This is a genomic window from Mesorhizobium sp. M0145, assembly GCF_040322355.1.
Lineage (GTDB): Bacteria > Pseudomonadota > Alphaproteobacteria > Rhizobiales > Rhizobiaceae > Mesorhizobium.
Genome location: NZ_JAMYTK010000014.1, coordinates 55,477 through 168,577, shown reverse-complemented (window position 1 = coordinate 168,577; position 113,101 = coordinate 55,477). Strand labels below are relative to the sequence as shown.

Genomic DNA, 113,101 nt, shown 5'->3' with positions numbered 1-113,101 from the left:
ATGGCGGATGAGAGACTTCCACGCGATCCCTTGCTGCGCGAGGCCTATGCAAAGGCGTCGCGGGCAGAGGCGGCGGCGCGTCGGTTCATTCATCTGCGCGTGCATTCGGCCTATTCGCTGCTCGAAGGTGCCTTGCAGCTCGGCAAGATCGTCGGCCATGCGGTGCAGGACGAATGCCCGGCAATCGCCGTCACCGACACCAACAATCTGTTCGGCGCGCTGGAATTCGCCCAGAAGGCGGCAAAGGACGGCATCCAGCCGATCATCGGCTGCCAGATCGACCTCGCCTTTTCCGGCGAGGCGAGCGACAGCCAGCGCGACCGCAGGCGGCAAGGACCGGAGATGCGGCCGGTCGTCCTGATCGCCGCAACCGAGGCCGGCTACGGCAATCTGGTCAGGCTGGTCAGCCGCGTCTACCTCGAGACACCGCCCGGCGAAGCGGTGCATCTGACGAGCGAGATGCTGCAGGGCCATTCCGACGGTCTGATCTGCCTTACGGGCGGGCCGCGCGGTCCGATCGGCACTGCCTTGAAACAGGATCGCCGCGAACTCGCCGAGACCCGGCTCTCGGTGCTCAAGAGCCTGTTCGGCGACCGGCTCTATGTCGAGCTTGAGCGCGTGTCGAGCTACGACCGCGCCATCGAGCAGTCGTCGGTCGATCTCGCCTACCGCCACGATCTGCCGCTGGTTGCCACCAACGAGGCGTTTTTCTTCTCTCGTGAAGACTATGAGGCGCATGACGCCCTGATCGCCATCGCCGAAGGTTCCGTGGTTGCGGCCGACAATCGCCGCCGCCTGTCGCCCGACCACTTCCTGAGAAGCCAGGCCGATATGGCGAGGCTGTTCGCCGACCTGCCGGAAGCAATCGACAACACCGTCGAGATCGCGCTGCGCTGCTCGTATTACCCGAAGACCCGCAATCCGATTCTGCCGCGCTTTGCCGGCCGCGATGTCGCCGACGCCGATGCTGCGGTCAAGGCGGAGGCGCAGGAGCTTGCCAGGCAGGCGCATGAAGGGCTAGAGGCGCGGCTGGCGGCGCACGGGCCGACGCCCGGCTATACCGTCGAGCAATATCGCGAAAGGCTGGATTTCGAGCTCGGCGTCATCGAGAAGATGAAATATCCGGGCTATTTCCTGATCGTTGCCGACTTCATCAAATGGGCCAAGGCACAAGGGATTCCGGTCGGCCCGGGCCGCGGTTCGGGCGCCGGCTCGCTGGTCGCCTATGCCACGACCATCACCGACATCGACCCACTGCGTTTTTCGTTGCTGTTCGAGCGCTTCCTCAATCCCGACCGCGTGTCGATGCCCGACTTCGACATCGACTTCTGCCAGGACCGGCGCGAGGAAGTCATCCGCTACGTCCAACGGAAATACGGCCGCGACCAGGTTGGCCAGATCATCACCTTCGGCACGCTGCAGGCGCGCGCGGTGCTGCGCGACGTCGGCCGCGTGCTGCAGATGCCTTACGGGCAGGTCGACAAGCTGAGCAAGATGGTGCCGTCGAACCCGGCCAATCCGGTCAAGCTCGCCGACGCCATCGCCAACGAGCCGCGCTTTGCCGAAGAGGCGGAGCGTGAGCCGATCGTGCAGACGCTGCTCGATACGGCGCAGAAACTGGAAGGTCTTTATCGGCACGCCTCGACGCACGCCGCCGGCATCGTCATCGGCGACCGGCCGCTGTCGGAGCTGGTGCCGATGTACCGCGATCCGCGCTCGGACATGCCGGTCACGCAGTTCAACATGAAATATGTCGAGCAGGCCGGGCTGGTGAAATTCGACTTCCTTGGCCTGAAGACGCTGACGGTGCTGGACAGGGCCGTCAAGCTGATCCGCCGCCGCGGCATCGAGATCGATCTTGCCCACATTCCGCTCGACGACCCCGAAACCTACGCCATGCTGTCGCGCGGCGAGGTGGTCGGCGTGTTCCAGGTGGAAAGTGCCGGCATGCGCAAGGCGCTGATCGGCATGCGGCCCGACTGTATCGAGGACATTATCGCGCTGGTCGCGCTCTACCGGCCGGGGCCGATGGAGAACATACCGACCTACAACGCCAGAAAGCACGGCGAGGAGGAGATGGCGTCGATCCACCCGAAGATCGACCATCTCGTCAAGGAGACGCAAGGCGTCATCGTCTACCAGGAACAGGTGATGCAGATCGCGCAGGAGCTCTCCGGCTATTCGCTGGGCGAAGCCGATCTGCTGCGCCGCGCCATGGGCAAGAAGATCCGCGCCGAGATGGACAAGCAGCGCGAGCGCTTTGTTTCGGGCGCGGTCGAGCGCGGCGTCGGCAAGCCGCAAGCCGACTTCATCTTCGACCTGCTGGCAAAGTTTGCCGACTACGGTTTCAACAAATCGCATGCCGCCGCCTATGCCGTCGTCTCCTACCAGACCGCCTATCTGAAGGCGCATTACCCTGTCGAATTCCTGGCGGCATCGATGACGCTCGACATGGGCAATACGGACAAGCTCGCCGATTTCCGCCAGGATGCGCTGCGCCTCGGCATCGAGGTGGTGGCGCCGTCGGTCATGACGTCGTTCCGGGATTTCGAGGTCGGCGAGAACCGCATCTTCTATTCGCTGGCCGCGCTCAAGGGCGTCGGCGACGCGGCGGTCGAGCACATCGTCGCTACGCGCGGCGAAAAACCCTTCAAGAGCCTCGCCGATTTCTGTGATAGGGTCGATCCGAAGATCGTCGGCAAGCGCGTCTTCGAAAGCCTGATCATGGCCGGCGCGCTCGACTGCTTCGGTCATGACCGTGCGGCGATGATGGCCGGCGTCGAGCGGATGATGGGGCTGGCGTCGCTGGCGCAGCAGAATGCCGTCACCGGCCAGCATGACATCTTTGGCGCCTCGCTCGGCGCACAGTCGCAGGCGCTCAACTTGCCGGCGACCGATCCCTGGCTCGCCGCCGACCGCCTGCACCGTGAATTCCAGGTGGTCGGGTTCTATCTCTCGGCGCATCCGCTCGACGAATACAAGGCGGCGCTGCAGAAAATGCGGGTGCAGACCTGGGGCGAGTTTTCGGCCGCCGTCAAACGCGGTGCTGCCGCCGGCCGGCTCGCCGGCACGGTGACCACCAAGCAGGAGCGCAAGACGCGCACCGGCAACAAGATGGGCGTCGTGCAATTCTCCGACACGTCCGGCCAGTATGAAGCGGTGCTGTTTTCCGAGGGGCTGGCGCAATACCGCGACTTGCTCGAACCCGGCCGCTCGGTGGTGATCACCGTTTCGGCCGAGGACAGGCCTGAAGGCGTCAATCTGCGCATCCAGACCGTGCAGTCGTTGGAGGAAGAGGCAAGCCGTATCCAGAAAGCGTTGCGCATCTTCGTCAGAAATGACGCACCGGCATCGACAATCCAATCGCAGCTTGGCCAGCGTGGCGACAGTCAGGTGAGCATCATCGTCATCAAGGAAGGCGGCGAGGGCGAGGTCGAGATCGAGTTGCCCAACCGCTACCGCGTATCGCCTCAGATCGCGTCGGCGATGCGGGCGGTGCCGGGCGTGGTCGAGGTGGAACTGGTCTAAGAGTTAGCGCACGCTTATGAAGCGGCGATCTCCGCCGGTTGCGGTGCTCTCCGCTGCAGGTTGAGCAGATTTCCCATGAGGATCAGCAGGGCGCCACCGGCGGTGAAGGCGTCGATCTGCTCGTGATAGAGCAGCCATCCGATCACCGCCGACAGCGGCACGCGCAAAAAGTCCATTGGCGAGATGACCGTCGCATCGGCATAGACAAGTGCGCGGGCCATGCAGAAATGCGACGACATGCCGGTGAAGGCGATGAGCAGGATCCACGGCCAGAGCTCAAGCGGCGGGTTTTGCCATTCGTAAAGCGCCGGGACCAGGCCAAGCAGCGACTGGATGATCAGCATCCAGAAGATGATGCGCACGACGCTGTCCGTCCGCGTCAGCGACTTGACGAGGACCACCGAGACGCCGAAGCAGACCGCGGCTCCCAGCACGATTACATGTCCCGGATTGACCGCGCCGACGCCCGGACGCACGATGATCACAACGCCGATCAGCCCGAGCACGATCGCTGCGAGCCGTGGCCGGGAGAGCCTTTCGCCGAGGAAACCGACGGCCAGCAAAGCAGTCCAGATCGGCGTCGTGAATTCGATCGAGATCAGTACCGCAAGCGGGATCAGCGTCAGGGCGTAGAGCCAGGCAGCCTGGCCGGTATAGTGGACGACGTTGCGGGCGATATGAGCCAGCGGGCGTCCGGTGCGCATCGCCGCAAAACCGCCTGACATCATGACCAGCGGCAACAGGATGAAAAAGCCGATCACCGAGCGCAGCTCGAGCACCTGGAAGACGTTTAGTTCGGCCGTCGTGGCGCGGCCAGCCACCGACATCGCCAGGAACGAGGCGATCGACAGCGCCATCCAGAACGCGGCCTTGGGGATCGAGGGTGCGGGTGCCATGCGGCTATGTCGCAAGCCGGAGCGCTCATCGCAACCGCTAGCCGACGCATTCGGCTGGGCCAGCCGTGCAGCGCTTCACGCAGTGATGTTGAAGCCGGAACTCGCGACTGAGGGAAGCGTTGGTCTGTCACTGCTTGCGTTCTGTGTTTTGGATACCAACGAGGAGCGGTCCGATGAAATCATTCGCACGATTTGTACTTGCCGGCTGCCTGACGGCCGGGGCCGGCGCAGCGCATGCCGACGATCCGGATTTTCTTCGCTCATTCCAGGGGAATTTCGCCGGCAAAGGCATCGTCAAGGTGACCACCGATGCGCCGACGGTGAATGTCTCCTGTCATTTCAATTCCGACGCAACGTCGAGCTCGCTATCGCTCGACGGCAGCTGCCGCGGTCTTATCGTGGCAACGCGCGCCATCAGCGCCGATCTCAAATCGAGCGGGACGAAATACACCGGCACCTATGTCGGATCGCGCACCGGGCCGGCGCAATTGAGCGGCAGCCGCTCCGGCAACGCAATCAATCTCGGCATCCGTTGGGCCAAGGAGGTCAATGGCGATCGCAGGGCGCAAATGACTGTTGAGAAAACCGGCGAGGACGGCATGCGGCTGACCGTTATCGATACCGATCCGAAAACTGGAAAAAGGGTGGTGACCAGCAGGATCGATCTGCGGCGCACCTGACGGGCTCACTCCTCGACCGGTTCGGGCGGATGGGCATCGCGGCCCTTGCCGAAGGTATAGCCGGTTTCCACCGCCCTGCGGCCGAACTTGCCGCGCAGCGTGTCGATGGCGCCTTCGGCCATGGCGCGCTTGCGTGACTGGACGTCGACCAGGTCGGGCGGGTCCGCCCGGTCATCGTCGGAGAGATCGCTGACGCCAATGCCGAGCAGCCGGTATTTCGTGCCATCCGCTTCCTTGCGCAGCAGCTCGAGCCCGGTCTGAAAGATGCGGTCGGCCAGCCGGGTCGGATCGCCGAGCTGGCGATTGCGCGTGCGGATCTTGAAATCCTGGGTCTTCAGCTTGAGGACGACGGTGCGTCCGGCAATGCCGGATTTCTTCAGCCGGGCCGAGACTTTTTCCGACAGCGCCCTCAGCACCGAAACCAGTTCGTCGACGGAGGCGATGTCGGTATCGAAAGTGGTTTCTGCCGACACACTTTTCGCGTCCTGGTCGGGAACGACGCGACGGTCGTCCTCGCCGCGCGAAAGCCGGTAGAGCCGGTCGCCCATGACGCCGTAGCGGCGCATCAGATCGCCACGTTCCATGCGCTGCAACTGGCCGATGGTGCGGATGCCGTCGCGCTCGAGCGTGGCGGCAAAGGCCTTGCCGACCCCCCAGATCAGCGTCACCGGCTGCTCGGCCAGGAAGCCGATAGCCTCGGCCTCGCCGATCACCGAAAAGCCGCGCGGCTTGCGGAAGTCCGACGCCACCTTGGCCAGGAACTTGCAGTAGGAAAGGCCGGCCGAAACGGTGATGCCGATCTCCTTTTCCACGCCGAGTGCGAAGCGCGCCAGCACCACCGCAGGCGGCAGGCCATGCAGGCGCTCGGTGCCGGCGAGGTCGAGAAAGGCCTCGTCGATCGAGAGCGGCTCGACCAGCGGCGTCAGCGCCTGCATCATGGCGCGCACCTCGCGGCCGACGCGCACGTATTTTTCCATGTCCGGCGGCAGGACCACCGCTTCCGGGCAGGCTTCGAGCGCCTTGAACATCGGCATTGCCGAGCGCACGCCGTGGATGCGGGCAATGTAGCATGCGGTGGAGACGACGCCGCGCTTGCCGCCGCCGATGATCAATGGCCGGTCCTTCAACGCCGGGTTGTCGCGCTTTTCGACCGCCGCGTAGAACGCGTCGCAATCGATATGGGCAAGGCGCAGCCGGTAGAGCTCCGGATGGCGGGCGAGCCGTGGACTGCCGCAGCGCTCGCAACGGCCTGCCTCGCTGCGCTGAAAACTCAGGCAGTCGCGGCAAAAACCGTGTTCGGGATTGTTGACAGGGGCCGCCATCGCTGCGAACATAAAGAGAACAAATGCAATGGTACGTCAGGACGGACGCCACGACAAGGCGGTGGGCCGGGAGAGAGCTCATGAATACGACCATAGCGCCGCTAGTGCCCGAGCTTTGGGCGGATTTCGAAGATCTTTTCGGTAGGCAAGGCGCCTGCTACGGCTGCTGGTGCACACATTTCCGGCTGTCGCCCGCAGCGCGCCGCGCGAGCAACCGGGAGCGCAACAAGGACCACATCAAGGCGCGGATCGAGGCCGGGCCGCCGCCCGGCCTGTTGGCCTTCGAGGGTGGCCAGGCGGTCGGCTGGATGCAGATCGGCCCGCGTGCCGACGTGCCCGAATGGAACAACCAGGGCAGGGGGTCGGCGCCGATCGACCCCGCCGACGCCAGCGATCCGGGCGTCTGGGCGATCTCCTGCTTCTTCATCCGCACCAAAGCACGCGGCAAGGGCCTGTCGCACCGCCTGGTCCAAGGCGGCATCGAGTTCGCCCGCCAGAACGGAGCGCGGCTGATCGAAGCCTGCCCGATCGATCTATCGAAGGATTCGCGCTCGATCGGGCTGTTCGTCGGCTCGTCGCGGGTCTTCGAAAAGGCCGGGTTCCAGCGGTTGGTCGAACGTAAGCCAGGCCGACCGCTGATGCGGCTGGTGCTGTAACAGCTCCGCAACACATAGGCCTTCTCTTGCGGCTGCGATGGTATTTGCCTACCAGTGATAGAACGGCTTGAGGGCCGCGATTAAGTGAGGATCGAGATGAAGCGCGTTTTGCCACTTATTTTACTTCTTGCCTGCAGCGCACCGGCCTTCGGCCAAGCGGTCGACAGGCAAGGCGCGAAGCAGCTTTCCGACGATCTGGCGCACTACATCGGCAAGAAGCTGTTCGATATCGGGTTCGTGAAAATTTCAGTCGACGGCGATGCCTACAAGCTCGCTTTCGACTTCAAGCCAGTCACGGATTTGATGGCAAAGCAGCAAGCCTTCAAGTTCGACGTCACGCCTTACTTCATCTTGGTCAAGCCACGCCAAGATGGACACTGGGACGTTTCGGCGGACGTGTCCCCGAAGGGGTCTATCGATTTCGTTGGCCCTGAGGGGGCGCAGCACATCGACTTCTCCGTGTCGGACAACAAGTTCACCGGAGTTTATGACCCCGACCTGGCCGCTTTCGCGAGCGCAACCGGTTCGATGGCTGGCATGACGATGACCACCCGAGAGCCCAAGCAGCAGGCGGATGTCACGGTCGGTGCTGGCACTGCCGTAATAGTTTCGACCAAATCCGCAAATGGCGGCATCGATTTCACGGTGATGGAAAAAATAACGAACTTCGCCGAAACGATCAAAGTCAACGATCCCAAAAGTGGGTTGAGTTTTCCGGCTGCTGTAAAAGCGCCTGAACTTTCCGTGGATGCGTCCGGCAAGGGTTTGCGGACAAAGCCGCTGCTCGACCTGCTTGCTTTCATCGTGGCGACTGATGATGCAGCCAAATTCAAGGCGGATGAGGCGGAGTTCAAATCGCTTCTGACGGCAGCACTGCCATTGTGGGAGCGGATCGACGGCACCTACGGCTTCAAGGACTTTGTGGTGGAGAGCCCGGTAGGCAAGTTCGGTGCGACGCAACTGAATACCGCCGTCGGCATGGACGGCATCGCCAAGGACGGCAAGATCAACTACGCGTTCAAGGTTTCCGGCCTGACAATACCACAGCAGGTGCTGCCCAGCTGGAGCGTTGCGTTGCTGCCGACGGATATCGACCTCAACTTCGGCGGCACCAACATCGATCTGGACAGCATGGCGAAGAAAACCATCGAAACCCTTGATTTCAGCAAGGATCCACCAGTGCCGGCAGATTTCGGCAACCAGATCTTCGCCGATTTCCTGGCCAAGACGCCAAAGGCCATTCTCGGACACAGCACGATCAAGAACGGCAACATCGAGATTGCGATGGAAGGTGAAATGACGTTCCCCGGCAAGAAGCCCGAGGCGAGCATGACCATCGATGTCGCGGGCTATGACAAGATCGTGGAGGCTCTGCAAACGGCGGCCAAGACCGAGCCGGAAGCGGCGCAGTATTTCCCCTTCGCACTCGCCGTCAAAGGATTTGGCAAGGCACTGCCGGATGGTCGACTGGAATGGGTCGTCAACGCTAAGGCAGACGGTTCGGTCACGGTCAACGGCGCCATGCTGAAGCCGGCCGATGCCGTTCAGGACAACCCCATCATGGACCCAAGCGAGGCTACCGTTCCGGATCATGGCTCGGGCGAGAATGACAATGGCGGGGCAGGGGCGAAGTTGAAACCCTAAGCGCCGAGCTTGGAGCCGTTCATCGTTTCACGGAAACGCCGAACCGCTCCATGTCTTTGTTTTTGCACAATCCGGACGGAAAACCGTTTTACACTTTTCCTGGAATTGCTCTAGAAGCGGCTGGCGTTAACGCCCGAGTGCGCTCACGATTTTCGCCGCCGCGATCTGTCTCGGGATCGCCGCTTATATCGAATGCTCATGATTGTCGTCGCCGAGCGGCAGCGCCCGCAATGCCTTGCCGACTGCGGCGGGCGGCGTTCCGGTCTCCTCGGAAAAACGCATCAGCGTCGGCTCGTGGGCAAGGATGAACTGCAGCACGCCGGCCAGGAATCCCGGCTCGCCGGCCGCCCAGCGGATGGAATGGGCTTCGATGCCGGTGATCGCCAGGAAGCGGGGCAGAAGTTCCGGATCGGCGGCGACGAAGCCCAACGCCTTTACGGCAACCGTTTCCGCTTCCTCGCGCATTGACGCTGCGTTTGCCATCGCTACCTTCCTTCATGGGCGGAATCGTTCTGTTTTCGCAGTAGTGGCAAGTGTCGCCGGCAGCAAGCTCGCCGACCTGGAATCCGAACGCTTTTAGGGCGACCGGTTTCCGTTTCGTCAATCATATTGCCGTATAGTGGGAACAGGTTTGGTGCGTGCCGACAAGGGGCGCATGACGGCACCCTTCGAGTGGAAGGCCAGCCGGGACGGGAAATCGATGCCAAAGAAGGTTATGATCGTCGAAGACAACGAGCTCAACATGAAGCTCTTTCGCGACCTCATCGAAGCGAGCGGCTACGAGACGGTGCGCACACGCAACGGCCTGGAAGCGCTGGATCTGGCGCGGCAGCACAGGCCGGACCTCATCCTGATGGACATCCAGCTGCCGGAAGTGTCGGGCCTCGAGGTCACCAAATGGCTGAAGGAGGACGATGATCTTCACGTCATCCCGGTCATCGCCGTCACCGCCTTCGCGATGAAGGGGGACGAGGAGCGCATTCGCCAGGGCGGCTGCGAGGCATATATCTCCAAGCCGATCTCGGTGCCGCGTTTCATCGAAACCATCAAATCCTACCTGGGCGATGCCTGATGTCCCTTTCCAGCCGAGCCGGAGCTTTATGAAATGACCGCGCGGATCCTCGTCGTCGACGACATCCCAGCCAATGTCAGGCTGCTGGAGGTTCGGCTGCTCGCCGAATATTTCGAGGTCCTGACCGCCACCAACGGGCCGGACGCGATCGAGATCTGCGAGAACGGCAAGGTCGACGTCGTGCTGCTCGACGTGATGATGCCCGACATGGACGGGTTCGAGGTCTGCCGGCGGCTGAAGGGCGACCCGGCGACATCGCACATCCCTGTCGTGATGATCACCGCACTCGACCAGGTTTCGGACCGGGTGCGCGGCCTCGAGGCCGGCGCCGACGATTTTTTGACCAAGCCGGTCAACGATCTGCAGTTGATGACGCGCGTCAAGAGCCTGGTCAGGCTGAAATCGCTGACCGACGAGCTGCGGCTGCGCGCCTCGACGACACGCAATATCGGCATCGAGGAGCTTTTGAGCCGCAACTTCGCTGCCGACGATGCGGTGCCGAAGGTGCTGCTGGTCGACGAGCGCAAATCCTCGTTCGAGCGCATCCAGAAGATGCTGCGCGGCAGTGCCGATCTCGACGTCGCCAATGATCCGCATGCCGGCTTCTTCCAGGCCGCCGAGCAGCCGTATGAATGCGTGATGATCTCGACAGCCTTCGCCGATTTCGACCCGCTGAGGCTCTGCTCGCAATTGCGCTCGCTCGATCGCACCCGTTTCCTGCCGATCATCCTTCTGGCGGACGAGGGCGAGGAGGGGCGTATCATCCGCGGCCTCGAACTCGGCATCAACGATTATCTGATGCGGCCGATCGACCAGCAGGAGCTGACCGCGCGGCTGCGCACGCAGGTGCGCCGCAAGCGCTACAACGACCAGCTTCGCGCCAGCGTCACCCAGACCATCGAGATGGCGGTGACCGATGCCCTGACCGGCCTGCACAACCGCCGCTATCTCGACAGCCATTTGCAGACGCTGTTCGACCGCGCCGTGGCACGGCGCCGGCCGCTGTCGGTGATGATCACCGATCTGGACCGCTTCAAGAGCATCAACGACGCGCATGGCCATGACGGCGGCGACGACGTGCTGCGCGAATTCGCGCGGCGGCTGCGCAAGAATGTGCGCGGCATCGATCTGGCCTGCCGCTTCGGCGGTGAGGAGTTCGTCGTGGTGATGCCGGACACCGACGGCGCGGTAGCCGAAAAGGTCGCCGAGCGCATTCGCGCCGAAATCGCCCAGCTGCCGTTTGCCGTCGGCACCGAAGGCAAGGCCGTCGAAGTCACCGTCAGCGTCGGCGTGTCGTCGGTGCTGAAGGGGGTAGACACGGTTTCGGCGCTGATGAAACGCGCCGACCTCGCGCTCTACGAAGCCAAGAGCGGCGGCCGCAATCGCGTCGTCGCCAAGGCGGCTTAGCACCGAACACCAATTGCCGGGTCAACGCGACAAGGTTACGAATTTACCTTAATCCAAGCGATTTGCGAGGCTTGGTTAAGAAACGGTTGATTTCCATAAGTTGTTGCGCAAATGTGCAGCCCTTAGACGTAACCGGCACGAGGCTAGATCGCCGGTTCGACCCGAAGAATACCCCATGATGCTCAGGTCCGCCGCATCTCCTGGGTCCGTGGGGTCGGCCGGCCGGCGCTGGCACATAGTGGCCTCCTCGTACCGCTGCCAAACGCCGGCCGGCCCCCAATTTTCAAAACACATCAGGATTCTACGTCAAGACCCGGAAAACGCTTGGTTTTTGTTGCGGCAGCGACAGCGCCCTTTGAAATAGCCGGCTGGGCAGAGCGTATGCGCCAGCAGTCGGTTGACAGGGCCTTTCTTCTATGCAGAAATTGGTTGGACCATTGAGCCATTTGGTGACCCGTTGGCATGACGGAATTCGGCCTTTCCCCCATACAGGCAACTGCTCGCGACGACGCGGTGCTCAAGGCGCTGGCCGGCTTTGTGATGCGGGAAGCTCTCGGGCCCGGCCAGAGACTGCCGACCGAACGCATCCTTGCCGAGCGCCTCAAGGTGAGCCGCAACACCGTGCGCGAGGCGCTGACGCGCTGGGAAGGGCTCGGCCTGGTCGAACGGCGGCAAGGCAGCGGCACCTATCTCAAGGGAGTGGTCTCGCTGGACATGCTGCACATGCCGCTGACGCTGGCCGGCGGCAATGATTTCACCAGCCTGATGCAGACGCTGGAAATCCGCCGGGCACTGGAAGCGGAAGCCGCCGCCCTGTGCGCCGTCCGCGCGGGCCAGGCAGATCTCGTCGGGATCGGGCGCAAGCTCGACATTATGGAGCAGGCCTTCCACACCCGCGCCGGGATGTCGGCGGAGGAGGACTGGGAATTCCACCAGTCGATCTACCGCAGTTCCGGCAATCCGCTGTTCGAGCAGATCATCGCCGCCATGCACGAACTGTTCCATCGTTTCTGGGAGCATCCGCTCGGCGTGCGTGATTTCGGCCACGCCAGCTTTCCCTACCACCGCACCATCTACGAACGCATCGCCGCGCACGATCCGGAGGGGGCCCGGGCCGAGGCGCTCAAGCTGATCGCCACCGTCGAGGACGATCTGAAGCGCGGCGCGGCCAAACTCGAACTTTCAGGCCAGAAATGAGCGATCATCCCGCCGGTTTCGAAAACGACTATCTCGCCGAGGCAGCGACGCTTCTCGCCCATGACGAGCCTTTCCCCGGCGGCGCGGTGGTCCCGCCGATCTACCAGACTTCGCTCTTCACCTTCGCCGACTATGCCGAGATGGCCGACACATTCGCCGGCAGGCGACGTCAGCCGATCTATTCGCGCGGCGACAACCCGACGGTCATGGAGTTCGAGGCGCGTGTCGCCGCTCTCGAAGGCGCGGAGGCCGCGCGCGGCTTTTCCAGCGGCATGGCGGCGATCAGCGCCACGGTGCTTGCTTTCGTCGGTGCCGGTGAGCGCATGGTTGTCGTGCGCAATTGCTACGGCGATGCCTACCGGCTGTTCGAACGGCTTTTGCCACGGCTCAACATCAAGGTCGACTATGTCGACGGTTCCGATCCGGACGCGGTCGCGGCAGCACTTCCCGGCGCCAAGCTGCTCTACCTGGAAAGCCCGACGTCGATGATGTTCGAACTCCAGGACATAACCCACCTGGCGCGGCTGGCCAAAGAGCAGGGCATCATCACCTCGATCGACAATTCCTGGGCTACGCCGGTGTTCCAGAAGCCGATTTCGCACGGTGTCGATCTGGTGCTGCATTCGGCCTCGAAATATCTCGGCGGCCACAGCGACACCGTCGCCGGTGTGGTGGCCGGTTCGGCCCCCCATATCCGACATATCAACGAGCAGACCTATTCCTATCTCGGCGGCAAACTTTCGCCTTTCGAGGCCTGGCTGTTGCTGCGTGGCCTGCGCACATTGCCGCTGCGGTTGCCGCATCACATGAAGAGCGGGCTGACCATCGCCGAACGGCTGAAAGCGCATGACCATGTCGAGCGGGTCAACCACCCGGCCTATTCCAACCATCCAGGCAAGGCGACGCTTGCCGGCTATGCCGGGCTGTTCTCGTTCGAAGTGACGGAAGACGTCGACATCCCGGCTTTCGTCGATGCGCTGAAACTCTTTCGCATCGGCGTCAGCTGGGGCGGCCATGAGAGCCTGGTGGTTCCGGCAAAGGCCTCGCTCGAGCAGACGCCGGGCCTGAATTCGATGGCGCGCTTCGGCGTCAGCCCACGAACCATCCGCTTCAGTGTCGGATTGGAAAGTGTCGAAGACCTGTGGGCGGATGTTGCCCAGGCCTTCGACAGAGCAAAAAGATAAAGGAGCCGTTCAAAATGGGAGTGCTGAACATGAAAAAACTGAGCATCCTTCTTGGTGCCGTCGCGGGTCTGGCGATTTCCGCCGGCAGCGTGCTGGCCGATTCCACGGTCAAGATGGTCGAGGTCATCACCAGCCCGCCGCGTACCGAATTCCTCAAGAAGCAGATCGCCGAATTCGAGGCGGCCAATCCGGGTGTCAGGGTCGAGCTGGTATCGCTGCCCTGGGGCCAGGCGTTCGAGAAGTTCCTCACCATGGTGCAGGCCGGCGACACGCCCGACATCGTCGAGATGCCGGAACGCTGGATGGGTCTTTATGCGACCAACGGCCAGCTCGAGGATCTCGGGCCATACATGGCCAAATGGGACGATGCCAAAACGCTGGGCGAGCGTGCCAAGCAGTTCGGCTCGACGGTCGATAACAAGCAGTACATGATCCCTTACGGCTATTACCTGAATGCGCTGTTCTGGAACAAGAAGCTGTTCAAGGAGGCCGGTCTGGACGGTCCGCCGGCGACGCTCGATGAATTCGTCGAGGACTCCAAAAAAATCTCGGCGATACCGGGCAAATATGGCTACTGCCTGCGCGGCGGCCCGGGCGCCTTCAACGGCATGCATATGTTCATGAACATCGCCGCCGGCAAGGGCGGCTATTTCAACGAGGACGGCACCTCGACCATCAACGAGGAAGGCTCGGTCAAGGGCCTGCAGATGCTCGCCGACATGTACAAGAACGGCCTGGCGCCGAAAGATGCGGTGAGCTGGGGTTTTAACGAGACCGTCACCGGCTTCTACAGCGGCACCTGCGCCATGCTGAACCAGGATCCCGACGCGCTGCTCGGCATCGCCGACAAGATGAGCGCCGACGATTTCGCCGTGGCGCCGATGCCGGTCGGGCCGAGCGGCAAATCCTATCCGACGCTCGGTTATGCCGGCTGGGCGATGTTCGCCAATTCCCAGCACAAGGACGATGCCTGGAAGCTGATGGCGACGCTGTTGTCGCCCAAGGACAATCTGGAATGGGCAAAGGAAGTCGGCGTCATTCCAATCCACAACGGCGCCGACCAGGACGCCCACTTCAGGACCGAGCAGTTCAAAGGCTGGTTCGAGGAACTGAACAACGGCGACAAATACGAGATGGTGACGCCTCCGACGCATCTGGAAAACCTTGGCAATTTCGTAGACCAGGTGGCGATCAAGAATTTTCAGGAAGTGCTGCTTGGCCAGAAAGCGGCCAAGGACGTGGCTGACGAATGGGCCAAGTTCCTGACCAAGGAACAGCAGGACTGGCTGGCCAAGAACAAGAAATAGCTTTTCTTCCTTCTCCCGTTCACGGGGAGAAGGTGTCACGACGTGACGGATGAGCGGCGGCGCCAACTCGACTTGGCTCGCGCTGCTTCTCATCTGCCTGCCCGTCCTCCACAGCAGCTGCGCTGCAGCTGCGGAGGGTGGACCGGCATCTCCCCGTAAACGGGGAAGGCGCTGTCGCCAGCCCGTGCTTACCCAGGAGACGATCCAGTACCAATGACCTATGCCGTGTCCGAAATCCGATCCGCCGGCAGGCCGCGAAAGAAGCGGCTATCGCATGCCGCGATCGAGCCTTGGCTCTATCTCAGCCCGGCGATCGCGCTGCTGGTCGTCGTGCTCCTGGTGCCGCTGGTTATCGGTGTCGGCTACTCGTTCCGCAAATTCTCCGCTTTCAAATCCGAATATGTCGGGCTTGGGCAGTATCAGGCGATGCTGTCGGATCCTGTGCTCGGGCAGGCGCTCGTCAACACCCTATGGTGGACGGCAGCCAGCCTGTTCTTCCAATTTTTCCTTGGACTTGGCCTGGCGCTGCTGCTCGATACGCCGTTCCGGGGCAGAAAGATCGTGCAGGCCGTGGTGTTCCTGCCTTGGGCGGTACCGTCCTTCCTCTCGGGCCTGACCTGGGCCTGGCTGTTCAACCCGATCATCGGGCCGCTGCCGCATTGGCTCTACGCCTTGGGGCTGAAAGCCGAGCCAACCAACGTGCTCTCCGATCCCTCGACAGCCATGTGGGGGCCGATCGTCGCCAATGTCTGGTTCGGCATTCCCTTTTTTGCCATCACGCTTTTGGCGGCGTTGAAGTCGATCCCGTCAGAACTGCATGAGGCGGCGGCGATCGACGGCGCCTCGCCGTGGCAGCGCTTCACCAAGGTGACGCTGCCGTTCCTGGCGCCGACCATCGTCATTACCGTCATGCTGCGCACGATATGGATCGCCACATTCGCCGACCTGATCTTCGTCATGACCGAAGGCGGGCCTGCCGGTTCGACCGCCACGGTGCCGGTCTATATCTATGTCAGCGCGTTCAAGTCACTGGATAAGGGCTATGCCTCGGCGGTGGCGGTGCTGCTGCTTGTGCTGCTCATCGTCTATGCGATTGCGCTGATAGGCATCCGCCGCTCGCTGGTGAGGTACGTCTGATGATTGCCGGACGCTCCGTCTCCTCGCGCATTCTCGGCGGCATCGGCCTTTACGGCGCCATCGCCGCCTATATGGCCTTCGCGCTGTTCCCGATCTTCTGGACGTTGAAGATCTCGGTTACGCCGGAGCGGCTGCTCTATTCCGAAGGCATCACTTTCTGGCCGTCGCAAGCGACGCTGCAGAACTTCGTCACCGTGCTCGAAGCCACCGATTTTCCGCGCTATTTCCTGAACAGCGTTATCGTTTCGGTGTCGACGGCAGCCTTCGTAACGGTCATTGCCACGCTGGCCGGCTACGCCATGTCGCGATTTTCCTTCCGCGGCAAGGCGACCCTGGCCATCCTGCTTTTGCTCACCCAGACTTTTCCGCTGGTGATGGTCATTCCGCCGATCTACCGCATCATGGGACAGATCGGCCTCATCAACAGCCTGACCGGCCTCGTCATCATCTACACCGCGTTCAATACGGCCTTTGCGACCTTCCTGATGCAATCTTTCTTCGACGGCATCCCGAGAGACCTGGAAGAGGCAGCCATGATCGACGGCTGCACGCGCCTGCAGGCGATGCGCAAGGTGATCGTGCCGCTGACGCTACCCGGCATGGGCGCGACGCTCGGCTTCGTCTTTACCGCCGCCTGGAGCGAGTTGCTGTTTGCGCTGATGCTGATTTCCAGCGACGACCAGAAGACCTTCGCGGTTGGCCTGCTCACCTATATCGGCAAATTCGCGGTCGACTGGGGACAGATGATGGCTGCTTCCATCCTGGCGCTGATCCCGGTCTGCGTCTTCTTTGCCTTCCTGCAACGCTACCTCGTCACCGGCCTTACCGCCGGCGCCGTCAAGGGATAGATCGATGGCCTCCGTTACACTCGACAAAGTCCGCAAAGACTATGGAGCCGTGCGCGTTCTGCACGCGGTCGATCTCGAAATCGCCGACGGCGAGTTCGTCGTTCTGGTCGGCCCGTCCGGCTGCGGGAAATCGACCCTGCTGCGCATGATCGCCGGGCTGGAGGAGGTCTCCGACGGGCAGATCCATATTGGCGAGCGCCTGGTCAACGACATCGCGCCAAAGGACCGCGACATTGCCATGGTATTCCAGTCCTACGCGCTCTATCCGCACATGGACGTGTCGAAGAACATGGGCTTCAGCCTGATGCTGAGAAAGGCCGGCAAGCCGGCAATCGATGCAAGGGTGGACAGTGCCGCCAAGCGGCTCGGGCTCGATGCGCTTCTGCAACGCCTGCCGCGGCAATTGTCCGGCGGCCAGCGCCAGCGCGTCGCCATGGGACGGGCCATCGTGCGCGACCCGAAGGTCTTTCTCTTCGACGAGCCGCTTTCGAACCTCGACGCCAAGCTGCGCGTCCACATGCGTGCCGAGATCAAGGCGCTGCACCAGCAATTGAAGACCACTTCGGTCTATGTCACCCACGACCAGACCGAAGCGATGACAATGGCCGACCGCATCGTCGTCATGCATGACGGCCTCGTCCAGCAGGTCGGTGTGCCGCTCGATCTGTACGACCGGCCGGTCAACATGTTCGTCGCCGGGTTCATCGGCTCGCCCGGCATGAATTTTCTGCCTGCCGTAGTTGAAAAGGGCGCCAAGCCGGATGCCATCCTGGCCGACGGCCAGAAGCTGAGGCTGCCGGACGGCCTGCCGCTCAGGGATGGCGATGCGATCACCGTCGGCTTGCGGCCCGAGCATATCCGGCTCGCCGACAATGGCGCGCTGAAGGGCGAGGTGGGTGTCGTGGAGCCGCTCGGCCTGTCCACCCAGTTCTATGCCGGGCTTGCCGGCCAGCAGGTCTGCGTGTTTGCCATGGGCCGGGCCAGCGTGAAGCCGGGTGAGGCCGTGCGCCTATCGGCTGATCCGGCATCGCTCCATCTGTTCGATCCGGCAAGCGGCGATCGCATCGGCTAATCCTGCATCCCGAAATGAAAAACGCCGCCCGGAAGGCGGCGTTTCGGTACTGCGAGAGAAAACCCGATTACTTGATCTTGGTTTCCTTGAATTCGACGTGCTTCTTGGCGACCGGGTCGTATTTGCGGAACGACAGCTTGTCCGTCTTGGTGCGGCTGTTCTTGCTGGTCACGTAGAAGAAACCGGTGTCGGCGGTCGACAGAAGCTTGATCTTGATGTTTGCGGCTTTGGCCATGATGTTCGTCCGTTAATGTTCGTGGAGTTTTGGCCGCTGGAGCACGGGAAACACCCGGACGCGGGAAACTTGCCGCGACACATAAAGAACGCGCCCGGAAAGTCAACCCTTGTCCAGGTTCTGTGTCGTAAGCAGATGAGTTGTCCGGATTAGGTAGCACATGAGTTGTCCGGGTTTATTGCCAGCCGATGGAGGCTGGGGACGAAGCGGACATTGATGTGCTACCAAAACCCGACAATTTGATTGGGTGCCGACAGCCGCGGGAGGCTCCTGTGTGCCTCCGGCCGTCCTCCGGGTGGCGTCTCAGTTTGAATGCTAGCTATGAGTATCGAGCGATGGACGGCTGATCGATCACCCAAAGCCAGTTCCCGTCACCTTGCCGGCGAGCGATTTCCGCAGTAACGGTGCCATCGGCAAGGCGCGTGGAAGTGAGCGCCAAATCCCTGTTGATGATAGCCGGACGCTGATCTCCGAGATCAAACTTTCGTCCCGCTGCCACCAACTTGGCGTAAAATCGGCGGATGGCATCTCTGCCGCAGGCCAACTGTCCGTTGCCGGTAGCGAGGATGGCACCGGGTTCGTAAAGAGCAGCCATTCCTTCCGCGTCTCCCGCTTGCTCGCGAGAAACCAATAGCCGCGCCAGGTCCTGGGGATCGCTTGCCGGTTTGCGGTTTGCTTCATCATTCATCGGCAGGCTTCCTGACAGCCAAATTCAAACCGAGATACGACCAGGTTCCGGTCACTCCGCCGCGACGGTTTCCGGTTGCAACGCCTTCTTCCAGTCTCCCGTCGTGTTCCACCAGCGGTTCGGGTTGGCGCGGTCGTCGAGACCCTTGGAGCGGCTGGCAAGCAGTGGCTGAATGCGGATCACCGGCTCCTGATAGCTATGAACCTGGTAAATCGCTTCGACGACGCGAGCGGCGAGCTTCTGGTCGTCAGGCAGTTCGAACGACACCTCGACAGTCCCTGGCCGCCTGCGCAATTCCGTCTCGGCGCCGGCGGCGGCACCTTCAAGCGGCCGGTAGCGTTCGATGCCGTCCGCCGACTGGAAAGCATTGCTGTCATATTTGCCCATTCCGAGCGGTACGATCGCGACCACCGCCTCCATGATGCGGTCGACATCGGCTGCCGGTGCCTGAAAGGTCACCAGCAGCAGCAATTCCATCCGCAGCGATTTCGTTTCAAAGCCAATCGATCATCCGAGGTCTCCCTGCTATGCATTTTGGGGGAGCATATACTCGAGCCCTCCTGACATGGTTGTGTCAGGAGTTGGTCAGCAGTGGGAGCGATGTCGGCAGCTGGGCCGACTCAGAGGATTTTGCGGAGCAGCCTGGTGCCGACCAGCACGATATAGCAGGCGAAGAACAGGCCGAGCGCCCAACCGAAGCCCGACGGCCCGAAAGCGTCCATGCCGATGCCGATTGCCTGCGGGCCAAGCACCATGCCGACGCCGTAGCAGAGAACGAAGGCGGCGTTGGCGGAGGCCAGTTCGTGGCCGGAAAGCTGGGAGCCGAGGTGAGCAAGACCGATTGTATACATAGCGGCGACCACACCGCCCCAGATGAACAGAAGCGCTGCCATCAAATGCCAGTTATGCGCGAAGAACGGCATGAAGACCGTGCCGGCAAGCCCGACAGTGGCACAGGCCATCAGCAGATAGCGGCGGTCGCTGACGCGGTCGCTGATCATGCCGATCGGGATCTGCAACAGCACATTGCCAAGCCCGATCATGGTGAGCAAAAGGGCGGCGTCCGCCTCTGAGTAGCCGATGCGGCTACCGTAGACCGGGAACAGTGCAAAGCCGCCGGTCTCGACCGCGCCGAACACCAGCACGGCGGCGGTTGCCGTCGGCACCAGCCAGATGTAACGCAGGAAATTGCTGGTTTCGCCGTCCGAGACGATCGTCGGGCTCTCGTTGCGTGCCGCCAGGACCGGTATGGCAGCGAGCGTAACCAAGGCGATGGTAACGCCGAAGGGCAGGAAGCCACTGCTGCCGAGATGGGCGAACAGCCAAGGCCCGGCGGCAAAGCCGAGAGACAGCACGGTGGCATAGATGCCGAGGACCAGTCCGCGCCGGTGTGGCGGCGCCGAGGTGCTGATCCAGAATTCCGACAGGATGAACAGCACCGTCAGCGCGATATGCAGCAGCACGCGCAGCGGAAACCACATCCAGAAAGCTGGCGCGAAATGGAAACCGACAAATGCCAGCGCCCCGGCGGCGATCATGGCAAGCATCGTCCAGGCGACCCCGAACCGCATGGCGAGCGGGGTGGCGAGCGGCGCGCCGGCGATAGAGGCGAGGCCGGCGACCGCGGTGTTGAGACCGATCATCGACGCGGAATGGCCACGCGTTTCCAGGATCACGCTGAGCAGCGGCATGCCAAGGCCGATGGCAATGCCGACGACGCTGATCGACGAGATCGCCGCGACCATCGGCAGCCAGTGTACGCGTTCCTTGCCCTGCGGCTGGATATCGACTGTCATGGAATGCCTGGCTGCTCTAGAGAATTTCGCGGACGAAGCGATTGCGGACAAGCCGGTAGAACGGCACGGGACCGCCGGGGCTCAGCAGCGGATCCCGGACGAGCCGGGTTTCCAGCTCCTCCAGGACCGTGCGCGTGATGTCTGGAATATCGACTTGCCGGGCCTTGGCCAGCGGCAGCCAAACGACGTCTTCCAACTCGTCGGTCGGACCGCCATCCGGCAGTTGCACGGCGACATCGTCGCGCCATGCGGCGAGAAAGCGCGTATCGAAGCGGCGCACCCGGTTGGGCGGGGTGATGGCGCGTGCGACGAAGCGCAGCGCTTGCAGTGATGGGATGACGCCGTGTTCGACAAAGCCCTGCCAGTCGCGCCTGGCGGTTGCGAACACGCCTTTTTGACCGATCAGCAGGCCGGCCTCCTCATAGGTTTCGCGGATTGCCGACAAGGCAATGGCGCGGGCGCGAGCCGGGCTGGTGCGACCGATGCCAGCGGTCAATCTCGCTTCTTCCTCGGGATGAAGTGCGGTGGCTATCGGGATGCGGCTGTCGGCCGGATCTGTGCGGCCGCCAGGAAACACGAATTTTCCCGGCATGAAGGCATGACGGGCGTGGCGCCGGCCCATCAGCACCAGGAATTCGTCGCCTTTGCGATCGAGCAGGATCAGCGTCGCGGCGTCGCGCGGGCGTATAGGCTTGGCCTCGAGCGCGTTCCGCTCAACCTTGTCGACTTCCGCCTTGGTCATAACGTCCATGCGCTCGACCTAGCGGAATCTTCTCCGATGCGAAAGTGGCGTCCAGCCATGCCGATTGCGCCAGCCTCGGTTTCAAGCCTCGGGATGCGACTCGATCAGATCTTCTTCACCGCCAAAGCCGTGCATATAAAACGCCCATTGCAGGCCGATGACAGCGCCCTTGACCGGCTGCAGCAGGACGACGGCGAGAATGATGGTCAATGGCACCCAGATGGCGATGTGCTGCCAGGTCGACAGCGTCGAGGTTGCCTCGACACCCATGAAGGCGCCGAGCACGATGTGGCCGACAATGACCACCACAAGATAGGCCGGCAGGTCGTCGGCGCGATGGTGGTGAAGTTCCTCGCCGCAATGATCGCATTTGTCGACGGTTTTGACGAAGGCGCGAAACAGCTTGCCCTCGCCGCAATGCGGGCAGCGGCCGAGCATGCCGCGCTTCATTGCCGTCCATAGCGGCCGGGCGGTCCGGCCCGAGTGATGTTCGCCGCCGAAAATCCGTTCTTCCACCTGCAGTTCTGTTGGCATTACCGTCTCCTGCCGCGCGAGCCTGGACGCGATTGCGACGCCCGGGCGCGGCCTTTGGCCTTGTGGAACGACCGTTTGGAGCCGGGCAGCGGCTTTGGCTCGGTCAGCATCTCGAAACGCATCGCGCCGGCCATCGGCGCCACCTCGATCAGGCGAACCTCGACGCGATCAGCAAGCTGATAGCCCTTGCCGGTGCGTTCTCCGAAAAGCGATCGGGCAGTTTCGTCGTATATATAGTAGTCGCCGCCCAGCGTTGAAACCGGAATGAAGCCATCCGCGCCGTACTGCGGCAATTGGACAAACAGTCCCGATTTGGTGACGCCCGAGATGCGGGCGTCGAAACGGTCGTCGATGCGCTCGGCGAGATAGGCGGCGATCAGCCGGTCGACCGTGTCTCTCTCGGCGGCCATCGCGCGGCGCTCGGTCGCCGAGATCAGTGCTGAGACCTCTTCCAGCCGTTCCGCCTCGTCCTGCGTCAGGCCGCCCGGACCAAGGCCGAGTGCGGCAATCAGCCCACGATGCACGATCAGGTCGGCATACCGGCGGATCGGCGAGGTGAAATGCGCGTAGCGCTTCAGGTTGAGGCCGAAATGGCCGATATTGGCGGGCGAATATTCGGCCTGGCTCTGCGAGCGCAGCACCACTTCATTGACCAGTCCCTCATTGTCGGCGCCTCGCACGCGAGCGAGGATGCCGTTGAACTGGTTCGGCCGCATCTGCGCACCGCGCGCCAGCGACAGGCCTAGGGTCTGCAGGAATTCACGCAGCGATTCCTGCTTGGCGAGCGAGGGCGAATCGTGGATGCGGTAGACCAGCGCCTGCCGCTTCGCCTCCAGTGTCTCGGCGGCGGCGACATTGGCCTGGATCATGAACTCTTCGATCAGCTTGTGCGCGTCGAGCCGCTCCGGCACGACGACCTTGTCGACGGTGCCGTCCTGCTTGAGCAGGATCTTGCGCTCGGGCAGATCGAGCTCAAGCGGCTGGCGCGTGTCGCGGCCGCGCTTCAGGATCGCGTAGGCGTCCCATAGCGGCTTAAGCACCGTATCGAGGATCGGGCCAGTCGTGTCATCCGGTGCGCCGTCGATCGCCGCTTGCGCCTGCTGATAGGCGAGTTTCGCCGCCGACTTCATCATGACGCGATGGAAGGAGTGTCTGAGTTTGTGGCCATCGGCCGAGAAAGTCATACGCACCGCTATCGCCGGACGATCCTGGCCCTCGCGCAGTGAACAGAGGTCGTTCGAGATGCGCTCCGGCAGCATCGGTACGACTCGGTCGGGAAAATAGACCGAATTGCCGCGCTTCAGCGCTTCGCGGTCGAGCGCCGTGCCATAGCGCACATAGGCGGCGACATCGGCAATGGCGACGGTGACGATCACGCCGCCGGCGTTCTTCTCGTCGGTATCAGGCGTGGCCAACACCGCGTCGTCATGATCCTTGGCATCGACCGGATCGATGGTGACCAGCGGCAGCTCGCGCCAATCGTCGCGGCCGGCAAGCGTCGCCGGCTTGACCGCCTCCGCCTCGGCGATGACGTCGGCTGGGAAAATATGCGGGATGTCGTGCGCGTGGATGGCGATCATCGAGACCGCCTTTTCGCTGGTCAGCGAACCCAGCACCGCCAGAACCTTGGCTCTCGGCAGCCCGTACCGGGAGGCCCGCGCCGGCTCGACCTCGACCAGGTCGCCGTTCTTGGCACCGTTCTGGAACTCCTTGTCGACGACCAGTTCAGGCTGGCGCCGCTCCACCGGCTCGATGCGGAACGTGCCGTCCTTCAGCACGCGGAAAACGCCGAGAACCGCATCGGTGCGCTTCTCGAAGATCTTCATCACCCGGCCGGTATAGGCCGGGCCTGCCGGATCGTCGGTTGGAAAGGTCTTGGCCAGCACGCGATCGCCGATGCCAGGTGTCGGGCCATTGCCGCCGCGCGACACGCGGATCGCTATGACCGGAGGTTCGCCATTGCCCACGGCTTCGGTCGGGTGCGCCAGCAGCGCACCGTCGGCGTCGCGGCCAAAGATGTCGAGCACCGCGACGTGGGGCAGGGCGCCGACACGGGCGAGCCGCTTGCGCTCCTTGGTCAGCAGGCCTTCGTCCTGCAGGTCGCGCAACATGTCCTTCAGCCAGACACGGTCTTCGCCGCGCAGCGCAAACGCCTTGGCGATGTCGCGTTTTCCGGCGCGGTCAGGATTTTCGGCAATGTAACGCAGGATCTCGTCGCGCGAAGGCCGGTAATTGTCCCTCACCTTGGCGCGGGTATCGGCGGTGCGCAGATCGCCGTGGCTTCTTCCGGAGACTTTGCGCGCCAACCCGTCCTATCCCTTTTTCCTGGCCGCCGGTTTTTTTGCCGCTGCCGGTTTTTTGGCAGGCGCGGCCGCTTTGCGGAAGGGCTTTCTGGCGCCATTGCCGCCCTTGGCTTCCTTTTCTGCGATCAGCGCCACCGCATCCTCGATCGTCACCGATTGCGGATCCCTGCCTTTCGGCAGCGTCGCATTGACCTTGCCGAAATTCACATAAGGCCCGTATTTGCCGTCGCGCACGACGATCTTGCCGCCGCCGGCAGGATGCTCGCCAAGCTCTTTCAATGCAGCGGGCGTGGCGCCATTGCGGCCGCCTTTGCCTTTTAATTGCTTCTCGGCGATCACCGAGACGGCGCGATTGAGGCCGATCGAGAACACGTCCTCGATGCTGTCGAGATTGGCATAGGTGCCGTCATGCAGCACGAACGGCCCGTAGCGTCCCAGACCGGCCGAAATCATCTTGCCGGATTCCGGATGCTGTCCGACATCGCGCGGCAGCGACAGCAGGGCGAGCGCCTTTTCGTGATCAATCGAATCGACCGTCCAGCCCTTCGGCAGGCTGGAGCGCTTGGCTTCCTTGCCGTCGCCGCGCTGGATATAGGGGCCGAACCGGCCATTGCGCAGCGTGATCTCCTCGGCGGTATAGGGGTCCTTGCCGAGCACCTTGGTGCCGTCTTCGCCGCTGCCGTTCTCGCCATTGGGATTGGCGGCGTCGCCGAGCTGGCGGGTGAACGAGCATTCTGGATAGTTCGAACAGCCGACGAAGGCGCCGAACTTGCCGAGCTTGAGCGACAGGTTGCCGGTGCCGCATTTCGGGCATATGCGGGGGTTGGAGCCGTCTTCCCGCGCGGGAAACACAAGCGGCGCCAGCTCCTCGTTGAGGGCGTCGAGAACGTCGGTGACGCGCAGCTCCTTGATGTCGGCGACGGCGCCGGAAAAATCCTTCCAGAAGTCGCGCAGCACGTCCTTCCAGGCGAGCTTGCCGTCAGAGATTTCGTCGAGTTTCTCCTCGAGCGAAGCGGTGAAGTCGTACTCGACATAACGCTCGAAGAAGCTTTCGAGGAAGGCCGACAATAGCCGGCCCTTGGCCTGCGGCACCAGCTTGCGTTTGTCGATGGTGACGTAATCGCGATCCTCGAGCGTCTTCAGGATGGCCGTATAGGTCGACGGCCGGCCGATGCCCAACTCTTCCAGCTTCTTGATCAGCGAGGCTTCCGAATAGCGCGGCGGCGGCTCGGTGGTGTGCTGGGTGGCGTTGATCGCCTCGCGGGTGAGCTGCTCGCCGGCACGGATCTCGGGCAGGCGGCGGCTTTCTTCATCTTCCGAATCTTCTTCCTTCTGCTCGATGTAAGCGGCAAGGAAGCCGTCGAAGCGAACAACCGAGCCGACGGCGCGAAGCTCGGCGGTACGCGAACCGTTGATCGCCTCGATCTCAACCGTGGTGCGCTCGATCTCGGCCGGCTGCATCTGGCTGGCGATGGCGCGTTTCCAGATCATCTCGTAAAGCCGCGCCTGGTCGGCATCGAGATACTGCCTGACGGAAGCCGGCGTGCGCATGAACTCGGTCGGGCGGATCGCCTCGTGCGCTTCCTGGGCATTCTTGGCTTTGGCGGAATAGACGCGCGGCTTTTCAGGCAGGTATTTCGGGCCGAATTCCTTGGCGATCGCATCGCGTGCGGCAGAGATCGCCTCCGGCGCCATCTGTACGCCGTCGGTTCGCATATAGGTGATCAGGCCGGTGGTCTCGCCGCCGATCTCCATGCCCTCATAGAGCCGCTGCGCGACCTGCATGGTGCGGTTGGCCGAAAAACCAAGACCCGATGAGGCGGCCTGCTGCAGCGTCGAGGTGGTGAAGGGCGGGCCGGGATTGCGCTTGGTCGGCTTGGCTTCGACCGACAGCGCCTTGAAGCTGGCGCCTTCGAGCATCGCCTTGATGTCGTCGGCCTGCGCCTTGTTGGAAATATCGAGCTTTTGCAGCTTCTTGCGCTCGAAGGCGGTCAGCCGCGCCTCGAAATTTTCCTTGCGCGGCGTACCGAGGATGGCGGCGACCTGCCAGTATTCCTCGCGGATGAAGCGCTCGATCTCGGATTCGCGGTCGCAGACCAGACGCAGCGCCACCGACTGGACGCGGCCGGCTGAGCGGGCGCCGGGCAGCTTGCGCCACAGCACCGGCGACAGCGTGAAGCCGACAAGATAGTCGAGTGCGCGGCGGGCGAGATAGGCGTCGACCAGCGGTCCATCGATCTGGCGCGGATTGGCCATCGCTTCCAGCACCGACGCCTTGGTGATAGCGTTGAAGACGACGCGGCTGACCGGCTTGTCCTTCAGCGCGCGCTTCTGCTTCAGCACCTCCAGGACATGCCAGGAAATAGCTTCGCCCTCGCGGTCCGGATCGGTGGCGAGGATCAGCCCGTCGGCGTCCTTGACCGCCTTGGCGATGTCGGCGAGACGCTTTCCGGACGCGGTGTCGACGGCCCAGGACATGGCAAAGTCCTCATCCGGGCGTACCGAGCCATCCTTGGCCGGCAGATCGCGGACATGGCCAAACGAGGCCAGAACCTTATAGTTCTTGCCGAGGTACTTGTTGATTGTCTTCGCCTTAGCCGGCGATTCGACGACGACGACGTCCATACGGTCTCATATCAGTTGTGATGCGGCAGAAGAATTCCGCTGCGCGCGACGAAATCTCGTTCAATGTGTCGCTCACATGGCCGCGCTTTTGCATCCGGTCAAGGCCAAGCAGCCAAAATGCGGCCCTGCACCGAATGCGCAACCCAGCGGCGCCATGCGATTTTCCGCAATCCTGGACAAGGGAAATGGGCCGCCTATCGCTGGACAAGCCCGGCAATTGATCCTGGAGAACGGGACAAACTCTCCCGCGGATATAAGAGAAACATCGATCACGCGCCAGCCCTGCTTGAACAGACGGCGTGAAACGCCCAATCGGATGGGTGCCCATAGGCCCGGCATTTGCCCGGAAATCATAGGAATTGCCATGCCGAAGAGCTGGCCGCCGGGGGTGGTTGGGTGGACTTCCCGGCGACCAGCCGCATTTCCGCCTGTTTGGGCGGATCAGAGGCTCAAGGCTCAGTCGGCCTTGGCGATATGCCAGACGCCGGCGACGCCCTCGCCGGTCACGTCGCCGGCCTTCTTGTCCTTGATGAACGTGTAGAGCGGCTTGCCTTCATAGGCCCACATCTTGGTGCCGTCGGTGCGGTCGACGATTGTCCATTCGCCTTCGGCCTTGGCGCCGGCCTCAGCCTTCAGCGGCGGCCAATTGGCGGCGCATTTGTCGTAGCAGTTCGACTTGCCTGTCTTGTCCTTGTCGTAGGTGTAGAGCGTCATGCCGTTGGCGTCAGTGTAGATCTTGGTGCCGCCGACTTCCGCTTCCTTCCACGCCTCGGCGGCGAAGGACGCGGCGGTGCCGAGCAAGAGCGCAGCCATGCAGATTGCGATCGTTTTCATGGACATCTCCCTGGAAGATTTTCAACGAAGCGCGCGGAACAACGCGGCTTCGTTTGATCAACGCTGCCTGACTGCCCTTTCTTCCCGGGCCGTTTCCCGTCGATCCCGGCGGGGGCGACGACTTGCCACGCGATGGTGATTGGCGGACGACCGTAGTCGCGGCTATATGGCTGCGCAGTCACCGGGAGACGGAAATGGCATTGGACGTCGGCTATGTCAGCGCGATCGGGGCGGGAGCGATCTCGTTCCTGTCACCCTGCGTGCTGCCGCTAGTGCCGCCTTATCTGTGCTATATGGCCGGCGTGTCGGTCGACGATTTCCGTGGCGAGGCCGGCATTGCGGCAAAGGCCGGTGCGCGAGGCGCGCTGGTTAATTCCTCCATCGCCTTCGTGCTCGGCTTCTCGACGGTCTTCGTCGCGCTCGGCGCCGGCGCCTCGACGATCGGCCATCTGCTGCGCGTCTGGCAGGAGCCGCTGGCAATGGCGGCCGGCGTGCTGATCATCCTGATGGGGCTGAATTTCCTCGGCATATTGCGCATCCCTTTGCTTTCACGCGAGGCGCGGTTCCAGTCGCAAGGCAAGCCGGCCAGCCTGATCGCCGCCTATGTCATGGGCTTGGCGTTCGCCTTTGGCTGGACGCCCTGCATCGGCCCGGTGCTGGGGCCGATCCTGACGCTTGCCGGCGGCCGTGAAACGGTGGGCGAGGGCGCGCTGCTGCTTGCTGCCTATTCACTCGGCCTCGGCATCCCGTTCCTCGTCGCGGCGCTGTTTTCCGGCGCTTTCATGCGCTTTCTCGGAAAATTCCGCGTCCATCTTGGTCGCGTCGAAAAGGCCATCGGCGCGCTGCTGGTGGTCGCCGGCGTGTTTTTCCTGACCGGCGGCGTGCAGGCGGTGTCCTACTGGCTGCTCGAGAATTTTCCGGTGCTGGGGCAATTGGGATAGGTTTGCCGCCCGGCCGAGGCCCGAGGTCGTCGCTGCAGCGCAAAGCGCCGCAGCGACGTGGTCTGTTCAGCCTTCGAAATAGCCCGGCTGGTCGATATTGGCGATGAGCCCGGGTCCGCTCGGCGCCCACCCCAGCAGCGCGCGAGTCCGCTCGCTCGAGGTCGGGACATCCATCGCCGCGAACATCGCGAACCAGCCAAAATGATCGGAGGCTTCTTCCGCGGACTTGGCGACGACCGGCACGTTCAGGCGCCGGCCGATCACGCCGGCGATGTCCTTGAACGGCACGCCTTCTTCGGCGATCGCGTGATATCGCCCGCCATCGGCTCCATGCTCGAGCGCAAGCCGGTAAACGCGGGCGGCATCGAACCGATGCACCGCAGGCCAGCGATTGAGCCCTTCGCCGATATAGGCCGACACGCCCTTCTTGCGAGCGAGGTCGATGAGAATAGGAACGAAGGCGTGGTCGCCCTGGCCATGGACCGATGGAGGAAGGCGCACAACCGACGCGCGCACGCCGCGTGCCGCCAGCGCGGCGGCTGTCGCTTCGGAGGCGCGGGGATACGAAGCGGAAGAGGGGACAGGCGCATCTTCCTCGGTCGCGATACGGCCCCGCGCCTGGAGCGCGGTTCCGGAGGTGACGAGCAGGGGCCGCTCGGAGCCTTCGAGTGCACCGCCCAAGGCCTCGATGGCGCGCCGGTCCATCTCGCAATTTTGCGCGAATTTCGAGAAGTCGTGGTTGAAGCCGGTATGGATCACTCCATCAGCTGCCGCTGCGCCCCTGCTGAGGCTTTCGAGGTCTTCGAGGTCACCTCGATGCACCTCGGCTCCGGTGGCTGCAAGCGACTTGGCCGACGCCGCCGAGCGGGCGAGGCCGAGCACCTGATGGCCGGCGCCGATGAGTTCTTGAACGACGGCAGAACCGACGAATCCGGTCGCTCCGGTAACGAAAACACGCATCACGACTTCTCCTTGTTCGTTTCTGGCCACGACCATTTTCGCGGCGCAGTTGTGTCGTGATAGGCGCTTGAGAAAATACGATCTATGCGGTAAAGTCCGTATTATCTTCGCAATCGTCCGGAATGACCTGTGGATCCCCTTTCAGATGTGCTCTCGCTGCTGAAGCCGCGAAACTATATGTCGGCCGGTTTCGATGCTGGTGGTGAATGGTCGATCCAGTTCCCCGACCAGCAGCAAAGCATCAAGACCGGAGCGGTGGTCTCCGGCCGGTGCTGGCTATCTGTGGAGGGCGTTGCTGACGCAGTGCGCCTTGAGACGGGAGACTGCTTCCTGCTGCCGAGTGGACGGCCTTTCCGCCTTGCAAGCGACATGAGCTTGACGCCTGTTGAAGCCGTCAAGATTTTTCCGCCTGCGCGAGCCGGCGGTGTCGTGACCCACAATGGCGGTGGTGATTTCTTTCTGGTCAGCAGCCGCTTCGCGCTTGGCGGCAATCATGCCGGCATCCTGTTGCGGATGCTGCCAGCCATTGTGCATATCCGCAAAGAGTCGGACCAGTCGGCGCTGCGCTGGTCGGTGGAGCGGATGATGCAGGAGCTGCGCGAGCCACAACCGGGCGGCTTTCTGGTGATCCAGCACCTCGCCCACATGATGCTGGTTCAGGCGCTGCGGCTGCATCTTTCGGAAGGATTGAAAGGTGGCATCGGCTGGCTCTTTGCCCTCGCGGACAAACAGATCGGCGCAGCGATCAGCGCCATGCATGACGATCCGGCGCATGGCTGGACGTTACAGGAACTGGCGGAACGGGCCGGCATGTCGCGATCGACCTTTGCGCTCAGATTCAAGGAGACGGTTGGCGCGTCGCCGATGGACTATTTGACGCGCTGGCGAATGCTGCTGGCCGGCGACCGGCTGACGAATTCCAGCGATCCCGTCGCCGTCATAGCGCTTTCGCTCGGCTACGAATCCGAAAGCGCCTTCAGCACAGCCTTCAAGCGGGTCATGAACTGTTCGCCACGGCAATACGGCCGTGGCCGAGCCTCCAGTTTCGCATCACGCAACGAGGCGGAAGCCGCCTGAGCCGATCGGCTTGAGCGTGTCACGGGTTGGAGGTTCCACCGTCTCACCGGAATTTAACCGCATTGGTGCAGCATGGCGCCAGTGCTACTAACGCTTCGATTCCAGACCCCTTTCAACGGTTGCCATCCCATGAGCCAGAGAACCTGCCTGTCCATCATCCTCGCCGCCGGCGAAGGCACGCGCATGAAGAGTGCAGTGCCGAAAGTGCTGCACACAATCGCCGGCCTGCCGATGGTTGCCCATGTCGTCAAGGCGGCCGAAGCCGCCGGCAGCGGCGAGTTGGCGCTGGTGATCGGCCATGGCGCCGATGAGATGCGCAAGGCCGCACTCAAGTTTGCGCCGAAGGCCGAGGCTTTCGTCCAGGAAAAACGTCTCGGCACCGCGCACGCCGTGCTTGCCGCACGCGCAGCAATATCAAAAGGTTATGACGACATCTTGGTGATGTTTGGCGACACGCCGTTGATCGATCCGGAAGCGCTCGCGGCGGCGCGGCTGAAGCTGGCGGAAGGTGCGGTCGTCGTCGTGGTCGGCTTCCGTACGGAAAATCCTTCGGGCTACGGCCGGCTTATCGAAAAGGCCGGCAAGCTCGTGGCCATCCGCGAGGAGAAGGACTGCTCGGACGAGGAGAAGAAAATCACCTTCTGCAATGGCGGGCTGATGGCGGTCGCCGGCAGGCACGCGCTGAAGCTGCTCGATCAAGTCGGCAGCAAGAACGCCAAGGGCGAGTATTATCTCACCGACATCGTCGAGATCGCCGCTGCGCAGGGATTTGATGTGGTCGCCTCCGAAGCAAGTTTCGAGAACGCGCTCGGCATCAACAACCGTGCCGAGCTTGCCCAGGCGGAAGGTATCTGGCAGGCGCGCCGGCGGCGCGAGGCGATGCTTTCTGGCGTTACGCTGATTGCGCCCGAAACTGTGTTCTTCTCGCACGACACCGAGATCGGCGCCGATACGATCGTCGAATCCAATGTCTGGTTCGGGCCGGGCGTGAAAATCGCCACGGGGGCCAAGATCCATGCCTTCAGCCATATCGAAGGCGCCACCATCGCGTCGAATTGCGATGTCGGGCCGTTCGCGCGGCTGCGGCCCGGGGCCGATCTGAGAAACAAGGCCAAGGTCGGCAATTTCTGCGAGGTGAAGCAGGCGATCGTCGAGGAGGGCGCGAAGGTCAACCATCTGACCTATATCGGCGATGCCCGCATCGGCGCCGGTGCCAATATCGGCGCCGGCACCATCACCTGCAATTATGACGGCTATTCGAAATTCTTCACCGATATCGGCGAAGGTGCCTTCATCGGCTCAAACTCCTCGCTGGTGGCGCCGGTGTCGATCGGCAAGGGCGGCTACATCGCCTCGGGCAGCGTCATCACCGAAAGCGTACCCGACGATGCGCTGGCCTTCGGCCGCGCCCGCCAGCGGACTCTACCCGGCAAGGGCAAGGAGTTGCGAGAGCGTTTTTCTCAGGCCGCGGCGGCCCGCAAAAAAGGGTAGACTAGCGGAACTCGGCGACAAGCTCGATTTCGCCAACGATTGCATCGTTGAAGGCCGACAGGTCTTCGGCCGGGATCCAGTATTCCAGATGCGCCCGGCTGCCGGCATGCTGGACGCTGTAACGGTCCAGAAAGCTGCGACGCACCTCGAAACGCGTCACGAAACCTGATCCGCTCGCGGGCACATTCCAGTCTCGGGCGATCTGGGTGGCATAGGCCTCGCTGGTGACCGGATAGAAGATCGGCTGATCGGCAAGTCGAGGAGGAAAGGCGCGCATCCCTGCCCTCTGGATCAACTCCAGTTCGCGGGGCCCAACCGGACGCCAAAGCGTCACCGTGTCAATTCGTTCGTTCATAGCCGCATCATGTCTTTGACTGATTTCTGGAGCCGTTGAGCCGAGATAGGATACATAAGCGGAGAAACTGAGCAATTGCAGTAACCGGATTGCAAGTGCGCCCTGTCATGGTGCATCTGTGCAGGATAGTCCGGCTGATACCGGACGAAATGGAATGTGATTTTTCGCGACAGCCCGGCAGTCTCTAAATAGCGCCGGGTTTGAGGTCGGAATCGGGGGCAAGCGCCATGTGCGGTATCGTTGGAATTGTCGGTAACTCGCCGGTCGCGCCGCTTATCGTCGATGCGCTGAAAAGGCTCGAATATCGCGGCTATGACTCGGCCGGCGTCGCCACGATCGAGCACGGCAGGCTTGACCGCCGCCGTGCCGAGGGCAAGCTGGTCAATCTCGAGCGCCGGCTGAAGGACGAACCGCTCGACGGCATGATCGGCATCGGCCACACGCGCTGGGCCACACATGGCGTTCCGAACGAGAGCAATGCGCATCCGCATTTTTCCGACGGCGTCGCCATCGTCCATAACGGGATCATCGAGAATTTCGCCGAATTGCGCGACGAGCTGATGCGCGACGGCTACAGCTTCGCCTCGCAGACCGATACCGAAGTCGTCGCTCATCTGGTGGCGCGCGAACTGGCCAAGGGGCTGAAGCCGGTTGAGGCGGCGCACAAGGCGCTGAAGCGGCTGGAAGGCGCCTTTGCGCTCGCCATCATGTTCAAGGGCGACGAGGATCTGATCGTCGGCGCGCGCAATGGCCCGCCGCTCGCGGTCGGTCATGGCGACGGCCAGATGTTCCTTGGCTCCGACGCCATTGCGCTTGCCCCTTTCACCAATTCGATCACCTATCTGGAAGACGGCGACTGGGCGGTGGTGCGCCGCAACGAGGTCGATATCTTCGACATGGGCGGCAACAAGGTCGACCGCAAACGCCAACAGTCGCTCAGCACGAGCTTCATGGTCGACAAAGGCAACCGCCGCCATTTCATGGAAAAGGAAATCCATGAGCAGCCGGAAGTGATCTCGCACACGCTGGCGCATTATGTTGATTTCGTCAGCGGCGTCTCGAAGCCGCTCGACCTGCCGTTCGATTTCGCCAAGATCGACCGGCTGGCGATCTCGGCCTGCGGCACCGCCTATCTCGCCGGGCTGATCAGCAAATACTGGTTCGAGCGCTATGCGCGGCTGCCGGTCGACATCGATGTCGCTTCGGAGTTCCGCTACCGCGAGATGCCGCTGTCGAAGAACGATGCCGCTTTCTTCATCTCGCAATCGGGTGAGACCGCCGACACGCTGGCGTCGCTGCGCTACTGCCGCAAGGCCGGCATGAAGATCGGCGCGGTCGTCAATGTGCGCGAATCGACCATGGCGCGCGAATCCGACGTCATCCTGCCGACGTTGGCCGGCCCGGAGATCGGCGTCGCTTCGACCAAGGCGTTCACCTGCCAGCTTTCCGTGCTGGCCTCGCTGGCGGTGCGGGCGGGCGTGGCGCGCGGAACGATTTCGCAGGAGCAGGAGAAAACGCTGATACGCGAGCTGTCGGAAGCGCCGCGTTATGCGAACCAGGTGCTAAAGCTCGACGGGCAGATCGAAAAGGTCGCGCGCGACCTCTCGCACTACAAGAATGTGCTTTATCTCGGCCGTGACACCAATTTTCCGCTGGCCATGGAAGGTGCGCTGAAGCTCAAGGAGATCTCCTACATCCATGCCGAAGGCTATGCTGCCGGCGAGTTGAAACACGGCCCGATCGCGCTGATCGACGAGAACATGCCCGTCATCGTCATCGCGCCGCATGACCGCATCTTCGAAAAGACCGTGTCGAACATGCAGGAGGTCGCGGCACGCGGCGGCAAGATCATCCTGATCACCGACAGCAAGGGCGCCGCACACGCTACGGTGAAGACGATGGAGACGATCGTTTTGCCGGACGTGCCGGAAATCATCTCGCCGATCATCTACGCGCTGCCGATCCAGATGCTCGCCTATTTCACCGCCGTGTTCATGGGCACGGATGTCGACCAGCCTCGCAACCTGGCGAAATCGGTAACGGTGGAATAGGTCTCGTTTAAAAACTTCGCCATTCCAAAGCGCCTTGGGGTTCAGTAGTGTCGCGCTGCAAACACACGCTGCGGTGAACCATGTCGGATGCTCTCAAGACCTCAGGCATGACCCGGCTGAGAAACTATTTCCTGACCGGCTTCGTCGTTTGCGCGCCGCTGGCGATTACTGCCTACATTGCCTGGTCGCTGATCGGCTGGGTCGATTCCTGGGTGAAACCCTACATTCCGGTACGCTACAATCCGGACACCTACCTGCCGTTTCCAGTGCCGGGTTTTGGGCTGATCGTTGCCTTGATCCTCATCACCTTCATCGGCTTTATGACCGCCAATATCGTTGGCCGCGCCATCGTCAACTTCGGCGAGCGCCTGCTTGGCCGCATGCCGCTGGTGCGCGGCATCTACCGTTCGCTGAAGCAGATTTTCGAGACCGTGCTGTCGAACAAGGGCGACATGTTCCGCCAGGTCGGGTTGGTCGAATATCCGCGCAAAGGGGTCTGGTCCCTGGTCTTCGTCGCCAGCGAGAAGGAAACCGAGATCAACCAGAAGCTCGACCGGGAAGGCGATCCGCTGATTGCCGTATTCATGCCATGTACGCCCAACCCGACGACAGGCTTTCTGATGTATGTGCCGAAATCCGACATTGTGCTGCTCGACATGACAATCGAGGACGGAGCCAAGCTGATCGTGTCGGCCGGCTTGGTGGCGCCGGCGGTCAAAATAGTGACGGTGAACGGCGAGCAGATCCACGGCGCGCTTGCCAATCCTCCGCTCGACACGATGCCTCAGCCGGCACGCAGGAGCCGCACGGCCTCCTCGCGGCCGAACAGATAGAGCAACAGGCGCAGCGCCGTGCCGCGATCGGACTGCAATTCCGGATCGCGCGACAGGATCAGCCGCGCATCGTCGCGAGCGGCCTCGAGCAGGTCGGCATGCGCCTCGATGCGCGCCACCTGGAAGCCCGGCGTGCCGGACTGGCGGGTGCCGAGCAACTCGCCTTCGCCGCGCAGCTTCAGATCCTCTTCGGCGATACGGAAGCCGTCCTCGGTCTCGCGCATTACCGACAAACGGCGTTTTGCCGTCTCGCCGAGCGGATCCTTGTAGAGCAGCACGCACGATGAAGGCTTGTCGCCACGCCCGACCCGGCCGCGCAATTGGTGCAACTGGGTAAGGCCAAAACGCTCGGCATGCTCGATAACCATGATTGTCGCATCAGGCACATCGACGCCGACCTCGATCACTGTGGTGGCGATCAGGATACGGGTGTCACCCTGCTTGAAGGCGCGCATCGCCTCGTCTTTGTCGGTGCCTTTCATGCGGCCGTGCACCAGGCCGATGCGGTCGCCGAACAGCGGCTTCAGCGAGGCAAAACGGTCCTCGGCCGACATCAGCTTGATCTCCTCGGATTCCTCGACCAGCGGACAGATCCAGTAGATTTTCTGGCCATCGGCGACGGCGTCGAGCATGCGTCCGATCAGTTCGTCGAGCCGTTCAAGCGGCAAGGTGACGGTGCGGATCGGCTGGCGGCCGGCCGGCTTTTCCGTCAGCTTCGACACATCCATGTCGCCGAATGCAGTCAGCACCAGCGTCCGCGGTATCGGCGTTGCTGTCATCACCAGCATGTCGGGCGCATCGCCCTTGGCGGTAATGGCAAGGCGCTGGTGGACGCCGAAACGGTGCTGCTCGTCGATGACGGCGAACACGAGATCACGGAACGTCACCGTTTCCTGGAACAGCGCATGGGTGCCGACGACGATGTCGATGTCACCATTGGCTAGCCCGGTCAGCGTGTCGGCACGCTCGCGGCCCTTTTCGCGACCTGTGAGGACGGCGACACGCAGGCCGGCCCGTTCCGCCAACGGCGCAATCGTTGCCAGATGCTGGCGCGCCAGGATTTCGGTCGGCGCCATCAATGCCGCCTGGCCGCCGGCCTCGACGGCACGCGCCATGGCAAGCAGCGCGACCACCGTCTTGCCGGAGCCGACATCGCCCTGCAAAAGGCGCAGCATGCGTTCGGGGTCACCGAGATCGGCGTTGATTTCGGCAAGCGCCATTTCCTGCGACATGGTCAGCGAATAGGGGAGTGCCACGCGCAGTTGTTCGACTATGCGGCCGTCGCCGACGAGTGGCCGGCCAGATAATCGGCGGACCTTGGCCCGCACCAGCGCCAGCGATACCTGGCCGGCCAAGAACTCGTCATAGGCAAGGCGCCGCCACGCTGCGCCGTCGACAGAGACGTCGATCGGGTCGGCAGGATTGTGGATGCGGTTGAGCGCATCGCTAAAAGCAGGAAGGGCGTGGCGGCGCCGGAACTCACCGTCCTGCCATTCGGGCAGCACCGGCAGGCGGGCCAGCGCCTGGCCGATGGCCCGGCGCAGCACCTTGCCCGAGAGCCCGGCGGTCAGCGGATAGACCGGCTCGACCAGCGGCAGGTTTTCCGCGTCGCCGGCAAGTGCGATATGGTCGGGGTGAACCATGGTCGGGCGGCCGTTGAACCATTCCATGCGGCCGGAGACGACGACATGCTCGCCTGCGGGCATTGCTTTTTCGAGATAGGCGGCATGGGCATGGAAGAAGGTCAGCGCGATCTCGCCGGTGTCGTCATGGGCGTAGACCCGGTACGGGACCGACCTGTTGCCGCGTGGCGGCGGCTGGTGGCGGTCGATGCGGACGTCGAGCGTAACGATGGCGCCTTCCGCCGAGCCGGCGATGCCAGGCCGGTTGCGGCGGTCGATGACAGTATGCGGCAGCACGAACAAGAGATCCCCGGCGCGCGCGGCCCGGTCGCCGAGGTCGGCTGCTACGACTTTTTCGATCAGGGCGCCAACTTTTGGCCCGACCCCGGCAAGCGAGGTGATCGGGACAAACAGCGGATCGAGGAGGGAGGGACGCATGATGTCAGCTTATGTTGCGGCGACTGTTGCGCAAGGCTGACACCGCCTTCTATCCACGCTATATGCGCCGCCTGGGCAAGGATGTTGCAAGATGACCGGAACGAAACGATCAAGCGAGGGGCTCGATGCCCGCCGCCGCAAGCTTCTGTTTCGTTCGTGGCACCGCGGCATGCGCGAGATGGACCTTATACTCGGCAGCTTCGCCGACGCCGAGATCGGCGCCTTGACCGGCGACGAAATCGACCAATATGAGAGGCTCCTCGACATTCCCGACACCGAATTCCTGCCTCTCGTCACTGGCGAACGCCCGGTTCCGGCGGATATCGACTGTGCCGTCCTGCAAAAAATCCTGGCTTCGCGCCGGGAGATGACCTTCTGAACAACGTGTAGCCATGAGCCTTATCCCCACGATCGGTCTGCCGAAAGGCCGCGCCGGCCAGTTCATCGTCGATGGCGTCGCCGACGGCTACGAAGCCTTTGCGCTGGTGCAGGCTGCGCACGAGATCGCCCCCGACAAGCCGGTGCTGTTCGTGGCGCGCGACGGCCAGCGCCTGCCGGCGATCGTCGAGGCGCTTGCCTTTGCCGCGCCGGGCCTGCCGGTGCTGGAACTGCCGGCCTGGGACTGCCTGCCTTACGACCGCGTCTCGCCCGGCGCCGATGCCGCCGCAAGGCGGCTCGACGCACTGGCCGCAATGATTGCGCTGGCGAAAAAGCCGCACCGCGCCGTCGTCCTCACCACCGCGAATGCGCTTTTGCAACGCATTCCACCGGCTGAACTCGTCGAGGCGCAGACCTTCCACGCCAAACCCGGCAACCAGATAGACATGAACGTGCTGGTGTCGCGGCTGGAGAATTCCGGCTTCGAGCGAGTGCCGACGGTGCGCGGCATCGGCGAATTTGCGGTGCGCGGCGGCATTCTCGATCTCTTCGCGCCCGGCTGGACGGAGGCACTGCGCCTCGATTTCTTCGGCGATACGCTGGAATCGATCCGCGTCTTCGACACCGCAACCCAGCGCACCATCGGCCAACGCAAATCGATGGCGCTGCAGGCGATGAGCGAGGTGGCGCTGACGCCGGAAACTATCAGCCGCTTCCGCCGCGCCTACATCGAAGCCTTTGGCGCGCCCTCCCGCGACGATGGGCTCTATGCGGCGGTCAGCGAGGGCAGGCGGTTTGCGGGCATGGAGCACTGGCTGCCGTTCTTCTATGAGCGGCTGGAAACCGTGTTCGATTACCTGCCGGATGCGCCTGTGGTTTTCGACCATCTGGCGCATGAGGCACTGGCCGAGCGGCATACGCTGATTCTCGATCATTACGAGGCGCGCAAAAAACAGGCCGACGGCGCCTTGAAGGACGCGGTGCCCTACAAGCCGGTGCCGCCGGATCTGCTCTATCTGTCGCCCGAGAACCTGATTGCCTCGCTTGGCCCGCGCGAGGCGATAGATTTCACGGCCTTCGACGCGCCCGATGCCGGCGCGAACAAGGTGTTCCATGCCGGCTCGCGCCACGGCCGCAGCTTCGTCGAGGAACGCGCCGATCCTAACGCCAACATTTTCGACGTCGTCGTCAAACACATTTCCGACGAGCGCGCTGGACGCCGCCGTGTCGTCGTCGCCGGCTGGACTGAAGGTTCGCTCGACCGGCTCGGCCAGATCCTGGTCGAGCATCACCTTGGCAATCTGAAGCCGGTGGCGACGCTTGCCGAAGCCGAAAAGCTTGAGCCGGGGCAGGCGGGACTGGCCGTGCTGCCGCTCGAATCCGGCTTCGAGACAGAGAAACTGGTCGTCGTCGCCGAGCAGGACATTCTCGGCGACCGGCTGATCCGGCGCTCGAAGCGCAAGAAGCGTGCGTCCGACTTTATCGCCGAGGCTTCGGCCTTGTCGTCAGGCGATATCGTCGTCCATGCCGACCATGGCATTGGCCGTTTCATCGGGTTGCGCACCATCGAGGCGGTTGGTGCGCCTCACGATTGCCTCGAGATCCACTATGCCGGCGACGATCGGCTATTCTTGCCGGTGGAAAACATCGAGCTGCTGTCGCGCTATGGCTCGGATTCGGCCGAGGCGACGCTCGACAAGCTTGGCGGTGGCGCCTGGCAATCGCGCAAGGCGCGGCTGAAGAAGCGCCTGCTCGACATGGCCGGGCAGCTGATCCGCATTGCCGCCGAGCGGCAAATGCGGGCAGCACCGGCGCTGGTGCCGGCGGAAGGCCTCTATGGCGAGTTTGCAGCGCGTTTTCCCTATGAGGAGACCGATGACCAGCAGACCGCGATCGATTCAGTCATGGATGATCTAGGCGCCGGAAAGCCGATGGACCGGCTGATCTGCGGTGACGTCGGCTTCGGCAAGACCGAAGTTGCACTTCGCGCCGCCTTCATTGGGGCGATGGAAGGCTTTCAGGTGGCCATAGTGGTGCCGACGACATTGTTGTCGCGCCAGCATTTCAAGACTTTCTCGCAGCGCTTCTCCGGCCTGCCGATCCGCGTCGCCCAGGCCTCGCGGCTGGTCGGCGCCAAGGAATTGGCGGAGACCAAGAAGGGCATCGCCGAAGGCCAGATCGATATCGTCGTCGGCACGCATGCACTGCTCGGCTCCTCGATCTCGTTCAAGAATCTTGGTCTGCTGATCATCGATGAGGAGCAGCATTTCGGCGTCAAGCACAAGGAGCGGCTGAAGGATCTCAAGACCGACGTCCACGTTCTGACTTTGTCGGCGACGCCGATCCCACGCACGCTGCAGCTTGCCTTGACCGGCGTGCGCGAGTTGTCGCTGATCGCTACGCCGCCGGTCGACCGCCTGGCGGTGCGCACCTTCATCTCGCCCTTCGATCCGCTGGTCATCCGCGAGACGCTGCTCAGAGAACGCTACCGCGGCGGCCATTCCTTCTACGTCGTACCGCGCATCAGCGATCTCGCGGAAATCCATGATTTTCTGCGCGAATCTGTACCTGAGCTGAAAGTGGCGGTGGCCCATGGCCAGATGCCGCCCCGCGAGCTCGACGATATCATGAATGCCTTTTATGACGGCCAGTACGACGTGCTTTTGTCGACCACAATCGTCGAATCCGGCCTCGATATACCGACCGCCAACACGCTGATCGTGCATCGCGCCGACATGTTCGGCCTGTCGCAGCTCTATCAGTTGCGTGGCCGCGTCGGCCGTTCGAAGGTGCGCGCCTATGCGCTGTTCACGCTGCCCGCCAACCGCAAGCTAACCGATACAGCCGAGCGTCGGCTGAAAGTGCTGCAGTCGCTCGATACGCTAGGCGCCGGTTTCCAGCTGGCCAGCCACGACCTCGACATCCGCGGCGCCGGCAATCTGCTTGGCGAAGAGCAGTCGGGCCACATCAAGGAGGTCGGTTTCGAGCTCTACCAGCAGATGCTGGAGGAGGCGGTGGCCGAAGTGAAGGATTCCGGCGAGGTGCAGGACGGCGGCTGGTCGCCGCAGATCGCCGTCGGCACGGCGGTGATGATCCCGGAAAGCTACGTCCCGGATCTGCAGCTCAGGCTGGCGCTCTATCGCCGTCTTGGCGATCTCGAAAATACGGAAGAGATCGATGCTTTCGGCGCCGAGCTGATCGACCGGTTCGGGCCGCTGCCGGAAGAGGTAAAGCATCTGTTGAAGATCGTCTTCATCAAGGCGCTTTGCCGCAAGGCCAACGTGGAGAAGCTCGACGCCGGGCCGAAAGGCGTCGTCATCCATTTCCGCAAGCGGGAATTCCCCAATCCGGTCGGGCTGGTCAAGCTCATCGGCGAACAAGGCTCGCTGGCCAAGATCCGACCCGACCAGAGCGTCGTCTTCAGCCGTGACTGGGCGACGCCCGAGAAGCGGCTGGCTGGCTCAGCGGTTGTCATGACGCAGCTGGCGCGGCTGGTGGAGAAGGCGGCGTAGCAGCGCGTCGGTGGTGCTCTGGGCACAACCGCACCGGCACTTTCGCAGTGCCGTGCTCATTCGCCACGCGACCACTTCCGGTCTAGAATAGGAAATCGGCTTCGTGTATGGAGCCGCGACCCCATTGGCGGGCGATGGCGTCCGTGTGAAAGAGCGTTAGGTGCTTCGATGACGAAATGGTCGCCGAATTCGTGGAGAGCTAAGCCGATCCAGCAGGTTCCTGCCTATCCGGATCTTGCCGCGCTCAGGAACACGGAAGCCCAGCTTGCCACGTTTCCGCCGTTGGTTTTTGCAGGTGAGGCACGCAAGCTGAAGAAGCAGCTTGCAGCCGTCGCTGCCGGTGACGCATTCCTTCTGCAGGGCGGCGATTGCGCCGAGAGCTTCGCCGAACATGGCGCCGACAATATCCGCGACTTCTTCCGCGTCTTCTTGCAGATGTCGGTGGTGCTGACCTTCGCCGGCGCCCAGCCGGTGGTGAAGGTCGGCCGTGTCGCCGGCCAGTTCGCCAAGCCGCGCTCGTCCGACAATGAGACCAAGGGCGGCGTGACGCTGCCGAGCTATCGCGGCGACATCATTAACGGCATCGAGTTCGACGCCAAGTCGCGCATTCCCGATCCTGCAAGACAGGAGATGGCGTACCGCCAGTCGGCGGCGACGCTCAACCTTTTGCGTGCCTTCGCCCAAGGTGGCTATGCCAGCCTGGAGAACGTGCATCAATGGATGCTTGGCTTCGTGTCCGACAGCCCGCAGGGGGAGAAATACGAGTCGCTCGCCAACCGCATCACCGAGACGATGGACTTCATGAAGGCCGTCGGCATCACCTCGGAGACCAATTACGCGCTGCGCGAGACCGACTTCTATACCAGTCATGAGGCGCTGCTGCTCGGTTATGAAGAGGCGCTGACTCGCGTCGATTCGACTTCGGGCGACTGGTACGCCACCTCTGGCCACATGATCTGGATCGGTGATCGCACGCGCCAACCCGACCATGCGCATGTCGAATATTGCCGCGGCATCAAGAACCCGCTCGGGCTGAAATGCGGTCCGTCGCTGACGCCGGATGGCCTCTTGCAGCTCATCGACCTGCTCAATCCGGAGAACGAGCCCGGCCGGCTGACGCTGATCGCGCGCTTCGGTTCCGACAAGGTCGCCGATCATTTGCCGAAGCTGGTGCGCGCGGTGCAGAAGGAAGGCCGCAGCGTGGTGTGGTCGTCGGACCCGATGCATGGCAATACGATCGAGGCCGCCGGATACAAGACACGGCCATTCGACCGCATCCTGAAGGAGGTGCAGACCTTCTTCGAGGTGCATCGCGCCGAAGGCACGCATCCGGGCGGCATCCATGTCGAGATGACCGGCAAGAACGTCACGGAATGCACCGGTGGCGCCCGCGCCATCACCGCCGAAGAGCTGCAGGATCGCTACCACACCCATTGCGATCCGCGCCTCAACGCTGACCAGGCGATCGAGTTGGCGTTCCTGGTCTCCGATCTGCTCAAGAAGACCCATCCGGTGCAGCACAAGCAGGCCGTCAATGGCTGATACGATCTGAACTGTGATGTCATTGAAGAAGCGCCGGGCGAAAACCGGCGCTTTTTCTATTCAATCCCGCCGGTGTCGCATTTGCTCGTGCCTAACGCGCGCAAAACTGGAATCCTGCCAGGCGATGGCAATTGCATCGGGAGGCCGACATGGCTGACAGTCACAGCGGATCATGCTTGTGCGGGGCAGTGCGGTTCCAGACACGAGGACCGCTACGCGGTGTCGTCTACTGCCATTGCTCGCAGTGCCGGAAGCAGAGCGGGCATTTTTATGCGGCGGCCAACGTTGCCGACCGCGACATCACAATCACCGGCGCGGAGAGCATCACCTGGTACGAGGCCTCTTCGTTCGCCAGGCGCGGCTTCTGCAAGACATGCGGCTCTCTGCTGTTCTGGAAGCCGAGCGATGACGGCTATGTTTCGGTCATGGCAGGGCTGTTCGACGCGCCAACCGGGCTTCAAGGAGAATGCCATATCTTCGTCGGCGACAAGGGCGATTATTACGCCATCGATGACGGGCTGCCGCAGTTCGAGAAGTCGACGCCGTCGATCAAGGTGGCAGGCGACTGATTTTTGAAGAGGTCGCCTTATTCCCTTGGTCCAGCCATTGCGCTAATCCCCTGCCGGTGATTCCGAAGGGTTTTGGCATGCAGCGGCTGATCGACGCTTTTTACAACTCGGTGCGGGCGTTTCGCAAACTGGCCGCCAGCGAGGAGGCCTTCCAGCTGGAGCTGACGCTGCTTGTGCTTGCCTTGCCGCTCGGCTGGTTCCTTTCGGAATCGTGGCGCGGCTATGCGCTGCTTATCGGCGCGGTGCTGCTCATGATCATGATCGAGGTGTTGAACACCGGCATCGAGGCGGCATGCGACGCGTTCAGCCGCGAATTCAACATCGATATCCAACTGGCCAAGGATTGCGGTTCGCTGGCGGTGCTTATTTCGGTGGTAATCGCTGCAGGCGTCTGGGGCGTCGCCATCGTCGAGCGGATCCTCGGGGTACCGATCTGACGTTTCAAACACTACATGCCGGTCAATTGAGGGAACCGACATGACCGATACCGCCGGATTTCTGCTGCTCGAACGTGAGGGCCTGCCGGACGATCTGCGCTGGCTGGCCGAAAAATATCCGCGCGAGATCTGGCAGGCGCATGCCAACATCCACGGCGTGGCCAATATGTGGCTGCAGCGGCACGATATGTTCCGCGAGCTTGGCGGCATGCTCACCAGTGGTATCGGCGATTTATCGAGAAGGTAGGCTGAACGCGCCGGAATTCGCGCGCTGGTTCGCGCCGCGCCTCAACCATTTCCTCGGCAATCTCGACGGCCATCACAATGTCGAGGACCATCATTATTTCCCGGTCTTCGCCAGGGCCGAGACCCGTCTGAAGCGCGGCTTCGAGATTCTCGATGCCGATCACCACACAATCCATGAGGGACTGGAGCGCAATGCCGAGGCGGCAAATGCCTTCATCCGCACGCTTCAGGAGAGCGAAGACAAACAGCGTTTCGCCGCCGATGCCTATGCCGACGAGAACAGCCGGCTGATCGCCATGCTGACCAGGCATCTTGCCGACGAGGAAGACCTGATCATCCCGCTGATCCTCGAAAAGGGTGACCGTGCGCTCGGCATAGATTGACGATCAGCTTCCCTTGCGAAGCTCCTTCTTGGCCAGGAAGTGCGACGCCAGCCAGCCGAGGATAGCCACAACGAGGCCGATTGCCAGAGCGATCAGCAACCGCTCGTGGCGAGCCAGCGCCTGGCCGACGATGCGCTCGGCGCCCAGCCCGAACACATAACCGACCGTGCAGAACAGCGCCGCCCAGACCACCGATGAGATGGCGTTGAGGATGGCGAAACGCGCCGCGGCGATGCCGGACAGCCCGGCCGCGATACCACCGACCAGGCGCAGGCCATAGATGTAGCGGTTCGACAGCACGAAGATGTTGGGATGAGAGGTGACGAGGCGATAGGCGTGGCTGAAGCCCGGCCGGGCACGGAGCCTGATCACGAATTTATGGTCGGCGAAGCTCCGCCCCAAGATGAAGAAGAACGTGTCGCCACCGAAGGCGCCGAGCGCGGCTGCGAGAAACGCCTGCCACAGGACGAAAACATGCTGATGCGCGAAGAAACCGCCAAGGATGGCGGCGCTTTCGCCCTCGGCCACGCAGCCCAGAAAAACTGCGACCAACCCATATTGCTCAATGAGACGATGGATGGCTTCCGTCATGAAGACGTTCGCTGCTTCGACAGAATGTCGTCGATGCGCTTCACCTGCTCGGCCAGCCGGGCGATCTCGTCTCGCATGCCGATGATCTGGCTGTGGCGCAGTTCGTCGAGCTTTTCGTGTAACGCCATGATCTCGATCTCGGCCTTGAGATTAACCTCATAGTCGTGGGCGGCGTCGATTCGATCGCGCTCCGTCTGGCGGTTCTGCGCCATCATGATCACTGGCGCCTGCAGGGCGGCAACCATGGAAAGCACGAGATTGAGGAAGATGAAGGGATAGGGATCGAAGGCGGCGCGCGACAAGAGCCAGACATTGCCTGCCGTCCACAGGATCAGGAAGCCAATGAATGCCAGGATGAAGGACCACGAGCCGCCGATCCGGGCGATAGTGTCGGCAAGGCGATCTCCAAACGTCTGGTGAAAGGCGACGGCCTTGTTGGTGTCCTTGGAGATCGTGGTGCGCTCGAGCGTAGATTGCAGTACCCGGCTTTCGAGCGCGCTGAGGCCGTCCGGCTTTCGCTTCAGCCAGCGGCTTGCCAGGTCCTCGATCGTTTTGTTCATCGTCGCCTCCATCGTCAGCGATGAGGTAGAAGCTGCCGGTTCATACGGGAAGTGGTAGATTGACGCGATGGGGTCAGGAAACAATGGTGGATTTTCAGAAAATTCGCGCCCGTGCAGCGAAACGCAAAGGCGGTGAGGCAGCCCTTACGTCGCTGCTGGGTCCAATGCCTGACAATGCCGCGGTGGCAAAGATTGCGGACGATCGCATCTTGTCGACTATGGCTGAGCGGGTCTTTGCCGCCGGTTTCGTCTGGCGTGTCATCGAGCAGAAATGGCCGGGCTTCGAAGAGGCATTTCTCGGCTTCGAGCCGAGGCGGCTGTTGTTCCAACCTGACGATTTCTGGCACGATCTCACCGCCGACAAGCGCATCGTGCGCAATCCGCAGAAGATCAAATCCGTACGCGACAACGCAGCCTTCGTCGAGCGCGTGTCGAAGGAGCATGGCAGCTTCGGCACATTCCTCGCCAATTGGCCGGCGGATGACCAGATCGGGTTGATGGCCTATCTCGGCAAGCACGGCAGCCGGCTCGGCGGCAATACCGGCCAGTATTTTCTGCGCTGGCTGGAGTGGGACGCGTTTGTTGTCTCGGCCGATATGGCGGCCGCACTGCGCGATGCCGGACTCGACATTGCGGAGAGCCCGACGTCGAAGAGGGATTTGGGCAGGATCCAGGCGCAGATCAACGCCTGGGCGGCGGAAACCGGGCTGCCGCGCCGACACATTTCGCGCATTCTGGCAATGTCGATCGGCGAGAACCATCCGCCGGAAGCCTTGCGCGAATATATGGGCGAATAGGGTCGACTGTTTGGTCCAAACGAACGCCATTGCTCGACGAATTTTGCCGCGCTAAACCCACGGGCATGACAGACAAGACCGCTCCAGACATATTGCGCATCGCCGTCGCCCAGCTCAATCCGACGGTCGGCGACGTCGCCGGCAATCTTGCCAAGGCACGCGAGGCGAGGGCGGATGCCGCCCGCCAAGGCGCCGACCTCGTGCTGTTTACCGAGCTTTTCCTTGCCGGCTATCCGCCTGAGGATCTGGTGCTGAAGCCCGCCTTCCTGAAGGCCTGCGAGCGGGCGGCGGAGGATTTCGCCGGCGATACCGCCGACGGCGGCCCGGGTTTCGTCATCGGCACGCCGTTGAAGCGCAAGACCGGCACGCACAATTCGATCATCTTTGCCGATGGCGGCAAGATCCTTGCCGAACGCTACAAGCTCGATCTGCCGAATTACGGTGAGTTCGACGAGAAGCGCGTCTTCCAGGCCGGCCCCGAGATCCAGGGGCCGGTCAATTTCCGCGGCGTGCGCGTGGGAGTGCCGATCTGCGAAGATATCTGGGGCGAGGTTGCCGTCTGCGAGACGCTGGCCGAAAGCGGCGCGGAAATCCTGCTGGTCCCGAACGGCTCGCCCTATTACCGCGGCAAGGTCGACGTCCGCCACCAGATCGTCATCCGCCAGGTCATCGAATGCGGACTGCCGATTATCTATGCCAACCAGCTTGGCGGCCAGGACGAGCTGGTTTTCGATGGCGCATCGTTTGCCATAGGTTCTGACAAGACGCTGGCCTTCCAGATGAGCCAGTTCGAGGAGACGGTCAACGTCACCACCTGGAAGCGAAAGAATGACATCTGGTTCTGCTCTGACGGACCGATGTCGAAAATCCCGGAGAAGGAGGAGGCCGACTACCGCGCCTGCATGTTGGGCCTGCGCGATTACGTCAACAAGAACGGCTTCAAGAATGTCGTGCTCGGCCTCTCCGGCGGCATCGATTCGGCGATCTGCGCGGCACTTGCCGTCGATGCGCTCGGCGAGGAACGGCTGCGCGCCGTGATGATGCCTTACCGCTACACTTCGAAGGACTCGCTCAAGGATGCCGAGGACTGCGCCCGCGCGCTCGGCTGCCGCTACGACATCGTGCCGATCTTCGAGCCGGTCGAGGGTTTCCTGCACACGTTGACACAGCTTTTCGAGGGCACCAAGGAAGGCATCACCGAGGAAAACCTGCAGAGCCGGGCCCGCGGCACCATCCTGATGGCGATTTCCAACAAGTTCGGCTCGATGGTGGTCACCACCGGCAACAAAAGCGAGATGTCGGTCGGCTACGCGACGCTCTATGGCGACATGAATGGCGGCTTCAATCCGATCAAGGACCTCTACAAGATGCAGGTCTATGCGCTGTCGCGCTGGCGCAACGCGCATGTGCCGCCGGGTGCGCTCGGTCCGTCCGGCGAGGTGATCCCGACCAACATCATCGACAAGGCGCCCTCGGCGGAACTGCGAGAGAACCAGACGGACCAGGATTCGCTGCCGCCCTATCCGGTGCTCGACGACATATTGGAGTGCCTGATCGAAAACGAGATGGGTGTCGACGACATCGTCGCGCGCGGCCATGACCGGGCGACGGTGACGCGCGTCGAGCACCTGCTTTACGTCGCCGAATACAAGCGCCGGCAGGCGGCACCCGGTGTGAAGATCACCAGGAAGAATTTCGGCCGCGACCGCCGCTATCCCATTACCAACCGGTTCAGGGATGGCGGGTAGGCGATTGGCCTGTTTAACGGTTTAGCCATGGCCAACCTTGAAATCAGCTTCGACCCGTCGCGGATCGACTTCCGGGCGACGTCCGACATTTTGAAGGAGAGCTATTGGGGCAGTGGCCGCAGCGACGAACTGCACCGCCGCGCCTTCGCCAACTCACTGTGCGTCGGCGCCTATGTCGGCGGCAATCAGGTCGGCTTCGGCCGGGCGATCACCGACCGTACGGTATTTGCCTATCTCGCCGACATAATTGTCTGGCCCGGGTATCGCGGACAAGGCATCGGAACCCGGCTTGTCCAGGCGCTTATCGACCACCCGGACGTCAAGACGGTCACGCATTGGAGCCTGTCGACCAACGACGCCCATGCGGTTTACGAGAAGCTCGGCTTCAGGCCTTCCACCGACGGCCGCTATATGCGCTTCGACCGTATCCCGGCAACCTGAACAGAGGCAGCGCACAACCCGCGATTGTTGCAAAATCGTCTCACTGCTTGGACCAGATGCGCTTTTGGCTATCTACTGACTTGGCGCGGCGTTGAGGCGTCTCTATAAACACCTCTCCGCGATTCCCCTTCAGGAGGAACCGAATGCTAGGATTTGACATCGTTATGCGAGGCCGCGAAGCCTAGGTCTTGGTCAGTGCGCCGCGAGATAGCCTCGCGGCAAGGCTGAACCGAGGCAGGTATTTCGCCGCTGCCGGTCGCCGCCCCTCTACAGGGCCGCCAAATACGCCAAACCTCCGCATCTCCGGGCGCCAAACGGCGCCGACGCGGTTTTTCAATTTCTACTTTCGTGGGATCGGGCTCGTTTGCGCCCGAATGACATCATGACTCGTTTTCGAATAGATTTGCGCGCGGGCGCCTTTCGCAGCGTTCTTGGCTTCACGCTCAGCCATTGGCGGCGTCAGCCGTGGCGGCTTGCCGGCATTATGGGCACGTTCCTGCTCTCGACCTTGGCCGACGTGCTGACGCCGCTCTATTCCGGCCGGCTGGTGGATGCCGTCGCCAGCAGTGCTGCGGCCGACGATGTTGCGTGGAACGCGGCGACAGCGGCCTTTTCGATGCTGGTGGCCCTGGCGCTCACCGGTGTCGTGCTGCGCAATCTGGCCTTCATGGCCATTGTCGAGCTGACGTTGAAGATGATGGCGGATATCGCCGCCGACGCCTTCCACCGCGTCCAGCGCTTCTCCACCGACTGGCACGCCAACAGCTTCGCCGGATCGACGGTGCGCAAGATAACGCGCGGCATGTGGGCGCTCGACCTGCTCAACGACACGATCCTGATCGCGCTGCTGCCATCGGTCGTCATGCTCGTCGGCTCGACGCTGCTGCTTGGCTGGTTCTGGCCGCTGATGGGTGCTGTCGTCGCCACCGGTTCGGTTCTGTTCATCGCGGTGACGACGATGCTGTCGCTTGGCTATGTCGCGCCCGCGGCAAGGCTTGCCAATGCGTGGGATACACGGCTCGGCGGCTCGCTGGCCGACGCGGTGAGCTGCAACGCCGTGGTCAAGGGTTTTGGCGCCGAGGAACGCGAGGAGACACGGCTTGCCGAGGTCGTCGCTAAATGGCGCGGCCGCACGCGCCGCACCTGGATGCGCGGCACTGTCAACGGCACCACGCAAGGGACGATGCTGCTGCTTTTGAGGGCAGCGGTCATCGGATTCTCCCTGCTGTTGTGGTCGTGGGGGCAGGCGAGCGCCGGCGATGTCGCCTTCGTGTTGACCTCATTCTTCGTGCTGCAAGGCTATCTGCGCGACATCGGCACGCATATCCGCAATCTGCAGCGCTCGATCAACGACATGGAGGAACTGGTCGACTTCCAGTCCGAACCACTCGGCATTGAGGATCGGCCCGGAGCCAAACCGATCCGGATCACCGATGGCCGTATCACCTTCGACAAGGTCACGTTCCATTATGGCAGCCACCGCCTGCCGCTCTATCGCGACTTTTCGGTGGACATCGCGCCGGGCGAACGGGTTGGGCTGGTTGGCCATTCGGGCTCCGGCAAGACGACATTCGTCAAGCTGATCCAGCGCCTCTACGACGTGACTGCGGGCAATATCCTGATCGACGGCCAGGATATTGCCAATGTGGCGCAGGCGTCGCTGCGCGCACAGATCGCGATTGTCCAGCAGGAACCGATCCTGTTTCACCGGTCGCTGGCCGAAAACATCGCCTATGCCCGGCCGGCCGCCACGCAGGCCGAGATCGAGCACGCGGCGCGATTGGCCAGCGCGCATGACTTCATCGCCAATTTGCCGAAAGGCTATGGCACGCTGGTCGGCGAGCGTGGCGTAAAGCTATCGGGTGGTGAGCGTCAACGCGTTGCAATCGCACGCGCCTTTCTTGCCGATGCGCGCATTCTCATCCTGGATGAGGCAACGTCGAGCCTCGATTCGGAATCGGAGGTGCTGATCCAGCAGGCGATGGAGCGGTTGATGGTCGGCCGCACGACGCTGGTCATTGCCCACCGGCTGTCGACGGTGCGGGCGCTGGACAGGCTTTTGGTGTTCGATCGCGGCCGCATCGTCGAAGAGGGCTCGCATGACCAACTGATCCGGCTGCAAGGCGGCATCTACCGCCGGCTGTTCGAACGCCAGGCGCTTGAACTGACCAAAGGCATGGTGATCTGACGGTTGCGGCGCCGCGCGTCCTGATGGACGCGTGGCGCTGCAGTCTTTTCTTCGCCTTCGTCATGTTCTATGTCTGCCGCAGAGCGCGGGGGCGCGTCTTGTCAACAGCAAAACCATCCGGTACGCCCCGCTCATGACAGTTACCGTCCGTTTCGCCCCGTCACCGACCGGCCGCATCCATATCGGCAATGCGCGCACCGCTCTGTTCAACTGGCTGTTCGCCATCAAGAACAAGGGCCGCTTCATCCAGCGCTTCGACGACACCGACGTTGCCCGTTCGACGCAGGAATTTTCCGACGCCATCCTTTATGACCTGCATTGGCTGGGCATCTTCCCCGACGCCACGGAGTATCAGTCGCGGCGGGTCGAAGTCTATGATGCCGCACTGCAGAAGCTGAAGGAGGCGCGCCTCGTCTATGCCTGCTATGAGACGCCCGAAGAGCTCGACCTGAGGCGCAAGGTGCGCCGCACGCGTGGCCTGCCGCCAGTCTATGGCCGCGAGGCGCTGACGCTGGCACCCGAGCAGGTGGCGGAATATGAGGCCGATGGCCGGCGGCCGCACTGGCGCTTTCTGCTGCCCAACTTCAGCAGCGATCCGCTGCAGCCGGAGCGCACCGAAATCCACTGGAACGACCTGGTGCGGGGCGAAGAGACCGTCGACCTCGCCTCGCTTTCAGACCCGGTTCTGCGGCGTGAGGACGGCACCTACCTCTATACATTGCCTTCGGTTGTCGACGACATCGACATGGGCGTCAGCCATGTCATTCGCGGCGACGACCACGTCACCAATACCGGCGTCCAGATAGCCCTGTTCCGAGCACTTGGCGCGGAGCCGCCGGTGTTCGGCCACCACAATCTCCTGACAACGGCATCAGGCGAGGGACTTTCGAAGCGCACCGGCGCGCTGTCCATCCAGAGCCTGCGTGAGAGCGGCATCGAGCCGATGGCGATCGCTTCGCTGGCGGTGCTCGTCGGCACCTCGGAAAACGTCGTGGCGGTGCCAACGATGGCCGAGCTAGCCGAGCGCTTCGATCCGGCTGCAACATCGAAATCCGCCGCCAAATTCGACCCGGACGAGCTCTTCGTGCTCAACCGCACGCTGCTGCATCACATGCCGTTTTCCGAGGCGCGCGACCGGCTGATCGTGCTCGGCATCTCCGGCGAACAGGCCGAGCCTTTCTGGCTGGCGGTGCGCGGCAATCTCGACAGGCTGGCCGATGCGGCGATCTGGTGGCGTACGCTTCGAGACGGTCCAGAGGAGCCGGCGGAGTTTTCCGACGATGACCGCGACTTTCTTCGCCAGGCGTTCGAACTGCTGCCGGAGGAGCCTTGGAACGGCACCGTCTGGAAAGACTGGACCGGCAAGATCCGAGAGGCGAGCGGCCGTAAGGGCAAGGCGCTGTTCATGCCGCTCAGGCTGGCGCTTACGGGACAGCCTTCGGGTCCGGAGCTTGCAGATCTGTTGCCGCTGCTGGGTCGGGAAGGAACGTTGGCCCGACGACCCTGACCTTGCGCTGTTCTGGCGGGGGCAGGGACGTCGGCGAAGGCACGGGCTTGACGGCAAGGCGTCTGATCGCCTCACGGTCGAGACCGTCTTGCGCATTGGCCAAGGACTCCGGGTCGGCGCCCGGATCAGGCCTAGCAACCGGCAGCGGAATGAACGGGGTACTCTCTACATTCGCCTCAGATTGTGCCCGGGTTGGCGGGTTGCCGGCGATGATCTCGAAATTCTGCGCGGCATTGCAGCCGCAGGTCGGCGGCCGCGGCATGTCGGACTGCTTGTAGAGGTATGCCGTCGGCAGTTCGATATAAGGCCTGCCGGTCACCGAAGACGTCATGGACGCCGAATCGCCATTCATGCCGCGCGTGTAGAAAACCTGCATTTCTGTGCCGGGGCAGCTCGATTCGCAATTCTTCTGGTCGCGCTCGAAATCGCCCAGTGAGGCGGCATTCGACATCGGAAAGAAATAACCGTCGCAGGTCCGCACGCACATGGTGCGGAATTCGCCTCGCGGCTGCCCCAAGTCGTCGGCGTTGTTGAGCATGGTGCGGATGTTGCCCGGCTGGCTTAGCTCTTCGGCCTGGCTGGGCCCTTCAGGCTGGTCGGGCGCGCCCGGTTCACTTGCGTCACTGCCCAAAAGCTGGTCGAGCAGGTTTCGCTTGCCGTTTTCACGGCTGGCTTCGCGGACCGGCGCGGGCGTCCGCGCCGCATCATCGCGGCAGCCATTGGCGTAAAGCAACGTCAATATGCGCGCGCGATCGCGTCGCGAACCACCGCCGGCAAGGTCGGCGCGCTTGGCCTGCAGGGCGTCGAGATTGGCTGCCATGCGATCGATGGTGGCGTCGAGTGCCGCGCATGCGTTGGCGTTGCGGCGAGACAGCGAAAAGCCGCAGCCGGCGCTGCTGGCCTGGCTGACGGCCTTTGAAATCTGCTGGCGCTGCCGGACGATTGCGTCGTCATATTTCCTGAACAAGGCCGGTTTGCCGCCGCCACCACGAGAAGCGGCGGCAAGATCGGCTTCAAGCTGGCGGCAGAGGCGCGGAGCGGGCTGCGCCTGAGTGACGGCAATGTCGCACAGTAGCAGGGCACCGAGCAGCGCGGCGGCACGCGTCAGCTTCCAACATGCGCCCGTCATCCCTCCGAAACTCCGCCTGTCTGCCGTTCTGAAAGCTACCGCGCTTGCGGTTAACCGTTTGTTTAGCATACCGCCGATTCCGGCTTCAGCCCAAATGCGCGATGGCTTGCGCCTTGTGCGGGGCTTCGATCACGACGAGTGCTGGCATGTCGACCACGCCACACGACGTATTCGGACAGAGCCAGAACCGCGACATCCTGGCGCTGCACGAAAAAGGCGTATTCGCCCAGAAGAATGCCCGGATCCAGCAATGCCCGGAGGCTTGGCATGACCGCGATTACCCGTCGAGCCGCACTGCAATTTGGTCTTTTGTGCCTGGCGATGCCGGTTGCCATGGCGCAGGAAAAGCCCATCACGCCGGATTGGGGTACCAAATTGGTCGAAGCTGCCCGTGAGCAGATCGGCGTCACCACACTCTACGATCCGACCTATACACGCCTGGCCTATCCGGGCGGGGACGTTGAGCCCGAGCGGGGTGTGTGCACGGATGTCGTGATCCGTGCCTATCGCCGCGCCTTCGATCTCGATCTGCAAGAATTGGTGCATGAGGATATGCGGGCCAATTTTGCCGCCTATCCGAAGGCTTGGGGCCTGAAAGCGCCGGACCGCAACATCGACCACCGCCGTGTGCCCAATCTTGCGGTCTATTTCGAGCGGCGCGGTGCCGCCTTGCCCGTCAGCCAAGACCCGGCCGACTATCGGCCTGGGGATCTTGTCGCCCAGATGCTGCCGGGCAATCTGCCGCATATTGCCATCGTGTCGTCCAATCGCTCCACTGTGGTGCCGACAAGAAGGCTGGTTATTCACAATATCGGCGGCGGCGCCAAAGAAGAGGACACTTTGTTTGCCTTCAGGCAGACAGGACATTTCCGGTTCAGGCCAATCTGAGAAAGCCCGCGGCTACCCCAGATCGACGATGGCTTGCGCCTTGTGCGCGGCTTCCACCACGGCCAGTGCCGTCATGTTGACGACGCCGCGCGACGTGACGGACGGGGTCAATATGTGCGCCGGGCTATCGGTGCCGAGCAGGATCGGGCCGACATGCAGCGCGTCCATCATCGTGCGCAGTGCCGTCAGCGTGATGTTCGCCGAATCGAGATTGGGAAACACCAGCAGATTGGCTTCGCCCTTCAGCCGCGAATGCGGATAGACGCGTTGGCGCAGCTGCTCCGACAGTGCCGAGTCGGCATGCATCTCGCCGTCGCATTGCAGGTCGGGCGCGATGCGCGCCAGGATTGCCGCTGCCTGCCGCATCTTCATGGCGCTTGGCGAATCGCGGGAGCCGAAATCAGAATGCGACAGTAGCGCTGCCTTGGGCTCGATGCCGAAACGCTGAATTTCCTCGGCCGCCAAAACGGTCATTTCCGCAATCTCCTCGGCGGTCGGGTCGACCGAGACATGGGTATCGGTGAGAAAGATGATGCCGCGCTGCGAGATCAGCATGGAAAGCGTCGACAGGTCGCGATCCCTAATGCCGGCGCGTGGCCCGATGATCAGCGTGACGTTTCGCAAATGGCGCTCGAAACGGCCTTCGAGGCCGCAGACCATGGCGTCGGCGTCGCCGCGCTTCAGGGCAAGGGCGGCGATCACCGTATTGTCGGTGCGCACCATGGTGCGCGCCGCTTCCGTAGTCACCCCACGCCGGCCGGCAAGCTCGATCAAAAGGTCGACATAGTGGCGGTAACGCGGATCGTCTTCCGGGTTGATCAAGCCGAAATCGACGCCCGGCTTGATGCGCAGCCCGTAGCGCTTCAGCCGCACCTCGATGACATGCGGGCGGCCGATCAGGATCGGTTCGGCAATGCCTTCCTCGAGCACGACCTGGGCGGCGCGAAGCACGCGCTCGTCCTCGCCGTCGGCATAAATGACGCGTTTGGCGCTCGACATCTTGGCCATCGAGAACACCGGCTTCATGACCAGGCCGGAGCGGAAGACGAAGCGGTTCAGCTTGTCGATATAGGCGGCGAAATCGGTGATCGGCCGGGTCGCGACGCCGGTCTCGCAGGCTGCCTTAGCGACGGCAGGGGCAATGCGCAGGATCAGCCGCGGATCGAAAGGCGAGGGGATCAGGAACTCCGGACCAAAGATCGGCGTCTCGCCGGAATAGGCACGTGCGGCAACGTCGGACGGCTCTTCGCGGGCAAGCGCTGCAATCGCTCGCACGGCAGCCATTTTCATCTCTTCGTTGATGGCGCTTGCGCCGCAATCCAGCGCGCCACGGAAGATGTAAGGAAAACAGAGTACGTTGTTGACTTGGTTGGGGAAATCGGAGCGGCCCGTGCAGATCATCGCGTCGGGCCGCGCTGCCCGCGCCGCTTCCGGCATGATCTCGGGATTGGGATTGGCCAGCGCCAGGATCAGCGGCTTGGGCGCCATGTGGTGGAGCAATTCCGGCTTCAGCACGCCGGCGGCAGACAGGCCGAGAAACACGTCGGCGCCGGGCAGAACGTCGGCCAGCGTACGCGCCTCGGTATCCTTCACATACGGGTTTTTCCAGCGGTCCATCTCCTCGACACGGCCTTTATGGGCGACGCCGAACCGGTCGGTGACCCAGATGTTTTCGACCCGCGCGCCGAGCGAGACCAGAAGGTTGAGGCACGCAAGCGCCGCAGCGCCGGCGCCTGACGTGACTATCTTGATGTCCGAGATGGACTTGCCGGCGAATTCCAGCCCGTTGAGCACGGCGGCAGCGACGATGATGGCGGTGCCGTGCTGGTCGTCATGGAAGACCGGTATGCCCATGCGGGCTTTCAACTGCTCCTCGACCTCGAAGCATTCGGGCGCCTTGATGTCTTCCAGGTTGATGCCGCCGAAGGTTGGTTCCAGCGCCGAGATCGTCTCGACCATGCGCTCGATGCCCGGTGCGTCGATCTCGATGTCGAAGACATCGATGCCGGCGAACTTCTTGAACAGCACCGCTTTGCCCTCCATCACCGGCTTGGAGGCGAGCGGACCGATATTGCCGAGGCCGAGCACCGCCGAACCGTTAGTGACAACGCCGACCAGATTGGCGCGGGCTGTATAGTCGGCAGCGGTTGCCGGATCGTCGCGGATTTCAAGGCAGGGGGCGGCGACACCCGGCGAATAGGCAAGCGCCAGGTCGCGCTGGTTGCCGAGCGGCTTCGTCGCCTGGATTTCAAGCTTTCCGGGACGGGGGTGCTTATGGAAATAGAGCGCTGCTTCGTCGAGGTCGGATCGGGCCGCCTTCTTGCTTTCGCCTGTCATGACGGCCGCCTCCTCAGTTCAGTCCGTTTGGTGTTTTGAGTCTCTTAGCATGCAGCCGAGCCTTTTCGAGGGGTGATATGTCGCAAGCGCGAGCTTATGGCTTCGCATCGCCCGCCGGCCTGTACGGTCTGCCATTGAAATGTTGGGGCGATAGGCGCGTTGCTGGAGCGAGCTGCGAGCCGAATGTCTGCTTCAGGTGGTTTGCGGACGATTAGGTATTCTTTCGCTAGTTCGCTGTGGGGCTGTTGCTCCTATAAAGTGCACGAAAGAAACTCTTGGAATAGCGATCGTACCAAGCGGCAGCCCACTCGCCGACAAGTCGCTCTGTCGACGACACCCTACGCCGGTAGTCGACTGTTCGGCGGATACCTCCTTCTTCCTCAAGCTCGATGTCCAGGTGAGTAAACTTTGGGGCCGCATCCGAAAACCTGAGATACATGTATGCAAACACCGCGATATGACGTTTACCCATTGATAAGCAACGATTTTCTATCGCCACCACCGCAGACTGGACTGTAGCGAAATCCTCTAGCCTAACCGCTCGTTCTAGACGAACGAAGTCAAGGAACAATCTCCTGTCGGCAATTGCAAGGTTGCCGTCGGCCGTGTCTCGAACCCCGTGCGACAGCAGTTTTTGCGCAACAAAGCGATAAATAGACGCCATTCGCCGGTCTCATTTTCATGTGCGAGGCAGGACATAACATGCGGACTAACCCTAGTCCTTGTGAACTGGGCGCCGTTTTGAGCATAATGTTGCCCTGTTTCGGCTTGCCTGAGGGCGCCTGTTGCCCGCCGTTTTCAGCGGGTATCAAGCCTTGGATTCTGCCACTAAAACGCGCTGACATAGAGGCCGCCGTCCACCGGTATGTTCTGCCCGGTCAGGTAGCCGGCATGGACCGAGCACAGGAAGGCGCAGATCTGGCCGAATTCCTCCGGCGTGCCGAGTCGCTTGGCCGGAACGTTGGCTGCCGCTTGCGCCTTGCGCGCGGCGGCGGCGGCCGGATCTTCGGGCGTGCCGGCCTCGTGCGGGCCGCGCAGCCGGTCGGTGTCGAGCTTGCCGGGCAGCATGTTGTTGATCGTCACATTGCGGTCGATCACCGTCCGCGCGACGCCTGCCAGGAACGAGGTGAGGCCGGCGCGGGCGCCGGACGACAGGTCGAGGCCGGGGATAGGAACATAGACCGACAGCGAGGTGATGTTGACGATGCGGCCGAAGCCGCGCGCCGCCATGCCGTCGATCACCGCCTGAACCAGCTCGACTGGGGTCACCATGTTCTGGGTGACGCCTTCGAGGATCTTTTCGCGGTCGAGCGCACGGAAATCGCGAAACGGCGGACCGCCATTGTTGTTGACGAGGATGTCGGGATCGGGGCAGGCGGCAAGCAGCGCCTTCTGGACATCGGGCTTGGATACGTCGCCGACGATTTCGGTCACCTTGACGCCGAATTTCTCGCGCAGTTCAGCGGCAGTTTTGGCCAGCACGTCGGCGTTGCGGCCATTGACCACCAGATCGCAACCTGCCTCTGCCAGTGCCATGGCGCAGCCGCGTCCCAAGCCTTTGCTCGAAGCGCAGACGATGGCCTTCTTGCCGCGAATGCCGAGATCCATGGTGATTTTCTCCTCTGATTGCCGCGGCAACCTACCCGTATGGCTGGACCAATCGCAACCGTCATACGCTTGTTGCATGAATCGGGGCATAGCCTCACGCGAAAGCAACGGTGACAAATGATGTCCGGCGCAGAGCCCCGCACTTTCCGCAGCATGTTCATCTCCGACGTCCATCTCGGATCGAAGGCGGCGAAGGCCGAGTTCCTGATCGATTTCCTGCGCCATCACGATGCCGATATCATCTATCTCGTCGGCGACATCGTCGACGGCTGGCGCTTGAGACGGAGCTGGCATTGGCCGCAGAGCCACAATGACGTCGTCCAGAAATTGCTGCGCAAGGCGCGCAAGGGCGCCAGTATCACCTACATCGCCGGCAATCACGACGAGTTCGCGCGCCAGTTCCAGGGCGTTCATTTCGGCGGCATTGTCGTCGCCGACCGCGCCATCCATGAGACCGCCGATGGCAAACGCCTTCTTGTCATCCATGGCGACCAGTTCGACACCGTCGTCCATAATGCGCGCTGGCTGGCCTATCTCGGCGACTACGCCTATGACGCGGCGATGCTGGTCAACCGCGTCATCACGCGCCTGCGCCAGGTGCTCGGCCTGCCTTACTGGTCGTTCTCGTCCTGGGCCAAGGTCAAGGTCAAGAAGGCGGTGAATTTCATCGGCTCGTTCCAGACCGTGCTGACCGAGGAGGCGCGCCGCTCGCATGTCGACGGCGTGATCTGCGGGCACATCCACCATGCCGCGATCGAACGCTATGAGGACGTGCAATACATCAACACCGGCGATTGGGTGGAGAGCTGCACGGCGGTGGTCGAGCATTTTGACGGCCGGATTGAGATCCTGCACTGGGCGCATGTCCTGCCGGAGACTCCGGTCGGCAGCGAGGTGCTCGTGCCGATCGGCATCAAGGGCAGGGCAGTCCGGGCGGCTTGACCAAATCCGGCCGGATCTCGCTTCAATCGGTTAGTCCAGCGGTTTCATCGACTTTTTCGCCGTGTTAAGCAGCGGCAGGTGTGGCGGGCCGACCCGGCTGAATGCCGTGCCGACGGATCGCCTGTCAATGTCCTCGCTGCCGCCGCTTTCGCCCGAACAGCTCGTCAAGCCACGCCATTTCGAACTGCGCATGAGCTTGATCTTCTTTACGCTCTTCGTTCCGCTCGGGACGCATGTGCCGTATTTCCCGCTGTGGCTGCAGGCGAAGGGGTTCCATGCCGAACAGATAGCCGTGATCCTCGCCGCGCCGATGTTCCTGCGCGTGGCGACGACGCCTTTTCTTACTGCGCTGGCAGACAAAGCGAGCGACCGCGCCAATGTCTATGTTGCGCTCGTCGCCGCATCGCTGATCCTGTCCGCCGGCTACCTCCTGCCGCCGACCTACGCAACGGTACTTGCCGTGTCGTTGGCCCTGACGGTCGTCTGGACGCCGCATTCGCCGATTGCCGATTCGCTCGCCCTTTCAGGTGTTCGCCGCTTCGGCTCGAATTACGCAAGCATGCGCAAATGGGGCTCGATCTCCTATCTCTGCGCCAATCTCGCCGGCGGTTTCATCCTGTCGGCGAGCGGTGCCCAGGCTGTCCCGGTGATCATCTTCGCGGCGCTGTGTGCCGCGCTAGCCGCCGGACTGATTGCGCCGCGCCTCGGCCGTCCACGCCGCGCCTCGCCGCTTTCGGCCGCCGATATCCAGCAATCGGCACCGAAACTCCTCAACCGGTACTTCCTCTATTTTTCGACAGGCGTCGGCGTCATCACCGCCAGCCACGCATTTCTCTACGGTTTCGTGTCGATCTACTGGAAGTCGATCGGCATCAGCGATTCGGTTGTCGGGCTTCTGTGGGGGTGGGGAGTCGTCGCCGAGATATGCATGTTCGTCGTTTTCACCCGCGCTTTCGCCTCCTTCTCGGTCGTCTCGATCATGCTGATTGCCGGGATTGGCGCGATCGTGCGCTGGTTCGCCTTTCCGCTGATCTGGCCGCTTGGGCTTGGCGTTGGCGGGTTTTTCGCGATCCAGACGCTGCACGCGGTTTCGGTGGCGCTGGTGCTGATCGGCCTGCAAAAGATGATCGGTGAGACGGTCGCGGAAGAACGCACCGGGGCGGCGCAAGGCATCGCCTACTTCTCCAATGGCTTCTTCATGGCGGCGGCGACGCTGATTTCCGGTCCTCTTTACGACCGCTTCGGCGCGAATGGCTTCTTTGCGATGATCCCGATCGCCCTGACGGGCCTGGCTCTGATCGGGCTTGCCGCGCGTTCAGCCCCACAGCGCCCGCTCGGGCGGTGACACCAGCGAACCTTGGTAGACGAGACCGGGAACGCGGTCGCGGGCCAGCAGCAGCGGACCGTCGAGATCGACGAAATCGGCATCCTGCGCCAACAGCACGGCCGGCGCCATCGCAAGCGATGTGCCGACCATACAGCCGACCATGACACCAAGACCCAGTTCGCGGGCGCGGTCGCGAAGCACGAGTGCAGCGGTCAGGCCACCCGATTTGTCGAGCTTGATGTTGACGGCGTCGTAAAGGCCGACAAGCGCTTCAAGGTCCTTCGCCTCGTGCACGCTTTCGTCGGCACAGATCGGTACCGGATGCGCGATGTGGCGAAGAATACCGTCATGTCCCGCCGGCAGCGGCTGTTCGATCAAGGCGATACCGTGCTCGGCGGCAAAGGCGAGGTTTGCGACGATATTGTCGTCATTCCAGCCCTCATTGGCGTCGAGAATGATTCGGCTGTCGGGTGCTGCCGCCGTCACTGCGCGGATGCGCGCGATGTCGTTGTCGCCGCCGATCTTGACCTTGAGTAGCGGGCGCTGGGCGTTAGCGCGGGCCTGCGCCGCCATAGCCTCCGGCTCGGCGAGCGACAATGTATACGCCGTCTCGAGCAGCCGTAACGGAACGGTTCGTATCGTATGCGCCACCGGTGTTCCGCTGATCTTCGCTTCCAGGTCCCAGAGCGCGCAATCGATGGCGTTGCGTGCCGCGCCGGCAGGCATGGCATCGAGCAGGGCGATGCGGCTGATGCCGCGCGCGATCTCGCTGCGCATCGCCTCGATCGCGTCGCGCACACCCTCCATGGTCTCGCCATAGCGCTTGTAAGGGACGCATTCGCCGCGTCCTGTACGGCCGTTTTCGGTGATGGCGCAGGAAATCACCTCCGCTTCGGTCTTCGAGCCGCGCGAAATGGTAAAGGTCCCGGCTATCGGAAAGCGCTCGGCCTCGACCGAAATGACACGCGCCATATTTTTCTGCTCCAGCTGTGCGACAAGGAGGATATCGGCAAATCGACAGGTCGGCCCCGTCAGGCTAAACAGGATGCCATGTTGACCATCCGCAAACGCGACGCAAGCGGCCCTGCCAAGGAGCCCGACCACCAGCCGCGCATCGCGATCGGCGAGGAGGGCGACGTTCTCGGCTGCGCTTTCTCGGGAACCTGGACGACACGTACCGTTGCCCTGGTCGATGCCGAGATGCGCAAGATCGAGAAGCGCGGCGGCTTCAAGACGCTGGCGCTCGACCTTTCACAAATCGAGAAGATGGACACTGCCGGGGCGTGGCTGATCGACCGCCTGGTCAGCAGCTTCGAAAAGAAGGGCGTCGAGATCACGATGCAGGGGCAAAGCGAGATTGCCTCCATCCTGCTCGGCGCCGTCGGTGATGCGGTCCGACGCGAGGCCGAATCAGGTCCGGCAAAGCCGCCCAACTTCATCATTCGCGGGCTCGAGGCGGTTGGCCGGCGCGTTTATGAGATGCGCGACGATTTCCTGGCCGCAATGAATATCCTCGGCGCCACGATACGCGGCTCTCAGATGAAGCTTGGCCGTGGCCATGGCGTCAACATGGCGGCGATCTTCAATCAAATCGATCGCATGGGTGTCGGCGCCATACCGGTAGTCGTGCTGATGTCGGCCATCGTCGGTGCGATCGTTGCCCAGCAAGGCGCTTATCAGCTCAGCTATTTCGGCGCCGACATCTTCGTCGTCGACCTGGTCGGGGTGCTGATCCTGCGCGAGCTCGGCGTGCTGATGACGGCGATCATGATCGCCGGCCGCTCCGGCAGCGCGATCACCGCCGAGATCGGCTCGATGAAGATGCGCGAGGAGGTCGATGCGCTGAAGGTGATCGGTCTTAATCCAATCGGCGTGCTGGTGTTTCCGCGGCTGGTCGCGCTGGTCGTCGCGCTGCCTTGCCTGACGATCATCGCCAACTTTGCCGCGCTGGGCGGCGGCATTTTGGCTGCATGGCTCTACTCCGATATTGCACCGGCAGCGTTCATCGACCGGCTGCGTGTCGCAATCGACCTCAGCACCATTTTTGCCGGCCTGATCAAGGCGCCGTTCATGGCCATGATCATCGGCATAATTGCCTCGGTCGAGGGCATGAAGGTTGGCGGCAGCGCCGAATCGCTTGGCCAGCATGTGACCGCCTCAGTGGTGAAGTCGATCTTCGTGGTTATTATCCTCGACGGGCTTTTCGCCATGTTCTATGCAGCGATCGAGTTCTGACATGGCGCTGCCGGGCACAAACACGACCAAGGTGGCGGCGAAAGCCAAAGAAGACGAGATCGTGCTGTCGGCGCACGATATCACGGTGTCGTTCGCCGACCAGGTTGTTCTCGACAAATTGTCGCTCGATATCTGGCGCGGGGAGATTCTCGGCTTCGTCGGTGCCTCCGGTGCCGGCAAATCTGTTCTCTTGCGCACCATCCTTGGCTTGACGCGCAAGCAATCGGGAACAATCAAACTGTTCGGCGTTGACGTCGAGAAGGCAACCGAAAGGGAGCGCCTTCGCATCGACATGCGGCTTGGCGTGCTGTTCCAGCATGGTGCGCTTTTTTCGGCGCTGACGGTCCTCGAAAACGTCCAGGTGCCGATGCGCGAATATCTCGATTTGCCGAAGAAGCTGATGGACGAACTTGCCATGCTCAAGGTCGAGCTGGTCGGATTGCCGCCGGATGCGGCGCAGAAATTCCCCTCCGAGCTCTCCGGCGGCATGATCAAGCGTGCTGCGCTGGCGCGCGCTCTGGCGCTCGACCCGGATATCGTCTTCCTCGACGAACCGACGTCCGGGCTCGATCCGATCAGCGCGGCTGAGTTCGACGAATTGGTCGTCAAGCTGCGCGATACGATGGATTTGACCGTGTATATGGTCACGCACGATCTCGACACGCTGTTTACGGCGTGCGACCGCGTGGCGGTGCTCGGCAACAAGAAAGTGCTGGTCGAGGGCACGATCGACGACATGCTCAGGAGCGAGGAACCCTGGGTAAAATCCTATTTCCGCGGAAAACGCGCCCGGCAACTTGATCTTGCGGCGCGCGCATAGCCATAAGTGAGCAATGGAAACCAGGGCCAACTACGTCATTGTCGGCATTTTCACGCTGGCCGCGATCCTCGCGGCTTTCGCTTTCGTCTATTGGACGGCGGCAATCGGCGAAAAGGGTGAGACGACGGTGCTGCGCGTGCGCATTCCAGGCTCCGCTTCGGGGCTCGGCCGTGGCAGCTTCGTGCTGTTCAATGGCGTCAAAGTCGGCGACGTGCGCCGTGTCTATATCGACGTCGACAATCCGACCGCTGCTATCGCCGACACCGAAATAGACCGGAATACGCCTATCACCAAGTCGACGCAGGCCGATATCGGGCTTGCCGGCCTCACCGGCCAGGCCAACATCGAGCTCAAGGGCGCCGACCCCAAAGAGCCAAAACTTCTCGACGAGGCGGAAAAGGAAGGCCGTGTCGCCGAGATCGTTGCCAACCCGTCGGCGGTCACCAACCTGCTGCAGACGGCGCAGAACATCTTCACCCGCGCCGACAAGGTCCTTTCGGAGCTCGAAGGCTTCACCAAGGATGTTCGCGGGCCGCTGACGCAGACCGTCAACAATGTCCAGACCTTCTCCGATGCACTGGCCAGGAATGCGGACGGCGTCGACAAGTTCCTGGCCAGCGTCAGCTCGCTGGCGGACGAACTGAAGGGTGTTTCGGGCAAGCTCGACGGCACCCTGAAGGCGGCGGAAGGGCTACTCAACGCCGTCGACAAGGACCAGATCAAGAGCATCGTCGCCAATGTCGACACGGTCACTTCCAACCTCAAGGAAACCAGCAAGCAGTTCGACGCGGTCATCAAGAACGTGGACACCGCGGTAGGCTCGATCAACGAGTTCGCCCAGAAGACGCAAGGCACGCTGGCCAAGGTCGACGGCGTTCTCGACGGCATCGATCCGGCTGAAGTTCGCACCGCGCTGGCCAATATCCAGAAGGCCAGCGAAAACGCCAATGAAGCTGCCGCCGACATCGCCAAGGTGACCAACAAGTTCGCCAACCGGGCCGACGACATCGACGAAACCATCAAAGACGCGCACCAGCTCGCAGGACGCCTCAACGATGCCTCGGTGCGAGTCGACGGTATCCTTGCCAAGGTCGACAAACTGCTCGGCTCCGGTCAGGCCGACGGCGTCATGGCCGATGCCAGGGCGACGCTCAAATCGTTCAAGCAGGTCGCCGACACGCTGAACGCCCGCCTCGGCACCATCACCGACAATCTGGCGCGGTTCTCGGGACAGGGGCTGCAAAACGTCGAATCGCTGGTCCAGGACAGCCGTCGTTCGATCAACCGCATCGAAGAGGCGGTGACCGACCTCAGCCGCAATCCACAGCGGATCCTGTCCGGCGGCGAGGGTGAGGTCCGGCAGTTCGACGGCAGGGTGCGCCGTTGACTTCGGCCTGCGCCCACCGCAAGAACATAGCTTGCGGATGCGCGTTGTTTCCACGATCCGGGGGGGATCGCGTTTGAAGTCGATCAGTTCAGGCAGCGTCAGATCGAGTGGGTTCAAGACCGGAGCGGCACTGCTGGCGCTTTCGCTCGCCGGCTGCGCGGCGCTGGGCGGCAAGCCGGCGCCGCTGGATACGTTTGAGCTTTCGGCGCCGTCGCTGGAAGCGCGTGCCCACAGCCGTCGCCAGATACTCATCGCTCAGCCATCGGCGCTCAAGGCGCTGGACAGCCAGAACATCGTCATTAAGCCATCGCCGCGATCGATCCAGTATCTCAAGGGCGCGCAATGGGCCGACCGGCTGCCGATGATCGTACAGGCGCGGCTGGCAGAGACGTTCCAGCGCTCGGGCAGCTTCACCGGCGTCGGCAAGCCAGGCGAGGGGCTGGCGATCGACTATCAGGTGATCGTCGAGATCCGCTCGTTCGAGGTGCGTGTCGACGGTGGCGAACATGCCGAGGTCGAGCTGTTCGTGCGCCTGTTGAACGATCGCAACGGTGAAGTGCGCGCTTCGAAGACGTTTAGCGCAATCGCGCCCGTTTCGGGCAATGGCAACCAGGCCTATGTCGGCGCGCTCGATGCCGCGTTCGGCGATGCGGCAGGGCAAATCGTCCGCTGGACGGACACCGTGATCTGACACAGCCGGAACTGCCGGCACGGCACTCTACAGCGCCAATGGAATTCAGTACGGCATGAAAAAGGCGGGAAATCCCGCCTTTTCGTTTGTTCTCTGTCGCCCGCTTAGTGCAGGCGGCCGCTGGCGTGGGCCAGCATGGTGTAGACCTTGCCGGTGTCCGACGTCAGGTAGGTCTGCGCCATGATGTTGTCGCGGTCGTTGCGCGACACGTCCTTGAGCAGCTTTTCGAAATCGTCGCAGTAACGATCGACAGCAGCGCGGAACTCCGCCTCTGACTGATATTTGCGGCGGATCTCGTCGAACGTCTGCTGGCCCTTCAGCGTGTAAAGTCGGCGTGTGAAGACGTCACGCTCGCCACGCCGGTAGCGGTTCCACAACTCGATCGACGCATCGTGATCGATGGCGCGTGCGATATCGACCGAGAGCGAGTTCAGCGATTCCACGACATGAAGCGGCGAACGCGCAGCGGGAGCCGGGCGCGGCGCTTCGGCAGGCGCTGCCGGCTTGGCGTCGTCTTCGCGTGATGCACCGGTCAGGAGGTCACGCACCCAACCGCCCTGCGGCGTGCGGCCGTTGGGGTCGCGCTGGCGCGGCGCTTGGTCTGCGGGACGTTCGAGGTCGAGCGTGCCGCGCAGCGCCGTCTCGCCCGAAGGCGCCTGCGGTGCACGGCGCTGTTCGGGAGCCGGAGCCGGGCGACGTGGCGGTTCGGCGGGGCGTGCGGCAGGCGCTTGCGGCGCCGGACGCAGGTTGCGCTGTTCCGAACTGTCGGCGCTGCGGCCAGATTTCGCAACGATTTCAGAAAGTTCCTTCAGCGCGTTGATCTGCTCTGAAACGGCACGGCGGATAGCCGTGGTTGATTCCTTTGCCTCTTCCGGCATCTCGATGACGCCTTTCTTAAGCTCGGCCCGGGTGAGGTCGAGCTCGCTCTTGATCGAGCCGGCGGTACGCCGCATCTCCTCGGTCGCATCGGCAAAGCGCTTGGTTGCCGAATCGACCACTTCGGAAATCGCGGTACGGATCTTGTCGGCGGATTCCAGCGTCTTGCCTTCGGCGTTCTGCAGCGTCTGGCCGACCAGATTCTCGAACGAGCGCATGACCCTTTCGAGATCTTCCGACTTCTTGACAAGGCCGACGGCAAGGTCCTCCAGCGACGATTGCCTTTCGAGTGTGTGCTCAAGATTGCTCTGGGCCGAGCTCAACAGGTCCGAGGCACTGGAAAGCAACCGGCTGTGCTCGTCGAACTTGGTGGCGATTGAAGCAACCTCGCGCAAGGTCGACGACGACAGCTCGGTGAGCCGCGTCGTGTTCGAATCGACCAGGCGCGCCGAGCTGGCGAAGGTCTGCGCGGTCTTTTCGGTAGTCGCTGCGAAGCTTTGCGTGCTGCCGGTCAGGCGTTCGTCGACCTGGCCGAGATTGGCCGCCGCCTGCTCGATCAACTGACCGAGCTGCGAGCTGGAGGTGGTCATGCGGCCGATGAGGTCGGCAACGCTGTCGGCAAGCGTCGAGCGCGCGCCTTCGACGGCCGACAGCGTTTCGGCCGTGCGGCTGGCGAGGGCGTCGACGAGGGCGGCGTTTTGAGTGCGCAGCTTCTCGGTCGCACGTTCGGTGACCTCTTCCATGCTCTTTTGCAGCTCGGAGCCGCCCTGGGCGAAGCGCTCGACCAGAGGCCGTGCCGTCTCGTCCAGGATTTTCGATATTTCGGCCGAACGTGCCGCAAGCATCGTATTGAGCTCGCGAGTATTGGCACCGATGGACTTTGCAGCGTCATTGGTGCTCTGGCCGATATGCTGGCCGACCGCGGTGAAGGTTTCGGCGATCGAGTTGGCGCGCGAGACCAACTGCGCCTCGGCATTCGAGACCTGTTCATTGAGCTTTTGGCCCATTGTCTCGGCGGAGTAGGCGAGGCGGTTCTCGACGCTGGCGACCTGCTCCTCGACGCGGGCCGCAGTGGCAGCAGCACTCGATGCCAGGCGTTCGTCGGCACCGGCAAGCAGTTGCTCGATTTCACGGGCATGGACGGCGAGTTCCTGGCCAGTCTGCCTGGCGCGTTCGGCAACCCGCTGCTCGGTGCTGGTGAAGGCACCGACAATGGTGTCGGCATGTTCGCCGATTGCGGTGCTGCTGTCGGCAATGCGGGACACCAGACGATGATCCGCCTCCTCGAAGATGCGGCCGATCTCGGACGCACGGGCCGAAAGTGCTTCGGAGCCTTCGGCAATGCGCGAAATAAGTTGCTGGTCGGCGGCATCGAAAATGCGGCCGAGATCCGACGCACGTGCCGCGAGAGCTTCGGCGGATTCGCCGATGCGCACGCCCAGCCGCTCGTCGGCTGTTTCGAAATTGCGCAGGATGTCGCCGGCACGTGCAGCCAGCGACTGGGCCGTTTCGATGGCGCGAGAGACCAGCCTGTGGTCCGCCACGTCGAAGGTGCCGGCAATCTCACTTGCTCTGGCTGCCAGCTGATCGGCCGTCTCCTGGGCACGCGCGAACAAGGTGTTCGACGTGTCGTCGGCGCGGGCAATCAGTGCGCTCGACGTATCCTCGGCGCGGGCGGCGAGGCGACGATCCGCCTCTTCAAAGGTGCGGGCGATGTCCTCCGCCCTGGCGAGCAGGGCGGCCGAGGTCTGCTCGGCGCGCTCGGCGATCTTGCGGTCGGCATCGCTGAATGCCGCGCCCGCCTGCTCATGCAGCGCGCTGGTAACTTCCATGACCTTCTCGCGCAGCGCGCCGGCGACGAAGACCGCGCTTCTTTCGAGCACACTGCGCACGTTGTCGACACCCGTCGACAGCGCCCGCTCCATTGTGCTGGCGCGCTCTTCAATGATGCCTGTCTGCCGGCTGAACGCCTGCTCGATCTTTTCTACGTCCGCAGCGATCGCATCGGAGATGTCGGTGCTCCTGGCGGCGATCTGGTCGATATGGCCGGACAGCGAACGGTCGACATCCTTGCGCGTTTCGGCGAGCCTGGAGAGATCGTCCTGCAATGCGCGGGTCAGCATGTCGCGGCCCTCGCTCAGCTTGCCGACATGACCGGCGACGATCTCGTCGACTTCGCTGCGGCTCATTGCAAGCCTCTCCAGATCGGCTTCCAACGCGCGCCTGAGGATGTCGCGGCCTTCCGCCAGTTTCTCAACCTGGCCGGCAACCAGCCCATCGATGCTCGAGCGGCTTTCCGCCAGCTTGGCGAGATCGTCCTCGAGCGCCTTCGACAGGGTCGAGCGGTCCTGGACGAGCTTCTCTGCGTGGGTTGCGACAAGGCTGTTCACGTTGCCGAGATCGGCTTCCAGCGCACGCGAAAACTGCGCGCGATTATCGGTCAATAGCTGCGACTGATCGGCGATGGCGCCCCTGATCGTGCTGAGATCGGCCTCCAAGGCGCGCTTGAGGATGTCGCGACCTTCGGCCAGCTTCTCGACCTGGCCGGAAACCAGTCCGTCGATGCTCGAGCGGCTTTCGGCCAGCTTGGTAAGATCGTCTTCCAGCGCGCGCTTGAGGATGTCGCGACCCTCGGCCAGCTTCTCGACCTGGCCTGCGACCAGCCCGTCGATGCTCGACCGGCTCTCTGCCAGCCTGGCAAGATCGTCCTCGAGCGCCTTTGACAGGGCCGAACGGTCCTCGGCGAGCTTGTTCATATGTTCGGAGACGACGCCCCGCACGGTCTCGAGATCGGTCTCTAGTGCCCGCGACAGCTGACCACGATCCTCGGCCAGCTTCTCGGATTGGCCGGCGATGACATCCTTGACAGTGCTCAGATCGGCTTCGAGCGCACGCTTGAGGATGTCGCGGCCCTCTGCAAGCTTTTCGACCTGGCCGGCAACCATCACATCGATGCTCGAGCGGCTTTCGGCCAACTTGACGAGATCGTCTTCGAGCGCCTTCGAAAGGGTCGAACGGTCTTCGGCGAGCTTGTCCATGTGATCGGAGACAACGCCCCGCACAGCCTCCAGGTCGCTCTCCAGTGCCCGCGACAACTGGCCACGGTCTTCCGCCAGCTTTTCAGACTGGCTGGCGATGACGCCCTTGATCGCGTTCAGGTCCGATTCAAGCGCGCGCTTGAGGATGTCGCGGCCTTCGGCCAGCTTCTCGACCTGGCCGGCAACCAGCCCATCGATGCTCGACCGGCTTTCGGCCAGCTTGGCAAGATCGTCTTCAAGCGTCTTCGAAAGCAGGCTGCGGTCATCGGCGAGCCTGCCAGAATGATCGGCGATCAGGCTCCTGATGTCGGACAGGTCGTTATCGAGTGACTGGGAAAGCCCGCTGCGGTCTTGCGCCAATTTCGCCGAATGAGCCTCGATGAGGCCATTGATGCCGGCGATGTCGGCTTCCAACGCACTGGCGAGTATGGCGCGACCCTCGGCGATCTTTTCGACTTGACCGGCGACGAGGCCGTCTATGCCGGCGCGACTCTCTGCCAGCTTACCGAGGTCGGCCTCGAGCGCGCGCGAAAGAATGCTGCGGCCTTCAGCGAGCTTGCCGACGTGTCCGGCAACCATTTCATCAATTATCGTGCGGGCTTGCACGAGTTTTCCAGAGTCTTCGTTCAAGGCCTGGGCAAGCCTGTTGCGACCCTCTTCAAGGCTTTCGAGATGGCTGCCCAGCGAAGCGTCGATCGCTGCGCGCGATTCGTTGACCTTGCGCAGGTCCTCTTCAAGGGCGCGCGAGATCAGGCCGCGGCCTTCGGCTAGCTTCTGCACCTGGTTGGCCACCGCTGCGTCGATTTCGGCGCGACCTTCGGCGAACTTCGCCAGATCGGCCTGCATTGCCGCCGCCATCCGGTCGCGGCTTTCGGAAAGCTTGCGGCTGTGGTTCTCGACGGCTTCCTCGATGCCGGCGCGAGCATCGGCAAGCCGCTGGATGTCCGTATCGAACGAACGCGATACGACATGGCGCGCCGCTTCCATGCGCCCGGCGAAATCGCCGGCGCGGGCTTCAAGCATGGTCGAGGTCGATGAAATGATGTCGGCCATGTCGGCGCCGATCTGGGTCTTGCCCTGATCGATCATCGCCGACAGCGTCTCCCTGCTATCCTGGAAGGTGTGGGCGATTTCGCGCGCGCGCTCGACCAGCGTCTCGTTGATCTGGCGTGCGCGAGCCTCCAGCGCGGCGTTGAGCTTCTGCGTGCCGGTGTCGAGCGCCTCGGCGCGGGTCTGGAACTCGCTGATCAGCGCCTGGCCACGTTCAGCAAGCGTCCGCTCGATGCCGTTGAGGCTGGCTTCGAATTCCGAATTGAGTGTGCGGGCGGCACCGCCGAGCAGCGACACCATGCCGCTCGTGCGGTCGTCGAGCAGGTCGGTCAGCGACCGCGTCAGGCCATCGGTGGTGTCCGTCAGCTTGGCGATCCGGGTGTCGAGCAGGCTGGCGAAGGCCTCGCCCGACGTCGACAGCCGATCGGTGATCGATTCGAGCCGGCCTTCCACCGAATCGAAGATCGACATCGAGCTTCCGTTGATCCTATCGATCAGCGTGTCGCCGGATTCGTTGATCGTCATCGACAGCTTGGTCGAGGCGTTGAGAATGCTGTCGCGAATGATATCGCTGGCGGCGTTGATCTCGTCTTTCAGTGTCTCGTGGGCGCCGGTGATCGAGGCGCGCACGCGCTCGGCATGGGTGACGACCGCTTCGCGCTCGCTGCCCAGCCCGTCGACCAGCGAGCGGATGCGGGACTCGTTCTCTGAATAGGAGCGCTCGATCTGGTTCACCTCGCTGTGGACCAGCGTTTCGAGCTCGACGGCACGCGCAAGCGTGCGTTCGATGCCTTCGCCCATGGCTGCCACCTCGCGGCGAACCGCTTGGCCGATCATCATGACGCGATCCTGGGCAAGATTTTCCGGCTCGGCCAGACGGAAGGCCACCTCGGTCATCGACTGCGCGGCAAGGCGCATCTCCTGAGCGCGGCGAATCATCACTGCGAATGCCCAGAACAGGATGACGGGCACGATTGCCGCGACCGCCAGGCCGATCAGCTCCGGACGGGCGAAAAACTGATCGAAGGTGCGGATGTTCCAGATGCCAGGTCCGAACAACAGGTTCGCAAGGCCGCCAGCGCCGGCGATCCAGGCCAGCGAAACGAAAGCCACGACCCAGTAGATCGTGTTCGAGGCGCGCCGATTGAGGGTGTGCAGGAGCGTCTTATAGTCTTTTTGACGATCGTCGTTGGCCGGCGAGAAAGCTGCCGGCTGCGAGCCATTGCGCGTTGCGACAGGACGCAACTCAGCCGGCTTGGCCTTTGGCGCGGGTTTTGCGATCTGGCTTTGATTGGCGGCAGGTGCCGCGTTCTGGGTCTGGTCCGGGGCAGGCGCTTCGTTCTGGCTGCGACCTTCGCGCGCCAACTCGTCGGCGGCTTGCGATATTTGCGCTTCGAGATCTTCCATGGATGCAGCCATGTCGAAGTCGCCGCCGGCATCGCCGCTCAGATCGATATCAAGTGCCTTTTCAAGTTCCCTGGCTACGTCGCTGTCGAGCGTTCTTGTCGTCGTTGGTTTCTTCGCCATGCCTTCGCTACCCTGTACAAGCTGCCGCGGGACTTATGGTTCTGCTTATTGATTCTGCCTAGCGTGTCCCGCGCAGGAGGCTGAAAATGGACCTGTCGTATCGTAATGACACAGCCGGGTAAAGAAAACATGCATTCCGCCCGATACGTAAAACTTTAAATATAAGGTTAACACAGCCGTGATTCCGGCGCCGTTATCGCGACATTTTTCCGGGCCAATCATTAACCCGTTGTCCACCGGATACGCCTAGTTTTTGCGGCGGTCGAAGAACGGAGTCTCAAAGTGATACGTGGCGAAAACGGCATTGCGTTCTCGATGCCCGGCGGCGACGTGTCGGGGACAGCCGGGGCGCGGCCGATCGACCTGGCGCATCTTGCGCGCCAGACGATGGGCGATCGGAGCCTCGAGCAGGAGGTGCTGGCTCTGTTCGTGCAGCAGGCGCTGTCGGTGCGCGACAAGATCGTCGAAGCGGATGTTAGGCAGCGGCTGCTATTGGCACACGAGCTCAAAGGCTCGGCGCGCGGGGTCGGCGCCTTCGCCATTGCCGATTGCGCCAGCGCGATCGAATGCCGGCCCGAAGACGCCAGCACGCTGAAGCGGCTTGGCTCGCTGATCGAAGAAGTGCGCGACTTCGTCGCCGCCATCAGCCGATAGCGCTTATTCCCAAAACGCCACACAGCGGCGCTTTGGCGCCGCAGTTGACTTGTCCGGCAGAGTGATTATGTCGGCTCAGACTCCCTTCAGGTGACAAATGACCAAGCTGACCTTCATCGCCCATGACGGCACGCATTTTGACGTGGATGCCGAAAACGGCTCGACCGTCATGGAAAATGCGATCCGAAATGCGGTGCCGGGAATAGAAGCGGAATGCGGCGGCGCCTGCGCCTGCGCGACCTGCCATGTTTATGTCGACGAAGCCTGGACGGCGGAGGTCGGCGAGCCGGAAGCCATGGAAGAGGACATGCTGGATTTCGCCTACGAGGTCCAGCCGAACTCGCGGCTGTCATGCCAGATCAAGGTGCGCGACGCCCTCGACGGGCTGGTCGTGCGCGTGCCGGCCCGCCAGGGCTGAAGCCGATTTTTGCGGCTGCCGCTTGGCAGCGGACCAATGGTCATGCAGTGTCGCGCCGTTTTCCCATAAAGGCGCATGCTTCATGACCGCTATCACCAAGACGGACGTACTCATTGTCGGGGCAGGGCCTGTCGGCCTGTTTGCCGTATTCGAGCTCGGCCTCTTCGACATGAAGTGCCATCTGATCGACATCCTCGACCGGCCCGGCGGGCAATGCGCCGAACTCTACCCGGAAAAGCCGATCTACGACATTCCGGCTTGGCCCTCGATCTCGGCGCAAGGCCTGGTCGACAAGCTGCTTGAGCAGATCGCGCCGTTCAAGCCCGAATTCACCTATAGCCGCATGGTTTCGAGCCTGGAAAGATTGGAGGACGGCAGCTTCCGCGTCATTACCGACGAAAACGAGGTGTTCGAAGCCAAAATTGTGGTGATTGCCGCCGGCGGCGGTTCGTTCCAGCCGAAGCGCCCGCCGATTCCAGGCATCGAACCCTATGAAGGCAAGAGCGTGTTCTACTCGGTGCGCCGGATGGAGGACTTTCGCGGCCACGACCTCGTCATCGTCGGCGGCGGCGATTCGGCGCTCGACTGGACGCTGAACCTGCAGCCGGTTGCCAAGAGCGTGACGCTGGTGCACCGGCGGCCCGAATTCCGTGCAGCGCCCGACAGCGTCAACAAGATGTATGCCATGCAGGAGATGAAGCAGCTGGAATTCCAGGTCGGACAGGTGACTGGCCTGACCGGCGCCGACGGCCAGCTCGCCTCCGCCACCATCAAGGGGCCGGAGGGCGATATCGAAGTGCCGTGTACGCGGATGCTGCCGTTCTTCGGCCTGACGATGAAGCTCGGCCCAATCGCCGAATGGGGCCTCAACCTCCACGAGAACCTGATCCCGGTCGACACCGAAAAATTCCAGACGTCGGTGCCCGGCATCTTCGCCGTCGGCGACATCAACTGGTACCCCGGCAAGCTGAAGCTGATCCTGTCGGGCTTCCACGAGGTCGCCTTGATGGCGCAAGCGGCCAAGCGCATCGTCAGCCCCGGCGAGCGCATCGTTTTTCAGTATACGACCTCGTCAACCAGTCTGCAGAAGAAGCTCGGCGTGATCGACTGAGCCTCGCCATATTTTCGTCGGGCCGGTCTACTCCGCCAGGGCTGGAGCCACAGCCTCGGCATGGCCGCGAAGCGTTTTCTCCTGCATCAGCCAGAGCGTGATGAGCGACAACAGCAAGATCGCGGCCGCGGCAAGAAAGATCATCACGAACGGCATGGCCGAGGCGATATGGCCGGCCGGCTGCGTGCCTTCGCTGGCCAGCGGCAGCCCGCAACCAAGGGCGACGGCACCGAGCATAGCGACGCCAAGCGCGCTGCCCAGCGAGCGCAGGAAGGTGAGAACGCCGGTCGCTACGCCAAGGTGCATGCGATCGACGGCGTTCTGGACCGAGACGGTGGCAACCGGAAAGGTCGTGCCTGTACCCAGGCCTACGCAGGTCGTCAACACCTCGACGAGCAAAAGTGAGGCATGCCCGGCGACCAGGCTGAGCACGCCGAGGCACAGGATCGAGAAAACAGTTCCGATCATGGCAATGCGCTTATAGTGGAAAAAGCGCGGGATCATTCGCGCGCTGAATGTCGCACCGGCCACCGTGCCGAGCATCAGCCCAAGCAACGCGGTGCCCGATTGACTGACCGACAGGCCGACGACCGATTGCAGGTAGACCGGCAGATAGACCGACAGGCCGACATTGGCGGCCTGCAGTAGGAACATCGACAATGTGCCGGCGAGAACGATCGGATTGCCGAGCACTTCGAGCGAGATCAGCGGTTCGGCCGCGCGCATGAGCCGCAGCGCGAACGCGCTCCAGAACACCGCCGAGCAGGCGAGCAGTCCAAGGATTTCAGGCGACAGCCACGGATACTCGCTGCCGCCCCAGTTCAAGGCAAGCAGCAGCAGCGAGGTGGCCGCGACCAGAAGCAGCGCGCCGAGGCCGTCGATGCGGTGATGTTTTGCGGCGATCGGCAGCTTCTTGAGCGGGTTGTTGATGATCGCCATGGCCAGCAGGCCGAGCGGAATGTTGATCCAGAAGATCAGCGACCAATGCAGATGTTCGGCGAAGGTGCCGCCGAGGAGCGGCCCCGCGATGCTGGCGACGGCCCATGTGCCCGAGATCCAGGCGGCGTATCGGGCCCGCTCGCGCGGCGGCACGAGGTCGCCGATCACGGTCTGCGTCAGGGCGAACAGGCCGCCGCCACCGGCGCCCTGGATCGCCCGGCCGACAACCAGGACCAGCATGTTAGGGGCCGTGGCGCTGACCAGCGAGCCGGCGAGAAAGATCAGGATTGCAGCATAGACGGTCGGCCGGCGACCATAAATATCGGAGATCTTGCCGTAGAGCGGCGCCACGGCGGTCGCGGTCAGAAGATAGCCGGTCACGATCCATGGCAGATATTCGGCATGCCCGAGCAGACGGGCCATCGTCGGCATCGCCGGCGCGACGATGGTCTGGTCGAGCGCCGCCAGCAGCATCGACAAAAGCACGCCGCCGATGATGGCGTTTTTCTCGGTTTCGGTCAGCGGCGCGCTGGTTTCCACCATCGTTTGCTTGTCGACAGCCTGGTCCATATCCGTTCATCCATTATGCCTGCGTGCACGTCCGCGACGGGCTGGGAAGCATCTAGGTACGCCGATTGGCGTTTGCCGGAGGCTGATCCCTGCGAACCTGGCATATGTCGTTCGCTATAGGCCGATTTCGACAGCGGCTCGAAAGTTTTCCGAAGCTGGCACTATGTTTCGGCAAAATTGGCTTTGTCCGACGACGCGGAGTTCAGCCGGGAGCGAGCCGGCCGTTCTCAATGCGCTCGATGCGATAGTGCAAAAGCCGCAGGATGCGGCTTTGGAAATTGGCGCTTTCGACGCGATCGAAGCGCATCTGGTCCTGGTCGTGTTTGGCAAGCATGGCCGCAGTGATTTTTGCGGCCTTGGCCTTTGCCAGTTCGCAGGTCTTTTCCGGGTAGCTCGCCTTCAAGGCGTCTTCTAGTTCGCGGCCGTGGTTCTTGGCAATCTCGACGTGGCGTTCCTCATGGCGCTTGATGTCGGCGGACAACGTATCCCAGAACAGCCTGACGCCGGCATCGGCTTTGCGCGGGCGGCGCCACTCAGGAAGGATGACCTTGACCTTGACGGTGACGACAGCGTCGGCAATCCAGCACGAGCCCGGCTTTTGCGCATAGCTGACGCGGGTGGTGAACGCCATCTGGGTAGCTCCCGGATGCCGCGACCCGGTGCTTTTCACCTGAGGCCCGAGTTTCGACAGCTGGGTCTCGATGTCGTCGAGCGTCCTGCCGCCGATCGGGAAATAACTATATGTCTTGACGAGAGTTGCAGCGCCGGCCGGGAATGCGGTCAGAGCGAGCATCAGGGCGCAGAGGAGGGATCGTTTCATCGTGTTGCCTCTTTCCCCACCTTGCTTTACCGCCGTCCTCGGCGCAACGGAATTGATCCCCCGCCACGCCGCGAGATCGAACATGGTTGATGGGCAATGATGACAGGGCGATGGCAATTGGCGCACGGACGCCATCTCGACCTTGGCGGCAAGGCCGTGGTCGTCGGCATCCTCAACATCACGCCGGACAGTTTTTCCGACGGCGGCCTGTTCGATGCGCCGGAAAAAGCAGTGGCTCAGGCGCGCCGCATGGTCGAGGAGGGGGCCTCCGTCATCGACATCGGCGGAGAATCGACACGTCCCGGGGCGTCTGCGGTCTCCGCAAAGGAAGAGCAGGCTCGCATATTGCCGGTCATCGAGGCGCTCGCGACGTCTGGCGGAACGCTGATCTCGGTCGATACCTATCGCGAGGATACGGCCCGGCTTGCCGTCCAAGCCGGCGCGCATATCGTCAATGACGTCTGGGGCCTGCAGCGCGAACCGGGCATTGCCCGGGTCGCGGCCGAAACCGGCGCTGGCCTTGTCGTCATGCACACTGGACGGGACCGGCAGAAACTGCCCGACGTGATTGCCGATCAGCTCTTCTTCCTCAGGAAGTCGCTGGAAATCGCGCGGCGGAGCGGTGTTGCCGACGACCATATCGTGCTCGATCCGGGCTTCGGCTTTGCCAAGGAGACGGCAGCGGAAAATCTTGACCTGATGGCACGGTTTTCCGAGCTTCATGCGCTGGGTTTTCCACTGATGGCCGGCACATCGCGAAAGCGCTTTATCGGCACCGTCACCGGCCGCGACGCAGCCGCAAGAGGCGCCGGGACCGCGGCCACCAGCGTTATCCTGAGGCTCAAAGGCGCGCATCTCTTTCGCGTCCACGATGTCGCAATCAACGTGGATGCGCTGGCCATCGCCGATGCTATGCTGGCACGTGAGATCGGGGAAAGCTGAGCCATGTATGTCATCCGCATGAAGAACTGCGCCTTCTTTGCCCGGCACGGTGTGCTGGACGAAGAAGAGACGCTCGGCCAGCGCTTTTATGTCGATGCGGCACTCACGGTGGATCCCGGGCAGGCGCTGGTCGAGGATTCCATCGAGGACACCGTCAATTACGGCATCGCCTTTGCGGTCATCGAGAAGATCATTACCGGCGAACGGCGCTTTCTGATCGAAGCGCTGGCGCTCGAAGTGGCGAGGGCGCTGACGGCGCGGTTTCCGCAGATCAAAAAGGCCGAAATCACCGTGCGCAAGCCAAACGCCCCGGTGCCGGGTGTGCTCGATCATGTCGAGGTGACCGTTGTCTGGCCAGAATAGTAATAACAACAACACCGTCTATCTCAGCCTTGGCGGCAATCTCGGTGATCCGGCGAAGTCGATGGCTGCGGCACTGGGCATTCTGGATGCCAACGAGAGAACGCGCGTCGTTGCCGTTTCGTCGCTCTACCGCACGCCGCCCTGGGGCAAGCTCGATCAGCCGGATTTCCTCAACGCGGCGGCCGAAATCTCGACCGCGCTCGCGCCACGGGCTTTGCTCGACCTTTGCCTCGACGCCGAGCGAAAACTGAAGCGGGTGCGCGAGGAGCGCTGGGGTCCACGCCTGATCGATATCGACATTCTGGTGTTCGGCGACCGCATCATCCACGAGACCGGACTGGAGGTGCCGCATCCGCGCATGCTGGAGCGCGCCTTCGTGCTGGCGCCGCTGGCAGAAATTGCGCCGGAGCTTGTGGTCGACGGCAAAAGCGTATCGGAACGGCTGGCCGCCGTCGACACATCGGGCATTGAACGGCTGCCGTCAGGCCGGGATTGGTGGAAAACCTGACGCTGCCGCCATCGGTGCCTGAAATCAGCCGGAGAACCCACCTCCGTCGAGGAACATTTGTTCGTCCGGTGTCGTCTCGCGGCCAAGCATCCTGTTTCGATGCGGAAAGCGGCCGAAGCGCTGGATGATGTCGCGATGCTCGATCGCATATTTCAGATAGATCGGGGCTTTGGCGGCGGTAAGCTCTGCCGATTTGAGCTGATCGGCGAGGTCCTCCGAATGCTCATAGGGCAGATAGAGAAAAACGCGGAGCTCTTCGTCGAGTGCCAGGTCATGGCCGGCAGCGATCGCTTTCCCGGCGAAATGCCGCGCCAGCGGGTCCGTGGCGTACATGTGGCCGGTGGCGCGAAAGCAGTTTCGCGGAAACTGGTCGAGCAGGATCATCAGTGCCAGCGACCCTTCGGCGTGTTCGGACCAGCCGTCGCATTCGCGGCGGGCGGCGGCAAAGTGCAGATCGAGAAACCGGGTGCGGAAGTCGGCATCAAAGGCGTCGTTCTTCTCGAACCACGCGTCCTCCCCGGCGTCGCGCCAGAATCTGGTGATGGAGACAGCGCGCTCGTCCAGTTCGTTCATCATTCGCGTCTTTCCAACGTTTAATCGGCCGGTTCGGATTTCTGCAGCACGCCGGCGGTCTCCTCGTTGAGCGCCTGGCCCACGCGCCGTGGCGTGCTGAGCGGCGTCGGGATGGGGGTGCCGATATTGCCTTTGAGGAAGCGCCGCCCGGCGCGGATGCCTTCTGCCTGTTGAAGTTCGAAACGGGCAGCATCGCGGCGGCGGACGTCCTCGACTACCTCGGCGACCTCTTCCGGATCGACGCCGAGAGCTTCCAGTGTCGAGCCGCCGAAGACAAGCGCCGATTCGAACGTCTCGCGGAGCTGATAGTCGACGCCGGCACGAATGAGCTGCAACGCCGTGCCGCGGTCGAAAGCCCGCGCCAGCACCGTCAGCAACGGAAACTCCGCCTTGATGAGCTCGGCGATGCGCACGGCGGCATCGGGCTTGTCAACGCAGATCAGCACGGCGCGTGCGCGCCCGGCTCCCGCGGCACGCAGGATGTCCAGCCGCGTGCCGTCGCCGTAATAGACCTTGAAGCCGAAATCGGCCGCTGCCTGGATCATCTCGACCTCATTGTCGATGATCGAGACGTCGATGCCGCGCAACAAAAGCGGCTGGCTGGCGATCTGGCCGAACCGGCCAAAGCCGATGATCAGCACGCTGCCGGTCAGGCCGTCGGCGACATCGACGCCTTCAAGCGACTGCTCGTCGCGTGGCGTCAGATACCGCAATGCTATGATCGCTAAGGGCGTCAGCACCATGGAAATGATGACGATGGCGGTCAGCATCGCATTGGCCTGGCTATCGATGATACCGACAGCCGCCGCTGCGGAATAGAGGACGAAGGCGAATTCGCCGCCTTGCGCCATGAAGACCGCGCGCTCGAGCGCTTCCCGGTGGCCGGTTTTGAGAATGCGGGCGACGATATAGATGCCGATCGCCTTCATCATCATGTAGGCGACGACATAGATGGCAATGAGCTGCCAGTTGACGACGACCACATGCAGGTCGAGCGACATGCCGACGGCGAGGAAGAACAGCCCGAGCAGAATGCCGCGGAACGGTTCGATGTCGGCCTCCAGCTGATGGCGGAAGGTCGATTCCGACAAAAGCACGCCGGCCAGGAAGGCGCCCATGGCCATCGACAGGCCGGAAAGCTGCATGGCGAGCGCCGACCCGAGCACGACCAGAAGGGCGGCTGCGGTCATCACCTCACGGGCGCGCGCATCCGCCAGGATACGGAAGAACGGATTGAGCAGATAGCGTCCTGCAAGCACCAGCCCGACGATCGCGGCAAGGCCGATGCCGACCTCCGTCAACCGATCCGACAGGCTCATATCGGCGCCGCCCGGCGCGAGGAAGGCGATCAGCGCCAGCAATGGCACGATGGCCAGGTCTTCCAAAAGCAGGACCGAGACGATGCGCTGGCCCTTGGGCGTGGCCAGTTCGCCGCGTTCTTCCAGCAATTGCATGACGATTGCCGTCGAGGTGAGTACGAAACCGGCGCCGGCGACGAAGGATTGCGCGATCGGGAAACCTCCCGCAAGGCCGACGCCGGTCAGCAGGACCGCGCAGACGCCGACCTGCAGCGCGCCAAGCCCGAAAATCTCGCGGCGCAGGCCCCATAGCCGTGACGGCTGCATCTCCAGCCCGATGATGAACAGGAACAGGACGACGCCGAGTTCGGCGACATGAAGAATGGCTTCCGATTCGGAAAAGATGCGCAGCCCGAACGGACCGATCACGACGCCGGCCGTCAAATAGCCGAGGATGGAGCCAAGTCCCAAACGCCTGAAGATCGGCACCGCAACGACGCCGGCGGCGAGCAGCGCCACCACCTGGATCAGATCGCCGTTCGATGCCTCTGCCGCCATGCCTGCCGTTCCGCTCTCTTGCAACAAGCGGCCAAGATAGGGGCTTCGGGGCGGATCGAACAGTGCGAATCCGGCGCGTTGTGAAGGCGATATTGCAGGCGCACTGAACAGGATAATGGGCTCCCGCGCGTTGCTTGTTCCAGCAATCCGGCGCTAAGGACGCCCGGCTTCGGCCAGTGAAGGGCGAGCGACGATCAAGTCGCGGCCCTTTTTTGAGGAGATGACTGACATGAAGACGTTTTTGCTGCTTGCCGTTGGCATCGCGGCACTTGCCGGTTCTGCCTGTTCGAAGGCGCCGGAGTGCACGACCGAGATGCTGACCAAGAAGGCCCAGGACATGACTGCGGCACTTCAGGCTGCGATTACCAAAAATCCGGCCAAGGCAGCCGACCTCGGGGCCAAGGTCCAGGCGGTCACAACCAAATATCAGAGCGGCACGACAGCGGCTGAGGCCTGCAAGGCCTATGACGAAGTGATTGCCGCGATCAAGGACTGAGCGCCCATTTGCATGTCAAAGAGGGCGGCGCCGTTTGTCTGCCGCCTTTTTTCATGCCGGGGCTCAGTTCGGAGAGATGGAGCCAACTTCTACCGTATCGACCCGCTTCAACTTCATGCCGATGACCGGGACCAGCTGCTGGTCGACGCGCACGGCAACGGTCACCGTCATCGAATTGTCCTCGGGGACAAGCGCCTGCATCACGCCGCGCAACTGATTGCGATTGATGGTGAAAACCACCTTGTGCACATCGACGACATTGCCGCCGATAATGTCGAGGCCGGAGCCGGCGGCCCCGCCCATAAAGCTGCCCTTGTAGCCCTGCCGGCCCTTGTGTTCGATCGTTGCCGACATCTGCTGGGTGAACATGCCTACCCGGCAGCCGCCGTCGAGCGACATGCCGACCTTGCCGTCAGGCGTCGAGCCGATGAAGCTGCAGGTGAATTTCGTGCCCTTGTATTTGCCGGCAACGATTTCCCCGGGGCCGACCCATTTGCCTTCGACCGATCGAAAGAACTGCTTGTCCGGTTCCGCCGCCGAGGTCTTTCCGGCAATGCCGACGGTTGAGACAAGCGCGAGCGCCACGGGCAGCCCGCTGGACAGAATAACGCTTTTCATCGACGACACCCGGCAACAAAGAGACTGGTTTGGACGCTTCCGACCATGGACAAGATTGGTTAATGCTTTGTCACCCCAAGGCAATAGTCACGTTCCGGAAGCGGATGTTTCTTTTTCTTTCTTTGCTGCAAAGGAGGTCAGCGCGGAGAGGAAATCGCCCAATCCGGGCCGCCTGACCGCGTAAAAGGGCAGGGGCCTTGCGGTTTCCATCGCTGCAATGCCGATGCGCGCAGTCATCATGCCGTTGACGACGCCTTCGCCGAGCTTGGCCGAGAGCCGGGCGGCAAGGCCGTGGCCGACGATCTGCTGGACGAAACTGTCGCCGACGGCGATCGACCCGGTGACCGCGAGATGGGCCAGAACGCTGCGCGCCAGGCGAAAAAAGCCAAGCGTGCCGGGGCGGCCGCCATAAAGCTCCGACAGCCGGCGAATCAACCGGCCGGCTTCGAACACGACATAAGCGACGTCGACCAGCGCGCGGGGGCTGACCGCGGTCACCAGGGAGACGCGCTTCGCCGCTTCGAGGATCATCACCCTGGCGCGGGCATCGAGCGGGCCGAGTATCTCGATCTCGGCCAGCCGTACCAGATTGCCGCCGTCAATGATCTCGCCGCGCAATTCGGCCAGCGAGCGCCTGCCGGCCGCGGTTTCAGGCTTGGCCGAGACAAAGACCGACAACTCGTCGACCACGGCGCGGGCGGCCTTCGGATCGTCACGGGCAATCGCATCGAGCGCCCGCTTCTGCAACTTTTCGACCTCGGCAAGGCGGGCAATCGCCATGAATTCGCGCACGAGGATGATCAGAAGCGCCAGGATGGCGATCGCGGCCATAGCGGCAGCCAGCCAGCCCAGCCACTCGGCGCGCTCGAACAGGTCGCGAATCAGCTGGTCGGTCCAGAGGCCGACGGCGAACGAAACCAGAACGCCCAGCGCGCCGAAGAACAGGCTGCCAAGCGGCGAACGTTTTCGCGGCGCAATCGCCGGCGGCGGTTCGGCAGCGACGATATCAGCCTCGTCGAAGACGTCGATCTCCGCCGGTGTGACCACGGCAAGATCCGCCGTCACGGTACGCGGCTTTCGCGCCGGCGCGGCCTCGGACGCAGCATGGTGAGCCGTCGAATCTTCCTTCTGCTGGGGCTCCGGCTCTATGCGAAAGGCCGCCGGTCTGCGGGGCGCACTCATGCGAGATGATCTCCGATCAGGAACTGCAGCGCGCGGTCGAGCCTGATATGCGGCAGCGACAGCGTGACGCCCTCGGCGGTGCGCTCGAGTTTCGGCGGGCGAAAGCGCACGAAGCGGATCGCGGGGTCGTCATTGTTCTGCCGGCGGGCCGATTCGGAAACGTCGAATAACGCATCAACTTTCTCCGGCAAGTCCCCGGGAAATATGGCTGTTTCGGTCTTTCCGTCAAAGGTTTCGCCGTTGATTTTTTCGCCGCGCAATGGCGTGCCGATAATGACCGGCAAAGTCTCGCGGCCCTGCTTGACCGTGCCTTCACGGGTCGCGCGCATGGCCGCCATGGCGACGACGTCGACGTCGGTGCCGGTGAAATTCGCCCGCGCCACGGCTCGGTCGGCTAGCCGCCGCACGATGGCCTGCAGGCGGTCGTGGCTTTCGTGGTGCAGATGGTCGGCCTTGGTCGCGGCCACCAATATGCGGTCGATGCGCCTCGAAAACACGTCGGTCAGGAAGTTGCCCCGGCCGGGCCGGAAACAGGACAGGATTTCGGTGACCGCGCGCTCCAGATCGGCCATCGCACCGGGGCCGGCATTCAATGCCTGCAATGCGTCGATGAGCACGATCTGGCGGTCGAGACGCGTGATGTGTTCGCGAAAGAACGGTTTGACGACATGCGTCTTGTAAGCCTCGTAGCGCCGCTCCATCATAGCCTGCAGCGATCCCGAGCGGGCGCGCCGGCCGCCCAGATTCGGCAGCGGCGCGAAGGTGAGAGCGGGCGAGCCTTCAAGATCGCCGGGCATCAGGAAGCGGCCGGGCGGCAAGGTCGAAAGCGCCCGCTCGTCGAGTTTGCAGGCCTTGAGATAGGCCGCGAAGCTCTCAGCGAGACGGCGCGCCGTCATCTCGTCGGCCTCGGCGTTGGGGTCGACCGGATTGGAGAGCGCCCGCCATTCCCGCGAAAGGTCGACACGCACCGGCAACACGGCCATCTCGAAGGCCTCACGCGAAAAATCGGCGTAGGACTTGCCGAGCAGCGGCAGGTCGAGCAGCCATTCGCCGGGATAATCGACGATGTCGACCGACAATTTGCCGGCGGAAAACATGCGGCTCCAGCCAGAGGCCGATTCGTATTCGATGGTGAGCCTCAGTTCGGAAATCGCACGCGTCGAATCCGGCCAGATGCGGTCGTCGACAAGAGCTGCGATGTGATCCTCGTACAGGAAGCGTGGTACCGCGTCGTCCGGCTGCTCTTCGAGAAAAGCCCGGGCGATGCGCCCAGATTTTTGTGCCTCAAACAGCGGCAAGCGTCCGCCATGGACCAGATTGTGCACAAGGGCCGAGATGAACACCGTCTTGCCGGCGCGGGACAGCCCGGTCACGCCAAGACGCAGCGACGGAGCGAAAAGCCCGGCAGCGCGGCCTGACAACGTATCCAAGGCAATCTTCGCCTCGTCGGTGAAAGTCGTCAGCGATGATGCCAAAATCTGTTCTCGCGGGCCGGTCAGGATCCGATATAGGCTTTGATGGGCGGCTTTGAAATGGCCTCAGATATCGGCAGGCGTCAGGAAGGCTTCGAGATAGCCGGCGCCCGGCGCAGCCTCGGCAAGACTGCCGTAGAACCGGACCACCGCAAGTGCGGAGGTCGGGAAGCCGTGGTTCAGCATGGCCCGCGCGGTCTCGTCGCCGTCGCCTGAGAGCGCCATGGCGAGATCCTCGATCATCGGATTGTGGCCGATGACGAGCAGGGCCTCCAGCCCGCCATTCTGCCGGATGGCAGTGAGGTACGCGGCGGCATCGTCGCTGTAGAGGGTGTCACAGAACAGCACCCGGCCCGTGTCCGTATGGCCAGCCAAGCTTTCCAGCGTCTGGCGGGCGCGCTTGGCGCTTGAGCAAAGGGTGCGGGCCGGTGCGTATTTGCGGGAACGCATCAGCACGCCCATCGCTTCGGCATCGGCGAAGCCGGATGGATCGAGCGGGCGGTCGAAGTCAGCCACGCCAGGCAGCGCCCAGCCGGCCTTCGCATGCCTCAGCAGGTAAAGTCTGGTCACCGGATCCCCGTTGTGCCGGGCACCGAACCCGTCAGCACGCCGCAGGATTTGCCATCAGAAGAGCTCCGTGCGCAATGGCAAGCGACCCTCAAGCATAGCGAATCATGTACGAATTCGGTCGTATTCTTCGCAAAAAGGGCATCGCCGATGGTGGTTTGTCCGAGACTAACAATTGCGTGAAACTGTCGTCGATTGACCTTGTGCAGCTTTCGGTCCGCGAATATATAGGCGCCAAATTTGGGGTTTGTTGGGTGAGTCGAATGAACGACATCGTTACCGCCGATTACGTACCCTCCGAAGACGAGCCGTTCATGAACGAGCGGCAGAAATCCTACTTTCGCATGAAGCTCGTCACCTGGAAGAACGACATCTTGCGCGAAGCGCGCGAAACTCTCGAAATCCTGCAGCAGGAAAACGCCAACCACCCCGACCTCGCCGATCGCGCCTCCTCGGAAACCGACCGCGCCATCGAACTTCGCGCCCGCGATCGCCAGCGAAAACTCATCTCCAAGATCGATTCGGCCCTCCAGCGCCTTGACGAAGGCACTTACGGTTATTGCGAGGAGACGGGCGAGCCGATCGCGCTGAAGCGGCTCGACGCGCGCCCGATCGCCACCTTGTCGATCGAGGCACAGGAGCGCCATGAGCGGCGCGAGAAGGTCTACCGCGACGACTGAGTCGCCGGGAAAAACAGCGGCATCGGTAAAGCGTTCAAAATGGCCGGTTTTCCGGCCATTTTCATTGGCCGTTCGCTATCGGCCTATCTTTTCTGATTGGACAACTCGCCGAGGAGCTTCGTCATCTCGTCGTCGAGAGAGGGCGACGCCTTCGCCACCGGCTTGCTCGGCGTTTGGCTGAAGCGTGGCTCGTCGAGGGAAACCTCCAGCTCCTTCATCAGCGCATCGTCAATCGACTCGTGCTGTGCCGGCGGCTCGTATCTTGCCGGGGGGTCCTGCCTTGCCGGCGGCTGCGCATGCCGCGAGGCATTGGCGTTGACGGATCCATAACTTGGCAACGGCGTGACGTTCGATGCCGGTTTCGGCGCCGGCGCCGGCATTGTTGCCGGCATCGTCGCCGTCTGGCGGGCTCGGACAGGGGTCGCGGTTACGCCTGCCGGCTGCGGTGGCGCTTGCCTCGCCGGCGCGGCTGTGATCGAAGCCGACCTTGCTGCCGGCTGGTGGCCGTTGTCTCCGGTCAATGCCGGGCGCCGCAGCGCCGAGAGCCTGATGTCGCGCTCGACGACGACGTCGGTCGGACCACCGATCAAGAGCAGGTGCTCGATATCGTCGCGGCGCACCAGCACCAGCCGCCGGTGACTGTCGACCGCTGTGGCATCCATGACAGCCAGCCGCGTCTTGCGGTTCCTGCCGCCGGCGACGAATGTCCCGAACGTCAGGCTGCGGACCAGCCTGATGATAAGAAGAATGATGAGCAGAAGGACAAGTACTGCAAACGTCCATAGGATTGCTGCGGCATAACCAGGACCCGCCACGCCATCCAGCCATTGCAGCATTGGTTCCCCCAAAATCAGCTTTCGAAGAGAGGCGACACTAGACTGTTGCGGCAGGCCACCGCAAGTTGCCTTTCACGCTTCGTGAACAGCTTGAAACGCCGGGAGCCGAACGGCGTCATTTTTAACGGACATCTGCAGCCGGGCCTTTTCCCAACCCTGAGAATATGATTCAACCGACACCGGAATTCACGAGCAGGGGGCACATGGCCAAGGAAGCGCGCGGCGATTTCTATCCGGTACCTATCGTCGACCAGAACACGCGGCCGGGAGCGGTCACCCGGCTCATCGTCTTCATCGTCGTCCTGACTGGGGCAGCGATCGTCTTCGGCCTTTTCCGCGAGCGCCTTGGCGATCCATTCCTGCTCGGCATGCTTGGCGTGCTGGCGATGATCGGCGTCGGCTTTCTATTCGCCACTGCGATCGGCTTCGTGCACATCACGCCGCGCTCGACAAGCGACGAACTGTCGAAAGCTTTCGTCGATTCGATGTCGCAAGGTCTCCTGGTCACCGACACCAAAGGCCGTATCATCTACGCCAACCGGACCTATGCCGATATGACGGGTGCCGAGTCGGCCGCCGACCTCAAGACCGTCGAAGGTTTGCTTTCAGACGTTCCCGAGGCCTCGGTGACCATATACCGGCTGGCGTCCGGCCTGCGTGATGGCCAGCCTGGCGACGGCGAGTTTCGGCTCGCGCAGTCCATTCGGCCAGGCGCCGAACCGGGCGCTCGCTGGTACCGCGTTCGGGCCCGCGCCTTCAGCGTTCCCGGCCAGCGGCTGCCCATGCTTGCCTGGCAGCTTGCCGACATCTCGCAGGAACGGGCCGAGCAGGAGCGGTTCTTTCTCGACCTGCAAAAGGCGATCGATCACCTCGACCATGCGCCGGCCGGTTTCTTTTCGGCCGACCAGGAAGGCCGCGTCACCTATATCAACGCGACCCTTGCGGAGTGGCTGGGCATCGACCTGGCCAGCTTCACTCCCGGTGCCATCACGCTGCCGGAGATCGTCGCCGGCGACGGCATGGCGCTGGTCCGTTCGGTCAAGGCCGACGCTGGTACCACGCGCAATGCCGTTATCGACCTCGATCTGACGACGATGACCGGCGAGGCGCTGCCGGTGCGCTTCATGCATCGTGTCTCGGCCAGCCGAGAGGGGCTCAACGGCCCGACTCGCACCATCGTGCTCAACCGGACGCAAGGCGAGGACGCTTCGGCCGACCTCCGCGCATCGGAAATACGCTTCACGCGGTTCTTCAACTCGACGCCGATGGCGATAGCCGGCGTCGACCATGCCGGCCGCATCCTGCGCACCAATGCGCCGTTCCTGTCGCTGTTTTCCTCGGTCGTCGACCGCGATGCGGTCGATCGGCGTGTGCGGCTGGATACGGTGATCCACGAGCGCGACCGGCCGGCTTTCGCCGCGGCCTTTGAAAAGGCACGCCAGCAACAGGCTGACATCGAGCCGATCGATACGGTGCTGCCCGGCAATGAGGAGCGCCACATACGCTTCTACGTCAACGCGGTCGCAGACGGTACCGGTGGCGAGGGCGCCGAGGAATCGGCCATCGTCTATGCCGTGGAGACCACTGAGCAAAAGGCCCTCGAGGGCCAGATGGCGCAGAGCCAGAAGATGCAGGCGGTCGGCCAACTCGCCGGCGGCATCGCGCATGATTTCAACAATGTGCTGACCGCCATCATCATGGCCTCGGACCTGCTTTTGACCAACCACCGGCCGTCCGATCCGTCGTTCCCGGACATCATGAACATCAAGCAGAATGCCAACCGGGCGGCCTCGCTGGTGCGGCAGTTGCTGGCCTTCTCGCGCAAGCAGACGCTGCGGCCGGAGGTGCTCAACCTGACCGACGTGCTCGCAGATCTAAGGATGCTGCTTGCCCGGCTGGTCGGCAACGACATCAAGCTCAAAATCGACCATGGCCGCGACCTGTGGCCGGTCAGGGTCGATATCGGGCAATTCGAGCAAGTGGTGGTCAATCTGGCGGTCAATGCACGCGATGCGATGCCGGCCGGCGGCGAGCTCACCGTACGCACCCGCAACGTCAGCGCCGGAGAGTGCAAGACCTTTTCCTACCGCGAACTTACTCCGGCCGACTATGTGCTGGTCGAGGTCGAGGACAGCGGCAGCGGCATCGCGCCTGATGTGCTGAAAAAGATCTTCGAGCCCTTCTTCACGACAAAGGAGGTTGGAAAGGGAACCGGCCTCGGCCTGTCCATGGTCTATGGCATCATCAAGCAAACAGGCGGCTTCATCTTCTGCGATTCCGAAGTCGGCAAGGGATCCGTGTTCCGCATCTTCCTGCCGCGGCACATTGCGGAGGCAAGGAAGGCGGGCGAGGCTGGAGAAGTGCCGGCCGCCCCTGCCAAGATCGCCGACTCAGCCAAGGATCTGTCGGGCTCGGCCACGGTGCTGCTGGTCGAGGACGAGGACGCCGTGCGCATGGGCGGCATGCGGGCGCTGAAATCGCGCGGCTACACCGTCCACGAGGCGTCGTCGGGCGTCGAGGCGCTTGAAGTCTACGAAGCGCTCGGCGGCAAGGTCGACGTCGTGGTGTCGGACGTGGTGATGCCGGAAATGGATGGCCCGACGCTGCTTGGCGAATTGCGCAAACGGCAGCCCGACATCAAGTTTATCTTCGTGTCCGGCTATGCCGAAGACGCGTTCGCCAAGAACTTGCCGGCCGACGCGCATTTCGGCTTCTTGCCGAAGCCGTTTTCGCTCAAGCAATTGGCCACGATCGTAAAGGACATGCTGGAATCCTGACCCTTCCAACGCTCCGCTTGCGCAATGTCGTGAGACTGCCATGATTGCAGGCGAAACGGGCGACGGGTTTTGGAAGCATGCCGTGACGCCACACAACGAGGCTAGCAAAGGCGACTACGCAAGCACGGTGCTGCTGCCGGGCGACCCGCAGCGCGCTGAATGGATGGCGGAGACCTTTCTGGAAGCGTCGCGCTGCGTCAACCGCCGCCGCGGCGCGCTCGGCTTTACCGGGTTGTTTCGCGGCAAGCCTGTCAGCGTCCAGTCCACCGGCATCGGCGTCCCGTCATTCCTGGTCTACGTGCACGAGCTGCTGGATTTCTACGGTGCGAAAACGTTGATCCGCACCGGCACCTGCGGCGGCCTGACCGCCGAGATGGCGCTGCGCAGCCTGGTGATCGCACAATCGGTGCGCGGCGAAAATGCGGAGAGCGGCCAGGTTTTTGGTCTCTATCGTGCCGATGCCGGCCCCGATCCTGCATTGTTGGCCCAGGCGTTGGCCCGGGCTTCGGAACTCGGGATCGACCATCGGGCCGGGCTGACGATCTGCAGCGACATTTTTTATCATCCGCTGGGGCGCGAACGCTTTGCCGAAGCACAGGCACAGGGGGCGCTCGCCGTGGATATGGAAACCAGCGCACTCTACCGCATTGCGGCCGATTTCGGCGCCCGGGCGCTGTCGATCCTGACCGTCGTCGACAATGTGGCAACCGGCGAGCAGACCGACTATTCCGAACGCCAGGGCCTTTTCACCGATATGACCCGGCTGGCGCTCGACATGGCGGCGGAGAGCTAGGCGGCTTCTACTTCGGAGTACGGAACCTCGCCAGGTTCCGTACTTTTCAACGCTTCGTGCAGGTCGAGGCGGTAAAGGCGCCGTCTGGCTGCTTCATGATGATATCGAAGGACGGGGTGGTTCCGCTTTCCAGCGTCGCCTGCGTAAGCGAGATCGAGTTGCCGCCACTGGTGTAGCCGCCCAGCGGACCCAGCCAGGTGATCACGCCGTCTGCATCCATCTGGTAATTGTAGCTTTGCGGCGCGATGCCGAAGCTCACCGGACCGCTATAGACGTTTCCCTTGATGGTGATGTCGCCGAGGCTGAGGAACATGCCAAGCAGATAGACTTCGCAATGATAGGAGCCGTCCGGCAGCTTGCCGTCGCTGAAGCCGGCGCGCGCTACGGTCGTCGCCGCCAGCAGAAGCATGGCGGTGAAAATGCAAGAAGCTCTGAAGGCCATGGAGTCCCCCGTTAAGGGTTCGAACTTGCCTCATTTCGCTGCGGCGCTGCAATCCTCGCCAGCGCTCATATGATGCTGCTCAAAATTCGGGCATTGGCCTATATGTGAGTAAAACTTAGGCTGATACGAGTGATCTTTTCTCATTTCAAACCTGGCAGGGGAGGTTCATCTCCTGCGGCTAATACATTAACCGACTGACAGGGCTGGGAAATCTCAAACACTCCGATCTTTCGCCGGTGATTGGCACAGCCGTTGCATGGTCCTGTTCCGATGCAGTTAACCAGCTTGGGAGTTTAAAAGTATGAGGGGCAGTTTCTCGACAATAACAAAAATGTTTTCGGCCGGCGTGGTCACCGCCGGCCTGCTGATGAGCATTCCCGCCAGGGCGGCCGACGACACCATCAAGGTCGGCATCCTCCATTCGCTGTCGGGAACCATGGCGATCTCGGAGACGACGCTGAAGGACGCCATGCTGATGCTCATCGAAGAGCAGAATGCCAAGGGCGGCCTGCTCGGCAAGAAGCTCGAGGCGGTGGTCGTCGATCCGGCTTCCAACTGGCCGCTGTTCGCAGAAAAAGCGCGCGAGCTGATCTCGAAGGACAAGGTCGCCGCGGTGTTCGGCTGCTGGACCTCGGTGTCGCGCAAATCGGTGCTGCCGGTGTTCAGCGAGCTCGACAACATCCTGTTCTACCCCGTCCAGTACGAAGGCGAGGAAAGCGAGCGCAACGTGTTCTACACCGGTGCGGCGCCGAACCAGCAGGCCATTCCGGCCGTCGATTATCTGATGAGCGAGGACGGCGGTTCGGTGAAGCGCTGGGTGCTCGAAGGCACCGACTACGTCTACCCGCGCACCACCAACAAGATCCTCGAAGCCTACCTGAAGGCGAAAGGCGTTGCCGCCGAAGACATCATGGTCAACTACACGCCGTTCGGCTTCTCCGACTGGCAGACCGAAGTCTCGGCGATCAAGAAATTCGGTTCGGCCGGCAAGAAGACCGCCGTCGTCTCGACCGTCAACGGTGACGCCAACGTGCCGTTCTACAAGGAACTCGGCAACCAGGGCATCAAGGCCGAGGACATTCCGGTCATGGCCTTCTCGGTTGGTGAGGAAGAGCTTGCCGGTCTCGACACCGCGCCGCTGGTCGGCCATCTCGCCGCCTGGAATTATTTTGAGAGCGTCGACACGCCCGAGAACGCGAAGTTCATCGCCGACTGGCACAAATTCATCAAGAACGACAAGCGCACCACCAACGACCCGATGGAAGCCCATTATATCGGCTTCAACATGTGGGTGAAGGCGGTCGAGAAGGCCGGCACCACCGATCCGGACAAGGTCATCGACGCCATGGTCGGCGTCTCGGTGCCGAACCTGACCGGCGGTTATTCGACGATGATGCCGAACCATCACATCACCAAGCCGGTGCTGATCGGCGAAATCCAGGCCGACGGCCAGTTCGAAACCGTCTCGCAGACGCCGGGCCTGGTGATGGGCGACGAGTGGTCCGACTATCTGCCTGACTCCAAGGACCTGATCTCCGATTGGCGCGCGCCTCTGTCCTGCGGCAACTTCAACGTTGCCACCGGCAAATGCGGCGGCAAGGGAACCAACTGATCCTCCCGGTCTGTCCTCCCAGACCCGCAAGCCTCCGGGCAGGCTCCTCCTCCAGCCTGCCCGGAGGCGACATTCAATCTTCAAGAGCCACCAGAAACCAATGATCCTGATCCGCGCGATTGGCCTGATGCTGCTCCTTCTCCAGGGGACGCTGCTGCCGTCGAACGCCAGCGAAGCAGATCTGCGCGTGGTCATCGCCAAATTCGCCACCGCCGCCAATTTTCCGGCGATAGAAGCCGTGGTGCGGGAGCTTGCGGCTTCCGGCGATCCGGCCGTAGAACGGCCGCTTGCCGCGCTTGCGGAGGGCAGCCTTTACGTGCGCAAGGCCGATTCACTGGTCTTTGTCGGTAAGGAGAGCGGCGACGGCATCGAGCTGCTCGATGCGCTTACCGGCGAAAGATCGGGCGAAGCTGCCAAGGCCGACATCACCAAGATCAAGGTCAACAACACGCTGCGCCGCGTCATTCGCGATGCATTGGGCACGCTGACGCTTGGCTCAAAGGATCCGGCCGTGCGCATTGCCGCCGCCGACACCATGTTCAAAACGCCCGACGCGGCAAACATCGAGCCGCTCGACACCGCCATCGCCAATGAGAGCGTGGCAAGCGTCAAGGCGCTGCTAGAACAGGCCCGCGCCGCGTCGGTTCTCGTTTCCGACAGGCCGGAGGCCGACAAACTGGCGGCAATCGCGCTCATCGGTGCGCGCAGCGACCGCGATGCGGTGTCGCTGCTCACGTCGGTCGAGGCCAGTTCCGAAGGTGCGGTGAAAGACGCGGCGACGGCTGCGATCGCCAACATCAATTCGACGCTGGCGCTGTGGGATGCCGGCCAGAATATCTGGTACGGCATATCGCTTGGATCGGTGCTGCTGCTGGCGGCGATTGGCCTTGCCATCACTTTCGGCGTCATGGGCGTCATCAACATGGCGCATGGCGAGATGGTCATGCTCGGCGCCTACACGACCTTCGTCGTGCAGGAGGTTATCCGTAATTCCTTTCCCGGTCTGTTCGACTGGTCGCTGGTCATCGCCCTGCCGCTGGCCTTCCTGGTGGCGGCGCTCGTCGGCCTTGTCATCGAGCGCGGGCTGATCCGCTTCCTCTATGGACGGCCGCTGGAGACGCTGCTGGCGACATGGGGTGTGTCGCTGATCCTGCAGCAGGCCGTACGCACCATCTTCGGGCCGACCAACCAGGAGGTCGGCAACCCGTCCTGGATGTCCGGCTCGTTCAATATCGGCCAGCTTGCCGTGACCTGGAACCGGCTCTGGATCCTGGTATTCGCGCTCGGCGTGTTCGCGGTGCTGCTCTACGTGATGAAACGCACGCCTTGGGGGCTGCAGATGCGTGCCGTCACCGCCAATCGCCGCATGGCCGCCTCGATGGGCATCAGGACGCCTTGGGTCGATGCGCTAACGTTTGCACTCGGCTCCGGCATTGCCGGCATCGCCGGTGTCGCGCTCAGCCAGATCGACAACGTCTCGCCCAATCTCGGCCGCGGCTACATCATCGACAGCTTCATGGTCGTCGTTTTCGGCGGTGTCGGCAATCTTTGGGGCACGCTGGTCGGCGCTTTCTCGCTCGGCATCGTCAACAAGTTCCTCGAACCTTATGCCGGAGCAGTGCTCGGCAAGATCGTCGTTCTGGTGCTGATCATCCTGTTCATCCAGAAACGCCCGCGCGGCTTGTTTGCGCTCAAGGGCAGGTCGGTGGAAGCATGATCACGGGACGCTTCTTTGCCGCCGGCGCCGACCGCCGTGTCGCCATCACCATCTTCATCCTGCTGGCGGTCGCCATCATTGTGCCGCTGCTCAATCTTGCGGTCTCGCCGACAAGTGCGTTTTACGTGCCGTCCTATATCGTTGCGCTCACCGGCAAATACCTCTGCTACGCGCTGCTCGCCTTGGCGCTCGATCTCGTCTGGGGCTATTGCGGCATCCTCTCGCTCGGCCACGGCGCCTTCTTCGCGCTCGGCGGTTATGCGATGGGCATGTATCTGATGCGCCAGATCGGCTCGCGAGGCGTCTACGGCAATCCGCTGCTGCCGGATTTCATGGTGTTCCTTAACTACAAGGAATTGCCATGGTTCTGGTATGGTTTCGACCATTTCTGGTTTGCCGCGATCATGGTGCTTGCGGTGCCCGGCCTGCTCGCCTTCGTCTTCGGCTGGTTTGCCTTCCGCAGCCGCGTCACCGGCGTCTACCTGTCGATCATCACCCAGGCGATGACCTATGCGCTGCTGCTTGCGTTTTTCCGCAACGACATGGGTTTCGGCGGCAACAACGGCCTGACCGATTTCAAGGACATTCTAGGGTTCAACGTGCAGGCCGACATGACGCGGTCGGCGCTGTTCGCGGCCAGCGCCGTCATGCTGGCGTTTGCCGTCTTCGTCACCTGGGCAATCGTCGGTTCCAAGTACGGCAAGCTTTTGATGGCGGTGCGCGACGCCGAAAGCCGCACACGCTTCCTCGGCTGGCGGGCGGAGAACGTCAAACTGTTCGCATTCACCCTGTCGGCGGTGATGGCCGGCATCGCCGGTGCGCTTTACGTGCCGCAGGTCGGCATCATCAACCCTGGCGAATTCGAGCCGTCCAATTCGATCGAGGTGGTGGTGTGGGCGGCCGTCGGCGGGCGCGGCACCATCGTCGGGCCGATCATCGGCGCGCTTCTGGTCAATGCCGGTAAATCCTGGTTCACCGGCGTGCTGCCTGAATTCTGGCTGTTTGCGCTGGGCGGACTGTTTGTCGCCGTCACGCTGTTCCTGCCCAAGGGCATCATCGGCATGTGGGATTCCTGGCGCGGCAACGCCAAGGCGCTGCGGGCGGCCTCGGTTGCCGAGGAAGTCGGCATCGATCCCGATGCGCCGGTGCCGCCGAAAACCGACCGCTCGGCGGCGAGAAGGCCGGGCGACTGGTCGGCCTCCGGCGCCGAACCGCAGCCGGCGGAGTGATGGCCTGATGTCGAAGAGCAACACCATCCTCTATCTCGACGGCGTGTCGGTTTCCTTCGACGGGTTTCGCGCCATCAACAACCTTTCGCTGGTGCTCGACAAGGGCGAGATGCGGGCGATCATCGGCCCCAACGGCGCCGGAAAGACGACGATGATGGACATCGTCACCGGCAAGACGCGGCCCGACGCGGGTGAAGTTTTCTTCAACGGTGAGGTCGACCTGACCAAACACGACGAGGCCGAAATCGCCATGATGGGCATCGGCCGTAAATTCCAGAAGCCGACCGTCTTCGAAAGCCACACGATCGAGGACAATCTGATGCTGGCGCTGAAAGGCCCGCGCTCGATCTTCCCGGCACTGTTCCATCGTCGCTCGGCCGCGGACGTGCGGCAGATCGACGACATCCTCGGCATCATTCGGCTTGGCGACAAGCGTGACGAACTCGCCGCCAATCTGAGCCACGGCCAAAAGCAATGGCTCGAGATCGGCATGCTTCTGGCGCAGGATCCGAAGCTGCTGCTGGTCGACGAACCGGTTGCCGGCATGACCGACGCCGAGACCGAGGAAACCGCGCGGCTGCTCAGGGACATCGCGCGCGACCATTCTGTCATCGTCGTCGAGCACGACATGCATTTCGTGCGCGAGCTCGGCGTCAAGGTCACCTGCCTGCACGAAGGCTCGGTGCTTTCCGAGGGCAGTCTCGACTTCGTTTCGGCCGACGAGCGCGTCGTCGAAGTCTATCTGGGGAGATGAACATGGTCTGGCGCGTTCCGTTCCATCATTTCGACCTTTCGTTCTTCACGCGTTGGAGAAAACGCTGACCATGCTCGAAGTCTCCAATGCCACGCTGCACTACGGGGCTGCCCAGGCGCTGCGCGGCGTCTCGCTGAAGGCCGGCGCCGGCAAGATCACCTGCGTGCTCGGCCGCAACGGCGTCGGCAAGACCAGTTTGATGAGATCGATCGTCGGCCATCACCGGCTGACGAGCGGAAGCGTTGCCTTCGAGGGGAAGGCGCTCGACCGGAGCGCGGCGTATGATCGCGCCCGGTCGGGCATCGCATTCGTGCCGCAGGGCAGGGAGATATTTCCGCTGCTTACGGTGCGGGAAAACCTCGAATCGGGTTTTGCGCCGTTGAAGCGCGCCGATCGCAACATTCCCGGTCACGTCTTCGAATTGTTTCCGGTGCTGAAGCAGATGCTCGCGCGCCGCGGCGGCGATCTTTCCGGCGGCCAGCAGCAGCAGCTTGCCATCGGCAGGGCGCTGGTGATGCGGCCGAAGCTGCTGGTGCTCGACGAGCCGACCGAAGGCATCCAGCCGTCGATCATCAAGGACATCGGCCGCGCCGTCCGCTATCTGCGCGACCAGGCCGGTATCGCCGTGCTTCTGGTCGAACAATATCTCGACTTCTGCCGGGAATTGGCCGACGAGGTCAACATCATGGACCGCGGTCAGATCGTCCATACCGGCCCCGCCGAGGATCTCGACCGGGCGGACGTCCGCAAATTCCTGACTGTCTGAATTCTTATTGATTCCGTTACTTTGCAACTCTGGCGCGCTGCAGATTGCGTGCTAGATTTTGCTTGGCCTTGGTGAGTCGGCCGCTTTCCGTACCAGTTTCAACTTGGCAGATCAGGGGAAGGCGCGGCCCGCGTCGGCACGCTTGCGCGCAAGCCCTTCCAGCGATCTGTTGTCGTCCAACATTTCGGGTGCTTGGGAGCCAGGGCCAGTCAATGGAGCGCTATGTCGAGGACTACCAGAAACGACGGCTCACGGAGCGCGTCGATATCCTGACAGCCATCAACATTCTGAAATCGCAGGGGTATGACCACGACGAACTCATCGCGGAGATCACCAAGGTCTTCTATGTCGATCTCGATGCTTTCAACGAGATTGTCAGGGTTGATCGGCGTCCGGACGAGCGCGCCGCATAGCCGGTAGTTTAGGACCAAGCCAGGCGGACCACCGACAGCGGGGGCGTCAGCCTGCGACCCGCTTCATCAGCGCGATGGCGCCGAATGGAGCGCGGACCTTGCCCTCGGTGATGAAGTAGACGAACACGTCGCGTGGCTTGACCGGCGCGTCGGTTGAAGGAGCGACACGCGGCAGGTCGGCCGGCACCTTGCCTTCCGCCCAGGTTTTTGCGCGCGCCGCCCATTCATCGAGCGCCTTTGGCGTGTAGCAATCGGGATTGTCGTCGCTGCCGGTCTGCAGCCGCGCATAGATGAAATCGCCGGTGACGTCGGCAATCCCCGGATATTTGGCGTGGTCGGCATAGACGATGGCGGCCTTGTGCTTTCGCGCCAAGGCGGCGAACTCCGGCACGACGAAGCTGTCGTTGCGCACCTCGACCGCATGGCGCAGCGCAACGCCGTCCTGCTTTTCCGGCAACAGCTTGAGGAAGGCCTCGAAATCGTCCGGGTCGAATTTCTTGGTCGGCGCGAACTGCCACAGGATCGGCCCGAGCTTGTCGCCAAGTGCCGCGACGCCCGACCCGAGGAAGCGCATGATCGATTCCCCGGCCTCGCCGAGCACGCGGCGGTTGGTGACGAAGCGGTTGCCCTTCAGCGAATAGACGAAACCATCCGGCGCCTCGTTGGCCCATTTGACGAAGGTCGGCTCCTTGAAGCTCGAATAATAGGTGCCGTTGACCTCGATAGTGAGCACCTGCCGGCTGGCATAATGCAGTTGCTTGGCCTTCGACAATTTGTCCGGGTAGAAGGACGTGTCCCACGGCTCGAAGGTCCAGCCGCCCATGCCGGCGCGGATTGTTCCTGATTGAGTCATGGTCGTCCTCCCGGTTTGCAGAAAAGGATCACGCGATGGCGGTCGTCTCGACGGCTTTCGCCATGTCGACGATCGTCCATCCTGGCCGATATGGATTGGGCCGGCGACCCGTTTCGCGAAAGCCGTAGGCCTTATACAACGAAACGTTCCGTTCCATTCTGGCATTGGTGTAGAGTCGGATTTCCGGCAAGCTCCACAAGCGCGTCTGTTGCTCGGCCCAGTCGAGCAGCCCGATGCCGAAACCCTTGCCCTGAAAGGCGGGCGCAACGGCGACGCTGAAGATCATTGTATGGTCCGCATGTCGTTCGAGAACGATCAAGCCGGCCGGCTGTCCGTCCTGCTCCGAAAGCCAGACCTCGCCGCGTTCTATGCGCGGCGCATAGTCCTCGGTGACGGGGATCGGCGGTGCGCCGAGCAGGGCAGTGTAGGGCGCGTAGGCGTCGGTGGTGAGCGAGATCACCATGGGGAGATCATCGGCCCGAGCGGCTCTCATGATCAAAACTGGCCCGCGCCGGCAGCGGCCGCAATCACCTTGTCCATGCCGGCCGCTATCGCGGCGACGGCATTGCGACTGGCGTCGCCCAAGCCGTGGCGCTCGGCGAGCCAGTGCGCGTCATTGTAGGAGAGCCAGACCTTGCCTTGCTCGTCCTCCCAGGCCAGTGCCTTGACCGGCAGATCGATGCCGGCAAGCTGCCGGTCCTGCATCAGCGGCGTGCCGCCTTTCGGGTTGCCAAAAATCAGAAGCTGGGTCGGACGCAGAGAAGCTTCGACACTGCGCGCACCGGCGGCGTGGTCAATGCGGGCGAAGACCAGCAATCCTGCACGTTCCACAGTCCCGACCAGGCGATCGATCGTTTCGGCCACGCCGAAGCGGCTTTGGACCGTGATGAGACCGTTCTTTGCCATCACTCCGCCGCTTCGCGCTTGCCTCCGGGGCGCCGCTCCAGCAATTCCCTCAGGAACTGCCCGGTATAGCTGCGTTTTTCGCGAACGATGTCCTCAGGCGTGCCGGACGCTACCAGCTCGCCGCCGCCGTCACCACCTTCGGGGCCAAGATCGAGCACCCAGTCAGCGGTCTTGATCACCTCTAGATTGTGCTCGATGACAACGACCGTGTTGCCCTGGTCGACCAGCTCGTGCAGCACTTCAAGCAGCTTGGCGACGTCGTGGAAATGCAGGCCGGTGGTTGGCTCATCGAGAATGTAGAGCGTCTTGCCGGTCGCCTTGCGCGACAGTTCCTTGGCAAGCTTGATGCGCTGCGCCTCGCCGCCCGACAAAGTCGTTGCCTGCTGGCCAACATGGATGTAGCCGAGGCCGACCCGTTTCAGCGTCTCCAGCTTGTCGCGCACACCGGGCACGGCGGCGAAGAAATCGACGCCTTCCTCGACCGTCATGTCGAGAACGTCGGCGATTGATTTGCCCTTGAACAGGACGTCGAGCGTCTCGCGGTTGTAGCGCTTGCCGTGGCAGACGTCGCAGGTGACGTAGACGTCGGGCAGGAAGTGCATCTCGATTTTGATGACGCCGTCGCCCTGGCAGGCCTCGCAGCGGCCGCCCTTGACGTTGAACGAGAAGCGGCCCGGCTGGTAGCCGCGCGCCTTGGCCTCCGGCAGGCCGGCGAACCAGTCGCGGATCGGCGTGAAGGCGCCGGTATAGGTGGCAGGGTTGGAGCGCGGGGTGCGCCCGATCGGCGACTGGTCGATATCGATGACCTTGTCGAGGAATTCCAGCCCCTCGATTCGGTCATGCTCGGCCGGATGCTCGCGCGAGCCCATGATGCGGCGCGACGCCGCCTTGAACAGGGTCTCGATCAGGAAGGTCGACTTGCCGCCGCCGGATACGCCGGTGACGGCGGTAAACGTGCCGAGCGGGATTTCGGCGGTGACGTTCTTCAGATTGTTGCCGCGCGCGCCGACGACCTTCAGCCGGCGGTTCTTCTTGGCCTCACGCCGCACTGCCGGCGTCGCCACTTCCAGCTCGCCCGACAGATATTTACCGGTGATCGAAGCGGGCGTCGCCATGATCTGCTGCGGCGTGCCCTGGGCGATGATGTGGCCGCCATGGATGCCGGCCGCCGGGCCGATATCGACGACGTAGTCGGCATGCAGGATGGCGTCCTCGTCATGCTCGACGACGATGACCGTGTTGCCGATGTCGCGCAGATGCTTCAGCGTGTCGAGCAGGCGGGCATTGTCGCGCTGGTGCAGGCCGATCGACGGCTCGTCGAGCACATAGAGCACGCCGGTCAGGCCGGAGCCGATCTGCGAAGCCAGCCGGATGCGCTGGCTCTCGCCGCCCGACAACGTGCCGGAGTTGCGCGACAGCGTCAGATAGTCGAGACCGACATCGTTGAGGAAGCGCAGCCGCTCGCGGATTTCCTTGAGCACGCGCACCGCGATCTCATTCTGCTTGTCGTTGAGCGAAGCGGGCAGGTCGGTGAACCACTGGTCGGCCTTGCGGATCGACAGCTCGGTGACCTCGCCAATGTGCTTGCCGGCGATCTTGACCGCGAGCGCCTCGGGCTTCAGCCGATAGCCGCGGCAGGCCGGGCAGGGCGTGGCCGACATGAAGCGCTCGATCTCCTCGCGCATCCAGGCGGATTCGGTTTCCTTCCAGCGGCGCTCGAGGTTGGGGATGACGCCCTCGAAGGTTTTCGTCGTCTTGTAGGAGCGCAGGCCGTCATCGTAATGGAAGGTGATTTCGCGCTCGCCGGTGCCGTGCAGGACGGCTTGCTTTGCCTCCTCGCTCAAATCCTTGAACTTGTCGCCGAGCTTGAAGCCATAGGCAACGCCCAGCGCTTCCAGCGTCTGCGCATAGTAGGGCGAGCTCGACTTCGCCCAAGGGCTGACGGCGCCGGCGCGCAGCGAGACATTCTCGTCGGGCACGACCAGGCTGGCATCAATGGCGCGTTGGCTGCCGAGCCCGTCGCAGGTCGGGCAGGCGCCGAACGGATTGTTGAAGGAGAACAGCCTGGGCTCGATCTCGGGAATGGTGAAGCCGGACACCGGGCAGGCGAACTTTTCCGAGAACAGCATGCGTTCATGCGTCTCGTTCTTCGATTTGTTGACCGAATCCTCGCCGGTCTGGCTGGCGTCGAGCGGCTTGTCGGCAAATTCCGCCACCGCCAGCCCGTCGGCCAGCTTCAGCGCGGTCTCGATGGAATCGGCGAGCCGCGTCGCCAGATCGCCGCGCACGACGATGCGGTCGACGACGACGTCGATATCGTGCTTGTACTTCTTGTCCAGCGCCGGCACGTCGGCGATCTCATAGAAGACGCCATCGACTTTGACGCGCTGAAAACCCTTCTTCTGCAGCTCCAGCAGTTCCTTGCGGTACTCGCCTTTGCGGCCGCGCACCATCGGCGCCAGAATGAACAGCCGGGTGCCTTCCTCGACAGCAAGCACCCGGTCGACCATCTGCGAAACCGTCTGGCTCTCGATCGGCAGGCCGGTGGCCGGTGAATAGGGTACACCGACGCGGGCGAACAAAAGCCGCATATAATCGTAGATCTCGGTGACGGTGCCGACCGTCGAGCGCGGGTTCTTCGAGGTGGTCTTCTGCTCGATGGAGATGGCCGGCGACAGGCCGTCGATCTGGTCGACGTCAGGCTTCTGCATCATTTCGAGGAATTGCCGTGCATAGGCCGAAAGGCTCTCGACATAGCGGCGCTGGCCCTCGGCGTAGATGGTGTCGAAGGCAAGCGATGACTTGCCCGACCCCGACAGGCCGGTCATGACGATCAGGCTGTCACGCGGCAGATCGAGATCGACATTCTTCAGATTGTGTTCGCGTGCCCCGCGAATGGAGAGATATTTATGGTCGGCCATCGCCGGTCGCCGCCTCAGAATCTGGAATTCGTGGGATGGGCGGGTTTTCCCGACCACCCCCTATGTAGGCAATTTCGCCGCCTTTTCGAGAGACGCCACAACTCTCGACCAAAGCGTTTAACCGCCTTTCGCGCGAACGGGCAAGCGGAAAGAACAAAGGCCGAACACGCTCCTGACAAAAGCTGCCCGTGGGGCCGGCTTCCCAAAACGTCTCGCGATCACATTTTTCGGTAATCGGCTATTCAAGGTTGACGTCCCTACACCGTGGGGGCAGACTCCAGACGTCAACGAAGCCGGCCGTCTTTCGATGGCCTCGCGGCCTGGGGCTAGCCTGCGAGACGCCGCGGGTTATGCGATGAGCGCTTCGACGACGACAGTCGCAACCAACAGAAGGAGAGCAGAGGCATGACTCCACCGGATTGTTCGTTGAGGCTCCACGTGTCGCTGGAGCCGCGGCAGGTATAAATGGCCAGGGTCAGGCGTTTTCGCTGCCCGCCAAACGGACCTGCTGATCCCCATAAAATCAGAGACTGCTAGTCGGATCGTCGGCTGAATGCCGCGAAGCATCCGAAATAAAATGCCGGCAGTACACTCCCGGCAATTTGGATTTCAGATCCAAGAAGCCCCGTCAGTTGCAAACGCAATGGCGGGGCTGTTCGTTTGAAGCGCAATATTTGTGGTTCACACCAGGCGAACTTAGCGGCTGGAGGGCCTGATCCCGCCGGTAGCGACATCGATGGTGATGCTACCGGAAATCCGAACGTCGGTATCGCCAATCTTGAAGGTGCCGTTGCCGCTGCCTGGAGCCACGTCGTCAGGCTCAGGCTGCGGCGCTGGCTCGGCGATGCGATAATCGCTGGTCACACCGGGCAGGGTGCCCTTTTGCGAAGACGTCGAATTATCTTGGGCAAGTGCCATACCCACCAGCATGTTCGTGCCGGCTACGGTAGCGATGGCAAGGCATAACAGGCTGGATGAGCGGCTGGCGGTCATCGCCGGACTATAGTGCCGCGATAGCGGCAAGACCAGACCGATGGCGCTGAAATTGCGGGCGCTCAATCGCCTCAGTTCCGTCCGCCGGCCCGGCTCGTTCATGCGGCCTGCTTGCGAGTGTCGAAAACATGGTCGACGAGGCCCCAATCCTTGGCCTCCTGCGCGGTCATGAAAAAGTCGCGGTCGAGCGTGCGTTCCACTTCTTCGTAGGTGCGGCCGCAATGGCGGGCGTAAAGATCGGTCATGCGCCGCTTGGTGCGACGGATGCCCTCGGCATGGCGCTGGATATCGGAGGCTTGGCCCTGGAAACCGCCGAGAGGCTGATGCAGCACGATGCTGGTGTTGGGTAGCGCGATGCGCCGCCCCGGTGTGCCGGCCATCAAAAGGAACGAGGCCATCGAGGCGGCGAAGCCCATACAAACCGTGGAGACCGGGCAGCTGATATACTGCATCGTATCGTAGATGGCGAAACCGCTGGTCACCACGCCGCCCGGCGAGTTGATGTAGAGCGAGACCTCCTTGTCGGGATTGTCGGATTCCAACGACAGAAGCTGGGCGCAGACCAGCGCCGAGGTGCCGTCGTCGATCGCCCCGTTGATGAAGACGATGCGCTCGCGCAGCAGCCGCGAAAATATGTCGAAGGCACGTTCGCCGCGGCTCGACTGCTCGATCACCATCGGCACCAGATTGGCAAGGCCGCTCATCGGTTGTCTCCGTTGACTGTTGTCGTTCAGGCCGCGCGCAGGAAGAGGCGCGGGGTGTTTGCGGCGATCTGTTTGTGCCTGGGAGTGCGCGCTTCAAAGGAAAGCCGGCAACCGGCGCCTGCCATCGCGATCTCCGGCACTGCTGCCCGAGCAAAACCATCATGGACGATGCGCAGATGCGTGCCGCCGGAAACGGTGCGGTCGAGCGTAAAGGTGACGATGCTGTCCACTGGGCTGTCGTTCATTGCGCTGTCCAGGGGACTGCCGGGCGGCACCTGCGTATCGCCGGGCGCCGGCCGCTCCCGCCAGGAATAGCGCAGCAGCCGTCCGGGATCCGCGTCGAGGATTTCGCACTCGATCGGCGCATTCGGCGCTTTAAAGGCAAAGCGGTTGCCGATTTCGGGCTTGATGTCGTTCGGCATCATCCAGGCCGCGAGCAGGTCCGGCACCGTCAGCGCCCGCCACACCTTTTCCGGCGGTTCGGGCAGCTCGCACTCGAACTCGATCTTGTCTGCGGCCATTTCGGCGCGTTCTTTGCCTCGGCTGGTCATTGGTCCATGTCCTTCAAAACCGTCTTGAGCCTTTCGATGCGCTCTGGCCAGAACGCACGGTAGCGTTCGATCCAGCCGAGCAGCGGCGCAAGCCCCTTCGGATCGACGCGGTAATAGGCGTTGCGACCGGCCCGGCGCTCGACCACGAGGCCGGCGCCGCGCAGCACTGCGAGATGTTGCGATACCGCCGGCTGCGATACCGGTATGCCAGTGCGCAGTTCCGACACCGTCATCTCGCCGTCGGCGAGCCGCTCATAGACGGCGCGACGCGTTGGATCCGCTAGTGCCCGAAAAATGTCTGCTTCGATCATGGCGAAAGCATAAGTCAATACTTATCGGTTTGGCAAGCCGTGTTTTTTAAGACAGGCGGTGTTTTTTAAGACAGGCGAGGTTTTACAAACTCGCTGGAAGCCAGCGTCTCACCATGTCGGGGGATCCGTTGAACGTCGCCTCGAAAACTGGTGACGCGAGCACAGCATGAATATGAAGCAATTCGGAGCCGACGTTTCGGAAGCCATGTCGCCTGTGCGCGGCAACAACAAGCGACTGTCCGGCAGTCAAGACGAGATGCTCTTCGTCGATCCACATCTCGGCCCTGCCAGCGATGACGGTAAGCACTTCCTCGACCGGGTGCCAATGTGTCGGGGCGCCAACCGTGGGTTCGACCCATTGTTCAAATATGCAAAGTTGAGTTGCGCCGTTGCAGGCAGAGACATGCATGCGGGTCTTTACTCCCGTCCGCCATTCTTCTTGCGGCTGATCGTCATGCTCGACCATCTTCATTGAGTTCGCCTCGATCTCAGGTTCGTGGAAATTCGACGCCAAGACACTACTTGTTACTGACATCTATTGACAGCGCAGCGCCTGTACTATAGAACGAAAAGAGAACAAAAACGTTGTGGGAAAAGGCAGCGACGGCAGGCAGGGATTATCCATAGCCTGTAAGGTGCAGCGACAAAAATTGGTTTCGGATGAGCGCGGAGAAGTGTCATGGCGGGTAGCGTCAACAAGGTCATTCTGGTGGGCAACCTCGGGGCGGACCCTGAAATCCGCCGCCTGAATTCGGGTGACCCGGTCGTCAACATCCGCATCGCGACGTCGGAAAGCTGGCGCGACAAGACATCCGGAGAGCGCAAGGAAAAGACCGAGTGGCACAATGTCGTGATCTTCAACGACCAGATCGCCAAGGTGGCCGAGCAGTATCTGAAGAAGGGCATGAAGGTCTATGTCGAGGGCCAGCTGCAGACGCGCAAATGGCAGGACCAGACCGGCAATGACCGCTATACGACCGAAATCGTGTTGCAGAAATTCCGCGGCGAGCTGCAGATGCTCGATGCGCGGGGCGAGGGCGGCGGTCAGGTCGGCAACTATGCCGGTGGTGGTGCGAGCCGCGGTTCCGATTTCGGCCAGTCCGGCCCGGGCGAAAGTTTCAATCGCGGTGGCGCCAACAAGGGCGGCGGCGGTGGTTCGTCGCGCGAGCTAGACGACGAAATCCCGTTCTGATTTCTCGGGGCGGACTGCCCTTGCGGCGAAAAGCGCCGGCACCTTGGTCACGAAATGGCGTCCCGAAAATCTGTCTTGGATTTTCGGGACGTTGTGCGTTTGAGCGGTGAAAGGACGTATCAGGTGAAGGCAAGGGTCAAATGGGTCGAGGAGCGCACTTTCGTTGGCGAGTCCGCCAATGGGCACAAGCTGGTGCTAGGCACTGCGTTCGGGCCGGAGGGCAAGACGCCGGGGCCGAGCCCAATGGAACTGGTGCTGATCGGCACTGGCGGCTGCTCGGCCTATGACGTGGTCCATATCCTCGAAAAGGGGCGCGAGGCGGTCGAAGATTGCGTGGTCGAACTCGATGCCGACCGTGCAGAAGCCGATCCCAGGGTGTTCACCCGCATTCACATGCATTTTGTCGTCAAGGGCCGGGCGCTATCACACGACAAGGTGAAGCGGGCGATCGGGCTTTCGATCGACAAATACTGCTCGGCCTCGGCAATGATGGCCAAGACTGCCGAGATTACCCACGACTTCGAAGTCATTGAAACGACAGCGAAGTAGGGCTGTTCCTACGTCGCCATCAGCGCCTTGATGCCGTCGGCGACGAACTGTACGGCGAGCGCCGCCAGGATGACGCCGAGCAGCCTTGTCAGGATCGAACGGCCGGTTTGGCCGAGGATACGGTCGATGCGCTCTGACAGTACGAACACCAGGTAGGTGATGACGAGGCAGATGGCGATGATGCCGACAAGGGCTGTCTGCGCGCCCAAACCCTGAAACGAGCTTGAGAGCAGGACGGTCGCCGAAATCGCGCCGGGACCGGCAATGAGCGGGATCGCCAGCGGAAAGGCGGCGATGTTGTGGATCATGTCCCTGGTGATGGCGACGTCGCCGATCTTCTCCTTGCGGTCCTGCCGGCGCTCGAACACCATTTCGAAGGCGATGAAGAACAGCAGAAAGCCGCCGGCGACGCGGAAGGCCGGCAGAGTGATGCCGAAGACTGACAGGATCGACGCGCCGGCGATTGCGAACAACGCCATTACCAGGAAGGCGATGACCGAGGCGCGCACGGAGACCTGGTTGCGCTCCTCGCGGTTCATGCCGCGGGTCACGGCGAGGAAGAGCGGCGCAAGGCCGGGCGGATCGATCGTCACCAGTATGGTGACGAAGGCGTTGAACAGGCTGTCGAAGCTCGGCATGCTGACCCTCCCCGCCGGCAAAGCCGGATAACGGGATTGGTAGAGCAAAGCGGAGGCAGTGGAAACCATGCGGATCAGGGGCTGACGGCCCGGCGCGCCAGAAACTCGACTTCGAGACGCCAGGTGGCGCCGTCGTCCTGTGAGCGTTCGCCCAGCCAGCGGAACGAATTTTCGGTGATGCGCGAAAAGCTCCAGCGCACGGCAGATCCGGTGCCGTCTGCGCCTTGCTGGATGATGGTGTCGCCCTCGGCACGGCCGAGCTGGCGGCTGTAGTACTGATTGCGCGGATCGCTCCAGAAGATGTGCCAGGCGTCAACGCCGGGATCGTAGACGCGCAACGTCGTGCCATAGAAGGTCCATTTGCCGAGCGAGGGCGAGGGGCCGGCGTCACGGGCAGGCAGGATCCATACGTCCTGGATCGCGCGGCCTTCGAGCACCCAGCCGAAATGCACTTCGCCGCGCCCGGTCAGCACCTGACCGTCCTCGAGATGGCGCGTGGCGTCGAACGTCCAGGCGCCGACGAAGCGGCCGTAAAGATTCAGTTTCTCGGCAAGGGCCGGTACGGGCCCATCGCTGTGCAGGGCCTTGGCAAAGGAATTGGACATGGCTTCGCTCTCATCTTGTCAGGAGACCGGCAAGCATAGAGGCCGACAGGGGTTCTGCGCTTGGGAAAAGTTGCTATGTTTCGGCGATGACGACGAGCGCGCACAGGCTGGCGTCGGGCCGAGGCTGGCAGGTGTCGGATGTCATCTGCACCGCCAGCGCCGCCGACAGGCCATTCGAGGAGGAGCATCGGGATTTCTGCGTTGCCGCCGTAACCAACGGCACCTTCCGCTATCGTGCGCGCGAGGGCACGGCGATGCTGGCGCCGGGCGCGCTCCTGCTCGGCAATCCCGGCACATGCTATGAATGCGGTCACGAGCATGGCGCCGGCGACCGCTGCCTCTCCTTCCATTTCGGACCGGCCTATATGGAGCGGATCGTCGCCGACGTGCCGGGCACGAAGACGCTCGATTTCGGCACGCCGCGCCTGCCGCCCTTGCCGGCGCTGGTGCCGCTGCTTGCCGAAGCGGAGGCGGCGCGCGAGATGGCCGACACCGGCGCGTTCGAGGAACTCGCCCTGCGCATTGCCGGTGCCGCGGTGACAGCGGCTTGCAGCGCCACGGATCGGGGACGGACGCCGAGCCGCCGTGACCAGAAGCGTGTTGCCGAAGCGGTGCGGCGCATCGAAGTCGATGCCGACCGGCCGATCTCGCTTGCCGAACTCGCCGACGAGACCGCCACCAGCCCTTACCATTTCCTGCGCACCTTCCGGCACGTCGCCGGTATGACGCCCTACCAATTCCTGCTGAGAGCGCGGCTGCACAGGGCAGCCGTGCGGCTCCGGACGTCGGATCAGACGATTTCGGCGATTGCCTTTTCGGCGGGATTCAACGATCTATCAACCTTCAATCGTCGTTTCCGGCGGCTGATGGGCGAGGCGCCGGGTACTTATCGCGCCCGCCGGCGACGCCCGTGAAAGGGTGCCACGGCCATATCGTCGCAATTGGTTTATCCTTTTGAATTTGCCGCTAAAAACCACACTGGAAAACTGCCGCGATTGTTGGAGTTTCAGGCTGGCTTCCTATATAAGCACCAAGTGATTCCTGATTAGATTGTGATCCGATTTGACCGACCAAAAGACACCGCGCGGCGCCGACGGCGGCCCCACCGGCATCGAGCCGATATCCATCATCGAGGAGATGCAGCGCTCCTATCTCGATTACGCCATGAGCGTGATCGTCAGCCGCGCGCTGCCGGACGTGCGCGATGGCCTCAAGCCGGTGCATCGCCGCATCCTCTACGCCGCCTATGAGAGCGGCTATCACTGGAACCGCAAATATGTGAAATCGGCACGCCCGGTCGCCGACGTGATGGGTAAATACCATCCGCATGGCGACGCCTCGATCTACGACGCTTTGGTGCGCATGGCGCAGGATTGGTCGCTGCGCGTGCCGCTGATCGACGGGCAGGGCAATTTCGGCTCGATCGACGGCGATCCGCCGGCGGCGATGCGCTACACGGAATCGCGGCTGACCAAGGTCGCGCATGAGTTGCTGGAAGACATCGACAAGGACACCGTCGATTTCCAGGACACTTACGATGCGTCGGGCAGCGAACCGAAAGTCCTGCCGGCGCGCTTTCCGAACCTGTTGGTCAACGGCTCCGGCGGTATCGCCGTCGGCATGGCCACCAACATTCCGCCGCACAATCTGGGCGAGGTCTGCAACGGCGCCATTGCCCTCATCGATAATCCAGCGATCGACCTTCCGGCACTGATGGAGATCATTCCGGGGCCGGATTTCCCGACCGGCGGCATCGTGCTCGGCCGCTCCGGCATCTACAGCGCCTATTCGACCGGCCGCGGCTCCATCGTCATGCGCGGCCGCGTCAACGTCGAGGCGCGCGGCAACGATCGTGAATCGATCGTCATCACCGAGGTTCCCTATCAGGTGAACAAGGCGTCGATGATCGAGAAGATGGCCGAGCTGGTGCGCGACAAGCGCATCGAAGGCATTTCCGACATTCGCGACGAGAGCGACCGCCAGGGCTACCGCGTCGTCATCGAACTAAAGCGCGACGCGGTCGCCGATGTCATCCTCAACCAGCTTTACCGCTTCACCCCGCTGCAGACGTCCTTCGGCGCCAACATGGTGGCACTGAACGGCGGCAAGCCGGAATTGCTGACGCTGACCGACATGCTGAAGGCGTTCGTCGCCTTCCGTGAGGAGGTGATCAGCCGGCGCACAAAATTCCTGCTGCGCAAGGCGCGCGACCGCGCCCATGTGCTGGTCGGCCTTGCCATCGCTGTTGCCAACATCGATGAAGTCATCAAGCTGATCCGCAGCGCTCCGGACCCGCAGACGGCGCGCGAGCAGTTGATGGAGCGGCGCTGGCCTTCGGGCGACGTGGAATCGCTGATTCTTCTGATCGACGACCCGCGCCATCGCATCAACGAGGACGGTACCTACAATCTCTCCGAGGAGCAGGCGCGCGCCATCCTCGAACTGCGCCTGCAGCGCCTGACCGCGCTCGGCCGCGACGAGATCGCCGACGAGCTGAACACGATCGGCGACGAGATCAAGGACTACCTGGACATCCTCTCGTCCCGCGCCCGCGTCCAGCAGATCGTCAAGGACGAGCTCATGGCCGTGCGCGACGAGTTCGGCACGCCGCGCCGCACCGAACTCGCCGAGGGCGGGGCGGACATGGAAGACGAGGACCTGATCCAGCGCGAGGACATGGTCGTCACGGTCAGCCATTCCGGCTACATCAAGCGCGTGCCGCTGTCGCTCTACCGGGCGCAGCGCCGCGGCGGCAAGGGCCGCTCCGGCATGTCGACCAAGGAAGAGGATTTCGTCACCCGGCTGTTCGTCGCCAACACGCACACGCCGGTGCTGTTCTTCTCCTCGCGCGGCATCGTCTACAAGGAAAAGGTCTGGCGCCTGCCGATCGGCAACCCGCAATCGCGCGGCAAGGCGCTGATCAATATGCTGCCGCTCGAACAGGGCGAGCGCATCACCACGATCATGCCGCTGCCGGAGGATGAGACGAGTTGGGGCGAGCTCGACGTCATGTTTGCCACCACGCGCGGCACCGTACGTCGCAACAAGCTGTCGGACTTCGTCCAGGTCAACCGCAACGGCAAGATCGCCATGAAGCTGGACGAGGAAGGCGACGAGATCCTCGGCGTCGAGACCTGCACCGACAATGACGACGTGCTTTTGACGGCAAGTTCCGGCCAGTGCATCCGCTTTCCGGTCAGCGACGTACGCGTCTTCCAGAGCCGCAATTCGGTCGGCGTGCGCGGCATTGCGATGGCCGATGGCGACCGGGTGATCTCGATGGCGGTGATCGAGCATGTCGATGCGCCGCCGGCGGAGCGTGCCGCCTACCTCAAGCGGGTGGTGGCCGAACGCCGGCTCGCTGCTGACATCGCGGCCGGCGAGGAGGAAGAAATCCAGCTCACCAATGAAGAGGTCGGCGAAGAGGCGGAGCTTTCCGACGACCGCTATGAATTCCTCAAGGCGCACGAGCAGTTCGTGTTGACGGTGACGGAATATGGCTACGGCAAGCGTTCATCGTCCTACGATTTCCGCCTGACTGGCCGTGGCGGCAAGGGTATTCGCGCCACCGACGTCTCGAAAACGGCTGAAATCGGCCGCCTGGTGGCGACCTTCCCGGTCGGGAATGACGATCAGATCATGCTGGTTTCGGATGGCGGCACCGTCATCCGCGTCCCGGTCAACGGCATTCGTTTCGCCAGCCGCGCCACCAAGGGCGTTACCATCTTCAATACCGCAGAGGGCGAGAAGGTCGTTTCGGTGGAGCGGATTTCAGAACCGCAAGCGGACGAGGAGATCGAAGAGAGTGTCGATGCTGAAGGTGGCGCTTCCACCGATGCCGAAGGTGGGGAGCCTGATACTACCGTCGAGTGAGTTTGCCACGATGGCGCCAGCCCTATGGGCCGGCGTGTGAAGACACCCCCGCAATCTAGAAGTGGCGATAAGGCTTGCGGTTGCCGAAGCCTTCGAACCGCTTGGTATTGGCCTTGGCGCGGACGCGCTGTGCTTCCTGATGCAACCCGAATACGGTAGCGATCAGCATGGCGACGGTCATTGCGGTGGCGAGCATGTAGATCAGCATGTGCGTGTTCTCCTGCGCCTAACAACGATTAGATGGGTGTTTGGTTTCATCTTCTGCAGCTGCAACTTAGTGAACACTGCGTGAAGCTGTTGTGAGCGGCACATTCATCTGTCGTTCACGTCGGCCAAAAGGTTCATGGGGCGGGCTGGCGATCGGATTTGCCTTTAGAGGAGAGGCTCGCTAGAAGCACCTGCCATGACCGAACGCATCGCCCTTTATGCCGGCTCTTTCGACCCGCTGACCAACGGCCATCTCGACGTGCTGAAGGCGTCGCTGGCCGTGGCGGATACAATCTATGCGGCGATCGGCATCCATCCCGGCAAGAAGCCGTTGTTTTCCTTCGAGGAACGGGTTGGCCTGATCGAAACGGCCGCGAAGGCGGAATTCGGCAGCGACGGTGCGCGTATCAAAGTAGTCGCCTTCGACGGGTTGGTCATCGATGCGGCCAGGAAGCATGGCGCCTCGATCATCATCCGCGGCCTGCGCGACGGCACCGATCTTGACTATGAGATGCAGATGGCCGGCATGAACGAGACCATGGCGCCGGAGCTGCAGACCGTGTTCCTGCCCGCCAGCCCTTCAGTGCGCACCATTACCGCCACACTTGTGCGCCAGATAGCTTCGATGGGAGGCGATATCCGCCCCTTCGTGCCGGCGGCCGTGGCCGGCGCGCTCACCGCCAAATTCGCGAAATAAATGCATGTCACCCAAAAGTGGAACCCGGCTTTGGGTAACGACATGCATGAACGAAGATATTCGGAGAAAGATCCCATGCCGCTGAAAAAGCTTGCCTTCTTGCTTGCCGTGCTTGCCGGTCTTGTGACCGCATCCGTGTCGGCCTTTGCCGCCGATCCGGAAAACACCATGATCGTAACGCTGAAGGACGGCGACGTGACCATCGCGCTGAGGCCCGACCTTGCGCCGAAGCACGTCGCGCAGATCAAAGAGCTGGTGCGCCAGGGCGCCTACGACAACGTCGCCTTTCACCGCGTCATCGACGGCTTCATGGCGCAGACCGGCGACGTCAAGTTCGGCAACATGAAGAGCGGCTTCAATGCCGACGCTGTCGGCACCGGCGGCTCCGATCTTCCTGACCTGCCGGCCGAATTCTCCGGCACCGAGCACTACCAGCGCGGCGTGGTCGGCATGGCCCGCTCCGACGATCCGAATTCCGCCAATTCGCAATTCTTCATCATGTTCGCGCCGGCACCGCCGCTCGATGGCCAGTACACCATCGTTGGCAATGTCGTCAGCGGAATGGAGCTGGTGGACCACATCAAGAAAGGCGACGAGGCGCAGAACGGGACGGTGACCGACCCCGATCGCATGATCAAGGTGCGCATCGCCGCGGACGGCAAGTAACCCCAATTGTTCAAAAGGATATTTCTGACATGGCCGAAATCAAGGACCGCGAGAACGCGCTTATCATGGACACGACCAAGGGCAAGGTCGTCATCGAA

At 62.6% G+C, this 113,101-nt stretch carries 104 protein-coding genes (1 of these 104 cut by a window edge); 59 read left to right on the top strand and 45 right to left on the bottom strand.

Going from position 1 to position 113,101, the window contains the following annotated elements; all coding sequences use genetic code 11:
- Positions 1–3,528, top strand: a complete 3,528-nt coding sequence (dnaE, locus tag NKJ28_RS20700) for a DNA polymerase III subunit alpha (protein ID WP_352636809.1) — start codon at positions 1–3, stop codon at positions 3,526–3,528.
- Positions 3,529–3,542: 14 nt separating this feature from the next.
- Here the strand turns inward: dnaE and NKJ28_RS20695 are convergent, their stop codons facing one another.
- The gene (locus tag NKJ28_RS20695; RefSeq protein ID WP_023679994.1) at positions 3,543–4,424 is read right to left on the bottom strand and encodes a DMT family transporter; all 882 of its coding nucleotides are present in this window, start codon (positions 4,422–4,424) and stop codon (positions 3,543–3,545) included.
- 173 nt (positions 4,425–4,597) lie between these two features.
- On the opposite strand from NKJ28_RS20695, the gene NKJ28_RS20690 reads away from it, so the two are divergent.
- Positions 4,598–5,104, top strand: a complete 507-nt coding sequence (locus NKJ28_RS20690; RefSeq protein ID WP_352636807.1) for a hypothetical protein — start codon at positions 4,598–4,600, stop codon at positions 5,102–5,104.
- A 5-nt stretch (positions 5,105–5,109) separates the two neighbouring features.
- Here NKJ28_RS20690 and NKJ28_RS20685 read toward each other — a convergent pair whose 3' ends face one another.
- The gene (locus tag NKJ28_RS20685; protein WP_352594500.1) at positions 5,110–6,438 is read right to left on the bottom strand and encodes a DNA polymerase IV; all 1,329 of its coding nucleotides are present in this window, start codon (positions 6,436–6,438) and stop codon (positions 5,110–5,112) included.
- A 68-nt stretch (positions 6,439–6,506) separates the two neighbouring features.
- Between NKJ28_RS20685 and NKJ28_RS20680 the strand changes: the two genes are divergently transcribed.
- Together NKJ28_RS20680 and NKJ28_RS20675 are read left to right on the top strand one after the other, a co-directional pair.
- Positions 6,507–7,082 carry a GNAT family N-acetyltransferase gene (locus NKJ28_RS20680; RefSeq protein ID WP_023679991.1) on the top strand — a complete coding sequence of 192 codons (576 nt, stop codon included), beginning with the start codon at positions 6,507–6,509 and terminating at the stop codon, positions 7,080–7,082.
- Between the two features lie 96 nt (positions 7,083–7,178).
- On the top strand, positions 7,179–8,726 hold the full coding sequence (locus NKJ28_RS20675) for a hypothetical protein (protein WP_352636806.1): 1,548 nt from the start codon (positions 7,179–7,181) through the stop codon (positions 8,724–8,726).
- Between the two features lie 183 nt (positions 8,727–8,909).
- Here the strand turns inward: NKJ28_RS20675 and NKJ28_RS20670 are convergent, their stop codons facing one another.
- On the bottom strand, positions 8,910–9,209 hold the full coding sequence (locus NKJ28_RS20670; protein WP_031212854.1) for a DUF3572 domain-containing protein: 300 nt from the start codon (positions 9,207–9,209) through the stop codon (positions 8,910–8,912).
- A 172-nt stretch (positions 9,210–9,381) separates the two neighbouring features.
- Between NKJ28_RS20670 and NKJ28_RS20665 the strand changes: the two genes are divergently transcribed.
- The 8 genes from NKJ28_RS20665 (at position 9,382) to NKJ28_RS20630 (ending at position 17,950) form a co-directional block, all read left to right on the top strand.
- Complete coding sequence (locus tag NKJ28_RS20665; protein ID WP_348625950.1) at positions 9,382–9,798, top strand: response regulator; 417 nt, start codon at positions 9,382–9,384, stop codon at positions 9,796–9,798.
- Positions 9,799–9,831: 33 nt separating this feature from the next.
- The gene (locus NKJ28_RS20660) at positions 9,832–11,205 is read left to right on the top strand and encodes a PleD family two-component system response regulator (protein ID WP_023679987.1); all 1,374 of its coding nucleotides are present in this window, start codon (positions 9,832–9,834) and stop codon (positions 11,203–11,205) included.
- A gap of 462 nt (positions 11,206–11,667) precedes the next feature.
- On the top strand, positions 11,668–12,402 hold the full coding sequence (locus tag NKJ28_RS20655; protein WP_352622652.1) for a FadR/GntR family transcriptional regulator: 735 nt from the start codon (positions 11,668–11,670) through the stop codon (positions 12,400–12,402).
- Complete coding sequence (locus NKJ28_RS20650; protein WP_352636805.1) at positions 12,399–13,586, top strand: PLP-dependent transferase; 1,188 nt, start codon at positions 12,399–12,401, stop codon at positions 13,584–13,586. Before NKJ28_RS20655 ends, NKJ28_RS20650 begins: the two co-directional genes overlap by 4 nt.
- Positions 13,587–13,615: 29 nt before the next feature.
- Complete coding sequence (locus NKJ28_RS20645; RefSeq protein ID WP_352636803.1) at positions 13,616–14,893, top strand: ABC transporter substrate-binding protein; 1,278 nt, start codon at positions 13,616–13,618, stop codon at positions 14,891–14,893.
- A gap of 213 nt (positions 14,894–15,106) precedes the next feature.
- On the top strand, positions 15,107–16,030 hold the full coding sequence (locus NKJ28_RS20640; RefSeq protein WP_352636802.1) for a carbohydrate ABC transporter permease: 924 nt from the start codon (positions 15,107–15,109) through the stop codon (positions 16,028–16,030).
- Positions 16,030–16,878: a carbohydrate ABC transporter permease gene (locus tag NKJ28_RS20635; RefSeq protein ID WP_352594495.1), complete on the top strand. Its 849-nt coding sequence runs from the start codon at positions 16,030–16,032 to the stop codon at positions 16,876–16,878. Before NKJ28_RS20640 ends, NKJ28_RS20635 begins: the two co-directional genes overlap by 1 nt.
- A 4-nt stretch (positions 16,879–16,882) precedes the next feature.
- Positions 16,883–17,950, top strand: a complete 1,068-nt coding sequence (locus tag NKJ28_RS20630; RefSeq protein WP_352594494.1) for an ABC transporter ATP-binding protein — start codon at positions 16,883–16,885, stop codon at positions 17,948–17,950.
- A gap of 67 nt (positions 17,951–18,017) precedes the next feature.
- On the opposite strand, the gene rpmG is transcribed toward NKJ28_RS20630, so the two are convergent.
- The 9 genes from rpmG to NKJ28_RS20585 form a co-directional block, all read right to left on the bottom strand.
- Entirely contained in the window at positions 18,018–18,185 is a 168-nt protein-coding gene (gene rpmG / locus NKJ28_RS20625; protein WP_006201775.1) for a 50S ribosomal protein L33, read from the bottom strand.
- Positions 18,186–18,504: 319 nt separating this feature from the next.
- Positions 18,505–18,873, bottom strand: coding sequence for a YybH family protein (locus tag NKJ28_RS20620; protein WP_352455648.1), 369 nt, complete (start codon positions 18,871–18,873; stop codon positions 18,505–18,507).
- A gap of 51 nt (positions 18,874–18,924) precedes the next feature.
- Positions 18,925–19,350 (bottom strand): YqfO family protein, encoded by a 426-nt coding sequence (locus NKJ28_RS20615; protein ID WP_352636801.1) that lies wholly within the window; start codon positions 19,348–19,350, stop codon positions 18,925–18,927.
- Between the two features lie 143 nt (positions 19,351–19,493).
- Positions 19,494–20,669 carry an MFS transporter gene (locus tag NKJ28_RS20610; protein WP_023679978.1) on the bottom strand — a complete coding sequence of 392 codons (1,176 nt, stop codon included), beginning with the start codon at positions 20,667–20,669 and terminating at the stop codon, positions 19,494–19,496.
- A 16-nt stretch (positions 20,670–20,685) separates the two neighbouring features.
- Entirely contained in the window at positions 20,686–21,420 is a 735-nt protein-coding gene (locus NKJ28_RS20605) for an NUDIX hydrolase (protein WP_352594493.1), read from the bottom strand.
- 72 nt (positions 21,421–21,492) lie between these two features.
- A complete protein-coding gene (locus NKJ28_RS20600; protein ID WP_023679976.1) occupies positions 21,493–21,945 on the bottom strand; it encodes a DUF983 domain-containing protein in 453 nt (150 codons plus the stop codon).
- Complete coding sequence (gene rnr, locus NKJ28_RS20595; RefSeq protein ID WP_502898236.1) at positions 21,945–24,251, bottom strand: ribonuclease R; 2,307 nt, start codon at positions 24,249–24,251, stop codon at positions 21,945–21,947. Before rnr ends, NKJ28_RS20600 begins: the two co-directional genes overlap by 1 nt.
- Before the next feature lie 6 nt (positions 24,252–24,257).
- Positions 24,258–26,873: a type I DNA topoisomerase gene (topA, locus tag NKJ28_RS20590; RefSeq protein ID WP_352530874.1), complete on the bottom strand. Its 2,616-nt coding sequence runs from the start codon at positions 26,871–26,873 to the stop codon at positions 24,258–24,260.
- 456 nt (positions 26,874–27,329) lie between these two features.
- Positions 27,330–27,707: a COG4315 family predicted lipoprotein gene (locus NKJ28_RS20585; RefSeq protein WP_352530876.1), complete on the bottom strand. Its 378-nt coding sequence runs from the start codon at positions 27,705–27,707 to the stop codon at positions 27,330–27,332.
- A gap of 194 nt (positions 27,708–27,901) precedes the next feature.
- Here NKJ28_RS20585 and NKJ28_RS20580 point away from each other — a divergent pair, with 194 nt between their 5' ends.
- Positions 27,902–28,648 carry a cytochrome c biogenesis CcdA family protein gene (locus NKJ28_RS20580; protein ID WP_352530878.1) on the top strand — a complete coding sequence of 249 codons (747 nt, stop codon included), beginning with the start codon at positions 27,902–27,904 and terminating at the stop codon, positions 28,646–28,648.
- A gap of 66 nt (positions 28,649–28,714) precedes the next feature.
- Here the strand turns inward: NKJ28_RS20580 and NKJ28_RS20575 are convergent, their stop codons facing one another.
- Positions 28,715–29,608, bottom strand: a complete 894-nt coding sequence (locus tag NKJ28_RS20575; RefSeq protein WP_352636800.1) for an SDR family oxidoreductase — start codon at positions 29,606–29,608, stop codon at positions 28,715–28,717.
- A gap of 129 nt (positions 29,609–29,737) precedes the next feature.
- Between NKJ28_RS20575 and NKJ28_RS20570 the strand changes: the two genes are divergently transcribed.
- Positions 29,738–30,685: an AraC family transcriptional regulator gene (locus tag NKJ28_RS20570; RefSeq protein ID WP_031212844.1), complete on the top strand. Its 948-nt coding sequence runs from the start codon at positions 29,738–29,740 to the stop codon at positions 30,683–30,685.
- Positions 30,686–30,814: 129 nt separating this feature from the next.
- Positions 30,815–32,176 (top strand): bifunctional UDP-N-acetylglucosamine diphosphorylase/glucosamine-1-phosphate N-acetyltransferase GlmU, encoded by a 1,362-nt coding sequence (gene glmU, locus NKJ28_RS20565; protein WP_352636799.1) that lies wholly within the window; start codon positions 30,815–30,817, stop codon positions 32,174–32,176.
- A 1-nt stretch (position 32,177) separates the two neighbouring features.
- Here the strand turns inward: glmU and NKJ28_RS20560 are convergent, their stop codons facing one another.
- Positions 32,178–32,531, bottom strand: coding sequence for an ADP-ribosylation/crystallin J1 (locus NKJ28_RS20560; protein ID WP_352636798.1), 354 nt, complete (start codon positions 32,529–32,531; stop codon positions 32,178–32,180).
- Between the two features lie 227 nt (positions 32,532–32,758).
- On the opposite strand from NKJ28_RS20560, the gene glmS reads away from it, so the two are divergent.
- Together glmS and NKJ28_RS20550 are read left to right on the top strand one after the other, a co-directional pair.
- Complete coding sequence (gene glmS / locus NKJ28_RS20555) at positions 32,759–34,582, top strand: glutamine--fructose-6-phosphate transaminase (isomerizing) (protein WP_352455656.1); 1,824 nt, start codon at positions 32,759–32,761, stop codon at positions 34,580–34,582.
- 80 nt (positions 34,583–34,662) lie between these two features.
- Positions 34,663–35,415, top strand: coding sequence for a DUF502 domain-containing protein (locus tag NKJ28_RS20550; RefSeq protein WP_352568789.1), 753 nt, complete (start codon positions 34,663–34,665; stop codon positions 35,413–35,415).
- Here the strand turns inward: NKJ28_RS20550 and recG are convergent.
- Entirely contained in the window at positions 35,367–37,475 is a 2,109-nt protein-coding gene (gene recG / locus NKJ28_RS20545; protein ID WP_352636797.1) for an ATP-dependent DNA helicase RecG, read from the bottom strand. The two genes, NKJ28_RS20550 and recG, sit on opposite strands and share 49 nt — an antisense overlap.
- 91 nt (positions 37,476–37,566) lie before the next feature.
- Here recG and NKJ28_RS20540 point away from each other — a divergent pair, with 91 nt between their 5' ends.
- From NKJ28_RS20540 to NKJ28_RS20510, 7 genes are all read left to right on the top strand, one after another.
- On the top strand, positions 37,567–37,854 hold the full coding sequence (locus NKJ28_RS20540; RefSeq protein ID WP_023680023.1) for an FAD assembly factor SdhE: 288 nt from the start codon (positions 37,567–37,569) through the stop codon (positions 37,852–37,854).
- A gap of 13 nt (positions 37,855–37,867) precedes the next feature.
- Positions 37,868–41,365, top strand: a complete 3,498-nt coding sequence (mfd, locus tag NKJ28_RS20535) for a transcription-repair coupling factor (protein WP_352636796.1) — start codon at positions 37,868–37,870, stop codon at positions 41,363–41,365.
- Between the two features lie 168 nt (positions 41,366–41,533).
- A complete protein-coding gene (locus tag NKJ28_RS20530; RefSeq protein ID WP_352448710.1) occupies positions 41,534–42,907 on the top strand; it encodes a class II 3-deoxy-7-phosphoheptulonate synthase in 1,374 nt (457 codons plus the stop codon).
- 149 nt (positions 42,908–43,056) lie between these two features.
- The gene (locus NKJ28_RS20525) at positions 43,057–43,476 is read left to right on the top strand and encodes a GFA family protein (RefSeq protein ID WP_352574951.1); all 420 of its coding nucleotides are present in this window, start codon (positions 43,057–43,059) and stop codon (positions 43,474–43,476) included.
- Positions 43,477–43,553: 77 nt separating this feature from the next.
- Positions 43,554–43,913 carry a diacylglycerol kinase gene (locus NKJ28_RS20520; protein WP_254820160.1) on the top strand — a complete coding sequence of 120 codons (360 nt, stop codon included), beginning with the start codon at positions 43,554–43,556 and terminating at the stop codon, positions 43,911–43,913.
- A 40-nt stretch (positions 43,914–43,953) separates the two neighbouring features.
- Positions 43,954–44,160 carry a hypothetical protein gene (locus NKJ28_RS20515; RefSeq protein WP_352636795.1) on the top strand — a complete coding sequence of 69 codons (207 nt, stop codon included), beginning with the start codon at positions 43,954–43,956 and terminating at the stop codon, positions 44,158–44,160.
- Complete coding sequence (locus NKJ28_RS20510; protein ID WP_352636794.1) at positions 44,132–44,542, top strand: hemerythrin domain-containing protein; 411 nt, start codon at positions 44,132–44,134, stop codon at positions 44,540–44,542. The genes NKJ28_RS20515 and NKJ28_RS20510 overlap by 29 nt, the downstream gene beginning before the upstream one ends.
- Before the next feature lie 3 nt (positions 44,543–44,545).
- Here the strand turns inward: NKJ28_RS20510 and NKJ28_RS20505 are convergent, their stop codons facing one another.
- The gene (locus NKJ28_RS20505; RefSeq protein WP_352636793.1) at positions 44,546–45,133 is read right to left on the bottom strand and encodes a DedA family protein; all 588 of its coding nucleotides are present in this window, start codon (positions 45,131–45,133) and stop codon (positions 44,546–44,548) included.
- On the bottom strand, positions 45,130–45,693 hold the full coding sequence (locus NKJ28_RS20500; protein WP_023680015.1) for a DUF1003 domain-containing protein: 564 nt from the start codon (positions 45,691–45,693) through the stop codon (positions 45,130–45,132). Before NKJ28_RS20500 ends, NKJ28_RS20505 begins: the two co-directional genes overlap by 4 nt.
- Positions 45,694–45,776: 83 nt before the next feature.
- Here NKJ28_RS20500 and NKJ28_RS20495 point away from each other — a divergent pair, with 83 nt between their 5' ends.
- From NKJ28_RS20495 to gltX, 5 genes are all read left to right on the top strand, one after another.
- Entirely contained in the window at positions 45,777–46,490 is a 714-nt protein-coding gene (locus NKJ28_RS20495) for a DNA-3-methyladenine glycosylase I (RefSeq protein WP_352636792.1), read from the top strand.
- A gap of 65 nt (positions 46,491–46,555) precedes the next feature.
- On the top strand, positions 46,556–48,238 hold the full coding sequence (locus NKJ28_RS20490) for an NAD+ synthase (protein WP_352636791.1): 1,683 nt from the start codon (positions 46,556–46,558) through the stop codon (positions 48,236–48,238).
- Between the two features lie 27 nt (positions 48,239–48,265).
- A complete protein-coding gene (locus NKJ28_RS20485; protein ID WP_352636790.1) occupies positions 48,266–48,679 on the top strand; it encodes a GNAT family N-acetyltransferase in 414 nt (137 codons plus the stop codon).
- 382 nt (positions 48,680–49,061) lie between these two features.
- Positions 49,062–50,867 (top strand): ABC transporter ATP-binding protein, encoded by a 1,806-nt coding sequence (locus tag NKJ28_RS20480; protein ID WP_352636789.1) that lies wholly within the window; start codon positions 49,062–49,064, stop codon positions 50,865–50,867.
- Between the two features lie 133 nt (positions 50,868–51,000).
- Positions 51,001–52,374: a glutamate--tRNA ligase gene (gltX, locus tag NKJ28_RS20475; protein ID WP_352636788.1), complete on the top strand. Its 1,374-nt coding sequence runs from the start codon at positions 51,001–51,003 to the stop codon at positions 52,372–52,374.
- Here gltX and NKJ28_RS20470 read toward each other — a convergent pair.
- The gene (locus tag NKJ28_RS20470; protein WP_352636787.1) at positions 52,292–53,503 is read right to left on the bottom strand and encodes a DUF2865 domain-containing protein; all 1,212 of its coding nucleotides are present in this window, start codon (positions 53,501–53,503) and stop codon (positions 52,292–52,294) included. The genes gltX and NKJ28_RS20470 overlap by 83 nt on opposite strands.
- A 267-nt stretch (positions 53,504–53,770) precedes the next feature.
- Here NKJ28_RS20470 and NKJ28_RS20465 point away from each other — a divergent pair, with 267 nt between their 5' ends.
- Complete coding sequence (locus tag NKJ28_RS20465) at positions 53,771–54,391, top strand: DUF1287 domain-containing protein (protein ID WP_352594479.1); 621 nt, start codon at positions 53,771–53,773, stop codon at positions 54,389–54,391.
- Positions 54,392–54,403: 12 nt separating this feature from the next.
- Here the strand turns inward: NKJ28_RS20465 and NKJ28_RS20460 are convergent, their stop codons facing one another.
- From NKJ28_RS20460 to NKJ28_RS20450, 3 genes are all read right to left on the bottom strand, one after another.
- The gene (locus NKJ28_RS20460) at positions 54,404–56,728 is read right to left on the bottom strand and encodes an NADP-dependent malic enzyme (RefSeq protein ID WP_352636786.1); all 2,325 of its coding nucleotides are present in this window, start codon (positions 56,726–56,728) and stop codon (positions 54,404–54,406) included.
- A gap of 226 nt (positions 56,729–56,954) precedes the next feature.
- Positions 56,955–57,392 carry a hypothetical protein gene (locus NKJ28_RS20455; protein WP_352636785.1) on the bottom strand — a complete coding sequence of 146 codons (438 nt, stop codon included), beginning with the start codon at positions 57,390–57,392 and terminating at the stop codon, positions 56,955–56,957.
- A 164-nt stretch (positions 57,393–57,556) separates the two neighbouring features.
- Positions 57,557–58,336, bottom strand: coding sequence for an SDR family oxidoreductase (locus NKJ28_RS20450; RefSeq protein WP_352448726.1), 780 nt, complete (start codon positions 58,334–58,336; stop codon positions 57,557–57,559).
- 120 nt (positions 58,337–58,456) lie between these two features.
- Here NKJ28_RS20450 and NKJ28_RS20445 point away from each other — a divergent pair, with 120 nt between their 5' ends.
- Positions 58,457–59,278 carry a UDP-2,3-diacylglucosamine diphosphatase gene (locus tag NKJ28_RS20445; RefSeq protein WP_352636784.1) on the top strand — a complete coding sequence of 274 codons (822 nt, stop codon included), beginning with the start codon at positions 58,457–58,459 and terminating at the stop codon, positions 59,276–59,278.
- A 127-nt stretch (positions 59,279–59,405) separates the two neighbouring features.
- On the top strand, positions 59,406–60,623 hold the full coding sequence (locus tag NKJ28_RS20440) for an MFS transporter (protein ID WP_352540619.1): 1,218 nt from the start codon (positions 59,406–59,408) through the stop codon (positions 60,621–60,623).
- Here NKJ28_RS20440 and dgcA read toward each other — a convergent pair.
- Entirely contained in the window at positions 60,594–61,577 is a 984-nt protein-coding gene (dgcA, locus tag NKJ28_RS20435) for an N-acetyl-D-Glu racemase DgcA (RefSeq protein WP_352636783.1), read from the bottom strand. The two genes, NKJ28_RS20440 and dgcA, sit on opposite strands and share 30 nt — an antisense overlap.
- Positions 61,578–61,655: 78 nt before the next feature.
- Between dgcA and NKJ28_RS20430 the strand changes: the two genes are divergently transcribed.
- Genes NKJ28_RS20430 through NKJ28_RS20415 form a run of 4 tightly spaced genes read left to right on the top strand, consistent with a single transcriptional unit; the run spans position 61,656 to position 65,738 of the window.
- On the top strand, positions 61,656–62,840 hold the full coding sequence (locus tag NKJ28_RS20430; RefSeq protein ID WP_352619836.1) for an ABC transporter permease: 1,185 nt from the start codon (positions 61,656–61,658) through the stop codon (positions 62,838–62,840).
- A gap of 1 nt (position 62,841) precedes the next feature.
- Positions 62,842–63,660 carry an ABC transporter ATP-binding protein gene (locus NKJ28_RS20425; RefSeq protein WP_352574968.1) on the top strand — a complete coding sequence of 273 codons (819 nt, stop codon included), beginning with the start codon at positions 62,842–62,844 and terminating at the stop codon, positions 63,658–63,660.
- Positions 63,661–63,673: 13 nt separating this feature from the next.
- Positions 63,674–65,047, top strand: a complete 1,374-nt coding sequence (locus NKJ28_RS20420) for an MlaD family protein (RefSeq protein ID WP_352636782.1) — start codon at positions 63,674–63,676, stop codon at positions 65,045–65,047.
- A gap of 37 nt (positions 65,048–65,084) precedes the next feature.
- Positions 65,085–65,738, top strand: coding sequence for an ABC-type transport auxiliary lipoprotein family protein (locus NKJ28_RS20415; RefSeq protein ID WP_352502487.1), 654 nt, complete (start codon positions 65,085–65,087; stop codon positions 65,736–65,738).
- A 104-nt stretch (positions 65,739–65,842) separates the two neighbouring features.
- Here NKJ28_RS20415 and NKJ28_RS20410 read toward each other — a convergent pair whose 3' ends face one another.
- Positions 65,843–72,229: an apolipoprotein A-IV repeat region-like domain-containing protein gene (locus NKJ28_RS20410; RefSeq protein ID WP_352636781.1), complete on the bottom strand. Its 6,387-nt coding sequence runs from the start codon at positions 72,227–72,229 to the stop codon at positions 65,843–65,845.
- 285 nt (positions 72,230–72,514) lie between these two features.
- On the opposite strand from NKJ28_RS20410, the gene NKJ28_RS20405 reads away from it, so the two are divergent.
- The 3 genes from NKJ28_RS20405 (at position 72,515) to NKJ28_RS20395 (ending at position 74,412) form a co-directional block, all read left to right on the top strand.
- Positions 72,515–72,883: an Hpt domain-containing protein gene (locus NKJ28_RS20405; protein ID WP_352636814.1), complete on the top strand. Its 369-nt coding sequence runs from the start codon at positions 72,515–72,517 to the stop codon at positions 72,881–72,883.
- Between the two features lie 97 nt (positions 72,884–72,980).
- Positions 72,981–73,301, top strand: coding sequence for a 2Fe-2S iron-sulfur cluster-binding protein (locus NKJ28_RS20400; protein ID WP_023674833.1), 321 nt, complete (start codon positions 72,981–72,983; stop codon positions 73,299–73,301).
- Between the two features lie 82 nt (positions 73,302–73,383).
- Entirely contained in the window at positions 73,384–74,412 is a 1,029-nt protein-coding gene (locus NKJ28_RS20395) for an NAD(P)/FAD-dependent oxidoreductase (RefSeq protein ID WP_352593543.1), read from the top strand.
- A gap of 27 nt (positions 74,413–74,439) precedes the next feature.
- On the opposite strand, the gene NKJ28_RS20390 is transcribed toward NKJ28_RS20395, so the two are convergent.
- Together NKJ28_RS20390 and NKJ28_RS20385 are read right to left on the bottom strand one after the other, a co-directional pair.
- Positions 74,440–75,921, bottom strand: a complete 1,482-nt coding sequence (locus NKJ28_RS20390; RefSeq protein WP_352636780.1) for an MDR family MFS transporter — start codon at positions 75,919–75,921, stop codon at positions 74,440–74,442.
- Positions 75,922–76,123: 202 nt separating this feature from the next.
- Positions 76,124–76,741, bottom strand: a complete 618-nt coding sequence (locus NKJ28_RS20385; RefSeq protein ID WP_023674836.1) for a DUF922 domain-containing Zn-dependent protease — start codon at positions 76,739–76,741, stop codon at positions 76,124–76,126.
- Positions 76,742–76,837: 96 nt separating this feature from the next.
- Here NKJ28_RS20385 and folP point away from each other — a divergent pair, with 96 nt between their 5' ends.
- The 3 genes from folP to folK are packed head-to-tail and all read left to right on the top strand — an operon-like array spanning position 76,838 to position 78,554.
- Positions 76,838–77,683, top strand: coding sequence for a dihydropteroate synthase (gene folP, locus NKJ28_RS20380; protein ID WP_352568756.1), 846 nt, complete (start codon positions 76,838–76,840; stop codon positions 77,681–77,683).
- 3 nt (positions 77,684–77,686) lie between these two features.
- Entirely contained in the window at positions 77,687–78,046 is a 360-nt protein-coding gene (gene folB / locus NKJ28_RS20375; protein WP_352568755.1) for a dihydroneopterin aldolase, read from the top strand.
- The gene (folK, locus tag NKJ28_RS20370) at positions 78,030–78,554 is read left to right on the top strand and encodes a 2-amino-4-hydroxy-6-hydroxymethyldihydropteridine diphosphokinase (RefSeq protein WP_352455684.1); all 525 of its coding nucleotides are present in this window, start codon (positions 78,030–78,032) and stop codon (positions 78,552–78,554) included. Before folB ends, folK begins: the two co-directional genes overlap by 17 nt.
- Positions 78,555–78,578: 24 nt before the next feature.
- Here folK and NKJ28_RS20365 read toward each other — a convergent pair whose 3' ends face one another.
- Together NKJ28_RS20365 and NKJ28_RS20360 are read right to left on the bottom strand one after the other, a co-directional pair.
- Entirely contained in the window at positions 78,579–79,130 is a 552-nt protein-coding gene (locus tag NKJ28_RS20365; RefSeq protein WP_502894566.1) for a DUF924 family protein, read from the bottom strand.
- A gap of 17 nt (positions 79,131–79,147) precedes the next feature.
- The gene (locus NKJ28_RS20360) at positions 79,148–80,983 is read right to left on the bottom strand and encodes a monovalent cation:proton antiporter-2 (CPA2) family protein (protein ID WP_352636778.1); all 1,836 of its coding nucleotides are present in this window, start codon (positions 80,981–80,983) and stop codon (positions 79,148–79,150) included.
- A gap of 229 nt (positions 80,984–81,212) precedes the next feature.
- On the opposite strand from NKJ28_RS20360, the gene NKJ28_RS20355 reads away from it, so the two are divergent.
- Positions 81,213–81,479, top strand: coding sequence for a hypothetical protein (locus NKJ28_RS20355; RefSeq protein ID WP_352568752.1), 267 nt, complete (start codon positions 81,213–81,215; stop codon positions 81,477–81,479).
- Between the two features lie 63 nt (positions 81,480–81,542).
- Here the strand turns inward: NKJ28_RS20355 and NKJ28_RS20350 are convergent, their stop codons facing one another.
- The 4 genes from NKJ28_RS20350 to NKJ28_RS20335 form a co-directional block, all read right to left on the bottom strand.
- Entirely contained in the window at positions 81,543–82,097 is a 555-nt protein-coding gene (locus NKJ28_RS20350) for a hypothetical protein (RefSeq protein WP_352636777.1), read from the bottom strand.
- An 87-nt stretch (positions 82,098–82,184) separates the two neighbouring features.
- A complete protein-coding gene (locus tag NKJ28_RS20345) occupies positions 82,185–83,279 on the bottom strand; it encodes a YcjF family protein (RefSeq protein ID WP_352568750.1) in 1,095 nt (364 codons plus the stop codon).
- Complete coding sequence (locus NKJ28_RS20340; protein WP_352568749.1) at positions 83,276–84,754, bottom strand: YcjX family GTP-binding protein; 1,479 nt, start codon at positions 84,752–84,754, stop codon at positions 83,276–83,278. The genes NKJ28_RS20345 and NKJ28_RS20340 overlap by 4 nt, the downstream gene beginning before the upstream one ends.
- Before the next feature lie 63 nt (positions 84,755–84,817).
- Positions 84,818–85,321: a SixA phosphatase family protein gene (locus tag NKJ28_RS20335; protein WP_352568748.1), complete on the bottom strand. Its 504-nt coding sequence runs from the start codon at positions 85,319–85,321 to the stop codon at positions 84,818–84,820.
- 260 nt (positions 85,322–85,581) lie between these two features.
- On the opposite strand from NKJ28_RS20335, the gene dksA reads away from it, so the two are divergent.
- Positions 85,582–85,998: an RNA polymerase-binding protein DksA gene (dksA, locus tag NKJ28_RS20330; RefSeq protein WP_023674847.1), complete on the top strand. Its 417-nt coding sequence runs from the start codon at positions 85,582–85,584 to the stop codon at positions 85,996–85,998.
- A gap of 83 nt (positions 85,999–86,081) precedes the next feature.
- On the opposite strand, the gene NKJ28_RS20325 is transcribed toward dksA, so the two are convergent.
- Positions 86,082–86,834, bottom strand: coding sequence for a hypothetical protein (locus NKJ28_RS20325; protein ID WP_352568747.1), 753 nt, complete (start codon positions 86,832–86,834; stop codon positions 86,082–86,084).
- Between the two features lie 203 nt (positions 86,835–87,037).
- Here NKJ28_RS20325 and cckA point away from each other — a divergent pair, with 203 nt between their 5' ends.
- Positions 87,038–89,611, top strand: a complete 2,574-nt coding sequence (gene cckA / locus NKJ28_RS20320; RefSeq protein WP_023674849.1) for a cell cycle histidine kinase CckA — start codon at positions 87,038–87,040, stop codon at positions 89,609–89,611.
- An 82-nt stretch (positions 89,612–89,693) separates the two neighbouring features.
- Positions 89,694–90,404 (top strand): purine-nucleoside phosphorylase, encoded by a 711-nt coding sequence (locus NKJ28_RS20315; protein ID WP_023674850.1) that lies wholly within the window; start codon positions 89,694–89,696, stop codon positions 90,402–90,404.
- Between the two features lie 46 nt (positions 90,405–90,450).
- Here the strand turns inward: NKJ28_RS20315 and NKJ28_RS20310 are convergent, their stop codons facing one another.
- Positions 90,451–90,846 (bottom strand): hypothetical protein, encoded by a 396-nt coding sequence (locus NKJ28_RS20310; RefSeq protein WP_023674851.1) that lies wholly within the window; start codon positions 90,844–90,846, stop codon positions 90,451–90,453.
- 301 nt (positions 90,847–91,147) lie between these two features.
- Here NKJ28_RS20310 and urtA point away from each other — a divergent pair, with 301 nt between their 5' ends.
- The 6 genes from urtA (at position 91,148) to NKJ28_RS20280 (ending at position 97,337) form a co-directional block, all read left to right on the top strand.
- The gene (gene urtA / locus NKJ28_RS20305; protein ID WP_023674852.1) at positions 91,148–92,458 is read left to right on the top strand and encodes an urea ABC transporter substrate-binding protein; all 1,311 of its coding nucleotides are present in this window, start codon (positions 91,148–91,150) and stop codon (positions 92,456–92,458) included.
- A gap of 100 nt (positions 92,459–92,558) precedes the next feature.
- Positions 92,559–94,175 carry an urea ABC transporter permease subunit UrtB gene (gene urtB / locus NKJ28_RS20300; RefSeq protein WP_352622616.1) on the top strand — a complete coding sequence of 539 codons (1,617 nt, stop codon included), beginning with the start codon at positions 92,559–92,561 and terminating at the stop codon, positions 94,173–94,175.
- Positions 94,172–95,404: an urea ABC transporter permease subunit UrtC gene (urtC, locus tag NKJ28_RS20295; RefSeq protein ID WP_352622614.1), complete on the top strand. Its 1,233-nt coding sequence runs from the start codon at positions 94,172–94,174 to the stop codon at positions 95,402–95,404. Before urtB ends, urtC begins: the two co-directional genes overlap by 4 nt.
- Positions 95,405–95,411: 7 nt before the next feature.
- Complete coding sequence (gene urtD, locus NKJ28_RS20290; protein ID WP_023674855.1) at positions 95,412–96,158, top strand: urea ABC transporter ATP-binding protein UrtD; 747 nt, start codon at positions 95,412–95,414, stop codon at positions 96,156–96,158.
- A gap of 70 nt (positions 96,159–96,228) precedes the next feature.
- Positions 96,229–96,924: an urea ABC transporter ATP-binding subunit UrtE gene (gene urtE / locus NKJ28_RS20285; protein ID WP_352574998.1), complete on the top strand. Its 696-nt coding sequence runs from the start codon at positions 96,229–96,231 to the stop codon at positions 96,922–96,924.
- 212 nt (positions 96,925–97,136) lie between these two features.
- Complete coding sequence (locus tag NKJ28_RS20280) at positions 97,137–97,337, top strand: hypothetical protein (RefSeq protein WP_023674857.1); 201 nt, start codon at positions 97,137–97,139, stop codon at positions 97,335–97,337.
- A gap of 46 nt (positions 97,338–97,383) precedes the next feature.
- Here NKJ28_RS20280 and NKJ28_RS20275 read toward each other — a convergent pair whose 3' ends face one another.
- From NKJ28_RS20275 to NKJ28_RS20235, 9 genes are all read right to left on the bottom strand, one after another.
- Entirely contained in the window at positions 97,384–98,190 is an 807-nt protein-coding gene (locus NKJ28_RS20275; protein WP_352593525.1) for a DUF72 domain-containing protein, read from the bottom strand.
- A 28-nt stretch (positions 98,191–98,218) separates the two neighbouring features.
- Positions 98,219–98,689 (bottom strand): GNAT family N-acetyltransferase, encoded by a 471-nt coding sequence (locus NKJ28_RS20270; protein WP_352593522.1) that lies wholly within the window; start codon positions 98,687–98,689, stop codon positions 98,219–98,221.
- A complete protein-coding gene (locus NKJ28_RS20265; RefSeq protein ID WP_352593519.1) occupies positions 98,686–99,096 on the bottom strand; it encodes a DUF302 domain-containing protein in 411 nt (136 codons plus the stop codon). The genes NKJ28_RS20270 and NKJ28_RS20265 overlap by 4 nt, the downstream gene beginning before the upstream one ends.
- A complete protein-coding gene (gene uvrA / locus NKJ28_RS20260; RefSeq protein WP_352593516.1) occupies positions 99,096–102,017 on the bottom strand; it encodes an excinuclease ABC subunit UvrA in 2,922 nt (973 codons plus the stop codon). The genes NKJ28_RS20265 and uvrA overlap by 1 nt, the downstream gene beginning before the upstream one ends.
- 696 nt (positions 102,018–102,713) lie before the next feature.
- Entirely contained in the window at positions 102,714–103,076 is a 363-nt protein-coding gene (locus NKJ28_RS20255) for a hypothetical protein (RefSeq protein WP_352636775.1), read from the bottom strand.
- A gap of 32 nt (positions 103,077–103,108) precedes the next feature.
- The gene (locus NKJ28_RS20250; protein WP_352636774.1) at positions 103,109–103,714 is read right to left on the bottom strand and encodes an ATP-dependent Clp protease proteolytic subunit; all 606 of its coding nucleotides are present in this window, start codon (positions 103,712–103,714) and stop codon (positions 103,109–103,111) included.
- Between the two features lie 26 nt (positions 103,715–103,740).
- Positions 103,741–104,265 (bottom strand): SRPBCC family protein, encoded by a 525-nt coding sequence (locus tag NKJ28_RS20245; RefSeq protein WP_352455703.1) that lies wholly within the window; start codon positions 104,263–104,265, stop codon positions 103,741–103,743.
- Entirely contained in the window at positions 104,262–104,576 is a 315-nt protein-coding gene (locus NKJ28_RS20240; protein WP_352448759.1) for an ArsR/SmtB family transcription factor, read from the bottom strand. Before NKJ28_RS20240 ends, NKJ28_RS20245 begins: the two co-directional genes overlap by 4 nt.
- Before the next feature lie 82 nt (positions 104,577–104,658).
- Positions 104,659–105,048, bottom strand: coding sequence for a cupin domain-containing protein (locus NKJ28_RS20235; RefSeq protein ID WP_352636773.1), 390 nt, complete (start codon positions 105,046–105,048; stop codon positions 104,659–104,661).
- Positions 105,049–105,255: 207 nt separating this feature from the next.
- On the opposite strand from NKJ28_RS20235, the gene NKJ28_RS20230 reads away from it, so the two are divergent.
- On the top strand, positions 105,256–105,768 hold the full coding sequence (locus NKJ28_RS20230) for a single-stranded DNA-binding protein (RefSeq protein ID WP_352448761.1): 513 nt from the start codon (positions 105,256–105,258) through the stop codon (positions 105,766–105,768).
- A gap of 123 nt (positions 105,769–105,891) precedes the next feature.
- Positions 105,892–106,317, top strand: a complete 426-nt coding sequence (locus NKJ28_RS20225) for an OsmC family protein (protein WP_352613765.1) — start codon at positions 105,892–105,894, stop codon at positions 106,315–106,317.
- A gap of 8 nt (positions 106,318–106,325) precedes the next feature.
- Here NKJ28_RS20225 and NKJ28_RS20220 read toward each other — a convergent pair whose 3' ends face one another.
- Positions 106,326–106,955 (bottom strand): MarC family protein, encoded by a 630-nt coding sequence (locus NKJ28_RS20220; protein ID WP_023674869.1) that lies wholly within the window; start codon positions 106,953–106,955, stop codon positions 106,326–106,328.
- A 74-nt stretch (positions 106,956–107,029) separates the two neighbouring features.
- A complete protein-coding gene (locus tag NKJ28_RS20215; RefSeq protein ID WP_352455708.1) occupies positions 107,030–107,560 on the bottom strand; it encodes a hypothetical protein in 531 nt (176 codons plus the stop codon).
- A gap of 86 nt (positions 107,561–107,646) precedes the next feature.
- Between NKJ28_RS20215 and NKJ28_RS20210 the strand changes: the two genes are divergently transcribed.
- A complete protein-coding gene (locus NKJ28_RS20210; RefSeq protein ID WP_352593499.1) occupies positions 107,647–108,474 on the top strand; it encodes a helix-turn-helix transcriptional regulator in 828 nt (275 codons plus the stop codon).
- A 148-nt stretch (positions 108,475–108,622) separates the two neighbouring features.
- Positions 108,623–111,433, top strand: coding sequence for a DNA gyrase subunit A (gene gyrA, locus NKJ28_RS20205; protein ID WP_352636772.1), 2,811 nt, complete (start codon positions 108,623–108,625; stop codon positions 111,431–111,433).
- 55 nt (positions 111,434–111,488) lie between these two features.
- On the opposite strand, the gene NKJ28_RS20200 is transcribed toward gyrA, so the two are convergent.
- Positions 111,489–111,641, bottom strand: coding sequence for a hypothetical protein (locus NKJ28_RS20200; protein WP_254817366.1), 153 nt, complete (start codon positions 111,639–111,641; stop codon positions 111,489–111,491).
- A 195-nt stretch (positions 111,642–111,836) separates the two neighbouring features.
- On the opposite strand from NKJ28_RS20200, the gene coaD reads away from it, so the two are divergent.
- The 3 genes from coaD to NKJ28_RS20185 form a co-directional block, all read left to right on the top strand.
- Entirely contained in the window at positions 111,837–112,337 is a 501-nt protein-coding gene (gene coaD / locus NKJ28_RS20195; protein ID WP_023674874.1) for a pantetheine-phosphate adenylyltransferase, read from the top strand.
- Between the two features lie 75 nt (positions 112,338–112,412).
- On the top strand, positions 112,413–113,003 hold the full coding sequence (locus NKJ28_RS20190) for a peptidylprolyl isomerase (RefSeq protein ID WP_502898235.1): 591 nt from the start codon (positions 112,413–112,415) through the stop codon (positions 113,001–113,003).
- A gap of 29 nt (positions 113,004–113,032) precedes the next feature.
- On the top strand, positions 113,033–113,101 hold the 5' portion of the coding sequence (locus NKJ28_RS20185; RefSeq protein ID WP_352636771.1) for a peptidylprolyl isomerase. The gene runs 444 nt beyond the window's last position; only the first 69 of its 513 coding nucleotides appear in the window; it begins with the start codon at positions 113,033–113,035; its stop codon lies beyond the right edge, outside the window.

Excerpts from the sequence above, each read along its gene's own strand:
- dnaE (WP_352636809.1), top strand. The coding sequence starts at position 1 with ATGGCGGATGAGAGACTTCCACGCGATCCCTTGCTGCGCGAGGCCTAT.
- NKJ28_RS20695 (WP_023679994.1), bottom strand. The coding sequence starts at position 4,424 with ATGGCACCCGCACCCTCGATCCCCAAGGCCGCGTTCTGGATGGCGCTG.
- NKJ28_RS20690 (WP_352636807.1), top strand. The coding sequence starts at position 4,598 with ATGAAATCATTCGCACGATTTGTACTTGCCGGCTGCCTGACGGCCGGG.
- NKJ28_RS20685 (WP_352594500.1), bottom strand. The coding sequence starts at position 6,438 with ATGTTCGCAGCGATGGCGGCCCCTGTCAACAATCCCGAACACGGTTTT.
- NKJ28_RS20680 (WP_023679991.1), top strand. The coding sequence starts at position 6,507 with ATGAATACGACCATAGCGCCGCTAGTGCCCGAGCTTTGGGCGGATTTC.
- NKJ28_RS20675 (WP_352636806.1), top strand. The coding sequence starts at position 7,179 with ATGAAGCGCGTTTTGCCACTTATTTTACTTCTTGCCTGCAGCGCACCG.
- NKJ28_RS20670 (WP_031212854.1), bottom strand. The coding sequence starts at position 9,209 with ATGGCAAACGCAGCGTCAATGCGCGAGGAAGCGGAAACGGTTGCCGTA.
- NKJ28_RS20665 (WP_348625950.1), top strand. The coding sequence starts at position 9,382 with ATGACGGCACCCTTCGAGTGGAAGGCCAGCCGGGACGGGAAATCGATG.
- NKJ28_RS20660 (WP_023679987.1), top strand. The coding sequence starts at position 9,832 with ATGACCGCGCGGATCCTCGTCGTCGACGACATCCCAGCCAATGTCAGG.
- NKJ28_RS20655 (WP_352622652.1), top strand. The coding sequence starts at position 11,668 with ATGACGGAATTCGGCCTTTCCCCCATACAGGCAACTGCTCGCGACGAC.
- NKJ28_RS20650 (WP_352636805.1), top strand. The coding sequence starts at position 12,399 with ATGAGCGATCATCCCGCCGGTTTCGAAAACGACTATCTCGCCGAGGCA.
- NKJ28_RS20645 (WP_352636803.1), top strand. The coding sequence starts at position 13,616 with ATGAAAAAACTGAGCATCCTTCTTGGTGCCGTCGCGGGTCTGGCGATT.
- NKJ28_RS20640 (WP_352636802.1), top strand. The coding sequence starts at position 15,107 with ATGACCTATGCCGTGTCCGAAATCCGATCCGCCGGCAGGCCGCGAAAG.
- NKJ28_RS20635 (WP_352594495.1), top strand. The coding sequence starts at position 16,030 with ATGATTGCCGGACGCTCCGTCTCCTCGCGCATTCTCGGCGGCATCGGC.
- NKJ28_RS20630 (WP_352594494.1), top strand. The coding sequence starts at position 16,883 with ATGGCCTCCGTTACACTCGACAAAGTCCGCAAAGACTATGGAGCCGTG.
- rpmG (WP_006201775.1), bottom strand. The coding sequence starts at position 18,185 with ATGGCCAAAGCCGCAAACATCAAGATCAAGCTTCTGTCGACCGCCGAC.
- NKJ28_RS20620 (WP_352455648.1), bottom strand. The coding sequence starts at position 18,873 with ATGAATGATGAAGCAAACCGCAAACCGGCAAGCGATCCCCAGGACCTG.
- NKJ28_RS20615 (WP_352636801.1), bottom strand. The coding sequence starts at position 19,350 with ATGGAATTGCTGCTGCTGGTGACCTTTCAGGCACCGGCAGCCGATGTC.
- NKJ28_RS20610 (WP_023679978.1), bottom strand. The coding sequence starts at position 20,669 with ATGACAGTCGATATCCAGCCGCAGGGCAAGGAACGCGTACACTGGCTG.
- NKJ28_RS20605 (WP_352594493.1), bottom strand. The coding sequence starts at position 21,420 with ATGGACGTTATGACCAAGGCGGAAGTCGACAAGGTTGAGCGGAACGCG.
- NKJ28_RS20600 (WP_023679976.1), bottom strand. The coding sequence starts at position 21,945 with ATGCCAACAGAACTGCAGGTGGAAGAACGGATTTTCGGCGGCGAACAT.
- topA (WP_352530874.1), bottom strand. The coding sequence starts at position 26,873 with ATGGACGTCGTCGTCGTCGAATCGCCGGCTAAGGCGAAGACAATCAAC.
- NKJ28_RS20585 (WP_352530876.1), bottom strand. The coding sequence starts at position 27,707 with ATGAAAACGATCGCAATCTGCATGGCTGCGCTCTTGCTCGGCACCGCC.
- NKJ28_RS20580 (WP_352530878.1), top strand. The coding sequence starts at position 27,902 with ATGGCATTGGACGTCGGCTATGTCAGCGCGATCGGGGCGGGAGCGATC.
- NKJ28_RS20575 (WP_352636800.1), bottom strand. The coding sequence starts at position 29,608 with ATGCGTGTTTTCGTTACCGGAGCGACCGGATTCGTCGGTTCTGCCGTC.
- glmU (WP_352636799.1), top strand. The coding sequence starts at position 30,815 with ATGAGCCAGAGAACCTGCCTGTCCATCATCCTCGCCGCCGGCGAAGGC.
- NKJ28_RS20560 (WP_352636798.1), bottom strand. The coding sequence starts at position 32,531 with ATGAACGAACGAATTGACACGGTGACGCTTTGGCGTCCGGTTGGGCCC.
- glmS (WP_352455656.1), top strand. The coding sequence starts at position 32,759 with ATGTGCGGTATCGTTGGAATTGTCGGTAACTCGCCGGTCGCGCCGCTT.
- NKJ28_RS20550 (WP_352568789.1), top strand. The coding sequence starts at position 34,663 with ATGTCGGATGCTCTCAAGACCTCAGGCATGACCCGGCTGAGAAACTAT.
- recG (WP_352636797.1), bottom strand. The coding sequence starts at position 37,475 with ATGCGTCCCTCCCTCCTCGATCCGCTGTTTGTCCCGATCACCTCGCTT.
- NKJ28_RS20540 (WP_023680023.1), top strand. The coding sequence starts at position 37,567 with ATGACCGGAACGAAACGATCAAGCGAGGGGCTCGATGCCCGCCGCCGC.
- mfd (WP_352636796.1), top strand. The coding sequence starts at position 37,868 with ATGAGCCTTATCCCCACGATCGGTCTGCCGAAAGGCCGCGCCGGCCAG.
- NKJ28_RS20530 (WP_352448710.1), top strand. The coding sequence starts at position 41,534 with ATGACGAAATGGTCGCCGAATTCGTGGAGAGCTAAGCCGATCCAGCAG.
- NKJ28_RS20525 (WP_352574951.1), top strand. The coding sequence starts at position 43,057 with ATGGCTGACAGTCACAGCGGATCATGCTTGTGCGGGGCAGTGCGGTTC.
- NKJ28_RS20520 (WP_254820160.1), top strand. The coding sequence starts at position 43,554 with ATGCAGCGGCTGATCGACGCTTTTTACAACTCGGTGCGGGCGTTTCGC.
- NKJ28_RS20515 (WP_352636795.1), top strand. The coding sequence starts at position 43,954 with ATGACCGATACCGCCGGATTTCTGCTGCTCGAACGTGAGGGCCTGCCG.
- NKJ28_RS20505 (WP_352636793.1), bottom strand. The coding sequence starts at position 45,133 with ATGACGGAAGCCATCCATCGTCTCATTGAGCAATATGGGTTGGTCGCA.
- NKJ28_RS20500 (WP_023680015.1), bottom strand. The coding sequence starts at position 45,693 with ATGAACAAAACGATCGAGGACCTGGCAAGCCGCTGGCTGAAGCGAAAG.
- NKJ28_RS20495 (WP_352636792.1), top strand. The coding sequence starts at position 45,777 with ATGGTGGATTTTCAGAAAATTCGCGCCCGTGCAGCGAAACGCAAAGGC.
- NKJ28_RS20490 (WP_352636791.1), top strand. The coding sequence starts at position 46,556 with ATGACAGACAAGACCGCTCCAGACATATTGCGCATCGCCGTCGCCCAG.
- NKJ28_RS20485 (WP_352636790.1), top strand. The coding sequence starts at position 48,266 with ATGGCCAACCTTGAAATCAGCTTCGACCCGTCGCGGATCGACTTCCGG.
- NKJ28_RS20480 (WP_352636789.1), top strand. The coding sequence starts at position 49,062 with ATGACTCGTTTTCGAATAGATTTGCGCGCGGGCGCCTTTCGCAGCGTT.
- gltX (WP_352636788.1), top strand. The coding sequence starts at position 51,001 with ATGACAGTTACCGTCCGTTTCGCCCCGTCACCGACCGGCCGCATCCAT.
- NKJ28_RS20470 (WP_352636787.1), bottom strand. The coding sequence starts at position 53,503 with ATGACGGGCGCATGTTGGAAGCTGACGCGTGCCGCCGCGCTGCTCGGT.
- NKJ28_RS20465 (WP_352594479.1), top strand. The coding sequence starts at position 53,771 with ATGACCGCGATTACCCGTCGAGCCGCACTGCAATTTGGTCTTTTGTGC.
- NKJ28_RS20460 (WP_352636786.1), bottom strand. The coding sequence starts at position 56,728 with ATGACAGGCGAAAGCAAGAAGGCGGCCCGATCCGACCTCGACGAAGCA.
- NKJ28_RS20455 (WP_352636785.1), bottom strand. The coding sequence starts at position 57,392 with ATGGCGTCTATTTATCGCTTTGTTGCGCAAAAACTGCTGTCGCACGGG.
- NKJ28_RS20450 (WP_352448726.1), bottom strand. The coding sequence starts at position 58,336 with ATGGATCTCGGCATTCGCGGCAAGAAGGCCATCGTCTGCGCTTCGAGC.
- NKJ28_RS20445 (WP_352636784.1), top strand. The coding sequence starts at position 58,457 with ATGTCCGGCGCAGAGCCCCGCACTTTCCGCAGCATGTTCATCTCCGAC.
- NKJ28_RS20440 (WP_352540619.1), top strand. The coding sequence starts at position 59,406 with ATGTCCTCGCTGCCGCCGCTTTCGCCCGAACAGCTCGTCAAGCCACGC.
- dgcA (WP_352636783.1), bottom strand. The coding sequence starts at position 61,577 with ATGGCGCGTGTCATTTCGGTCGAGGCCGAGCGCTTTCCGATAGCCGGG.
- NKJ28_RS20430 (WP_352619836.1), top strand. The coding sequence starts at position 61,656 with ATGTTGACCATCCGCAAACGCGACGCAAGCGGCCCTGCCAAGGAGCCC.
- NKJ28_RS20425 (WP_352574968.1), top strand. The coding sequence starts at position 62,842 with ATGGCGCTGCCGGGCACAAACACGACCAAGGTGGCGGCGAAAGCCAAA.
- NKJ28_RS20420 (WP_352636782.1), top strand. The coding sequence starts at position 63,674 with ATGGAAACCAGGGCCAACTACGTCATTGTCGGCATTTTCACGCTGGCC.
- NKJ28_RS20415 (WP_352502487.1), top strand. The coding sequence starts at position 65,085 with ATGCGCGTTGTTTCCACGATCCGGGGGGGATCGCGTTTGAAGTCGATC.
- NKJ28_RS20410 (WP_352636781.1), bottom strand. The coding sequence starts at position 72,229 with ATGGCGAAGAAACCAACGACGACAAGAACGCTCGACAGCGACGTAGCC.
- NKJ28_RS20400 (WP_023674833.1), top strand. The coding sequence starts at position 72,981 with ATGACCAAGCTGACCTTCATCGCCCATGACGGCACGCATTTTGACGTG.
- NKJ28_RS20395 (WP_352593543.1), top strand. The coding sequence starts at position 73,384 with ATGACCGCTATCACCAAGACGGACGTACTCATTGTCGGGGCAGGGCCT.
- NKJ28_RS20390 (WP_352636780.1), bottom strand. The coding sequence starts at position 75,921 with ATGGACCAGGCTGTCGACAAGCAAACGATGGTGGAAACCAGCGCGCCG.
- NKJ28_RS20385 (WP_023674836.1), bottom strand. The coding sequence starts at position 76,741 with ATGAAACGATCCCTCCTCTGCGCCCTGATGCTCGCTCTGACCGCATTC.
- folP (WP_352568756.1), top strand. The coding sequence starts at position 76,838 with ATGATGACAGGGCGATGGCAATTGGCGCACGGACGCCATCTCGACCTT.
- folB (WP_352568755.1), top strand. The coding sequence starts at position 77,687 with ATGTATGTCATCCGCATGAAGAACTGCGCCTTCTTTGCCCGGCACGGT.
- NKJ28_RS20365 (WP_502894566.1), bottom strand. The coding sequence starts at position 79,130 with ATGATGAACGAACTGGACGAGCGCGCTGTCTCCATCACCAGATTCTGG.
- NKJ28_RS20360 (WP_352636778.1), bottom strand. The coding sequence starts at position 80,983 with ATGGCGGCAGAGGCATCGAACGGCGATCTGATCCAGGTGGTGGCGCTG.
- NKJ28_RS20355 (WP_352568752.1), top strand. The coding sequence starts at position 81,213 with ATGAAGACGTTTTTGCTGCTTGCCGTTGGCATCGCGGCACTTGCCGGT.
- NKJ28_RS20350 (WP_352636777.1), bottom strand. The coding sequence starts at position 82,097 with ATGAAAAGCGTTATTCTGTCCAGCGGGCTGCCCGTGGCGCTCGCGCTT.
- NKJ28_RS20345 (WP_352568750.1), bottom strand. The coding sequence starts at position 83,279 with ATGAGTGCGCCCCGCAGACCGGCGGCCTTTCGCATAGAGCCGGAGCCC.
- dksA (WP_023674847.1), top strand. The coding sequence starts at position 85,582 with ATGAACGACATCGTTACCGCCGATTACGTACCCTCCGAAGACGAGCCG.
- NKJ28_RS20325 (WP_352568747.1), bottom strand. The coding sequence starts at position 86,834 with ATGCTGCAATGGCTGGATGGCGTGGCGGGTCCTGGTTATGCCGCAGCA.
- cckA (WP_023674849.1), top strand. The coding sequence starts at position 87,038 with ATGGCCAAGGAAGCGCGCGGCGATTTCTATCCGGTACCTATCGTCGAC.
- NKJ28_RS20310 (WP_023674851.1), bottom strand. The coding sequence starts at position 90,846 with ATGGCCTTCAGAGCTTCTTGCATTTTCACCGCCATGCTTCTGCTGGCG.
- urtA (WP_023674852.1), top strand. The coding sequence starts at position 91,148 with ATGAGGGGCAGTTTCTCGACAATAACAAAAATGTTTTCGGCCGGCGTG.
- urtB (WP_352622616.1), top strand. The coding sequence starts at position 92,559 with ATGATCCTGATCCGCGCGATTGGCCTGATGCTGCTCCTTCTCCAGGGG.
- urtC (WP_352622614.1), top strand. The coding sequence starts at position 94,172 with ATGATCACGGGACGCTTCTTTGCCGCCGGCGCCGACCGCCGTGTCGCC.
- urtD (WP_023674855.1), top strand. The coding sequence starts at position 95,412 with ATGTCGAAGAGCAACACCATCCTCTATCTCGACGGCGTGTCGGTTTCC.
- urtE (WP_352574998.1), top strand. The coding sequence starts at position 96,229 with ATGCTCGAAGTCTCCAATGCCACGCTGCACTACGGGGCTGCCCAGGCG.
- NKJ28_RS20280 (WP_023674857.1), top strand. The coding sequence starts at position 97,137 with ATGGAGCGCTATGTCGAGGACTACCAGAAACGACGGCTCACGGAGCGC.
- NKJ28_RS20275 (WP_352593525.1), bottom strand. The coding sequence starts at position 98,190 with ATGACTCAATCAGGAACAATCCGCGCCGGCATGGGCGGCTGGACCTTC.
- NKJ28_RS20265 (WP_352593519.1), bottom strand. The coding sequence starts at position 99,096 with ATGGCAAAGAACGGTCTCATCACGGTCCAAAGCCGCTTCGGCGTGGCC.
- uvrA (WP_352593516.1), bottom strand. The coding sequence starts at position 102,017 with ATGGCCGACCATAAATATCTCTCCATTCGCGGGGCACGCGAACACAAT.
- NKJ28_RS20250 (WP_352636774.1), bottom strand. The coding sequence starts at position 103,714 with ATGAGCGGCCTTGCCAATCTGGTGCCGATGGTGATCGAGCAGTCGAGC.
- NKJ28_RS20245 (WP_352455703.1), bottom strand. The coding sequence starts at position 104,265 with ATGACCAGCCGAGGCAAAGAACGCGCCGAAATGGCCGCAGACAAGATC.
- NKJ28_RS20240 (WP_352448759.1), bottom strand. The coding sequence starts at position 104,576 with ATGATCGAAGCAGACATTTTTCGGGCACTAGCGGATCCAACGCGTCGC.
- NKJ28_RS20235 (WP_352636773.1), bottom strand. The coding sequence starts at position 105,048 with ATGAAGATGGTCGAGCATGACGATCAGCCGCAAGAAGAATGGCGGACG.
- NKJ28_RS20230 (WP_352448761.1), top strand. The coding sequence starts at position 105,256 with ATGGCGGGTAGCGTCAACAAGGTCATTCTGGTGGGCAACCTCGGGGCG.
- NKJ28_RS20220 (WP_023674869.1), bottom strand. The coding sequence starts at position 106,955 with ATGCCGAGCTTCGACAGCCTGTTCAACGCCTTCGTCACCATACTGGTG.
- NKJ28_RS20215 (WP_352455708.1), bottom strand. The coding sequence starts at position 107,560 with ATGTCCAATTCCTTTGCCAAGGCCCTGCACAGCGATGGGCCCGTACCG.
- NKJ28_RS20210 (WP_352593499.1), top strand. The coding sequence starts at position 107,647 with ATGACGACGAGCGCGCACAGGCTGGCGTCGGGCCGAGGCTGGCAGGTG.
- NKJ28_RS20200 (WP_254817366.1), bottom strand. The coding sequence starts at position 111,641 with ATGCTGATCTACATGCTCGCCACCGCAATGACCGTCGCCATGCTGATC.
- coaD (WP_023674874.1), top strand. The coding sequence starts at position 111,837 with ATGACCGAACGCATCGCCCTTTATGCCGGCTCTTTCGACCCGCTGACC.
- NKJ28_RS20190 (WP_502898235.1), top strand. The coding sequence starts at position 112,413 with ATGCCGCTGAAAAAGCTTGCCTTCTTGCTTGCCGTGCTTGCCGGTCTT.